The 115343-nt window shown below is 58.3% G+C and carries 110 protein-coding genes, 1 tRNA gene, 2 rRNA genes, 1 other RNA gene and 1 riboswitch (2 of these 115 only partly in view); of the genes, 46 read left to right on the forward strand and 68 right to left on the reverse strand.

Annotation, left to right across the window (positions count from 1 at the left end):
• From JT51_RS15890 to JT51_RS15925, 7 genes are all read left to right on the forward strand, one after another.
• Positions 1–1798: ribosomal RNA gene (locus tag JT51_RS15890) — 23S ribosomal RNA — on the forward strand; it begins 1035 nt to the left of the window's first position.
• A gap of 192 nt (positions 1799–1990) precedes the next feature.
• A 5S ribosomal RNA gene (gene rrf / locus JT51_RS15895) occupies positions 1991–2105 on the forward strand.
• A gap of 182 nt (positions 2106–2287) precedes the next feature.
• Positions 2288–2364, forward strand: a tRNA-Met gene (locus tag JT51_RS15900).
• A 210-nt stretch (positions 2365–2574) separates the two neighbouring features.
• Complete coding sequence (locus JT51_RS15905; protein ID WP_152563375.1) at positions 2575–2976, forward strand: hypothetical protein; 402 nt, start codon at positions 2575–2577, stop codon at positions 2974–2976.
• A complete protein-coding gene (tnpB, locus tag JT51_RS15910; protein ID WP_037314905.1) occupies positions 2973–3323 on the forward strand; it encodes an IS66 family insertion sequence element accessory protein TnpB in 351 nt (116 codons plus the stop codon). The genes JT51_RS15905 and tnpB overlap by 4 nt, the downstream gene beginning before the upstream one ends.
• Before the next feature lie 28 nt (positions 3324–3351).
• Positions 3352–3624: a hypothetical protein gene (locus JT51_RS15915; RefSeq protein ID WP_152563376.1), complete on the forward strand. Its 273-nt coding sequence runs from the start codon at positions 3352–3354 to the stop codon at positions 3622–3624.
• A 377-nt stretch (positions 3625–4001) separates the two neighbouring features.
• Complete coding sequence (locus tag JT51_RS15925; RefSeq protein WP_037314913.1) at positions 4002–5195, forward strand: hypothetical protein; 1194 nt, start codon at positions 4002–4004, stop codon at positions 5193–5195.
• Between the two features lie 192 nt (positions 5196–5387).
• Here JT51_RS15925 and JT51_RS15930 read toward each other — a convergent pair whose 3' ends face one another.
• On the reverse strand, positions 5388–6347 hold the full coding sequence (locus tag JT51_RS15930; RefSeq protein WP_037314916.1) for a hypothetical protein: 960 nt from the start codon (positions 6345–6347) through the stop codon (positions 5388–5390).
• 762 nt (positions 6348–7109) lie between these two features.
• A complete protein-coding gene (locus JT51_RS15940; protein ID WP_037314922.1) occupies positions 7110–7637 on the reverse strand; it encodes a DUF2806 domain-containing protein in 528 nt (175 codons plus the stop codon).
• A 250-nt stretch (positions 7638–7887) separates the two neighbouring features.
• On the opposite strand from JT51_RS15940, the gene JT51_RS22445 reads away from it, so the two are divergent.
• Positions 7888–8034, forward strand: a complete 147-nt coding sequence (locus tag JT51_RS22445) for a DUF7684 family protein (protein WP_419177312.1) — start codon at positions 7888–7890, stop codon at positions 8032–8034.
• Between the two features lie 142 nt (positions 8035–8176).
• Here JT51_RS22445 and JT51_RS15945 read toward each other — a convergent pair.
• Positions 8177–9528, reverse strand: a protein-coding gene (locus JT51_RS15945; protein ID WP_419177295.1) for an IS3 family transposase whose coding sequence is annotated in 2 segments (ribosomal slippage) — positions 8177–9190 and positions 9193–9528 — 1350 coding nt in all. Because the reading frame shifts where the segments join, the coding sequence is not laid out codon by codon here.
• Between the two features lie 428 nt (positions 9529–9956).
• On the reverse strand, positions 9957–10538 hold the full coding sequence (locus JT51_RS15955; RefSeq protein WP_037314925.1) for a YceI family protein: 582 nt from the start codon (positions 10536–10538) through the stop codon (positions 9957–9959).
• Between the two features lie 253 nt (positions 10539–10791).
• Here JT51_RS15955 and JT51_RS15960 point away from each other — a divergent pair, with 253 nt between their 5' ends.
• On the forward strand, positions 10792–12714 hold the full coding sequence (locus tag JT51_RS15960) for a DUF3604 domain-containing protein (protein ID WP_037314928.1): 1923 nt from the start codon (positions 10792–10794) through the stop codon (positions 12712–12714).
• A gap of 111 nt (positions 12715–12825) precedes the next feature.
• On the opposite strand, the gene JT51_RS15965 is transcribed toward JT51_RS15960, so the two are convergent.
• The 4 genes from JT51_RS15965 to rpsJ are packed head-to-tail and all read right to left on the reverse strand — an operon-like array spanning position 12826 to position 14791.
• Positions 12826–13122 (reverse strand): 50S ribosomal protein L23, encoded by a 297-nt coding sequence (locus tag JT51_RS15965; protein WP_037314932.1) that lies wholly within the window; start codon positions 13120–13122, stop codon positions 12826–12828.
• Entirely contained in the window at positions 13119–13736 is a 618-nt protein-coding gene (gene rplD / locus JT51_RS15970) for a 50S ribosomal protein L4 (RefSeq protein WP_037314936.1), read from the reverse strand. Before rplD ends, JT51_RS15965 begins: the two co-directional genes overlap by 4 nt.
• Positions 13733–14458 carry a 50S ribosomal protein L3 gene (gene rplC / locus JT51_RS15975; RefSeq protein WP_037314939.1) on the reverse strand — a complete coding sequence of 242 codons (726 nt, stop codon included), beginning with the start codon at positions 14456–14458 and terminating at the stop codon, positions 13733–13735. The genes rplD and rplC overlap by 4 nt, the downstream gene beginning before the upstream one ends.
• A gap of 18 nt (positions 14459–14476) precedes the next feature.
• Complete coding sequence (gene rpsJ, locus JT51_RS15980; protein ID WP_037314942.1) at positions 14477–14791, reverse strand: 30S ribosomal protein S10; 315 nt, start codon at positions 14789–14791, stop codon at positions 14477–14479.
• A 282-nt stretch (positions 14792–15073) separates the two neighbouring features.
• Here rpsJ and JT51_RS15985 point away from each other — a divergent pair, with 282 nt between their 5' ends.
• Positions 15074–16090 (forward strand): ParA family protein, encoded by a 1017-nt coding sequence (locus JT51_RS15985; RefSeq protein WP_037315430.1) that lies wholly within the window; start codon positions 15074–15076, stop codon positions 16088–16090.
• Between the two features lie 103 nt (positions 16091–16193).
• Here the strand turns inward: JT51_RS15985 and tuf are convergent, their stop codons facing one another.
• The 5 genes from tuf to rpsL all read right to left on the reverse strand — a co-directional run bounded on the left by tuf (position 16194) and on the right by rpsL (position 20805).
• On the reverse strand, positions 16194–17369 hold the full coding sequence (gene tuf / locus JT51_RS15990) for an elongation factor Tu (protein ID WP_037311032.1): 1176 nt from the start codon (positions 17367–17369) through the stop codon (positions 16194–16196).
• Positions 17370–17430: 61 nt separating this feature from the next.
• On the reverse strand, positions 17431–19548 hold the full coding sequence (gene fusA, locus JT51_RS15995; RefSeq protein WP_037314944.1) for an elongation factor G: 2118 nt from the start codon (positions 19546–19548) through the stop codon (positions 17431–17433).
• 18 nt (positions 19549–19566) lie between these two features.
• Complete coding sequence (gene rpsG / locus JT51_RS16000) at positions 19567–20037, reverse strand: 30S ribosomal protein S7 (protein WP_008756926.1); 471 nt, start codon at positions 20035–20037, stop codon at positions 19567–19569.
• 15 nt (positions 20038–20052) lie between these two features.
• Positions 20053–20421 (reverse strand): DUF4189 domain-containing protein, encoded by a 369-nt coding sequence (locus tag JT51_RS21570; protein WP_160175197.1) that lies wholly within the window; start codon positions 20419–20421, stop codon positions 20053–20055.
• A 12-nt stretch (positions 20422–20433) separates the two neighbouring features.
• Complete coding sequence (gene rpsL / locus JT51_RS16005; RefSeq protein WP_005621086.1) at positions 20434–20805, reverse strand: 30S ribosomal protein S12; 372 nt, start codon at positions 20803–20805, stop codon at positions 20434–20436.
• Between the two features lie 395 nt (positions 20806–21200).
• Here rpsL and JT51_RS16010 point away from each other — a divergent pair, with 395 nt between their 5' ends.
• The gene (locus tag JT51_RS16010; RefSeq protein WP_037314949.1) at positions 21201–22010 is read left to right on the forward strand and encodes a putative rhamnosyl transferase; all 810 of its coding nucleotides are present in this window, start codon (positions 21201–21203) and stop codon (positions 22008–22010) included.
• Between the two features lie 59 nt (positions 22011–22069).
• Here JT51_RS16010 and JT51_RS16015 read toward each other — a convergent pair whose 3' ends face one another.
• From JT51_RS16015 to rplJ, 5 genes are all read right to left on the reverse strand, one after another.
• Entirely contained in the window at positions 22070–22528 is a 459-nt protein-coding gene (locus tag JT51_RS16015) for a macro domain-containing protein (RefSeq protein ID WP_037314952.1), read from the reverse strand.
• 102 nt (positions 22529–22630) lie between these two features.
• Positions 22631–26872, reverse strand: coding sequence for a DNA-directed RNA polymerase subunit beta' (gene rpoC, locus JT51_RS16020; protein WP_037314957.1), 4242 nt, complete (start codon positions 26870–26872; stop codon positions 22631–22633).
• A gap of 49 nt (positions 26873–26921) precedes the next feature.
• Positions 26922–31055, reverse strand: a complete 4134-nt coding sequence (rpoB, locus tag JT51_RS16025; protein WP_037314960.1) for a DNA-directed RNA polymerase subunit beta — start codon at positions 31053–31055, stop codon at positions 26922–26924.
• Between the two features lie 253 nt (positions 31056–31308).
• Complete coding sequence (gene rplL, locus JT51_RS16030; protein WP_037314964.1) at positions 31309–31683, reverse strand: 50S ribosomal protein L7/L12; 375 nt, start codon at positions 31681–31683, stop codon at positions 31309–31311.
• Between the two features lie 79 nt (positions 31684–31762).
• Entirely contained in the window at positions 31763–32281 is a 519-nt protein-coding gene (rplJ, locus tag JT51_RS16035) for a 50S ribosomal protein L10 (protein ID WP_037315433.1), read from the reverse strand.
• Positions 32282–32682: 401 nt separating this feature from the next.
• Here rplJ and JT51_RS16040 point away from each other — a divergent pair, with 401 nt between their 5' ends.
• A complete protein-coding gene (locus JT51_RS16040; protein ID WP_037314966.1) occupies positions 32683–33648 on the forward strand; it encodes a phosphotransferase family protein in 966 nt (321 codons plus the stop codon).
• Positions 33649–33817: 169 nt separating this feature from the next.
• Entirely contained in the window at positions 33818–34861 is a 1044-nt protein-coding gene (locus JT51_RS21290; protein ID WP_051927608.1) for a Hint domain-containing protein, read from the forward strand.
• Positions 34862–34939: 78 nt separating this feature from the next.
• Here the strand turns inward: JT51_RS21290 and rplA are convergent, their stop codons facing one another.
• Complete coding sequence (gene rplA, locus JT51_RS16050; protein ID WP_037314969.1) at positions 34940–35638, reverse strand: 50S ribosomal protein L1; 699 nt, start codon at positions 35636–35638, stop codon at positions 34940–34942.
• A gap of 1 nt (position 35639) precedes the next feature.
• Positions 35640–36089 carry a 50S ribosomal protein L11 gene (gene rplK, locus JT51_RS16055; protein ID WP_037314971.1) on the reverse strand — a complete coding sequence of 150 codons (450 nt, stop codon included), beginning with the start codon at positions 36087–36089 and terminating at the stop codon, positions 35640–35642.
• A 269-nt stretch (positions 36090–36358) separates the two neighbouring features.
• Between rplK and JT51_RS16060 the strand changes: the two genes are divergently transcribed.
• A complete protein-coding gene (locus JT51_RS16060) occupies positions 36359–37027 on the forward strand; it encodes a hypothetical protein (RefSeq protein ID WP_152563377.1) in 669 nt (222 codons plus the stop codon).
• A gap of 98 nt (positions 37028–37125) precedes the next feature.
• Here JT51_RS16060 and nusG read toward each other — a convergent pair whose 3' ends face one another.
• The 11 genes from nusG to ccoN form a co-directional block, all read right to left on the reverse strand.
• Positions 37126–37659 (reverse strand): transcription termination/antitermination protein NusG, encoded by a 534-nt coding sequence (gene nusG / locus JT51_RS16065; RefSeq protein WP_037314976.1) that lies wholly within the window; start codon positions 37657–37659, stop codon positions 37126–37128.
• Positions 37660–37860: 201 nt separating this feature from the next.
• Positions 37861–38058: a preprotein translocase subunit SecE gene (gene secE, locus JT51_RS16070; protein WP_008755500.1), complete on the reverse strand. Its 198-nt coding sequence runs from the start codon at positions 38056–38058 to the stop codon at positions 37861–37863.
• A 68-nt stretch (positions 38059–38126) separates the two neighbouring features.
• On the reverse strand, positions 38127–38285 hold the full coding sequence (ccoS, locus tag JT51_RS16075) for a cbb3-type cytochrome oxidase assembly protein CcoS (protein ID WP_037314980.1): 159 nt from the start codon (positions 38283–38285) through the stop codon (positions 38127–38129).
• A gap of 5 nt (positions 38286–38290) precedes the next feature.
• The gene (locus JT51_RS16080) at positions 38291–40468 is read right to left on the reverse strand and encodes a heavy metal translocating P-type ATPase (protein WP_037314983.1); all 2178 of its coding nucleotides are present in this window, start codon (positions 40466–40468) and stop codon (positions 38291–38293) included.
• A 4-nt stretch (positions 40469–40472) separates the two neighbouring features.
• Positions 40473–40931, reverse strand: a complete 459-nt coding sequence (locus tag JT51_RS16085; protein ID WP_037314985.1) for a FixH family protein — start codon at positions 40929–40931, stop codon at positions 40473–40475.
• 2 nt (positions 40932–40933) lie between these two features.
• Complete coding sequence (ccoG, locus tag JT51_RS16090; protein ID WP_037314988.1) at positions 40934–42361, reverse strand: cytochrome c oxidase accessory protein CcoG; 1428 nt, start codon at positions 42359–42361, stop codon at positions 40934–40936.
• A 101-nt stretch (positions 42362–42462) separates the two neighbouring features.
• A complete protein-coding gene (locus JT51_RS16095; RefSeq protein ID WP_037314992.1) occupies positions 42463–43338 on the reverse strand; it encodes a LysR family transcriptional regulator in 876 nt (291 codons plus the stop codon).
• A 399-nt stretch (positions 43339–43737) separates the two neighbouring features.
• On the reverse strand, positions 43738–44601 hold the full coding sequence (ccoP, locus tag JT51_RS16100) for a cytochrome-c oxidase, cbb3-type subunit III (protein ID WP_037314995.1): 864 nt from the start codon (positions 44599–44601) through the stop codon (positions 43738–43740).
• On the reverse strand, positions 44598–44783 hold the full coding sequence (locus JT51_RS16105) for a CcoQ/FixQ family Cbb3-type cytochrome c oxidase assembly chaperone (protein WP_037314997.1): 186 nt from the start codon (positions 44781–44783) through the stop codon (positions 44598–44600). Before JT51_RS16105 ends, ccoP begins: the two co-directional genes overlap by 4 nt.
• Before the next feature lie 11 nt (positions 44784–44794).
• Positions 44795–45523 carry a cytochrome-c oxidase, cbb3-type subunit II gene (gene ccoO, locus JT51_RS16110; RefSeq protein WP_037314999.1) on the reverse strand — a complete coding sequence of 243 codons (729 nt, stop codon included), beginning with the start codon at positions 45521–45523 and terminating at the stop codon, positions 44795–44797.
• 15 nt (positions 45524–45538) lie between these two features.
• Positions 45539–47146, reverse strand: a complete 1608-nt coding sequence (gene ccoN / locus JT51_RS16115) for a cytochrome-c oxidase, cbb3-type subunit I (protein WP_037315439.1) — start codon at positions 47144–47146, stop codon at positions 45539–45541.
• 196 nt (positions 47147–47342) lie between these two features.
• On the opposite strand from ccoN, the gene JT51_RS16120 reads away from it, so the two are divergent.
• Positions 47343–48182 carry a universal stress protein gene (locus tag JT51_RS16120; protein ID WP_037315001.1) on the forward strand — a complete coding sequence of 280 codons (840 nt, stop codon included), beginning with the start codon at positions 47343–47345 and terminating at the stop codon, positions 48180–48182.
• Positions 48183–48222: 40 nt separating this feature from the next.
• Here JT51_RS16120 and JT51_RS16125 read toward each other — a convergent pair whose 3' ends face one another.
• Entirely contained in the window at positions 48223–48477 is a 255-nt protein-coding gene (locus JT51_RS16125) for a GlsB/YeaQ/YmgE family stress response membrane protein (RefSeq protein ID WP_037315003.1), read from the reverse strand.
• A 75-nt stretch (positions 48478–48552) separates the two neighbouring features.
• Positions 48553–49296, reverse strand: coding sequence for a transcriptional regulator FnrL (fnrL, locus tag JT51_RS16130; protein ID WP_037315006.1), 744 nt, complete (start codon positions 49294–49296; stop codon positions 48553–48555).
• A gap of 61 nt (positions 49297–49357) precedes the next feature.
• On the opposite strand from fnrL, the gene hemN reads away from it, so the two are divergent.
• On the forward strand, positions 49358–50713 hold the full coding sequence (hemN, locus tag JT51_RS16135; protein WP_037315009.1) for an oxygen-independent coproporphyrinogen III oxidase: 1356 nt from the start codon (positions 49358–49360) through the stop codon (positions 50711–50713).
• 176 nt (positions 50714–50889) lie between these two features.
• A complete protein-coding gene (locus JT51_RS16140; protein WP_037315011.1) occupies positions 50890–52818 on the forward strand; it encodes an elongation factor G in 1929 nt (642 codons plus the stop codon).
• A gap of 22 nt (positions 52819–52840) precedes the next feature.
• Here the strand turns inward: JT51_RS16140 and JT51_RS16145 are convergent, their stop codons facing one another.
• The 5 genes from JT51_RS16145 to JT51_RS16165 form a co-directional block, all read right to left on the reverse strand.
• Entirely contained in the window at positions 52841–54418 is a 1578-nt protein-coding gene (locus JT51_RS16145) for an ABC transporter ATP-binding protein (protein ID WP_037315014.1), read from the reverse strand.
• A complete protein-coding gene (locus JT51_RS16150) occupies positions 54415–55521 on the reverse strand; it encodes an ABC transporter permease (protein WP_037315015.1) in 1107 nt (368 codons plus the stop codon). Before JT51_RS16150 ends, JT51_RS16145 begins: the two co-directional genes overlap by 4 nt.
• On the reverse strand, positions 55522–56607 hold the full coding sequence (locus tag JT51_RS16155) for a microcin C ABC transporter permease YejB (protein ID WP_037315019.1): 1086 nt from the start codon (positions 56605–56607) through the stop codon (positions 55522–55524).
• Positions 56608–56616: 9 nt separating this feature from the next.
• Positions 56617–58530 (reverse strand): extracellular solute-binding protein, encoded by a 1914-nt coding sequence (locus tag JT51_RS16160; RefSeq protein WP_037315021.1) that lies wholly within the window; start codon positions 58528–58530, stop codon positions 56617–56619.
• A gap of 165 nt (positions 58531–58695) precedes the next feature.
• Positions 58696–59205, reverse strand: coding sequence for a c-type cytochrome (locus tag JT51_RS16165; protein WP_037315023.1), 510 nt, complete (start codon positions 59203–59205; stop codon positions 58696–58698).
• 119 nt (positions 59206–59324) lie between these two features.
• Between JT51_RS16165 and JT51_RS16170 the strand changes: the two genes are divergently transcribed.
• Positions 59325–60158 carry a prephenate dehydratase gene (locus tag JT51_RS16170; RefSeq protein WP_037315026.1) on the forward strand — a complete coding sequence of 278 codons (834 nt, stop codon included), beginning with the start codon at positions 59325–59327 and terminating at the stop codon, positions 60156–60158.
• Here the strand turns inward: JT51_RS16170 and JT51_RS16175 are convergent.
• From JT51_RS16175 to nudC, 3 genes are read right to left on the reverse strand one after another with little or no spacing between them, the layout of a single operon-like run.
• Positions 60131–60628: a GNAT family N-acetyltransferase gene (locus JT51_RS16175; RefSeq protein WP_200876096.1), complete on the reverse strand. Its 498-nt coding sequence runs from the start codon at positions 60626–60628 to the stop codon at positions 60131–60133. The two genes, JT51_RS16170 and JT51_RS16175, sit on opposite strands and share 28 nt — an antisense overlap.
• Positions 60629–60654: 26 nt before the next feature.
• A complete protein-coding gene (locus JT51_RS16180; protein ID WP_037315029.1) occupies positions 60655–61122 on the reverse strand; it encodes an SRPBCC family protein in 468 nt (155 codons plus the stop codon).
• Positions 61123–61163: 41 nt separating this feature from the next.
• Positions 61164–62144, reverse strand: a complete 981-nt coding sequence (nudC, locus tag JT51_RS16185; RefSeq protein WP_037315031.1) for an NAD(+) diphosphatase — start codon at positions 62142–62144, stop codon at positions 61164–61166.
• Positions 62145–62319: 175 nt separating this feature from the next.
• Here nudC and JT51_RS16190 point away from each other — a divergent pair, with 175 nt between their 5' ends.
• Positions 62320–64200 carry a bifunctional 2',3'-cyclic-nucleotide 2'-phosphodiesterase/3'-nucleotidase gene (locus JT51_RS16190; protein WP_037315033.1) on the forward strand — a complete coding sequence of 627 codons (1881 nt, stop codon included), beginning with the start codon at positions 62320–62322 and terminating at the stop codon, positions 64198–64200.
• A 39-nt stretch (positions 64201–64239) separates the two neighbouring features.
• Positions 64240–64338, forward strand: an RNA gene (gene ffs, locus JT51_RS21575) — signal recognition particle sRNA small type.
• A 40-nt stretch (positions 64339–64378) separates the two neighbouring features.
• Here the strand turns inward: ffs and JT51_RS16195 are convergent.
• The gene (locus JT51_RS16195) at positions 64379–65236 is read right to left on the reverse strand and encodes a hypothetical protein (RefSeq protein WP_037315036.1); all 858 of its coding nucleotides are present in this window, start codon (positions 65234–65236) and stop codon (positions 64379–64381) included.
• A gap of 140 nt (positions 65237–65376) precedes the next feature.
• Positions 65377–65598: riboswitch (cobalamin riboswitch) on the forward strand.
• An 80-nt stretch (positions 65599–65678) separates the two neighbouring features.
• Here JT51_RS16195 and JT51_RS16200 point away from each other — a divergent pair.
• Positions 65679–66086 carry a hypothetical protein gene (locus JT51_RS16200; RefSeq protein WP_037315037.1) on the forward strand — a complete coding sequence of 136 codons (408 nt, stop codon included), beginning with the start codon at positions 65679–65681 and terminating at the stop codon, positions 66084–66086.
• A gap of 13 nt (positions 66087–66099) precedes the next feature.
• Here JT51_RS16200 and JT51_RS16205 read toward each other — a convergent pair whose 3' ends face one another.
• On the reverse strand, positions 66100–66591 hold the full coding sequence (locus tag JT51_RS16205; protein WP_037315039.1) for a protein-tyrosine phosphatase family protein: 492 nt from the start codon (positions 66589–66591) through the stop codon (positions 66100–66102).
• Between the two features lie 135 nt (positions 66592–66726).
• On the opposite strand from JT51_RS16205, the gene JT51_RS16210 reads away from it, so the two are divergent.
• The 5 genes from JT51_RS16210 to JT51_RS16230 all read left to right on the forward strand — a co-directional run bounded on the left by JT51_RS16210 (position 66727) and on the right by JT51_RS16230 (position 71038).
• Positions 66727–68481, forward strand: coding sequence for a DNA polymerase III subunit gamma/tau (locus JT51_RS16210; protein WP_037315040.1), 1755 nt, complete (start codon positions 66727–66729; stop codon positions 68479–68481).
• Between the two features lie 235 nt (positions 68482–68716).
• Entirely contained in the window at positions 68717–69061 is a 345-nt protein-coding gene (locus JT51_RS16215; protein WP_037315043.1) for a YbaB/EbfC family nucleoid-associated protein, read from the forward strand.
• 64 nt (positions 69062–69125) lie between these two features.
• Positions 69126–69719 carry a recombination mediator RecR gene (recR, locus tag JT51_RS16220; RefSeq protein WP_037315044.1) on the forward strand — a complete coding sequence of 198 codons (594 nt, stop codon included), beginning with the start codon at positions 69126–69128 and terminating at the stop codon, positions 69717–69719.
• Between the two features lie 70 nt (positions 69720–69789).
• Complete coding sequence (locus JT51_RS16225; RefSeq protein WP_037315045.1) at positions 69790–70521, forward strand: hypothetical protein; 732 nt, start codon at positions 69790–69792, stop codon at positions 70519–70521.
• Between the two features lie 28 nt (positions 70522–70549).
• The gene (locus tag JT51_RS16230) at positions 70550–71038 is read left to right on the forward strand and encodes a hypothetical protein (RefSeq protein WP_037315047.1); all 489 of its coding nucleotides are present in this window, start codon (positions 70550–70552) and stop codon (positions 71036–71038) included.
• Here JT51_RS16230 and JT51_RS16235 read toward each other — a convergent pair.
• Entirely contained in the window at positions 71035–71676 is a 642-nt protein-coding gene (locus JT51_RS16235) for a ribonuclease T2 family protein (protein ID WP_037315050.1), read from the reverse strand. The genes JT51_RS16230 and JT51_RS16235 overlap by 4 nt on opposite strands.
• A 130-nt stretch (positions 71677–71806) precedes the next feature.
• Here JT51_RS16235 and JT51_RS16240 point away from each other — a divergent pair, with 130 nt between their 5' ends.
• A complete protein-coding gene (locus tag JT51_RS16240) occupies positions 71807–72571 on the forward strand; it encodes a DUF1013 domain-containing protein (protein WP_037315051.1) in 765 nt (254 codons plus the stop codon).
• Between the two features lie 52 nt (positions 72572–72623).
• Complete coding sequence (locus JT51_RS16245) at positions 72624–73013, forward strand: hypothetical protein (protein ID WP_037315053.1); 390 nt, start codon at positions 72624–72626, stop codon at positions 73011–73013.
• 51 nt (positions 73014–73064) lie between these two features.
• On the opposite strand, the gene JT51_RS16250 is transcribed toward JT51_RS16245, so the two are convergent.
• Both JT51_RS16250 and JT51_RS16255 read right to left on the reverse strand, forming a co-directional pair.
• Entirely contained in the window at positions 73065–74093 is a 1029-nt protein-coding gene (locus JT51_RS16250; protein WP_037315055.1) for a permease, read from the reverse strand.
• Positions 74086–74394: an ArsR/SmtB family transcription factor gene (locus tag JT51_RS16255; RefSeq protein ID WP_037315057.1), complete on the reverse strand. Its 309-nt coding sequence runs from the start codon at positions 74392–74394 to the stop codon at positions 74086–74088. The genes JT51_RS16250 and JT51_RS16255 overlap by 8 nt, the downstream gene beginning before the upstream one ends.
• A gap of 136 nt (positions 74395–74530) precedes the next feature.
• Between JT51_RS16255 and JT51_RS16260 the strand changes: the two genes are divergently transcribed.
• The 6 genes from JT51_RS16260 to JT51_RS16285 all read left to right on the forward strand — a co-directional run bounded on the left by JT51_RS16260 (position 74531) and on the right by JT51_RS16285 (position 83534).
• On the forward strand, positions 74531–75991 hold the full coding sequence (locus tag JT51_RS16260) for a PLP-dependent aminotransferase family protein (RefSeq protein ID WP_037315059.1): 1461 nt from the start codon (positions 74531–74533) through the stop codon (positions 75989–75991).
• Positions 75992–76116: 125 nt separating this feature from the next.
• Positions 76117–77895 (forward strand): sulfoacetaldehyde acetyltransferase, encoded by a 1779-nt coding sequence (gene xsc / locus JT51_RS16265; RefSeq protein ID WP_037315061.1) that lies wholly within the window; start codon positions 76117–76119, stop codon positions 77893–77895.
• 5 nt (positions 77896–77900) lie between these two features.
• Positions 77901–78929 carry a phosphate acetyltransferase gene (gene pta, locus JT51_RS16270; protein ID WP_037315063.1) on the forward strand — a complete coding sequence of 343 codons (1029 nt, stop codon included), beginning with the start codon at positions 77901–77903 and terminating at the stop codon, positions 78927–78929.
• A gap of 72 nt (positions 78930–79001) precedes the next feature.
• Positions 79002–81815 (forward strand): molybdopterin oxidoreductase family protein, encoded by a 2814-nt coding sequence (locus tag JT51_RS16275; RefSeq protein WP_081894720.1) that lies wholly within the window; start codon positions 79002–79004, stop codon positions 81813–81815.
• A gap of 97 nt (positions 81816–81912) precedes the next feature.
• On the forward strand, positions 81913–82662 hold the full coding sequence (locus tag JT51_RS16280) for a 4Fe-4S dicluster domain-containing protein (RefSeq protein WP_037315065.1): 750 nt from the start codon (positions 81913–81915) through the stop codon (positions 82660–82662).
• Positions 82662–83534, forward strand: a complete 873-nt coding sequence (locus tag JT51_RS16285) for a dimethyl sulfoxide reductase anchor subunit family protein (RefSeq protein ID WP_037315067.1) — start codon at positions 82662–82664, stop codon at positions 83532–83534. The genes JT51_RS16280 and JT51_RS16285 overlap by 1 nt, the downstream gene beginning before the upstream one ends.
• Before the next feature lie 93 nt (positions 83535–83627).
• On the opposite strand, the gene dapA is transcribed toward JT51_RS16285, so the two are convergent.
• Positions 83628–84500 carry a 4-hydroxy-tetrahydrodipicolinate synthase gene (dapA, locus tag JT51_RS16290; protein ID WP_037315069.1) on the reverse strand — a complete coding sequence of 291 codons (873 nt, stop codon included), beginning with the start codon at positions 84498–84500 and terminating at the stop codon, positions 83628–83630.
• Between the two features lie 132 nt (positions 84501–84632).
• Here dapA and JT51_RS16295 point away from each other — a divergent pair, with 132 nt between their 5' ends.
• Positions 84633–86597 carry a lytic transglycosylase domain-containing protein gene (locus JT51_RS16295; RefSeq protein ID WP_037315447.1) on the forward strand — a complete coding sequence of 655 codons (1965 nt, stop codon included), beginning with the start codon at positions 84633–84635 and terminating at the stop codon, positions 86595–86597.
• Here the strand turns inward: JT51_RS16295 and JT51_RS16300 are convergent.
• Together JT51_RS16300 and mnmD are read right to left on the reverse strand one after the other, a co-directional pair.
• Positions 86571–87440 (reverse strand): DMT family transporter, encoded by an 870-nt coding sequence (locus JT51_RS16300; RefSeq protein WP_037315071.1) that lies wholly within the window; start codon positions 87438–87440, stop codon positions 86571–86573. The two genes, JT51_RS16295 and JT51_RS16300, sit on opposite strands and share 27 nt — an antisense overlap.
• Positions 87437–88102 (reverse strand): tRNA (5-methylaminomethyl-2-thiouridine)(34)-methyltransferase MnmD, encoded by a 666-nt coding sequence (gene mnmD, locus JT51_RS16305; protein ID WP_037315073.1) that lies wholly within the window; start codon positions 88100–88102, stop codon positions 87437–87439. Before mnmD ends, JT51_RS16300 begins: the two co-directional genes overlap by 4 nt.
• A 49-nt stretch (positions 88103–88151) precedes the next feature.
• On the opposite strand from mnmD, the gene JT51_RS16310 reads away from it, so the two are divergent.
• Entirely contained in the window at positions 88152–89192 is a 1041-nt protein-coding gene (locus JT51_RS16310) for an NAD(P)/FAD-dependent oxidoreductase (protein ID WP_037315075.1), read from the forward strand.
• Here JT51_RS16310 and JT51_RS16315 read toward each other — a convergent pair.
• The 4 genes from JT51_RS16315 to JT51_RS16330 form a co-directional block, all read right to left on the reverse strand.
• Positions 89184–89984, reverse strand: coding sequence for an acyl dehydratase (locus tag JT51_RS16315; RefSeq protein ID WP_037315077.1), 801 nt, complete (start codon positions 89982–89984; stop codon positions 89184–89186). The genes JT51_RS16310 and JT51_RS16315 overlap by 9 nt on opposite strands.
• Positions 89985–90022: 38 nt before the next feature.
• Positions 90023–90565 carry an NADPH-dependent FMN reductase gene (locus JT51_RS16320; RefSeq protein WP_037315079.1) on the reverse strand — a complete coding sequence of 181 codons (543 nt, stop codon included), beginning with the start codon at positions 90563–90565 and terminating at the stop codon, positions 90023–90025.
• Between the two features lie 114 nt (positions 90566–90679).
• A complete protein-coding gene (locus JT51_RS16325; protein ID WP_037315450.1) occupies positions 90680–91351 on the reverse strand; it encodes an OmpA family protein in 672 nt (223 codons plus the stop codon).
• A gap of 117 nt (positions 91352–91468) precedes the next feature.
• Positions 91469–92170, reverse strand: coding sequence for a helix-turn-helix transcriptional regulator (locus tag JT51_RS16330; RefSeq protein WP_037315081.1), 702 nt, complete (start codon positions 92168–92170; stop codon positions 91469–91471).
• A gap of 105 nt (positions 92171–92275) precedes the next feature.
• Here JT51_RS16330 and JT51_RS16335 point away from each other — a divergent pair, with 105 nt between their 5' ends.
• A complete protein-coding gene (locus JT51_RS16335) occupies positions 92276–92461 on the forward strand; it encodes a hypothetical protein (protein ID WP_037315084.1) in 186 nt (61 codons plus the stop codon).
• 2 nt (positions 92462–92463) lie between these two features.
• Here JT51_RS16335 and JT51_RS16340 read toward each other — a convergent pair whose 3' ends face one another.
• Positions 92464–93111 carry an RluA family pseudouridine synthase gene (locus JT51_RS16340; RefSeq protein ID WP_037315086.1) on the reverse strand — a complete coding sequence of 216 codons (648 nt, stop codon included), beginning with the start codon at positions 93109–93111 and terminating at the stop codon, positions 92464–92466.
• Positions 93112–93207: 96 nt separating this feature from the next.
• Here JT51_RS16340 and JT51_RS16345 point away from each other — a divergent pair, with 96 nt between their 5' ends.
• Positions 93208–93618, forward strand: a complete 411-nt coding sequence (locus JT51_RS16345) for a nuclear transport factor 2 family protein (protein WP_037315089.1) — start codon at positions 93208–93210, stop codon at positions 93616–93618.
• A gap of 6 nt (positions 93619–93624) precedes the next feature.
• The gene (locus JT51_RS16350; protein ID WP_419177313.1) at positions 93625–94332 is read left to right on the forward strand and encodes an SGNH/GDSL hydrolase family protein; all 708 of its coding nucleotides are present in this window, start codon (positions 93625–93627) and stop codon (positions 94330–94332) included.
• On the opposite strand, the gene rarD is transcribed toward JT51_RS16350, so the two are convergent.
• The 9 genes from rarD to JT51_RS16395 all read right to left on the reverse strand — a co-directional run bounded on the left by rarD (position 94323) and on the right by JT51_RS16395 (position 105010).
• Positions 94323–95228, reverse strand: a complete 906-nt coding sequence (gene rarD / locus JT51_RS16355) for an EamA family transporter RarD (protein WP_037315094.1) — start codon at positions 95226–95228, stop codon at positions 94323–94325. The two genes, JT51_RS16350 and rarD, sit on opposite strands and share 10 nt — an antisense overlap.
• Before the next feature lie 259 nt (positions 95229–95487).
• Complete coding sequence (locus JT51_RS16360) at positions 95488–97941, reverse strand: GcvT family protein (protein WP_037315096.1); 2454 nt, start codon at positions 97939–97941, stop codon at positions 95488–95490.
• A gap of 89 nt (positions 97942–98030) precedes the next feature.
• Positions 98031–99002, reverse strand: coding sequence for a GlxA family transcriptional regulator (locus JT51_RS16365; RefSeq protein WP_051927610.1), 972 nt, complete (start codon positions 99000–99002; stop codon positions 98031–98033).
• A gap of 9 nt (positions 99003–99011) precedes the next feature.
• A complete protein-coding gene (locus tag JT51_RS16370; RefSeq protein ID WP_037315102.1) occupies positions 99012–99905 on the reverse strand; it encodes a homocysteine S-methyltransferase family protein in 894 nt (297 codons plus the stop codon).
• 12 nt (positions 99906–99917) lie between these two features.
• Positions 99918–100970 (reverse strand): alcohol dehydrogenase family protein, encoded by a 1053-nt coding sequence (locus tag JT51_RS16375; RefSeq protein ID WP_037315104.1) that lies wholly within the window; start codon positions 100968–100970, stop codon positions 99918–99920.
• The gene (locus JT51_RS16380) at positions 100967–103417 is read right to left on the reverse strand and encodes a GcvT family protein (protein ID WP_037315107.1); all 2451 of its coding nucleotides are present in this window, start codon (positions 103415–103417) and stop codon (positions 100967–100969) included. The genes JT51_RS16375 and JT51_RS16380 overlap by 4 nt, the downstream gene beginning before the upstream one ends.
• 15 nt (positions 103418–103432) lie before the next feature.
• The gene (locus tag JT51_RS16385; protein ID WP_037315110.1) at positions 103433–103813 is read right to left on the reverse strand and encodes a GFA family protein; all 381 of its coding nucleotides are present in this window, start codon (positions 103811–103813) and stop codon (positions 103433–103435) included.
• Positions 103814–103817: 4 nt separating this feature from the next.
• Entirely contained in the window at positions 103818–104441 is a 624-nt protein-coding gene (locus JT51_RS16390) for a LysE family translocator (RefSeq protein WP_037315112.1), read from the reverse strand.
• A complete protein-coding gene (locus tag JT51_RS16395) occupies positions 104441–105010 on the reverse strand; it encodes a helix-turn-helix domain-containing protein (protein ID WP_037315115.1) in 570 nt (189 codons plus the stop codon). The genes JT51_RS16390 and JT51_RS16395 overlap by 1 nt, the downstream gene beginning before the upstream one ends.
• Before the next feature lie 56 nt (positions 105011–105066).
• Here JT51_RS16395 and JT51_RS16400 point away from each other — a divergent pair, with 56 nt between their 5' ends.
• Both JT51_RS16400 and JT51_RS16405 read left to right on the forward strand, forming a co-directional pair.
• Positions 105067–105405: a DUF1294 domain-containing protein gene (locus JT51_RS16400; protein WP_235216196.1), complete on the forward strand. Its 339-nt coding sequence runs from the start codon at positions 105067–105069 to the stop codon at positions 105403–105405.
• A 41-nt stretch (positions 105406–105446) separates the two neighbouring features.
• Positions 105447–105809: a hypothetical protein gene (locus tag JT51_RS16405; protein WP_152563378.1), complete on the forward strand. Its 363-nt coding sequence runs from the start codon at positions 105447–105449 to the stop codon at positions 105807–105809.
• A 57-nt stretch (positions 105810–105866) separates the two neighbouring features.
• Here the strand turns inward: JT51_RS16405 and JT51_RS16410 are convergent, their stop codons facing one another.
• The gene (locus JT51_RS16410; RefSeq protein ID WP_037315458.1) at positions 105867–106322 is read right to left on the reverse strand and encodes a GAF domain-containing protein; all 456 of its coding nucleotides are present in this window, start codon (positions 106320–106322) and stop codon (positions 105867–105869) included.
• 69 nt (positions 106323–106391) lie between these two features.
• A complete protein-coding gene (locus JT51_RS16415; RefSeq protein ID WP_037315121.1) occupies positions 106392–107564 on the reverse strand; it encodes an acetyl-CoA C-acyltransferase in 1173 nt (390 codons plus the stop codon).
• Between the two features lie 101 nt (positions 107565–107665).
• Here JT51_RS16415 and JT51_RS16420 point away from each other — a divergent pair, with 101 nt between their 5' ends.
• The 3 genes from JT51_RS16420 to ggt all read left to right on the forward strand — a co-directional run bounded on the left by JT51_RS16420 (position 107666) and on the right by ggt (position 110266).
• A complete protein-coding gene (locus JT51_RS16420) occupies positions 107666–108004 on the forward strand; it encodes an STAS domain-containing protein (RefSeq protein WP_037315124.1) in 339 nt (112 codons plus the stop codon).
• Positions 108005–108036: 32 nt separating this feature from the next.
• Positions 108037–108498, forward strand: a complete 462-nt coding sequence (locus tag JT51_RS16425) for an ATP-binding protein (protein WP_037315127.1) — start codon at positions 108037–108039, stop codon at positions 108496–108498.
• 190 nt (positions 108499–108688) lie between these two features.
• Positions 108689–110266, forward strand: a complete 1578-nt coding sequence (gene ggt, locus JT51_RS16430) for a gamma-glutamyltransferase (RefSeq protein ID WP_037315130.1) — start codon at positions 108689–108691, stop codon at positions 110264–110266.
• A 36-nt stretch (positions 110267–110302) separates the two neighbouring features.
• Here ggt and hspQ read toward each other — a convergent pair whose 3' ends face one another.
• A complete protein-coding gene (gene hspQ, locus JT51_RS16435; protein ID WP_037315133.1) occupies positions 110303–110629 on the reverse strand; it encodes a heat shock protein HspQ in 327 nt (108 codons plus the stop codon).
• A 79-nt stretch (positions 110630–110708) separates the two neighbouring features.
• On the opposite strand from hspQ, the gene JT51_RS16440 reads away from it, so the two are divergent.
• Both JT51_RS16440 and JT51_RS16445 read left to right on the forward strand, forming a co-directional pair.
• The gene (locus tag JT51_RS16440) at positions 110709–111590 is read left to right on the forward strand and encodes an AEC family transporter (RefSeq protein ID WP_037315136.1); all 882 of its coding nucleotides are present in this window, start codon (positions 110709–110711) and stop codon (positions 111588–111590) included.
• Between the two features lie 60 nt (positions 111591–111650).
• Positions 111651–112232 carry a lytic transglycosylase gene (locus JT51_RS16445; RefSeq protein WP_037315139.1) on the forward strand — a complete coding sequence of 194 codons (582 nt, stop codon included), beginning with the start codon at positions 111651–111653 and terminating at the stop codon, positions 112230–112232.
• 12 nt (positions 112233–112244) lie between these two features.
• Here the strand turns inward: JT51_RS16445 and JT51_RS16450 are convergent, their stop codons facing one another.
• Together JT51_RS16450 and JT51_RS16455 are read right to left on the reverse strand one after the other, a co-directional pair.
• Complete coding sequence (locus JT51_RS16450; protein WP_037315142.1) at positions 112245–112841, reverse strand: LolA family protein; 597 nt, start codon at positions 112839–112841, stop codon at positions 112245–112247.
• A 141-nt stretch (positions 112842–112982) separates the two neighbouring features.
• Positions 112983–115343, reverse strand: partial view of a DNA translocase FtsK gene (locus tag JT51_RS16455; protein WP_037315144.1) — the 3' portion only. Its footprint extends 540 nt past the window's final position; the window shows 2361 of its 2901 coding nt (coding positions 541–2901); the start codon falls outside the window, past its right edge — the gene reads right to left on this strand; the stop codon is at positions 112983–112985.

The following is a 115343-nucleotide window of genomic DNA, read 5'->3' on the forward strand; positions in this document are numbered from 1 at the left end:
CATGGCTAAGTGGGAAAGCAGGTGGGACGACCAAAACAACCAGGAGGTTGGCTTAGAAGCAGCCATCCTTTAAAGATAGCGTAACAGCTCACTGGTCTAAATAAGTTGTCCTGCGGCGAAGATGTAACGGGGCTCAAGCCATGAGCCGAAGTCTAGGATGCCGTAAGGCATGGTAGCAGAGCGTAGTGTGACATAAGACTTATCCTCTTTAGTGTCTTTCGGGGCACCTTGGAGGATCGAGTCTTTTCGATGAAGCTGGCGCGTGAGCGATCCGGTGGAGAGATCACTAGTGAGAATGATGACATGAGTAGCGACAAAGAGTGTGAGAGACACTCTCGCCGAAAGTCCAAGGGTTCCTGCTTAAAGCTAATCTGAGCAGGGTAAGCCGGCCCCTAAGCCGAGGCCGAAAGGCGTAGGCGATGGGAACTAGGTTAATATTCCTAGGCCGTGGAGTGGTGACGGATCTCAGAGGTAGTTCATCCTTATTGGATTGAATGGGCTGCTGAGAGGTTCCTGGAAATAGCCCTCCTATAAGACCGTACCCTAAACCGACACAGGTGGACTGGTAGAGAATACCAAGGCGCTTGAGAGAACGATGTTGAAGGAACTCGGCAAAATACCTCCGTAAGTTCGCGAGAAGGAGGCCCGGTTCCTAGGCAACTAGGGGCTGGGGGCACAAACCAGGGGGTGGCGACTGTTTATTAAAAACACAGGGCTCTGCGAAGTCGCAAGACGACGTATAGGGTCTGACGCCTGCCCGGTGCCTGAAGGTTAAAAGGAGAGGTGAGAGCCTTGAATTGAAGCCCAGGTAAACGGCGGCCGTAACTATAACGGTCCTAAGGTAGCGAAATTCCTTGTCGGGTAAGTTCCGACCTGCACGAATGGCGTAACGACTTCCCCGCTGTCTCCAACATCGACTCAGCGAAATTGAATTGCCTGTCAAGATGCAGGCTTCCCGCGGTTAGACGGAAAGACCCCGTGCACCTTTACTACAGCTTCGCACTGGCATCAGGATTGTGATGTGCAGGATAGGTGGTGGGCTTTGAAGCAGAGACGCAAGTCTTTGTGGAGCCTCCCTTGAGATACCACCCTTCGCACTCTTGATGTCTAACCGCGGTCCGTTATCCGGATCCGGGACCCTGCGTGGCGGGTAGTTTGACTGGGGCGGTCGCCTCCTAAAGCGTAACGGAGGCGCGCGAAGGTTGGCTCAGAGCGGTCGGAAATCGCTCGTTGAGTGCAATGGCAGAAGCCAGCCTGACTGCGAGACTGACAAGTCGAGCAGAGTCGAAAGACGGCCATAGTGATCCGGTGGTCCCGAGTGGAAGGGCCATCGCTCAACGGATAAAAGGTACGCCGGGGATAACAGGCTGATACTGCCCAAGAGTCCATATCGACGGCAGTGTTTGGCACCTCGATGTCGGCTCATCTCATCCTGGGGCTGGAGCAGGTCCCAAGGGTACGGCTGTTCGCCGTTTAAAGAGGTACGTGAGCTGGGTTTAGAACGTCGTGAGACAGTTCGGTCCCTATCTGCCGTGGGTGTAGGAGACTTGAGAGGAGTTGCCCCTAGTACGAGAGGACCGGGGTGAACGATCCACTGGTGGACCTGTTGTTGCGCCAGCAGCAGTGCAGGGTAGCTATGATCGGACAGGATAACCGCTGAAGGCATCTAAGCGGGAAGCCCCCCTCAAAACAAGGTCTCCCTGAGGGCCGTGGAAGACCACCACGTCAATAGGCCGGAGATGTAAGCGCAGTAATGCGTTCAGTTGACCGGTACTAATCGCCCGATAGGCTTGATTTGATCCAGTAATGGAAAGACAAATCAAAAGCATACACTTCATTAAACATGGATAACTTCGTCGCTTTTGCTACGCAAACAGCGACGGTGTTGATTGATGCACAACCGTGCAGGAACGCGCATCCGCTTCGCGAATACGCTGCCTCCTGCCCGTCGCGCTTGCTACGCAAGTCGCGACGTGGGGATTTTCCTCGGTTTGGTGGTCATAGCGCAAGCAAAACACCCGGTCCCATCCCGAACCCGGAAGTTAAGTGCTGCCGCGCCAATGGTACTTGGGCTTAAGCCCCGGGAGAGTAGGTCACCGCCAAACCTAGAAAAATCCCCCTCTCTCATGACGATCAAATAAACGACCCGGCCTCAAGCAAATATGCATCAGGCCAACATGGCCTCAAGTCGCGTAAGCAATAGGCCAGCAAACGGTCTCAAATAGCCGAATAGGCGGTAGACCAACCAAAGACCTCAAGTAGCGCAAGCGATAGGTCTCAAAAGTGTCGCGGGATGGAGCAGCCCGGTAGCTCGTCAGGCTCATAACCTGAAGGTCGTAGGTTCAAATCCTACTCCCGCAACCAAACTTAACGAACAATAACAGATACTTACGCATCGCCTTCGGGCGGCGTTTCTATTTGCACGACAGCGCGTGGAAGCACTGTGGAAGCAAGCGGGACGAATGTAAGGTAAGCGTTGCATGTAGCCCGTAAGCGTTGCATCTGACCCCCTAAATCACCCCTGATCAGCCATTTTCTTCCATGGCATACTGCCAAGAAAGAGAGGCGGCAGCCATGGGGCAATTCCCACAGTCATTCGAAGTCTACGGCTACACCATCGAAGTGCATGCGGGCGGACGCCGTGTCTGGCCGCCCAGTTTCAAGCGGTTTGTCAAAACCAAACTTGATCTTGGTGAACTGACCGTCGGTGACATCATGAAGGATTGCAACGTTTCGCAATCCCTCGTCTATAAATGGAGGTCAGACGTGAAATCTTCACGGGTAAGAAGCGTCGCGCGGAACGAAGAACGGATTTTTTCGGAAGTTCTGATTAACGAAGAGACACAGCCAAACCGCGATCTGGAAACTGACAATCGCATTCTTCTGACGCACCGGGAAAGCACCTTGTCTTTTCCCGCCAATTATCCGGTGAACGATCTGGTCAAAATCGCGCTCGCGATGGATAAACAATCATGATTGCCCCAGCCGGTAATTTCAAATTCTACGTCGCCACCAAGCCGGTTGATTTTCGTAAAGGCATGGATGGTTTGGCAGCGATCGTTCTGAATGAATTCGATCTCGATCCATTTAGTGGTGCTATCTTCATCTTCCGTTCAAAACGCGCTGACCGGCTGAAACTCATAGTCTGGGATGGGACGGGTCTTGTGCTGGTCTACAAGCGGATCGAGGGTAAAGGCTTTGAATGGCCCCGCGTCAGTGACGGGGTGATGACGATGACCAAATCGCAGTTTGAAGCCCTTTTCGAAGGGCTCGACTGGAAGCGTGTGATAGCGCGAGGCACACGGCGTCCGATCGCTGTCTGACGGTTAGTATCAACGAAGGAGTTACATCTTGTCAGATATGGTCATCACCAACATTCCTGAATCCGTCATGGGGACGCTTCTATCCGGTGCTGCGGAGAGCAATCTGTCAGTCGAAGACTACGCTAGGCAGCTTGTCTGTGATGCCGCTGCGCGTGCTATCCTGGCGAAGGGCCAAGATATCTCGGCGGCGCAGCTACAAGACAACCTGAGCGCTTTTCTTAGGATCGCCGAGTATCAACCAATCTTCATCATTGATGAATTGGGAAGACGATTTGCTTTGATATCTATTACCGAATTCTAACGCTTGACCGGGACTTCCGAAAACACCGCCAACTGACGTGGCACGGGAACGATAAATGCGTAATTTCCCCGGCTGCGGTTGCTTGCACTCAGGCATTTGTCTGGCTGCTGTCGACTTTCTTTCCCCCTCCCCGAAAACGGCTATCCCATGTGCAAAATGAGAAGGGAAACAACAATCGACCAAGCGCTCAAACAAGAGATCTTCGACATAGAGGGCCACCAAGCGGACCTTCGCTGCGAGCGCAGTTCTCATCGACACCAAGGACAGCTTTGCGTAAAAAGGCAAGCTTTTCGGAGCTTTTACCTTGCCCCAAAAGCTGCCATTTATGCTGTGAGCAGCATGCTTGCTCCATATTTTATTACTCAAGGCAGAATACATTGATCTATGAGATTGAAAGGTGGGAAAAGCCTACCCCCGATGAGATGAAATCCTTTGTCCACCGGAAGAAAGCAAAGAAAGGCAAGCTCAGGGAGAGCTGCCTAGTCTTCCGAAAGCACCTTTCACCTCTAACTGTTTATAAATATCTCTTCGCTCGATTTGGGCCACCCTATGGTATCCAGACTTTGACTAAGAGTCCGAACGATAGCGACAACCTGATCCATTGGGATTACCTGATCAAAGCCGGGTCCGACATGCTTTGGATCCAAGGTGGTAACCGAGATGTACACGTTTTCGTTTCGGGCAGAACTATGAAATCCAAAGATTGGGTACAGCTTGCGCAAACGCTAAAAAAAGACTTCGCACGATGCGGTTCAGAGATGGCCAAAATCGGCTCTACGCTGGAAAAATGGAGTATCGTGTCGAATAGGTTCGCCATGATCGCAGATGCTTGCGCCGGATTCCACAACGTGCTGATAGACGAAGTTGAAGAACCTGACTTTGCACCTCACAAACGCAATACAAAAGCCGGGATTAAGCGGTATCAACGTCAGGTCAAGAAGATTGGTGAAAGGGCGACACGCGTGTTTAGCGCGTCACTCGCTCTTGATCTTATTACCCCAATCCTCGCAGAGTCTTTCATCAACTTGATTATCTTTCTAACACGGAAAGACGAGTTAAAACGCAATTCCCGCCAGTACGACCACTACATACGGCAACCGATTGACACTCGGGTTTTTGACTTACACCTAAAGTGCAATTGCTTCACTGGTGGCGTAGATCCCAATAGCGAGGACTTTAAGGCGTTTAAACGCGTAATGGACCGGCGGAACTATAACCTGCATGGCAACATCGACCCAGCGAAGGATACCATTGAGACGGTCTATTTCGACAAGTTCACTCCGCTCTATGAGCGAGGCGCTGATCCAATTCTCGAACTATTCAGAAAGAAAGAAGCCGTCTTTGATGTTCCGGGCGTCCTAAGCCGTTACCACGACGTGCATTCGTTCCTCCAGTATGTGCTGAGTCTGATCGAGAAATCGCACCGCGCTGAGCTTGAGATGATCATGGACGGCGGGGAATTTGGTTTCGATGTCAGCCGAAAAAGACCTGGGCGTCTCTTTGCAGCTCACGAAGCTATGATGCTAATGCCATTCGATTATGACGATGAACTGAATGTGGATTGGCGATAGCATATTGCTCACATCAAGCAGCCAAACCGCTAAGGCAGAATGTGTGGTTAGTGCGGTTCGCTACGTGTAGTGCAGAGAGCACAAAGAGCGGCAGCAAGCCGACTTTGGATGCACTTGCTCGAAAGTCAGCTCTACTGAGCTGACTCTAAGCAAAGGAGGAATGGATCATCTGACAACGCACAAAACTCGCAATCAGATGAATTTCTCCGCCAGTTTCTGCTTTCCCGTTGGGTCTGTTTGTTGCAATTTGTCGTCCTTGGGATAGTAAAACCCGGACACACTCAAATCAAATTCGCCAATACTGACCCGCACCGAGTATTCCATACCATCGCCCCAAGTATCCCGGATGCGAACGTTGCAGGTTTCCCCGCGCAACTCGAAAACAAATTCACGAGATTCATCGGTTACGCTGTCAAGCGGTGCTGCGGCGTCCAGAGCCGCCCGTATCAGCGTCCGAGCGATTGCGCTGCGTTTTCGCTCTGAAAGCATGTCTAGCGACATTTCCTTAATCGGGCCGAACATCCCGCTGTCATTCAGGGTTTCGAGAATTTTTCGCATATGTCGCCCGGTATAGTCGTTCACCAGTAATGATGATCGGGCTCCGTGTGGCTTACCAAGTGTCAGATACCGAATGTTCCACCACGTTTCCGCAACCTTAGCTTCCCGAGCGTGTTCAACGGTTGCCTGAACGAACCAAGCCAATGCATCACGGCTCCGAATTGTTCCGTCAGCTTCTAGTTCTACCTCCCAAGCCTCAATCAGTACCGGGAACGCGTTGTCCATGTAGAGAGGTCCACTAAGACGTTCAGCATTCAACCCTTTCACTTGGTTCACCGTTTCGACGAGTTGGTCTGCATCTGCTTCACTGTATGGGCACGTGAGCATCCCTCGCACAAACTCCTGCGTGTGATCGCATGGGGCATAGATTGGCAGTTCTGAATAGCTGGGAGCGTGCCAGTGGTGTTGGGGGCGCTCAGGCGGTGCAGTCAAGATTGGATGCCAATCAGGCAAGCAATCGACGGCATTGCCTAGCCGGTCTTGCACCTCATTAAACAGTTCTAAACCTGCTGCCGAGTCAGAGAGGTTACTGGTGAAGTAGCTCGCCACCTGGCTGTTCAAACGGACGGCGGCTTGGTTTGCACGAAATTCCATATCTATATACCTTCACGTCATGCGGTGTTTTACGTTAATTAATTATTTCACGTGAATACGTCAAGTACCGTTCTTAGCGGTAAAAAATTTCCCTAAGATGAACGGCGGGAAAGTCCCGTATCCCCGAATTTGCAATGCTTGCTGGTGAGTAACAGTTAGGTGTTGGCGAAGCTCATTTTTTTCTAGACATGCGAAAGTGAGGTTCTTCTCACTTCGCCGCTATCTGTACACTCTGCAGGCAAAGTCTGGTTTCCGCAGTTCGCGACTTGCTGCACGAGCGAAACTCAGGCCACCGATGAAGGTCTGTTAAGGGCTCACTAATGCGCCAAGTCAGCCGGTTGGTTCGGGGAAAAGGACTTCCACCTGAGCGCCTGGCGTGTGCAATTCAATGCGCGCTACGCCTTGGTTTGCCAAACTTAGACCTACTTCTCGTATATTCACCGTGTAGTCAGGTGGAGCAAGGATGCTACCAATCTGGGTGCCGACGCGAGTAAATGCTATGTAGGCCCACTTGGCTTGACTATTGAATGGGTACTTGACTGATAACGTTATTCCAGCGGCGCTGATTGGAGACCATAAGCCAAACCCATCTTGAACGAGGGGTTGCTGTGGCAAATACTGGTAGCTTTGCGATGGTGCCATCAGTCCTACTTCTGTCAGTCTCTGCCACCTTGAGTACCAATCGCCTAATTGGAAGTCGCGATTGAAATTGACAGCCTTACCAACACTTCTCGCCCACATCTGGTTAAAATCTTGGGCTGTTTATTGATCCATCTCGGAGATTGCGCGCAAAGTTCTCAGGTTGAAGGACCCTGGGTGTACTACTTCACCTGCAAGAACACGTCCGAACATATCTTGAAGTCGCTCTGAAGTCGCGTCTTCTGCGAACCGTGAAAAAAGGTTCATCCAGTCTTCGTCAGGTGCGGAAGCGTTGGCTCCATCTTCAGTCATCCCTGAGACATAGTCAGCAGCTCTTTGAGCGACATGTATCCTATTCTTTGTCTTGCGCACTTTGTCCGGCAAATAAACCTCAGCGGCCGCTTGCAGAATCTCCGGGTCCAGCGTCGCCTCTTTTGCCACCGCTTTTGCCAATTCACTGGCGACTAAAGATCGCCCCTTCGTTGTATCATCTATTCCTTGGGTCGACCTTCTTACCCAAGCCGCTGGAATATTCGAAAGCCCGCCAAGCATGCCCATCATTGCCTTCAGAAAGTCCTTCTTAATTGGGGCAGGCAAGCCAGTTGCGGCCTCGGAAATCATCTCTAACCCATTCAACTCCGAATCGCACATGTCAAACCTCTTAGCAAAAAATGAGCAACCTCAGATTGTCCTGCTATGATGCTGAAATTCAACCTGTTTCAAACGCCTCGTTTCGATGCCTTGGTCGACAGATGTCTTTGATTCATGGGAAACCACTTAAAACTGGTAATCTCCCTATGTCCGCTCATGCGCCTTTGCGGCACGCTGCACATGCGAGGGTGTGCCTGGCCGTCAACGGCAACTTTGGGCTCAACGTGCCAGCTCCAGCACGTCGCAGGGAATGTCGGCAGCGAGCCCGAAGCGGTCCCGGGCTCTTGCTCGGCTTTGTTCGCGAGCATACCCCGAAGAAAAGTTCGTTATGACTTCATGGCATGATGAAGAAACGCTCGAAGAAGCCGTGGAGTTCGCGAGGCATTGCACGAAGTAGTCTGATGTAAAACTAGACGACATTCTGGTTCTCGATTTTGGACACCAGGAACGCGGGGGCTTTATCGAGTGTCCGTCGTCATATAAAATGGGACATCAGAGCGGCTTGATTATTGGAGGCTCTGGTTCGTTAACGTGATTGATTATGCGGCTTGTTTTTGATGTTGCAAGCGGCGTTGTTGGATTGTCAGCTTCTTGATCTTTGCCCTTTCTCTGATGATGGCTTTGTCACGCCCGAAGTAGACGTCTGCCGGTGTGACGTTGTTCAGGCTCTCGTGGTATCGCTCGTTATTGTAGTAATCGACGAAAGCCTCGATCTGACGTTCCAGATCGCCGGGCAGGTAGTAGTTTTCCAGCAGAACCCGGTTCTTCATGGTTTGATGCCAACGCTCGATCTTGCCCTGGGTTTGCGGGTGGAACGGAGCGCCGCGAACATGGCCCATCTTTTGGTCTTCCAGCCATTCGGCCAAATCGCCGGAGATGTAACAGGACCCATTGTCACTCAGCAGGCGTGGCTTGTGCCGAACGATGGCCTGGTCGCATCCAGATGCCGCCAGAGCCAGTTCGATTGTGTCAGTCACGTCTTCGGCCCGCATGTTTGTGCAGAGCTTCCAGGCAACGATATAGCGGCTGAAATCGTCCAGGATCGTGCTGAGATAAAACCAGCCCCAGCCGATGATCTTGAAGTAAGTGAAGTCGGTCTGCCACATCTCGTTGATGGCGGTGGTTTTATCCGTGAACTCGTCGGCTGCTTTGATCACGACGTAGTCTGGTGCGGTAATCAGATCAGCTTCCTTCAAAAATCGATAAGCAGATGATTCAGAAATAAAATACCGCTTTTCGTCGGTGTATTTGACCGCCAGCTCCCGTGTCGTTAACACCTCATGTTCCAACGCAAACTCGATCAGATCATCCCGCCTAGCTTGTGGAATGCGGTTCCAGACAGACTTTGGGCAAGGTGAGCGATCCGCCAGGGCATCAAAGCCGCCTTCGACATAGCGATCATACCAACGATAAAATGTCGTGCGGGGGATGCCCAGCATGTCCAGGGTCTGCTTGGTGGGCAGATGGGACCCCTCAACGGTGCGGATGATCTCCAGTTTCTCAGAGGCAGGGTATCTCATTCCTCGAACTCCCCAGCCCCTGTCATGCTTTTTTTGAGCAGGCGGTTTTCAAGGGTCAGATCGGCGACGCATTCCTTCAGTGCCGTCGCCTCGGATCGAAGCTCCTTCACTTCAGGCGACGTCGCTTGCCGGGCTGTATCGCCAGACAGACGGCGTTTCCCGGCTTCGAGGAACTCCTTTGACCAGCTGTAATACAGGCTCTCAGAAATGCCCTCGCGCCGACACAGTGCCGAGATGCTTTCCTCACCACGAAGACCCGCCAAAACAATGCGGATCTTCTCCTCCGCCGAATAGGTTTGCCGCGTCTTGCGGCGGATGGTTTTGACCAACTTGGTAGCCGAAGCTTTGCTGGTTCCGGATTTCTTGTTCATCTTCACTCCTTGACGGTTACGATGAACCAGAAATCCTCCGTTGTTCAAATCCTCAAATCTGTCCCACAGGTGCTGACGTCAAACACCGACGCTGACTTTGCCTCCTTTATCCAGGAACTCCTGAATAAGGGCATCATCTGTCGTTTCTTTGGGAACATGTTTCATGGGTGTGACGCTATCCGCATCACGCGTCCAGAGCAACGGCTGCTTTCCAAGGAACACAAAGAGGGTTTTGCAAAATTATACGCGCCCGGTTTGAGCGCAAAGCCCAGGTTCGCCAAAACGAAAAGCCCCCGCTATTGCGGGGGTCTTCATTTCTCTCTCAAGACAGTTCCGATCAGAGATCGGAGGACACGTCGACGGAGTTACCCTGTTTCAGGGGCACATGTGGTTCTAAACGTCTTTGCAGCGATCGAACGAGCGTTGGTTTACCCGTCCGCTTTCATCTCGGTTACGATGGAGATGGTGATCGGCCCGGTCGAGAATGGCCCCACACCGAATTCCATATGGTCAATCTCGGCCGTTGCCGAAAAAGCCACCCAATCGCCCTTATAATATTCGATTGCATCGCCCAGCGGGTGCGGCCCCTGAAGGGTCATCGTCGTCTCAAGAACGACGGGTTTGGTAACTCCGTGGATCGTCAGATCCCCGGTCACATTCGCCGTAGTGTCACCCGTGCGTTCAATTTCGGTGCTGACAAAAGTGATCTCGGGATAGGTTTCCACCTCAAGGAAATCGGCGGATTTCAGGTGATCATCCAGCGGGCCAAAACCCGAGGTGACACTGCTGGCATCAATAGTCACGCTCAGCGTCGATGCTTCGACGTTCTCAGCATTCAGATCCAACGTGCCCTCGGCGGTAGTGAATTCGCCGTTCTGATTTGAAACGCCCGCATGGCTCCAACCGAAACGTACCTCGGTATGTCCCTGATCGGTTTTGTAAACCTGCGCCTGAGCAGACGTGGCAGCAATGGCCAAAGCAAGGGCCGCGACAATAGATTTGCAGTTCATTATACAGGCCTTTTCTGATCCCAGATACGTTATTAGATGGATTTTCATCTTAGGGGCGGCCCTCCAAACCACAATAAAATAAGGGCAAGGCACGCAGTTGTGAATTAAGGCCTGCGCAGCCTTTTAATCATTCATATTCGAATGTTTTGCTTTTTCGCGCCATCTCTGCATAATCACCCCCATCTGCAGCAATACCTTTGAAACATGCCGACTTAAGTTCGGCACAGAAGCCCGTTCAAACCAGGAGTTTCGAATGCTAAGACTTCTATTATCGACCACTCTGGTCGCATTTACCCCCGCAATCTCATTCGCGGACGGCGCCCCAAGCGCGGCAGCCGCCGAGGGCACATTCGCCGATCCCCCGTTTTCACCCTATGCCGACCGAAGCTTTCCCGAACGGCCGCTTTGGGGCGACACGCATCTGCACACCGCCCTTTCATTGGATGCAGGGGCCTTTGGAAATACGTTGCTACCGGATGAGGCCTGGCGCTTTGCCAAGGGTGAACAGGTCATCTCGTCCTCCGGTCAACCGGTGCGGTTGGCGCGCCCGTTGGACTGGATGGTGCTGACGGACCATACGGACCTGATGGGCTTTGCCCCGGATTTGCAGGCCGGTAAGCCCGGGGTTCTGTCTGACCCCAAAGGGCTGGAATGGTACGAGGGGTACAAGGCCGGTGGAGAGGCCGCCGGCAAGGCCGCATTCGACATCATCGGCAACTTTTCACAGGGCACCCTGCCCGAGGTTCTGCTGGAATCCTACAGCCCGGGGGCCGATGCGTTTTCGTTTACCTGGGAACACATCGTCATGGCGGCCGAACGTCACAATGACCCCGGAAACTTCACCGCCTTCATCGGCTTTGAATGGACGTCGGTTCCCAAGGGGTTCAACCTGCATCGCAATGTCATGCTGCGGGATGGCCCGATCCGCGCCTTGAAATTCGTACCACCCGTGACCCAGCCCCCCATGGGGGATACCGACCCCAAGATCCTTTACGAATGGTTGGAACAATATCAGGGGGAAACCGGTGGCCGCGCCATAGCGTTTGCGCACAACGGGAACCTGTCGAACGGCTGGATGTTTCCGACCAAAGACACCTATCACGGTGGCAAGGTCGATGAGGCATACGTCCAAAACCGCGCCAAATGGGAACCGCATTACGAAGTCACGCAGATCAAGGGCGATGGTGAGGCGCATCCCTTTCTCAGCCCCGATGACGAATTCGCCGATTACGAAAACTGGGACGTCGGCAACCTTGATATTACCGAACTGAAAACCGAGGACATGCTGGCCGGTGAATACGCCCGCGAGGCCCTGAAGCTTGGGCTGTCGCTAGAGGCCAAGTTTGGCGTCAATCCCTACAAGTTCGGGATGGGCGGCGCGACCGACAGCCACACGTCACTGGCCACCGCCGAAGAGGACAACTACTTTGGCAAAAGCGTCAGCGTAGAGCCCTCTCCTACGCGGGTATTGCACCCCTTTGTCGAAAGCGATCTGGGCTCGTTCGAGGGCCACACTCTTGTCGCCTCGGGCTATACGGCAGTCTGGGCTACAGAAAACACGCGTGCGGCCATTTTCGACGCATTCAAGCGGCGCGAGACCTATGCCTCTACGGGGCCGCGGATTGGTCTCAGGTTTTTTGGCGGCTGGGATTTCTCGGACGAAGACCTCCGAACCCGCTGGCTGGCTGATGTCGGTTATACCAAAGGCGTTCCGATGGGTGGCGACCTGCGCAAGCGCGAAGGCGATGGCGCGCCCAACTTCCTGATCGCCGCTTTACGTGATCCGATCGGCGCAAACCTTGACCGCGTTCAGGTCATCAAAGGTTGGATGGATGCCGATGGCGCGCTTCATGAAAAAGTCTATGATGTCGCGTGGTCGGATGACAGGGTGCCGGGCGACGACGGCAAGCTGCCTGCCGTCGGAAACACCGTCGATCTGGACACGGCAAGCTGGATGAACAACATCGGCGCATCGGAATTACTGACAGTCTGGACCGACCCCGATTTCGACCCCGCGCAACGGGCATTCTATTACGCGCGAGTTCTCGAAATCCCCACGCCGCGCTGGGTTCTGTACGACAAGGTGCGATACGGCACCGATCTGCCCGAAGAGGCACAGCTGACGCATCAGGAACGCGCCTATTCCTCACCCATCTGGTACACACCGGAAGGGTAAGCGGCTTACCAGGGCTGCGCCCTGCTGCTTAGGTCAGGCGCAGACCGCCCCCCAATGCCAAAGGCCCCCGCAATCGCAGGGGCCTTTGTTTTCTTCCAAAGACGGGTTCGATCAGAGACCGGTGGACACGTCGATGGTGTTACCCTCTTCCAGGGTCACATATGCTTTTTTGACGTCTTTCCGCTTGCCCAACTGGCCGCGGAACCGCTTGACCTTGCCTTTGGTGATGGTGGTGTTAACCGCCTTCACCTTGACACCAAACAGCGATTCAACCGCTTCTTTGATCTGCGGCTTGTTGCTGTCGATCGCCACTTCAAAGACAACCGCGCCATTTTCAGACGCCATGGTCGACTTTTCAGTAATGATCGGCTTGCGGATCACGTCATAGTGTTCTGCCTTCGCGCTCATTTCAGTCGAGCCTCCAGTGCTTCGACACCCGCTTTGGTGATCACCAGAGTGTCACGCTTGAGGATGTCATAGACGTTTGCGCCCATCGTCGGCAGGATATCCAGACCTTCGATGTTTGCGGCTGCACGGGCGAAACCTTCGTTCACGGTAGCGCCGTCGATAACCAGAGCGCGTTTCCAGCCCAGGTTTGCAACCTGTTTGGCCAGAGCGGCAGTCTTGCCCTCGGATGCGGCGTCTTCGATCACGACCAGTTCACCTGCCTTGGCTTTTGCCGACAGAGCGTGGCGCAGGCCAAGCTTGCGGAACTTCTTCGGCAGGTCATGACCATGCGAACGCACGACCGGACCTTTATAGATACCACCACCCCGGAAGATCGGCGCGTTACGGTCACCATGGCGTGCGCCACCGGTGCCCTTCTGGCGATAGATCTTCTTGGTCGAGTAGCTGGTTTCCGAGCGGGTCTTGACCTTGTGGGTGCCAGCCTGCGCATTGTTGCGCTGCCAACGAACCACACGGTGCAGGATGTCCGCGCGCGGCTCAAGGCCGAACAGGTCTGCATCCAGCTCGATGTTGCCGGCTTTGCCGCCGTCCAGTTTGATTACATCAAGTTTCATGCTTCACCACCTTCCGCAGGCGCTTCTTCCGCCGGAGCTTCGGTTGCGGCACCTTTCACGGCTGCCGGGAACGGCAGACCTTCGGGTGCTTTCTTCTTGACGGCGTCCTTGACAGTGACCCAGCCCGATTTCGGTCCGGGAACGGCGCCTTTGATGAATACCAGGTTCCGGTCGGCGTCGGTTTTGACGACTTCCAGGTTCTGGGTGGTAACACGGGCTGCACCCATGTGACCGGCCATCTTCTTGCCCTTGAACACCTTGCCCGGGTCCTGACACTGGCCAGTTGAACCGTGCGAACGGTGGCTGATCGAAACACCGTGCGAGGCGCGAAGACCACCGAAGTTATGGCGCTTCATTGCACCGGCAAAGCCTTTACCGATCGAGGTGCCCGAAACGTCAACCTTCTGACCTTCCAGGAAGTGTTCTGCCGAAATTTCGGCGCCCACTTCGATCAGGCCATCAGCAGAGACGCGGAACTCGGCCAGCTTACGCTTGGGCTCGACCTTGGCAGCGGCATAGTGGCCGCGCATGGCTTTCGAGGTGCGTTTTGCCTTGGCAGCACCGGCACCCAGCTGAACAGCGGTATAGCCGTCCTGCTCGTCAGTGCGCTGTGCAACAACCTGCAGGTTGTCCAGGTGAAGAACGGTCACAGGAATCTGCTTGCCGTCTTCCATGAACAGGCGGGTCATGCCGACTTTTTTTGCGATAATACCAGAGCGCATAATCAATACCCTCCGATCTTACGACTGCAACTTGATCTCGACGTCCACACCAGCGGCGAGGTCGAGCTTCATCAGCGCGTCAACGGTCTGGGGGGTCGGATCAACGATGTCGAGCATACGCTTGTGCGTACGGATCTCGAACTGGTCGCGGGATTTCTTGTCAACGTGAGGACCACGGAGAACCGTGAACTTCTCGATCTTGTTCGGCAGCGGGATCGGGCCACGCACGTTCGCGCCGGTCCGCTTGGCAGTGTTGACGATCTCTTGCGTGCTGGCATCCAGAACGCGATAGTCAAATGCCTTGAGCCGAATACGGATATTTTGGCTTTGCATAATAACAGCCTTTTATCAGGCGTTGAGGTTGAGAGGAGGACAAGCGCGCATCGCCAACCCTCATCGAACCCAAAAGGCGGGAATCACCCCGCCTTGATGTTCTTATAGAGAACTCGCGCGATCTACAGGGGTTGGTGGGGTTTGGCAAGGGAGAAGTTCTAGACTTACAACAGTGTTAGGCTTCCGCAATCAGCCGCATTTTCCTTATTTTGGTACCCATAATACTTGTGTCCGTACTTTTTGTACTTTATTGGGGATGAAGAAACCAAAATCGGAGCAGCCATGAAGTACGCATTCTGGAACAACAAAGGTGGAACAGGCAAGACAACTCTTTCCTTTCAAACCATTAGCGAGCTTGCGCGCCAAAATCCAACTAAGAAATTCTTAGTCATCGATTGTTGCCCTCAGGCTAACCTTTCGGAGCTTTTGCTTGGTAGCTTGCAGGGCAACGGTGGTCGAAATCTACTGATCCTTCAGGGTGGGCAGGTCAGAAAAACGATCGGCGGGTATTTCGAACTACGCCTCCCTACACCTTTTAGCCCGCCTGTATTTACGCCCGAGGATTTCATTTGTAATCCCCACCGCTTCAACGCAAATGTGCCGAGTAATGTAGATTTACTTGCAGGTGATCCACTTTTGGAACTGCAAGCAAACACCATGTACACGATGGCAAACGTAAGCAGTCCAGTTGCGAATAACTGGCTGGCAGTAATTCTTTGGCTCGAAGACTTCTTGTCCGCTTTGTCAACAGATTACGACTATGTTTTCTTCGACTTGAATCCCAGCTTCTCGCTATACACTCAAATTGCATTGGCTGCGTGCGACCGACTGCTCTTACCTGTTATGGCGGACGACTCGTCGCGTAGGGCAATCCAGAACGCATTTTCTCTTGTTTATGGCCTTAGGCTTCCTTCTCCGATCTACGCACAACACGCTTTTTCGAGCCAGCTTGAAAGTGCTAACCGGAAGCCACCTCAAACTCATTTGGTTATCAAAAACCGCTTAACTCAGTACATGGGACCTGCATCTGGATATGCCGCGGTGCTGAAGTCTATCAACGAAGATGTAGCCGACCTGTCTAAGGCGAATCCACAACACTTCTCGTTCTCTAACGAGAGCGATGCCTTTTGCGAAATTAGAGATTTTCAAACATGTGGTGTCGTGGCAGCAGCGCGAGGATTACCATTCTCGAAAATGAATGCTAGCCGTTATGACGTCTTCGGGAAACGTGTCCAAGTTAATCGCGAGCAGATTGATCTTGCGACAGACCATATAAGGCGCATCGTTTCGAAGCTCTAGTTCAACAAAGAAGGCCGCCCCGGTTTGGAGCGGCCTTCTCTAGTTCAACCGAGTGGGCTCTCATTGCTCTTTCAGAGCAACTGCCGCCCACCGCTTTCCAAAATTATTCTACAATTTTGGAAACAACTCCGGCGCCGACGGTGCGGCCGCCTTCGCGGATGGCGAAGCGCAGGCCGTTTTCCATCGCGATGGGCGCGATCAGCTCGACGCCGAACGACACGTTGTCGCCGGGCATGACCATCTCGGTGCCTTCGGCCAGGGTCACGGTGCCGGTCACGTCAGTCGTACGGAAGTAGAACTGCGGGCGGTAGTTCGCGAAGAACGGCGTGTGACGGCCACCTTCATCCTTGGTCAGGATATAGGCTTCGGCTTCGAACTTGGTGTGCGGTGTCACCGAACCCGGCTTACACAGAACCTGACCACGCTCAACGCCTTCACGGTCGATGCCGCGCAGCAGGGCGCCGATGTTGTCGCCCGCTTCGCCGCGGTCCAGCAGCTTGCGGAACATTTCAACGCCGGTACAGGTGGTTTTCTGAGTGTCGCGGATGCCGACGATTTCGATCTCGTCGCCAACGTTGATCACGCCACGCTCGACACGACCGGTCACAACCGTACCACGACCCGAGATCGAGAACACGTCTTCGACCGGCATCAGGAACGGCTGGTCAACAGCGCGCTCAGGTGTCGGGATGTACTCATCCACGGCCGCCATCAGCTTGCGGATCGATTCTTCGCCAATCTCCGGGTTGTTGCCTTCCATCGCGGCCAGAGCCGAACCGGCAATGATCGGAATGTCGTCGCCGGGGTAGTCATACGAAGACAGCAGCTCGCGGATTTCCATTTCCACCAGTTCCAGAAGTTCTTCGTCGTCAACCTGGTCAACTTTGTTCATGAACACGACCATGGTCGGGATGCCAACCTGGCGGCCCAGCAGGATGTGCTCGCGGGTCTGCGGCATCGGGCCGTCAGCGGCGTTCACAACCAGGATCGCGCCGTCCATCTGCGCCGCACCGGTGATCATGTTCTTGACATAGTCGGCGTGGCCGGGGCAGTCGACRTGCGCATAGTGGCGGTTGTCAGTCTCGTATTCCACGTGGGCGGTCGAGATCGTGATGCCGCGGGCTTTTTCTTCCGGCGCGCCGTCAATCTGGTCATACGCTTTGAAGTCACCAAAATACTTGGTGATCGCTGCGGTCAGCGTGGTCTTGCCGTGGTCAACGTGGCCAATCGTGCCGATGTTGACGTGCGGCTTGTTACGCTCAAACTTTTCCTTTGCCATGGTTAGGCTCCTTTTTCGGTAATGAAGGGAGCCCGCTAATCGAGCTCCCTCAAATTTTCGCTTATGCGTATTTCGCCTGAATCTCGTCCGAGATGTTCTGCGGAACCGGATCGTAGTGGTCGAACTGCATGGTAAACTGGGCACGGCCCGACGACATCGAACGCAGGGTGTTGATGTAACCGAACATGTTGGCCAGCGGCACAAACGCGTCGATCGCGATTGCGTTGCCACGGTTTTCCTGTCCGGAAACCTGACCACGACGTGATGTCAGGTCGCCGATGATACCGCCGGTGTATTCTTCCGGGGTGATCACTTCGACCTTCATGATCGGCTCAAGCAGTTTCGCACCCGCCTTGCGCATGCCTTCACGCATACCCATACGCGCCGCGATCTCAAAGGCCAGAACCGAGGAGTCCACGTCGTGGTACTTACCTTCGATCAGGGCAACCTTGAAGTCGATCACGGGGAAGCCAGCCAGAGGGCCGCTGTCCATAACCGAGTTGATGCCTTTTTCAACGCCCGGGATGTATTCCTTGGGCACCGAACCACCAACAACGCGGGATTCGAACGAATAACCCTCGCCCGGCTCTGTCGGCGAGATGATCATTTTCACCTCGGCGAACTGACCCGAACCACCCGACTGTTTCTTGTGGGTGTAGACGATTTCGGCTTCGTGACCGATGGTTTCACGATAGGCCACCTGCGGCGCACCAATGTTCGCTTCAACCTTGAATTCACGCTTGAGACGGTCAATCAGGATGTCCAGGTGAAGTTCGCCCATGCCCTTCATGATGGTCTGACCGCTTTCGATGTCAGTTTCCACACGGAAGGAGGGGTCTTCGGCGGCCAAACGGCCCAGACCCTGGCTCATCTTTTCCTGGTCAGCCTTGGTTTTCGGCTCAACCGCGATCTCGATCACCGGATCGGGGAAGGTCATGGTTTCCAGAACCACCGGATCACCGGTCGAACACAGGGTGTCGCCCGTGGTGGTGTCTTTCAGACCTGCCAGCGCAATGATATCGCCCGCGAATGCTTCCGTGATTTCCTCACGGTCATTCGAGTGCATCATCATCATCCGGCCGATACGCTCTTTCTTACCCTTGGTCGAGTTCAGAAGCGTGTCGCCCTTGCCCAAAGTGCCCGAGTAGATGCGGGTAAAAGTCAGCGAGCCAACAAAGGGGTCGTTCATGATTTTGAACGCCAGCCCCGAGAACGCCATGTCATCATCCGCACGGCGGGCGATGTTACGGGTTTCTTCTTCGTCACCGGGTTTGAAGCCCATGTAATCAACAACGTCCAGCGGGCTGGGCAGATAGTCGATCACAGCGTTGAGCAGCGGCTGAACGCCTTTGTTCTTGAACGCCGAACCACCCAGAACCGGAACAAACGCGATTTCCAGAGTACCTTTGCGCAGCAGGGCGCGCAGGGTCGGAACATCGGGTTCGTTGCCTTCCAGGTATTCCATCATCGCGTCGTCGTCCATTTCGACGGCCGCTTCGATCATCTTACCGCGCCATTCGTCAGCCATGTCCTTCAAGCTGTCGCGGATCGGTGCTTTGATCCAGCTTGCGCCCAGATCTTCGCCCTGCCACAGCCATTCTTCCATGGTGACCAGGTCAACCAGGCCTTCCAGCTCGGTTTCTGCGCCGATCGGGATACCAACCGGAACAGCACGTGCGCCGGTGCGGTCTTCGATCATTGCAACGCAGTTGAAGAAATCTGCGCCGATTTTGTCCATCTTGTTGACGAACACCATACGCGGAACCTTATAGCGGTCAGCCTGACGCCACACGGTTTCGGTCTGGGGCTCAACGCCGGCGTTTGCGTCCAGAACGCAAACGGCACCGTCGAGAACCGCCAGCGAGCGTTCAACTTCGATGGTGAAGTCAACGTGGCCGGGGGTGTCGATGATGTTCAGGCGGTGCTTGGGCGAGTCAGCAGTTTCACCGTCTTCGGTGCGTTCCCAGAACGTGGTGGTCGCAGCCGAAGTGATGGTGATGCCGCGTTCCTGCTCCTGCTCCATCCAGTCCATGGTGGCCGCACCGTCGTGCACCTCACCGATGTTGTGGGATTTGCCGGTGTAGTACAGGATACGCTCCGAGCAGGTGGTCTTACCTGCATCGATGTGCGCCATGATACCGAAGTTACGGTAGTGATTGAGTGTATATTCGCGTGCCATTTTGATAAGCCTCTGGAATTACCAACGGTAGTGGCTGAAGGCTTTGTTTGCCTCCGCCATCTTGTGGGTGTCTTCACGCTTCTTCACAGCGGTTCCGCGGGACTGTACAGCGTCCAGCAGCTCACCGGCGAGGCGTTCTTCCATAGTGTTTTCGTTACGGCCACGCGCAGCAGTGATCAGCCAGCGGATGGCCAGTGCTTCGCGGCGCTCGGGGCGCACTTCGACCGGAACCTGATAGGTTGCACCACCAACCCGGCGCGAGCGAACCTCGACCGACGGTTTGATGTTGTCGAGCGCTTCGTGGAACACTTCAACAGGTGCGCGCTTGATCTTGCCTTCAACGCGGTCAAAGGCGTTATAGACGATGCGCTCTGCAACCGACTTTTTACCGTCGATCATCAGGTTGTTCATGAATTTGGTCAGGACCTTGTCGCCAAATTTGGCGTCAGGCAGAACTTCGCGTTTTTCAGCCGCGTGACGTCGGGACATAGTCTGTTCCCCTTTCTATTGATCGGCGCATTTGCTGGTCACCCGCCAGCATTTTGCACCGAATTTTTCTCTACATTCAGCAGATGCGGTTCTCTTGGCCTTTGAATGCGAAGCACCTTCAGCCCAGTGATCCTTGCCCTTGTATCGGAACACGGCAAAGCATTGCTTGGTCTCTAGAACAACTTCACAACCAGAAACGTTGTGAGAATATCGTTCGCAAGCCGCCAACGCCCTTTGGTTTGCGTATTCCTGCGTATCTCGCCCCCAAGTAAACCCCATATTGTTCGTATTTTGGTTGTACGCCAGTGCCGCAAATTCTGCGCGGAGCTGAACGGGTGCAACCAACACCGAAGCAACAAGAACGAATACCGAAAGGCGGGCCATCTGCATTGTCTCTTACTTGGGACGCTTCGCGCCGTACTTCGAACGACGTTGTTTACGGTCCTTGACGCCTTGGGTATCCAGAACACCGCGCAGGATGTGGTAACGGACACCGGGAAGGTCTTTTACACGACCGCCACGGATCAGAACAACAGAGTGTTCCTGCAGGTTGTGGCTTTCACCGGGGATGTACGAGATGACCTCGAACCCGTTGGTCAGGCGCACTTTGGCAACCTTACGCATAGCCGAGTTCGGCTTTTTCGGTGTAGTCGTATACACGCGGGTACAGACGCCACGCTTCTGCGGGCACTGCTCCAGATGCATGGACTTCGAGCGTTTTACTTTCGGCTGCCGCGGCTTGCGGATCAGCTGTTGGATCGTTGGCATTCCGGTTATATCCCCGTTTTGCAACACACATGACATGCACGCGCGACGCGTGCGGTTAAATTCGCTGCACTTGTGCGTCCACAAGCGCAAAACCCGCGAACGTTCCCATTCCGAGGTGAACGTCGCGGTTTATTATCAGAGGGCGCGAACGGCAAAATTGTCCGGGCCTTGACCAGTTCATTACTGGAATCGGTTATGGGGCGGCCCCCGCACCGAGATGTGCGCGTAATAGGGGGAGTCGACCCGAGTGTCAACAGCGCTCCTGATTACGCCATTGGCAGGTTGGTGCGCGACGGATTAACAGGCCGCACCGGGATTTTCCAGACCATCTACCCGTTGCGGGATCGAAGGCGCATGGGCATAGTCTGGGCAACAGTCTACACCACGGATGAACCATGCAAGTTATCGGCCTGTGCCGCTTTTCCTACCCGGCCCATGGCGGCTTTCAGATCGAACATGAAACGATCGAGGAACGCCGCAGCTATCTGTATGATCCCGCGCGGCTGGAAGAACGGTTCCGCCTGTTCGAAACCACCACCCTGCCCTGTTTCAAAGAGCAGACCGATGAAGAGTTTGAGCTGCTGATCGTTATCGGAACCTGTTTGCCCAAACCCGCGTTGGATCGGTTGCACGATCTGACCGCAGGCATGAAACAGGTGAAGATCGTCGCGCGCAGCCCGATGCGCCATCGCCGGGTGATGAAAGAGGTTCTGAATACCGCACGCATCGACCCCGATGCGCCCTGCCTGCAATTTCGCCACGATGATGATGACGCCGTATCGGTCGATTTCATCGAACGCCTGCGCCTTGCCACTAAAGACGGCGAAGGGTTGATGCGAAACAGCAAATACGTCGCCATTGACTACAACAGCGGGTTTCTGGCTCGCTTTAGTGACCGGGGCATTCAGGCGGCTCAGATATTTCGCCCTTTGTTGGGGGTGGGCTTCGGCATGTATGTCCGGGGTGGGTGCGATTCAACGATCATGAATTTCGGCCATCACCGGATCGGGAATTTCATGCCGGTCATCAGTTACCCGGACGCGCCGATGTGGGTTCGGACGCTAAATCAATTCAACGACTCACCGCTGGCTCGCAACAACAAGGTTGAATTGGCGCCGCTGACCCCAGAACTAGAGGGTGAGTTCATCGCACGGTTCGCCATTGATCAGAATGAAGTCCGGCGCGTTCACGCGGCGGCCAGATAAGCCCCCTCGCGTCGCAGTCCACAAAAACCGACATCCAAGCGCCGCACAACACCCACAAGTCAATCGCGCGGAAGAACGACCAACCTGTGATCCAGCCCCTTCAACGCTTTGTCAATTCGCGGTGCGATCTCGGTCCAGTCTCCGCCAGCAAGGCCGGCACCGATCAGGGGATAGCCGATCCGCGCGGTCGGAAAGCGGCGGGCAATCTCTTCGAAACAGCGCGTGATGGCGTCGTAATCCGCCATGCGTCCCCGCCCCTGCCACTGGAATTGAGTGTAGGCGTTGACAATCACAAAGCTGGTCGACCCGCGTGTGACAGGAGCCGTTGAGATAGTGCCCAGCTTGGATCTGGCCCCATATTCAGTCTGCTGATCCGCCACCAGCGCATCGGGGAATTCCGCCGCAATCGCCTTGGCGATGCCCGCGTCCATTGCGTGCAAACAATTGCAGCCGTGAACAATGACATCAAACTCACCTTTCAGGGCCAGCCGTATCAGGTCACCCTTAATCGTCAGCATTGGAGTGCTTTCTGTCTCACCATCTTTGACTAAACAGAATGGCGGCTCAAAAGAAAAGGCCCCGCGAAATCGCGGGGCCTGATCATTGAAATGTTGGCGCGCTTACTCGCGGCTTTCCGGTGTTTCCACCAGAACGTCCAACTCGTCGCCGACCATATCGTCGTTGATCGTTGGCGCGGCCAGGGCAGCGGCGGCTTCGGCCTCTTCCCGGCGGGCTTCGATCACGACGTTGTCGCGGCCTTGTGCAACCTGACGCACGGCCTGCGTGGCACCACCGGTACCGGCCGGGATCAGACGACCCACGATGACGTTTTCTTTGAGACCAACCAGCTTGTCTTTCTTACCCTGAACCGAAGCTTCGGTCAGAACGCGGGTGGTTTCCTGGAAAGACGCCGCCGAGATGAACGAACGTGTCTGCAGCGAGGCTTTGGTGATCCCCAAGAGGATCGGTTCGCCCTGAGCCGGACGTCCACCACGCGAGAGTGTCTTCTCGTTGGCCGCGTCGAACTCTTGCTTGTCGACATGTTCGCCTTTCAGCAGGGTGGTGTCGCCTGAATCTAGGATCTCCCACTTCTGCAGCATCTGGCGCACGATGACCTCGATGTGCTTGTCGTTGATCTTCACGCCCTGCAGACGATAAACATCCTGCACCTCGTCGATCATGTAATCCGCCAGCGCTTCGACACCCATGATGGACAGGATGTCATGCGGAGCCGGGTTACCGTCCATCAGGTATTCACCCTTCTGGATGAAGTCCCCTTCGGCGACCGGGATGTGCTTGCCCTTGGGCACCATATACTCGATCGTTTCCATCGACTCATCCGCCGGTTCGATGCTGATGCGGCGCTTGTTCTTGTAGTCACGGCCAAAGCGCACGTAACCATCGGCTTCTGCGATGATCGCATGATCTTTCGGACGGCGGGCTTCGAACAGTTCGGCCACACGCGGCAGACCACCGGTGATGTCCTTGGTCTTGGCGCCTTCACGCGGGATACGCGCAACGACTTCACCAGCCTCGATTTTGTCACCGTCTTCGATCGACAGGATCGCATCCACCGACATCGGATAGTGAACCGGGTTGCCCGCATCGTTGCGGACCGGCTCGCCATCTTCACCAACCAGAATGATCTCGGGCTTGAGGTCGCTGCCTTTGGGCGCGGCGCGCCAGTCGATCACGATCTTCTGGGTCATGCCGGTTGCATCGTCGGTCTCATCGCGGACAGCAATGCCCGACACAAGGTCAACGTATTTCGCAGTACCGGCTTTTTCGGCGATGATCGGCAGAGTGTAGGGGTCCCACTCGTACAGCTTGTCACCACGAGCCACCTTGGCGCCGTCCTTGACGAACAGCTTTGAGCCATAGCCCAGCTTGTGGCTGGCACGTTCCTCGCCGTGTTCGTCTTTGATCACCAACTTCATGTTCCGGCCCATGACCAGGATTTCGCCTGCGGAATTGGCCAGAACCTGCGGGTTCTCGAACGAAACCACACCGTCCTGGCTGGCCTCTTGGAACGACTGCTGACCACCTTGTGCAACACCGCCGATGTGGAAGGTCCGCATCGTCAACTGCGTACCAGGTTCACCGATGGACTGGGCGGCGATGATGCCGACAGCCTCACCCGTGTTGACCCGCGTACCACGTGCAAGGTCACGACCGTAGCAGGTGGCACATACGCCTTCCTCGGACTCACAGGTCAGAGGCGAACGGATACGCATCGAAGCAACACCGGCCTCGTCAATGGTGTCGGCCATGCGTTCGTCGATCAGCTGACCCGCAGCGACCAGAACCTCTTCCGTACCCGGACGCAGAACGTCATCAGCCGAGACACGGCCCAGCACACGTTCGGCCAGCGAGGCGACAACCTCACCGTCATTGACCGCAGCCTCGGCAGTGATCGCACGCTCGGTTCCGCAGTCGATCTCACGAACGATGCAGTCCTGCGCGACGTCGACCAGACGACGGGTCAGGTAACCCGAGTTCGCCGTCTTCAGAGCCGTATCCGACAGACCCTTACGGGCACCGTGGGTCGAGTTGAAGTATTCAAGAACGGTCAGACCTTCCTTGAAGTTCGAGATGATCGGCGTTTCGATGATGTCGCCGTTCGGCTTCGCCATCAGGCCGCGCATCCCGCCCAGCTGCTTCATCTGAGTGACCGAGCCACGCGCGCCCGAGTGGGCCATCATGTAGACAGAGTTTGGCTCCTGCTCGGACCCATCCTCTGCTCGTTCCGAAGATGAGATCGTGCTCATCATCGCCTCGGTTACGCGGTCGTTACACTTGGACCAGGCATCGACAACTTTGTTGTACTTTTCACCCTGAGTGATCAGGCCGTCCATGTACTGCTGTTCAAAGTCCTTCACCTGACCGCGGGTTTCGTCAACGATGCCCCACTTGTCGTTCGGGATGACCATATCGTCCTTGCCGAACGAGATGCCCGCCTTGAACGCTTCTTTGAAGCCCATCGACATGATCTGGTCACAGAAGATGACCGACTCTTTCTGACCGCAGTAACGGTAGACGGTGTCGATGACCTGCTGCACTTCTTTCTTCCGCAGCAGACGGTTGACCAGTTCGAACGGCGCTTTGTTGTTCATCGGCAGCAACGCACCCAGACGCAGACGGCCCGGCGTGGTTTCAAACCGCTGCTGAACCTCGTTGCCTTCCTCGTCGATCTGCGCAATCCGCGCGGTGATCTTGGTGTGCAGGTGCACTTCGCCGGAATCCAGCGCGTGCTGAACTTCGTCGATCGAACCAAACACCTTACCTTCGCCCGGCATGCCTTCGCGTTCCAGGGTCACATAGTAGAGACCCAGGATCATATCCTGCGACGGAACGATGATCGGCGCGCCGTTTGCAGGCGACAGAACGTTGTTTGTCGACATCATCAGAACGCGCGCTTCCAACTGGGCCTCAAGGCTCAGCGGGACGTGAACGGCCATCTGGTCACCGTCGAAGTCAGCGTTGAAGGCGGAACAGACCAGCGGGTGCAACTGGATGGCCTTACCTTCGATCAGAACCGGTTCGAACGCCTGAATGCCAAGACGGTGCAGCGTCGGCGCACGGTTCAGCATGACAGGGTGTTCGCGGATCACCTCGTCGAGGATATCCCACACTTCGGGACGTTCTTTTTCGACCAGTTTCTTCGCCTGTTTCACGGTCGAAGACAGACCCTTGGCTTCAAGGCGCGAGTAGATGAACGGCTTAAACAGTTCCAGCGCCATCTTCTTGGGCAGACCACACTGGTGCAGCTTGAGTTCCGGACCGGTCACAATGACCGAACGGCCCGAGAAGTCGACGCGTTTCCCCAAAAGGTTCTGACGGAAGCGGCCCTGTTTCCCTTTCAGCATGTCCGACAGCGATTTCAGCGGGCGCTTGTTGGCGCCGGTGATCACGCGGCCACGACGGCCGTTGTCGAACAGAGCGTCCACGGATTCCTGCAGCATCCGCTTTTCGTTGCGGACGATGATGTCAGGCGCGCGCAGCTCGATCAGACGCTTCAGACGGTTGTTCCGGTTGATGACGCGGCGATACAGATCGTTCAGATCCGACGTTGCGAAACGGCCACCATCCAGCGGAACCAGCGGGCGCAGTTCCGGCGGAATGACCGGGATTACGGTCATCACCATCCACTCGGGCCGGTTGCCCGACTCGAGGAAGGATTCAACAACCTTCAGACGCTTGATGATCTTCTTCGGCTTCAGTTCACCGGTTGCCTCGGCCAGATCAGCACGCAGCTGCTCGGCTTCGGCTTCCAGGTCGATCTGGGCCAGCATCTCACGGATGGCTTCAGCGCCGATATTGGCGGTGAACGCGTCCATGCCAAAGGCATCCTGCGCATCCATGTACTCTTCTTCGGTCAGCATCTGGCCGTATGACAGGTCGGTCAGGCCGGGCTCGATGACGACATAGTTTTCAAAGTACAGAACGCGTTCCAGATCGCGCAGCGTCATGTCCAGCATCAGGCCGATGCGGGACGGCAGCGATTTCAGGAACCAGATGTGCGCAACGGGCGCGGCCAGTTCGATGTGGCCCATACGCTCACGGCGGACTTTCTGCAGGGTGACTTCCACGCCGCATTTCTCGCAGACAACGCCGCGATACTTCATCCGCTTATATTTGCCGCACAGACATTCGTAATCTTTGATCGGGCCAAAGATACGCGCGCAGAACAGACCGTCGCGTTCAGGCTTGAACGTCCGGTAGTTGATGGTTTCGGGTTTCTTGATCTCGCCATAGGACCAAGACAGAATCCGCTCGGGCGACGCCAAGGAGACTTTGATCTCGTCAAAGACTTTCGGCGGCGTCAGCGGGTTGAACGGGTTATTGGTGATTTCCTGGTTCATTTTGCGTCCTTACAAATTGGGATGGGATGAGTGTGGGGCGTTGCCGCCCCTACTCTTCCTCCGCATCCAGGAGTTCCATATTCAGGCCGAGGCCACGGACTTCTTTAACCAGAACGTTGAACGATTCCGGTACGCCCGCTTCAAAGTTATCCTCGCCCTTGACGATCGACTCATAGACCTTGGTCCGGCCGGCGACGTCATCCGATTTCACGGTGAGCATCTCCTGCAGGGTGTAGGCGGCGCCGTAAGCTTCCAAGGCCCAGACTTCCATCTCACCAAAGCGCTGACCACCGAACTGCGCCTTACCACCCAGCGGCTGCTGGGTAACCAGGCTGTAGGGCCCGGTCGAACGCGCGTGGATCTTGTCGTCCACAAGGTGATGCAGTTTCAGCAGGTACTTGATGCCCACGGTCACCGGACGCGCGAATTGCTCACCCGTGCGACCGTCGAACAGAACCGACTGACCGCTTTCCGAGAAGCCCGCACGCACCAGCGCATCGTTGACGTCAGCCTCTTTGGCACCGTCAAAGACCGGTGTCGCAATCGGAACACCACGGGTCACGTTGCCCGCAGCCTCGATCAGGTGACCTTCGTCCATGCCGGCAATGCCTTCTTCATAGACATTCTCGCCATAGGCCAGCTTCATCGCTTCGCGAACCGGGGTCAGATCACCGGAACGGCGATATTCACCCAGCGCGTCGTCGATGTTCAGACCAAGACCGCGTGCGGCCCAACCCATATGGGTTTCAAGGATCTGACCAACGTTCATACGCGACGGAACACCCAACGGGTTCAGACAGAAGTCAACCGGCGTACCATCGGCCAGGAACGGCATGTCTTCCATCGGAACAACCTTGGAGATCACACCTTTGTTCCCGTGACGACCAGCCATCTTGTCACCCGGCTGCAGCTTACGCTTCACGGCGATGAAGACTTTGACCATCTTCATCACACCCGGCGGCAGATCGTCGCCACGGCGAACCTTCTCGACCTTGTCTTCGAAACGGGCGTCCAAGGCACGCTTGAGCACTTCGTACTGCTCGTTCAGCGCCTCAACAATCTGGGCGTCCTTCTCGTCTTCCAGCGCCAGCTGCCACCACTGACCACGGGTCAAGGTTTCCAGCAGATCCTCGGTGATGACCGAGCCCGGCTTGACGCCTTTGGGGCCTTTGACAGCGGTTTTGCCCAGGATCAGACCTTGCAGGCGCGCATAGATGTTGCGGTCCAGGATCGCCAACTCGTCGTCCCGGTCACGGGCCAGACGTTCGACTTCCTCACGCTCGATCTGCAGCGCACGCTCGTCTTTCTCGACGCCATGACGGTTGAAGACACGAACTTCGACGACCGTACCGTAATCGCCCGGCTTCACGCGCAGCGAGGTGTCGCGCACGTCAGATGCTTTTTCACCAAAGATGGCGCGCAGCAGCTTTTCTTCCGGGGTCATCGGGCTTTCGCCCTTCGGAGTGATCTTGCCGACCAGAATATCGCCCGGCTCAACATCCGCGCCGATGTAAACGATGCCAGCCTCGTCGAGGTTGCGCAACGCTTCTTCACCGACGTTCGGAATGTCACGGGTGATCTCTTCCGGGCCCAGCTTGGTGTCACGGGCGGCGACTTCGAATTCCTCGATATGGACCGAGGTAAAGACGTCATCACGCGCGATACGTTCCGAGATCAGGATCGAATCTTCGTAGTTGTAACCATTCCAAGGCATGAACGCGACGACCACGTTCTTACCCAGTGCCAGTTCACCGATATCGGTGGACGGACCATCGGCTACGACCTCGCCTTTCATGACAGTGTCGCCCACTTTCACCAGCGGACGCTGGTTGATGCAGGTGTTCTGGTTCGACCGCTGGAATTTGCGCAGACGGTAGATGTCCACGCCAGCATCGCCCAGTTCCAGATCTTCGGTGGCACGGATAACGATACGCTGGGCATCGACCTGGTCGATGATACCGGCGCGTTTCGCCTGGATCGCAGCACCTGAGTCGATCGCAACCTTTTCCTCGATCCCGGTACCGACCAGCGGTGCCTCGGCCCGCAGCAACGGAACCGCCTGACGTTGCATGTTCGAGCCCATCAAGGCACGGTTGGCGTCGTCATTTTCAAGGAACGGGATCAGCGATGCAGCAACCGATACCAACTGTTTCGGGCTGACGTCGATCAGGTCCACATTCTCGCGCGGGGCGAGGGTGTAGTCGCCCGACTGACGGGTCGAAACCAGATCGTTGATGAACTTGCCGTTCTCATCCAGCGTCGCGTTCGCCTGCGCCACCGTGTGACGCATTTCCTCGGTCGCGGACATATAGTGAACCTCATCGGTCACCTCGGCGTCTTTGACGACGCGGTAGGGTGTTTCGATGAAGCCATACTTGTTCACGCGTGCGAAGGTGGCCAGCGAGTTGATCAGACCGATGTTCGGGCCTTCCGGCGTTTCAATCGGGCACATCCGGCCATAGTGGGTCGGGTGTACGTCGCGCACCTCAAAGCCCGCACGTTCACGTGTCAGACCACCGGGGCCAAGCGCCGAGAGACGGCGTTTGTGAGTGACTTCCGACAGCGGGTTGGTCTGGTCCATGAACTGCGACAGCTGCGACGAGCCGAAGAATTCGCGAACAGCAGCAGCAGCCGGTTTTGCGTTGATCAGGTCCTGCGGCATGACAGTGTCGATCTCGACCGACGACATACGCTCTTTGATCGCGCGCTCCATGCGCAGCAGACCGACGCGGTACTGGTTTTCCATCAGTTCGCCGACAGAACGCACACGACGGTTGCCCAGGTGGTCGATATCGTCGATGTCACCTTTGCCGTCGCGCAGCTCCACCAACGCCTTGATGCAGGCCACGATGTCTTCGCGACGCAGAGTGCGCAGCGTATCCGGCGCATCCAAGGCCAGACGCATGTTCATCTTCACACGGCCAACAGCGGACAGGTCATAACGCTCGCTGTCGAAGAACAACGTTTCGAACAGGGCCGAAGCGGCTTCAACCGTGGGCGGCTCACCCGGGCGCATAACACGGTAGATGTCCATCAGCGCGGTGTCGCGACCCATGTTCTTGTCTGCGGCCATGGTGTTGCGCATGTACGGACCGACATTGATGTTGTCGATGTCCAGAACCGGAATGTCGGTGATACCCGCGTCAACCAGTTCCTTGACGGTGCCGCCGATCAGCTCGCCGTCTTTGTCGTACTCCAGCGTCAGCTCATCACCGGCTTCGACATAGATCGCGCCGGTTTCTTCGTTGATGACATCTTTGGCAACAAATTTGCCGACGATGTTCTCGAACGGAACCAGCAGGTCTGTGACGACGCCTTCTTCGATCAGCTTCTTGACCGCGCGCGGGGTGACTTTCTTGCCCGCTTCGCCGATCACTTCACCGGATTTTGCGTCAACCAGATCATAGGTCGGACGGGTGCCGCGCACACGCTCGGGGAAGAAAGGCGTGACCCAGCCCTTCTTTTTGTCCAGCTTGTAGGACACCGTGTTGTAATAGGCATCCATGATCGCTTCCTGATCCAGACCCAGCGCATACAGCAGGGTTGTCACAGGCAATTTGCGGCGGCGGTCAATACGGGCAAAGACGATGTCCTTGGCGTCGAACTCAAAGTCCAGCCAGCTGCCGCGATACGGGATGATGCGGCAGGCAAACAGCAGCTTGCCCGAGGAATGGGTCTTGCCCTTGTCATGGTCAAAGAACACACCGGGCGAGCGGTGCATCTGGGACACGATCACACGCTCGGTTCCGTTCACGATGAACGTCCCGTTCGGCGTCATCAGGGGCATGTCGCCCATGAACACGTCCTGTTCCTTGATGTCCTTGACCGACTTGGCGCCGGTGTCTTCGTCGACATCAAACACGATCAGGCGCAAAGTAACCTTCAGCGGCGCGCTGTAAGTCATATCGCGCTGCATGCACTCTTCGACGTCGTATTTGGGTTTTTCCAGATCGTATTTCACGAACTCCAGAACGGAGGTTTCGTTGAAATCCTTGATCGGGAAAACCGATTGGAACACGCCTTTGATGCCTTCGCCGTCAGTGGGCTGCTCTGCATCGCCTGAGCGCAGGAATAGATCATAAGAAGATTTCTGGACCTCAATGAGGTTCGGCATCTCCAGCACTTCGCGGATTTTGCCGTAATATTTCCGAAGACGTTTCTGGCCAAGGAACGTTTGAGCCATGTCAGATGTCACCTTTCGATGTTCTCAGCGGGCTAAGACACCGTCGGGCCCCGGCGCCTTGCACATTAGAGACGACACGTCCGGATCAATTCGTGGCCACCGTCCCGAATGGCGGCCTCCCGATCCGTGAACCGCGTCTTAGAAAACGCCCCCCTTGCCAGAGGCCCTTTCTAAGACAGGTTCGGCTGGACCCGGATTTTCTCCGGATCCAGCCAAAATTTACGGCGCATCAGCGATGCACCTGTCGATTGGCTTAGGCCAGCTCGACTTCGGCGCCAGCTGCTTCCAGCTTGCCTTTGACTTCTTCGGCTTCGTCTTTCGACACGCCTTCTTTGATCTTGCCGCCAGCTTCGACCAGCTCTTTGGCTTCTTTCAGGCCAAGACCGGTGATGCCGCGAACTTCTTTGATCACGTTGATTTTCGAAGCGCCGGCGTTCTTCAGAACGACGTCGAATTCGGTTTTTTCTTCCTCAGCTGCGCCACCGGCGTCGCCACCGGCTGCCATGACAACCGCGCCGCCAGCTGCGGGCTCGATGCCATATTCGTCTTTGAGGATGGTTTTCAGTTCTTGTGCTTCCAGCAGGGTCAGACCCACGATGCTTTCTGCGAGTGCTTTCAGATCAGCCATTTTATCAGCTCTTTCCGTTTACAGTGTGTGTTCCAACGTCAGGGTATTCACCCTACGCAGATCAGTCAGTGCCAACCGCTTACGCAGCTTCCGCCTTCTCTTCGATGGTGGAAAGGATGCTTGCGATGTTGCTTGCAGGTGCGCCAATTGCGCCAGCGATGTTCGAAGCAGGTGCGCCAAGCATGCCCGCGATAGTAGCAATAAGCTCCTCGCGCGAAGGCATTTTCGACACGGCTTCGACGCCGGCACGATCCAGAGCGTTCTCACCCATTGCACCGCCAAGAATTTCGAACTTTTGGTTCTCTTTGGCGTAGTCCTGGGCCACCTTGGCTGCTGCCACGGGGTCCTCAGAATAGGTCAGAACGGTCATCCCTGTCAGCAGGTCAGTCATGCTTTCACACGGCTTACCCTCAAGGGCGATTTTGGCGAGCCTGTTCTTGGCAACACGCACGGCACCACCCGCGTCACGAGCACGTGCGCGAAGGTCCTGCATCTCGGCAACTGTCAGACCGGCGTAGTGGGCTACCACAACGACGCCAGAGCTTTCGAAGATCTGGCCGAGCTCGTCGACCACTTTCTCTTTCTGGGCTCTATCCACAGTTTTCTCCAAGTTTGGGGTGATATCTCACCCCGGCTCATATTTGCCGCAGCTTACGCTCCGGCGTTCAGGTCCGTTGTTACGGGATTGGCCAAAATTCGCCCGAGGGTTGGACCCTCAGAATTCTTTGGTCTTACCCGTCTCAGGCAGGGAATTAAGGGGCCAAATGACACCACCCACCGTCTTGGACGAAACGAAATAAAGCGCACGACGAATCGCACGCTTTACTTCGCAGCCCTATTTAGGGCAGATACAGCGGGTTTCCAAGGGGTAAATTGCACGGCAACGCCTGTTTCCACCGGACGACACCACCTGCGCAGCATGGGCGCCGTGGATTGACATGTGATGCAGGCTAAGGTCCTGTCAACAGAACCCTTATTACCCTTGAAAACCCTGCGTTTATGCCAACCCTCACCAAAGACGAACACACTCGGGCTGCTGAATTCGTGCAAGAATTCTCGCACCATGCCTTTGCGGGCGAGCTCTTGCCGTTCGAATGCATTTACCGCTCGCATGATTTTGCGGAAACACGGATGGTTCTGAAGGTGCAGGCACAGGCACAAAGTTATGCACTGAAGATCGACACAGAGTCCCCCGGCACTGGGCGGTTGCAAAAGGAATTCGATGTCCTGACCGCACTATCCGCGTATTTCGCGCCATCCGGATCCTCGCAAGTGGTGCAACCCTTGTATCTGTCGCCGGGGCACGCGTTCTTTGTGACCGAATTCGTCGACCGGCCTACGGCGGTGGATTTGATCCACAACAGCCCCAACAATGACCAGATCGCCCAAATCTATCGAAGGGCCGGTTCGTGGCTTCACGATCTTCACGGGTTTCAGCCCGCCAAGGAATACGGTTTCCGGCCACGTTGGATGACTGACAGCATCAGAGAATTGTCTCAATCCGTCCCGCGCGACATTCTTTTGGTCAGCCAGCCCTTCCTTGCCACATTGGAAGACGATCTTTTGCGGCTGAAGGGCATATCCGAAACACAAGTGTTTTCGCATGGGGATTTCCACGGCGAGAACCTGATTGTCGGCCAAGGAGACATGATCGGGCTGGATTTCACCGAGGTGCGGGAAAAGCTGGCCGTTTACGATATTGTCGATTTCCTCAAGTCGGACATATTCCGGGATGGATCATCCGCAGATGTGGACCGCAGCGGAATCCTGACCACGAACAAGGACATGTTTTTCCGGCGGTACAAACATCCGGTGCACATGGGCATTTTGGATTTCTGCATCCGGGCGCGCCTGCTGAAAGACTGGCTGGCCTTGTGGCAGATCGATCATTCCTGCAGCGCTTTCGAAGAAGACAGAAGGCACCGCCTGGAGCAACGACTGCGGATCGCCTTTAGTCGGGATTGAGTGCGAGGTTGATTTACGCAACTCCATGACGCATTTGTGTACCGTTGACCTTGGAATTCTCTAGTTGACGCGACAAGTCAAGGTTAGCTTACAATGCAGTTAATCAGTCACGGGGCCTGCTGCGGGCAGACCCTGAAGTATCCAGTTCAAAGAAGGTTAAATAGCGTAAATGGTACTCCGCAGTTTTTTCGCTCAGGACAGCGAAAGCCTTGTCGCAACATTTGTCCCTGGTACGAACAACCCCCCAGGCACAGTGCAGGTCGGCAACCCGATCATCAACAACTCTGACACGCCGAACGGATCGATCTTTGCCTATTCCGGCGGCTTTGGCACCACAGTAACACTGGATGACACCAGTGGTGGACCAAATGTGTTCAACGATGATCAACCGTTTGGACACACGATCACGGATGGCGGCGGCATTGTCGCCAATGGCACCCCGGTCGAATCCGAATCCATCATCACCGTGCGTGCCCTGGACAGCAACGGAAACCCGACCGGACCCGAAATTGACATCTATGTGTTTTCTCAGAACGGGGTCACACAAGATGTCTGGGGCTACGGAACGTCGCAAGAGCTGACGCCCGGAACATCCTACGTTAAAATCAGGGGATCAAACGCCGGCAGCTCGGCCTATACCGATTATGTGACCTGTTTTGGCCCGGACACCCTGATCGAAACCGCCGATGGAAATATCGCGGTTCAGAACCTGGAACGCGGCCAACTGGTCTGGACCCGGGATGGCGGGCTGCAACCCATTGTCTGGATCGGCACGACCCAGGCCTCGGGCAAGGGCGCGTTTGCGCCAGTTGTGATCGAGGCTGGCGTGATCGGAAACACTCAAGAACTGATTGTGTCTCAGCTGCACCGGGTCCTGATTTCTTCGCCTGCGACCGATATGCTGTTCGGATCACCCGAAGTGTTCGTGGCCGCAAAACATCTGTGTGGCCTGCCCGGCGTTTCCATCCGCGAGACGGACAGTATCGCCTATACCCATTTCATGTTTGACCGGCACCACATCGTCCGTTCAAACGGGGCGCTGACGGAAAGCTTCTATTTTTCGGACACTGCGGCACGCGCGCTGCCCTCTCCGCAACGTGCGGAAATTGTCGCCCTGTTCCCCTCGCTTGAGGACGCCAGCGATGCGTTCACGCACACAGCGGCAACAACGATCGGCGCGCGCGAAGCCACAGTGTTGCGCGCCTACCTCTGATCTGACGCTGAGCGGGCAAAGAAAAACCCGGGCCACATCCGTGACCCGGGTTCATTTTCCAAGCAGGTAGCTTGAAACTTATTCGCCTGCAGCAGCGGCCACATCCAGAGTCACACCCGGGCCCATGGTCGAGCTCAGTGCGATTTTCTTCATGTAGGTGCCTTTGGCGCCTGCCGGCTTGGCCTTGGCAACGGCCGAGATAAAGGCACGGACGTTTTCGACCAGCTTGGCTTCGTCAAAAGACGCTTTGCCAACACCGGCGTGCACAACGCCGCCTTTTTCCGCCTTGAACTGAACTTCACCGCCCTTGGCTGCTTCCACGGCTGCTTTCACATCCATGGTCACGGTGCCAACCTTGGGGTTCGGCATCAGGTTGCGGGGGCCCAGAACTTTACCCAGACGACCCACGACGGGCATCATGTCCGGGGTTGCGATGCAGCGATCAAAATCAATGGTGCCGCCCTGAATGGTTTCCATCAGGTCTTCTGCGCCAATGATATCCGCGCCTGCTTCTTTTGCTTCGTCAGCTTTGGGGCCACGAGCAAAAACAGCAACGCGCATCGCTTTACCGGTACCATTCGGCAGGCCAACAACGCCACGAACCATCTGGTCCGCGTGGCGGGTGTCAACACCCAGGTTCAGAGCGATTTCGACGGTTTCATCGAATTTCGAAGTTGCATGGGCTTTGACCAGTGCAACCGCTTCTTCCACCGACAGTTCTGCCTTGCCAGCGAAAGCTTCGCGCGCTGTGCGCGTACGTTTACCGAGTTTTGCCATCTTACTTCACCTCGATGCCCATAGAGCGGGCCGAGCCCAGGATGATCTGCATTGCGCCTTCGACGTCGTTGGCGTTCAGATCTTTCATTTTGGCTTCGGCGATTTCGCGAACCTGCTTCGAGGTCACGGTTGCCACGGTCTCACGACCTGGGTTTTCCGCGCCACGGGGGCGGTTACGCTTGCCAACCGGCTTCAGACCAGCGGCTTTTTTCAGGTAATAAGACGCGGGCGGCGTCTTGATGTCCATGGTAAAGGACTTGTCCTGATAATAGGTGATCACGGTCGGGCAAGGCGCGCCTTGCTCCATGTCTGCGGTCTTGGCGTTGAACGCCTTGCAGAATTCCATGATGTTGATGCCGCGCTGACCCAGCGCCGGACCAACTGGCGGCGACGGGTTCGCCTGACCTGCAGGAACCTGCAGTTTCATTGTACCAGCAAGCTTCTTGGCCATTTGGTTTTCCTTTCAACTTAGGTGAAACGCGTCCCACCCAGATTATGTTGCGTGGTCCGACCCGGGATCGCGATCCCAGCAACCTCCCACGAGAGAATCTCGCCCGAAGACGATAAGGGCGGCATTTATAGGGGAATGTGGGAGTTGGCAAGTGGATCAAGCCAAGATTCAATCACCGTTCTTGTGCTCAATTCTACTTGTCAGATAAACACGGTAAAAGCCTTGAGTTGAACGAGACGAAATTCTTTCGCATTAAACGAGAAATCCAGATGTCATTTTTCAGCAGGTGCACTATTTTTATTTTCGCAACAACATTGGGATCAACTGTAACCACTACTACTGCACTCGGCGGCTCTGAAACAGACGAATCGCGACCGGCGCGAGTCCAGGCGAGCTTTGTTCAATCGTTCGAATTGTTCTCAGACATTTGTCTTGAGGGGCTTCCAGATTTTCGAAGATCAAAAGAGTATGCGAGCAAAAAATATGGCGCTTCGTTTGATGGACGCAAGGATAGAACTTGGCACCCCTTGGACTCTGAAAGCTTTATCAACTCTATAACAATCTCAAAAGGACACGAATGCATCATCTACGTAGACTTCAATGACAATAATGATAGGTCGGCAGAAGAATTCAGAGCTTTGATATCCGATCTGCCAGATACAGGTGTCTTCTACATACAGGCTGGCCAAGAAGGTGATCTGGACCAGCTGGAAAAGTGGCAATATATGTTCAGCAGCAGCAAGAATTCCAGCTTCAGAATGCTAAAAGAGTATAGTTACAAGAGTACACTGCTGGGCGTTTCACGAACTCTAATTCTCAGCGTGAAGTACCGTAGGTTTGATTGTACAGTGACACAAAATCAACTGGAGTTGATGGGCTTAACAGGCGAACCACCACGGGATGGGATACTACTGTCACACGCCGAAAGATGGTGCTAACCCACGATACGAATTGCTAAACTATAGCAAACACCTGCGACGACAAAAAGGCCACGATACCAAGAGCGCCGCGGCACCTTAGATTTACTGAGAGTTTCTCAGCCCTGCTTGGTAACCTGCGTGAAATCCAGCTCGACCGGGGTTTCGCGGCCAAAGATCGAGACCGAGACCTTCAGCTTCTGCGCGTCGTCGTCCACACCTTCGACCATGCCGTCGAAATCCTCGAACGGGCCGTCGTTGACCTTGACCTTCTCGCCGATCTCGAAGGAGATCATCAGCTTAGGCGCTTCTTCGCCTTCCTGAACGCGGTTGAGAATCTGGTTGACCTCGGCGTCGCGCATCGGCATCGGGCGGCCTTGTGGGCCCAGAAAGCCGGTGACGCGGTTGATCGAGTTGACCAGATGATAACCTTGGTCGGACATCTCCATATGCACCAGCACGTAACCAGGCATAAAGCGGCGTTCGGTCGTGACCTTCTTGCCCCGGCGCACTTCGATCACCTCTTCGGTGGGCACCAGTACTTCGTCGATATCGTCCTCAAGGCCCTGCTCGGCCACGGACGTGCGGATCTGCTCTGCGATCTTCTTTTCGAAATTCGAAAGAACGCTGACCGAGTACCACCGTTTCGCCATGAACCTGTCGTCCTTGTTTACTTTCGGGGCAAGCCGTTTGCCGGATGCGCCCGTTATTGAAAATCTGTCACGTCACCCGGAATAAAAAGCGGCGCACAGCCCGAATCGCCGCACGCCCATTCCGAATAGTCCCGCGTCAACTACTCTGACATCGCGCGCTGTGCAAGAGGGCAGTGGCGTTACCGCGGCCCCAACGCACACTTAGCCGAATGCACCCAGAACCAGTTGAAGACCGCCGCGAATGCCCAGATCGACCAGAGCAAAGAACACCGCTGTCAGCGCTGCCATGATAAACACCATGACCGTGGTCAACAGCACCTCGCGCCGGGTGGGCCAGACGACCTTTGCGACTTCGGCTCGGACCTGCTGAATAAACTGGATCGGGTTTGTGGTGGCCATTTGGCGTTGTTCTCTCTGCTAGCGGATGGGCCGGACATAACCGGGCAATGCGGCAATTTCAAGGGCTGTCACTGCTTAGGCTTGTCGTCCCATTCATCACTCAGGATTCGCCGGGCGTCGCCTTCGGGATCGTCATACTGGTTGGTTCGGACAGTATAGATGAACGCACCAAGGCCAACCCCGCCCAATAGCAGGGAAATCGGTATGAGATAGGCCAGAACATTCATATCAGTTACCTCAGCCGCAATGCATTCAGGGACACCGTAATTGACGATGTCGACATCGCCAGGGCCGCGATCAGCGGTGTGGCCAAGCCTACCACAGCCAATGGTACGGCGACGATGTTATAGACAGTCGCGATACGGAAATTCTCGCGAATCCGTCTGGTCGCCTTAACCGCCGTGTCGCAGGCATCGGCGATGGGCGACAGATCATTGCCCAGCAACACGATATCCGACGCCACACGCGCCGCATCCAGCGCCGAGGCCGGAGAGATCGACACATGTGCCGCCGCCAATGCCGCCGTATCATTCAGACCATCGCCCACCATCAGGACATGGCGGCCCTGATCACGCAGGTCCTGAACACGGGCGGCCTTGTCCTGTGGCAGCGCCTGTGCAACCCAATTTTCAATCCCCAACTTTTGCGCCAATGCCCGCACCGCGCCTTGCGTGTCGCCCGAAATCAGGATGGCCTCTTTCCCGGCATCGCGGAAGGCCTGAACGGATTCCGCCGCACCCGGCCGCAGCGAATCCGAGAACAGGAACGCAACGGGTGCCCGCCCCTCGATGGACAGCCACGCAGCGGTCTGATCACCTGCGCGGCCTCCGGTCCATTCCGCACGCCCCAGACGCACTTGTTTCCCGTCACAGGTGCCTTGGGTGCCATATCCCGGCACTTCGACCACATCCTGCAGGCTGGTGGGCGTCACCCCCGCCAAACGCACAGCCTTGGTCAAGGCAACAGACAACGGATGCGATGAAACCTGGGCCAGTGCCAGTGCCATCTTTAGGTCAGCAGCGGCGTGATCGGCCAGATTGGTCAACTCGGGCGCGCCCGAGGTAAGCGTTCCGGTCTTGTCGAACACAACGGTATCCACCTCGGCCAGACGTTCCAGCGCGGTGGCGTGTTTGATCAGCATCCCCTTGCGGAACAACCGGCCCGATGCCGCCGTTGTCACCGCAGGCACCGCCAGACCCAGCGCACAGGGGCAAGTGATAATCAAAACCGCTGCTGCGATATTCAGCGCGGTACGGATATCGCCGGAATAGATGTACCACCCCAGAAAGCTGAGCGCCGACAGGATGTGCACGCCCGGTGCATAAAGCTTGGCCGCCTTATCCGCCAGCGATGTGTATCGGGAACGCCCTGATTCAGCGATGGCCACCAGATCGGCCATCCGATGCAGCGAAGTATCTTCGCCCACTGCCGTCGCACGAATTGTCAGGGGGCCGGTCAGATTGACCTCTCCGGCGCTGACCGTCAGGCCAGCTTCGGCAAAGACCGGCAGGGTTTCCCCGGTCAGAAGCGACCGGTCCAGTTCCGAGCGTCCCGAAACAATTTCCCCATCCACGGGCATCCGGCCACCGGGGCGAACCAGGATCAGATCGCCGACATTCAGCGTGGCAACGGCCACTTCTTCCTCGACACCGTCAACCTGCCTGATGGCCCGGGGCACCTCAAGCGCGGTCAGCTCCTCGGCGGCAGATCGGGCGGCGGCGCGGGTGCGGTAATCCAGATAGCGACCGGCCAACAGGAAAAACGTCAACGTCAGGGCGGCATCGAAATAGGCGTGCTCGCCGCTTAGTGCGGTTTCCCACAGGGATGTCGTAAGCGCCAGCAGGATCGCCAGAACAATCGGCACATCCATGTTCAGCCGCCCGACGCGCAGGGCGCTCCAGGCGTTGGCAAAGAAGGGCTGCGCCGAAAACGCAATCGCCGGCAGCGCAATGGCCGCCGAAATCCAGTGGAACATGTCGCGCGTGGCATCCGTTGCCCCGGACCAGACCGACACCGACAGCAGCATCACATTCATCGAGGCAAAACCAGCCACCGCCAGACGCATCAACAGATCGCGCCCTGCCTTGTTGGCCTGCGTGGCCGACAGGGCCGATGGGTCCAACTCGTGCGCCTCAAACCCAACACGTTCAAGCACCGGGATCAGATCAGCCGCTTGCAGGTCTGGCTTGGCTTTGACCATCGCACGTTTGAGGGTCAGATTGACCCGGGCATCATCGACCCCCGGGTGTGCAGACAACTCTCGCTCGACCGTTGCGATACAGGCCGAGCAGTGGATGCCCGGCAGCGAAAGCGCGATCTGCACATCCTCGGGGACAGGCCGGGCCGGTTCGACCGGGGCTGCGATGCAACCCGGGCAGGCGGCAGTGCCGGATGTAAGCTGCGCCGTCATCCCGTCATCCCTTTACGTACAATGGAATTCGCTGTGCGAACTCAGCGCCGCTGTGATCTTTGGCCACCAGACGGATGTTCCAATTGCCCTTACCCAGCACCGCCGGAACTGCATAAGCCACGCCGTCAAAGGTGAAATCCGGAGAGAAGTCATCCTTCACATGGGTCGCGCGCCCAACAACCGCCTGCAACTCGGCAACTTCGACCGGTGCACCGGTCTGATCCGTGATGCGCAGGATCAGCAGGCCGCCCGAAACCTCGGCCAGAACGTCCCATCCCAGCGACTGTTGTTCCTGCAAGCGCTCATTGAACTCTTGACTGGCGACATAAGAGTTTTTGACCTCAAGCCCGGGAAAGGTTTTGACGGCGCTATAGGCCAGCACAAGATTCACGGTGATGATCACCCCAAAGGCCGCGACAAATACGGCCAATGCATGTTTCCCGGTGAATTGACGTTCTGCCATTCTCAGTTCCCCCGGCCGTTGAACGCAGTATCCTTGTAGGCCCGCTCGCCGCTTTCCCGATCTTCGACCCAGATGCGCACTTGCGTCGCGTCGGCTGCTGCCGGACCAGAATCTTTGGGTGCCACAATGTAAACGCGAGTCAATTGTGCCGTGTCCGCGGTGACGTTAACAATATTGCCCTCGACACCCTCAATCTCAATCACCATGGCTGGGTCCCCGGCCAATGACAGCTCAAACGGGCGATCTTCACCGTGTTTGTTGCGCAGGCGCACGTCATAGGTATTGCGAATTGTTCCGTCGGACAGTGTGACAAAGGTCGGATTACGAACCGGTGCCACCGTCAGGTCGATATCCGACCGGATGAACAATGCAAACAAAAGGGCAAACCCAACCAGGGACCACATCGCCGTGTACATGATCGTCCGTGGCCGCAGGATGTGCTTCCAGACATTTTTGGGCGACTGCCCTGCCCGCTCGCGGGTTTCGTCGCTCAGCGCCATGTAGTCGATCAGCCCGCGCGGTTTGCCGATCTTTTCCATCATATCATCGCAGGCGTCGATACAAAGCGCGCAAGTGATACATTCAAGCTGCTGACCGTCGCGAATGTCGATGCCCACCGGGCAGACATTCACACAAGCCATACAGTCGATGCAGTCCCCCAATTCGGAATCCGCCGTGCGTTTGCCCTTGCCGCGCGGCTCGCCCCGCCATTCGCGGTAGCCGACGACCAAAGTGTCCTCGTCCATCATCGCCGCCTGAATACGAGGCCACGGGCAGGCATAGATACAGATCTGTTCGCGGGCAAAGCCACCGAACAAAAACGTGGTGCCGGTCAGAATCAGAATCGTCGTATAGGCAACCGGATGCGCATTTCCGGTGACCAGATCCCGGGTCAATGTGGGCGCATCAGCAAAATAGAACACCCAGGCCCCGCCGGTCGCCAGACCGATCAACAGCCAGACCGCCCACTTTGTGACACGCAGCCGGGCTTTGCGGAAATCCAGCTTTTCCTGCCGGTGCAGACGCAAACGCGCGTTCCGGTCGCCCTCGATCCAGCGTTCGACCAGAATGAACAGGTCGGTCCACACCGTCTGCGGGCAGGCATAGCCGCACCACACGCGCCCCAGCGCCGAGGTGAACAGGAACAGCCCCAAGCCTGCCATGATCAGCAAGCCCGCAACGAAATAGAATTCATGTGGCCAGATTTCGATCCAAAGGAAGTAAAAACGGCGATTTGCCAGATCCAGCAGCACGGCCTGATCCGGCAGGCTAGGCCCCCGGTCCCATCTGAACCAGGGCGTCACGTAGTAGATACCCAATGTAACCGCCAGAATGATCCATTTCAGGTTTCGAAATGGCCCGGAAACACGCCGGGGAAAGATGGGCTCCCTCGCTGCATAAAGGCTGGGGGCTGGGTCGGAATCGCTCACGGGCTGGCTCCAGATGGGTTTATTTTTTTGACGCCTTGTCCCAGATCATACACGTATGCACTTTGACATGGGTCAAAAGCGCATCGGGCAGACACCTTTTGTCACAGTCCGCCGGCTTGCCCTTTCAGCCAGCGCACAAATGTTCTGACCGCGGGGCGAAGCGGTGCTTCACCGGTTACAATATGGTACCCACGCGCATCCGGTTCACGGAACAGTTCCACTATACGCCCTGATGTGATGTCGTGCTCGACAAAATGTCGCGCAGTCACAGTCACCCCCTGCCCGGCGCGCACCCCCTCCAGCAGCAGATTTCCCGGCAAGGCGATACGCCCGGCCCGTGGCCCGTGTTCGACGCCCTGCTGGGACAGCCAGCTTGTTGCCTCGGTGGTGCCGAATTCCTCAAGCCAGGGCAGTTGGCTTAGCTCATCCGGGGTCCATGTAGGCCGGTCGCCCAACAGCGATGGGGCGGCGACAATCACGATGGGGCTTTGCAGCAGCAATTGCGAATTGACACCGCCCCAGCCCCCCGCGCCATACCGGATCGCCACATCCACGCCGCCCGGGCGCAGGTTGACCAGATCGGGCGAGGGGTCCAGCGCAAGGTGAATATCCCGATGTTCCGCCTGAAATGCAGGCAGACGCGGCATCAACCACGATGCCGCAAACGAGGCGGTCAGGGACACATGAACGGGGCGGTCGTCGGTGGATTGCATCAGATCCGCGACAGAACTGCCGATTGCCCCGAACCCCAGATGCAGGGCGCGGGCCAGCCTCTCACCCTCGGGCGTCAAGGCCATGGACTTTCCCGCCCGGTCCAGCAACGCAACCCCAAGGTGCTTTTCCAAAGCGCGCAATTGCTGGCTGATGGCAGCATGGCTGACATTCAACAACGCGCCCGCCTGCACCACATTCCCGGCCTCGGCAAAGGCATGAAAGGCCCTGAGGGACGCAAGCGGCGGCATCTTCAACCAATCCATATGTAAGTCCTGATTACACAATCGAATGGCAATTGAGTCGCATTTTATGCCTTCCCGATCAATCCTGAATGCAGTTGGAACCAATTTCAGGAGAGGTCAAATGCTCTCAATTCTCGCGCGCACTTTCATGATTGCATCCAAAACACGAAACCCGGACAGGTCTTTCGATCCGGACTCTGCCGAGACCCGCAGATCGAAATGGCTGCCGGAAGATCACTGGTGGAAAGAAAAGCCGCGCATCCAAAGTCCAAAATCGCGGTAACGGATCGTCTGGACCGCATCAAAACCAACAAGTAGGTTGGGATTGTAGCACCGGCTGTTCTGGAAACGCGCGAACAGATGGAACAGCCGGTGCCTTAACCTTCGGGCGGCAAGCCGTCCGAAGGTATTCTTTTGCCGTTACTGACCGCCACCCAATTGGTGGACATAGGCGGTGACCGCGCGAACCTGCGCGTCGGTCAGACGATTTTCCCAGGCTGGCATCACACCAAAGCGGCTGTTCGTAACCGTTTCGGTCAGGGCTTCTTGGCTGCCGCCATAAAGCCAGATGGCATCAGTCAGATTCGGCGCACCCTGCGTGATGTCGCCCTTCCCGTCCTCACCGTGGCAGGCGACGCAGTTGTCTTCGAAGACTACCTTGCCTGCCTGTGCCGCCGCATCGTCGGTCTGCGCATTGGTCAGCGACATGACGTATTGAACCACTTGAGTGATCTCGTCATGTTCAAGGATCTCACCAAAGGCCGGCATCTCGGAATAACGCGCATCGTCGCTTTCCTCGTTACGGATGCCATAGGCGACGGTGGTTTCGATGTCCTCAAGCGAACCGCCCCACAACCATGCGTCGTCCAGCAGGTTCGGGAACCCCGGCGCACCCTGCGCACCCGAGCCGTGGCATTGTGCGCACCAGGTACGGAACACAGCGCCACCCGCATTTACGGCATATTGCTGCAGTTCAGGGTCCTTCGAGATATCCGCCAACGGAGTTTCCACCAGCTTGGCGTTCCATGGCGCGTTGGCTTCCTGAAAGGCAACCATTTCTTCCTGCACCAGCGCCCGCGAAGACCAGCCCATGACGCCCGCCGTTGCCGATTTTACCAAAGGCCATGCCGGATACATGATCGTATAGATCACGGCCCAGACGATGGTGGCGTAGAGCGTCCACAGCCACCAGCGTGGCATCGGATTGTCAAACTCTTCGATGCCGTCCCAGCTGTGGCCCGTTGTATTCGGGTCGCCCGGCTGTTTTTCAGGTGTCTTGCTCATTTCCTCGCCTCCTTAACTGCGGCGGGTTTGTCCGGATGCCGGAAGGGGATATTGGCGGTGTCCTGGTATTCTTTGCTGGCACCCGGGCGGAAAACCCAAATGACGATGCCAACGAAAAAGACGAACAACAGCAGCAACATCCAACTGTCCGCGAACTGTCTGAGGATTGTGTAGGCTTCCATCACAAATCTCCTCAGCGGCTTGCGTCTGGGGTGAAGGTCGAAAAGTCGACCAAAGTGCCCAGCATCTGAAGGTAGGCAACCAGCGCATCCGCTTCGGTCAGTTCGGATTGACCATCGAAGTTGCGCACGCTGACCTTGTCGCCATAGCGTTCCAGCAGACCGTCATAGTCGCTGTCCGGATCAGCCTGAGCCCGGAAATCCGCCCGCGCGTTTTCCAGCATCTCTTCGGTATATGGCGTACCGACCAGCGCATTTGCGGCCATGATGTCACCGATATACTTACCGTCCAGCTTGCGGTGTTCGAGGAAGCCGTATTTCGGCATCACCGATTCCGGCACCACGGACTGCGGATCACGCAGGTGATCAACATGCCATTGGTCCGAATACCGGCCACCGACACGGGCCAGATCAGGCCCGGTCCGCTTGGACCCCCACTGGAACGGATGATCATACATCGATTCAGCCGCCAGCGAGTAATGCCCGTACCGTTCGACCTCATCGCGCATCGGGCGGATCATCTGGCTGTGGCAGGTATAGCAGCCTTCGCGCAGATAAATCTCACGCCCCGCCATTTCGAGAGGGGTGTAAGGGCGCATGCCCTCCACCTTCTCGATGGTGTTCTCAAGATAGAACAGGGGCGCGATCTGAACGATGCCACCGATGGTCACGACCAAAAAGCTGAACACCAGCAGGAGGGTCGCGTTGGTCTCGAGGATCTTGTGTTTGTCGAGAATTGCCATAGCTACCGGCCCTCCTTATTCAGCCGGGACCGCGACGGTCAGGCTGGCCTCTTTAGCCGGTGCCTTCCGCACAGTCATCCACAGGTTGTAGCACATGACCATCGCACCCGCGAGGAACATGACCCCACCCAAAGCACGCACCACATACATCGGGAACTTGGCGGCAACGGTGTCAGCGAACGAGTTCACCAAGAAGCCGTTGGCATCCACCTCGCGCCACATCAGGCCCTCCATGATACCGGTCACCCACATCGACGCGGCATACAAAACGATGCCGATAGTGGCGAGCCAGAAGTGCCAGCTGACAAGGCTGAGCGAGTACAGGCGATCCCGCTTCCACAGGACAGGCACCAGGAAGTACAGCGCACCAAAGGTGATCATGCCGTTCCAGCCCAGCGCGCCCGAATGCACGTGCCCAATGGTCCAGTCGGTATAATGGCTGAGGCTGTTTACAGCGCGGATCGACATCATCGGTCCCTCAAAGGTGGACATGCCGTAGAACCCGACCGAGATCACCATCATTCGGATCACCGGGTCGGTGCGCAGCTTGTCCCAAGCACCCGACAGGGTCATCAGGCCGTTGATCATACCACCCCAGGACGGCATCCACAGCACGATCGAGAACACCATGCCCAGCGTCGATGCCCAATCCGGCAGCGCGGTATAGTGCAGGTGGTGCGGACCGGCCCAGATATACAGGAAGATCAGCGCCCAGAAGTGGATGATCGACAGCTTATAGCTGAACACCGGACGTTCGGCCTGTTTCGGGATGAAGTAATACATCATACCCAGGAAACCGGCGGTCAGGAAAAAGCCCACGGCGTTGTGACCGTACCACCACTGGATCATGGCGTCTTGCACGCCCGACCAGACGATGACCGATTTCGAACCCCAAATGCTGACAGGGATGGTCATGTTGTTGATCAGGTGCAGCATGGCAACGGTCACGATAAAGGCCAGATAGAACCAGTTCGCCACATAGATGTGCGGTTCTTTCCGTTTGATGATCGTACCCAGAAACACCGCCAGATAGGCAACCCAGACGATGGTCAGCCACAGATCGACGTACCATTCCGGCTCGGCGTATTCTTTGGATTGGGTCCCACCCAGCACATAGCCGGTCGCTGCCAGCACGATGAACAGCTGATACCCCCAGAACACGAACCACGCCAGATTACCGCCCCAAAGGCGTGCGGCGCTGGTGCGTTGGACAACATAGAACGACGTCGCGATCAACGCGTTGCCGCCAAAGGCAAAGATTACCGCCGACGTATGCAGAGGACGCAGACGACCGAAATTCAGATAACCCTGCGCCCAATCAAAGTTGAGCACCGGAAAGGCCAACTGAAAGGCGATGAACGTCCCTGCGAGAAAACCAACCACGCCCCAAAAGGCGGTGGCAATCACGCCGTAACGGATCACGTCATCCATGTACTCGGCCGAGCGGTCTACAAGAATATCTGGCTCGTCGGTGTTTCGAAGCGTCCAGATGAACAATCCACCGGCGATCAACATCACCAGAATTGCGTGCACCTGATACGCCAAGTCCCGTGCATAATTGGTTCCGATCGCGGCGAACAATGCGATCAGACCAAGCACGATCAGCTTGATGTAGTTTGACATATTGCGTCCCTTTGCCATGCCCCGCGCGATTCTTATTTGTCGCAGGACCCTTTTGACTGGCTGCTGTTTTGTCGGACTGCGGCCAGAACTGCTTTGATCTGTGTCAAGACAATACCCCGATTTCTATGACAACCGTAAACAAACAATTGGGCTTTCAAGCCGCAGATGGCCGAACTCTGAAGGACACGAGGTTAAAATGGCTTACAAATCTATTCTCACCGTCATGACGGATACAAAACACGCGGAATCTGCCCTGACCCAGATGTCAGCGCTGGCCCTTGCGCAGGATGCGCATGTCGAAGCCCTGTGCCTGGGTGTTGATCGCAGTCAGACCGGATATTATTATGCCGGGGCGAATGCCTTGATTCTTCAGGAAACACTGAACCGCGCAAATGCCGAAGCTGATGAGGTTCTGACTTATACGCAGAATTTTCTGGGCAAGTCCGGCACCCGCTGGTCTGCCGAAAGCGGCGTGGCCCAGATTTCCGACATCGGCCGCCATGTCGCCCATCGCGCGCGGTTTTCCGATCTTGTCATCCTGCCGCAGCCCTATGGGGCGGATCGCGGTGCCGAAGCCGAGCCCATTGTCGAAGCTGCAATGTTCGAAGGCCACGCGCCAGTGTTGGTCACACCGGATGACGCAAAACCCTTTGACCGGCCCGGCACCATCATGATCGGCTGGAACGAAAGCGTCGAGGCCATGCGCGCCATCCGCCGTGCCCTGCCCTTCCTGATGCAATCCGATCTGGTGCGTATCGTGGTGATCGACCCGCCGCGTCACGGCCCTGACCGTTCGGACCCCGGCGGTATGCTGTCGCAAATGCTGGCGCGCCACGGTGTGAAATGTGAAATCGACGTGCTGAGCAAGACGATGACACGGGTGTCGGATGTTCTGAATCGCCATGCTGCGGACACCGAGTCCGATATGATCGTGATGGGGGCCTACGGCCATTCAAGGTTCCGCGAAGCCATTCTTGGGGGCGCAACCCGCAATATGCTGGAACAATCCTCGGTACCGGTGTTTCTGGCGCACTGACACTTTCGAAAACAAAAAACCGCCCCACCGGGCGGTTTTTTCAACCTCGCTTCACGAGACCGATCAGGAACAGCAGGATGATCGCGCCCAAGGTGGCAAAGAGGATCGACGAAATCACGCCACCCCCTACGGCAAACCCAAGTGCCGGAAAAATCGTGCCCGCCAAAAACGCCCCGACGATCCCGACGATGATGTTGCCGATCAGACCGAATCCGCGCCCCTCCATGATCTTGCCCGAAAACCATCCGGCTAAGGCACCAATGAAGAGCATCGCCAACAGGCTGCTGAATTCCATGCCCGGCTCCTGAATATCTGTTTCAATTAAGGCCAATAGACCACGGCGGGCACGACCCGTCACGCCACAATGCGATCAGACCAGAAAACCGCCGTCGGAATCGTCACCCGCCTCTTCCATCAAACGCCCCATATTCGGGATCGTCACATGGCGTTTGCCCTCAAGTGAGATCACCTGATCCCGCTTCAAGGCCGAAATCTGCCGGCTGACCGTTTCCAGCGTCAGTCCAAGATAGTCCGCCATCGCCTCGCGGGTCAGGGGCAGGTCGAACACGATCGGTCCCGCATTTACTTTTTGCCCGATCGAGGCATCGCGACGCGCGATTATCGACAGCAGGCTGGCGATCTTCTCGCGCGCGGTCTTGCGTCCCAGAACCAGCATCCACTCCCGCGCCGCATCAAGCTCGTCCAATGTCATCTGCAACAGCCGGTGCGCGATATGGGGGGTTTCGGTCATCAGGTCTTCGAACGGCTTTTTGCGAAAGCAGCACATGACAAGGTCGGTTGTTGCCTGCACGTCATAAGGCGTCGATTCGCGGCCTGGCCGCCCAACAAAATCGCTGGGCAGCAAAAGGCCCACCATTTGGGTACGTCCGTCTTCCATTGTTTGCGTCAAAGAGGCGATCCCCGACACGACAGAGCCCACGAAATTCATCTGATCCCCCGACCAGATAATCGTCTGCCCCGCCTCAAAGCTGCGATAATACTTGATATCTTCAAGCTCTTCGAGCTCGTTCGGATTGCAGTGCGCACAGACTGCCCGGTGCCTTATGGGGCAGTCGTTACAATTGGTGTGGTCGATTTTGAAGTTCGGCGTCATGCGCGTTTCCACTTGATCTCGGTCAAGGTATCTTTGCTGGCTGTCCTCTAACGGTATCGACATGATAGTGAAACCACAATTGGCACGGCTTGGACTATTTGACGCGAAAGTCCCGCGTTATACCAGCTATCCCACCGCCCCGCACTTCAGCAATGACGTAGGGTCAGACCTATATGCTGACTGGATTTCCGGAATCAAACCCGGCAGCGCCGTATCGTTGTATATCCACGTCCCGTTCTGCCGCAGACTGTGCTGGTTCTGCGCCTGCAGAACGCAGGGGACGCAAACCGACAACCCGGTTATCGCCTATGTGGATGTCCTCAAGGCGGAACTGGATCTTCTGGCCGCACGCCTGCCCGAGGGGGTCACACTGTCGCGCCTGCATTGGGGCGGCGGCACGCCGACCTTACTGAACCCCGGCCTGATGCGGGATTTGGCATCCCGTATCCTTGAAATCGTGCCCCTTGGCCCGGACGCCGAATTCTCGGTTGAGATCGACCCGAACGAAATCGACGAGGGTCGCCTGGACGCTCTGGCCGAGGCCGGTATGAATCGCGCCTCAATCGGGGTGCAGGATTTCGACGATGAAATCCAGAAAACCATCGGGCGCATTCAAAGCTATGACGTCACGCGCAACGCCGTTGACATGATCCGTGCCCGGGGCATTGCCAGCCTGAATGCCGACATTCTGTACGGCCTGCCGCATCAGACCAAATCGCGGATGACCGAAAGCGTGCAAAAGCTGCTGTCGCTGGCCCCCGACCGCGTGGCGCTTTATGGCTATGCCCACGTGCCCTGGATGGCCAAACGGCAGCAGTTGATCCCATCGGACGCCCTGCCAACCCCCGAGCAGCGGTTGGACCTGTTCGATACCGCGCGGCGTCTGTTCCTGTGGGACAAATATGCCGAAATCGGCATCGACCACTTTGCCACGCAGGATGATGGCCTGACCCACGCGCTGAACGCCGGGCGGCTAAAGCGGAACTTTCAGGGCTATACCGACGATCAGGCTGATGTGCTGATCGGCGTCGGGGCCAGCTCAATCTCGCGGTTTCCGCAGGGTTATGCCCAGAACGCGCCAGCGACATCGGCCCATATCAAGGCGATCCGCGCCGGGCGGTTTTCAACATCACGCGGGCACTTGTTCAAGGATCAGGACGTGCTGCGCGCCCGCCTGATCGAGGCGCTGATGTGTGATTTCCGGATCGATTCGGCCGAAATCCTGCGCGATTACGAAGTTACCGCCGCAGAATTGCAGGGCATGTATAAGACCGCCAATGACGCGTTCGACGGATTGCTGCAGGTCACCGATGACGGTCTTTTCATCCCCCCCGAGGCGCGTGCACTGACCCGCATGATCGCCCGGAGCTTTGACGTATATGATCTGAGCAAGGCGGGCCACAGCTCGGCGATCTGAAACGATAACCGGACGGGGCTTGACGCACGGGGTGGGTTTTTCCCAAACTCGTACGGCAGGCGGTAACACGCCTCATGCCTGAGGCAGGCAAAGATACAGTCAGATCGTGCCGACGCACCCGCGTTCGACGACCCCTTTCGTGCAGCCGTATTGCAACGTGAAAGAGGGACAGCACCATGCGCGTATTCACCGTCCTCGGCCCCAGTCAATCGGGGAAGACCACTCTGGTCGAGGCCATCAGCCGCCTCGATGGCCGACCCACCACATTCGACGTATCCGGAACCGTGCACCTGCACGGTTTTTCTTATTTGGACGAGCCTTGGTGCGCCGTCGACGTGGACGGGGGCGGCGATAACCTCGCCTATGTCGGCCCGGCGATGGCGATCTCGGACGCGGCTGTCGTCGTTGTTCCGCCCGACCCGGATGCGGCTGTCCTGTGTGCCCCGTATCTGCGGCTGGTCGAAGAGGCGGGCATCCCCTGCTTTCTGTTCATCAACCGCATGGACAACCCCAACGGTCGCATTCGCGACATCATCGCGGCCTTGCAGACCTATTGCACCCATCACATCGCGCTGCGTCAGGTGCCGATCCGCGATGGCGAGACAATCATCGGTGCGGTCGATCTGATCTCGGAGCGGGCGTGGAAGTATCAGGAGGGGCAGCCCTCGGCCCTGATCGAACTGCCGCAATCAGCTGAGGATCGCGAACAGGAGGCCCGCACCGAATTGCTGGAAACCCTGTCGGATTTTGACGATCACTTGCTGGAACAGCTGATCGAAGACAAACAGCCCCCCAGCGCCGAGGTCTATGATCTGGCCGCGCAGGTGTTGCAGAGCCACCAGTTGATCCCTGCCTGTCTGGGGGCGGCCAACCATGGCAACGGCCTGACCCGCCTTATGAAAGCGCTGCGGCATGAAACACCGGAATTCGACATTGCAGCCGGACGCGATGAAGCGGCAGAAGACGCCCGTGCCATCGCCGGATTTGCGGATGTCAAAAAGCACATCGGCAAAATCATCATCCTGCGCGGCCTGGGCCAAGGCGTGAAAACGCATGAAACGCTGGGCGGTGAAACGGTCGGCAATTTGACGGGACTTGATGCCAAAACACAGATTTCCGAACTGAAGGCCGGGCAAATCGGACTGGCCGTGAAATCCGACCACCTGAACCCAGGCCACCTTTATGACAGCACCGGGGCAACCCCGCTGCCGGAATGGGCCGCATCGCATCCAATTGCACATCGACAGATCGTGTCCCCCGCGCACGAACGGGACGACGTTCGCCTTTCCAATGCTCTTAGCCGGTTGGTCGAGATTGATCCGGGCCTGCATCTGCAACAGGACGAACTCAGCGGTCACGCGGTTCTGGGATCGCAAGGCCCCCAGCACATGCGCCGCGTAACGGTGAAACTGGCCGAGGATTTCGGCATCGAGATCGAGTCGGGGCCGGTCGAAACCGCCTATCGGGAAACCATCCGCACCCCGGTCGAGCACCGCTATCGCCACCGCAAGCAATCCGGCGGGGCCGGTCAGTTTGCCGATGTGGTGATCTCGGTCGCCCCCATGCCGCGCGGCTCTGGGTTTCAGTTCGAGGAGGTCGTCAAAGGTGGGTCCGTGCCCAAGAACTATATCCCCTCTGTGGAGCACGGCGCCAAAGACGCGCTGGTGCAAGGCCCCGAGGGCTTTCCGGTTGTCGATGTGAAAGTTACACTGAGCGACGGCAAGCACCATAATGTGGACAGCTCGGATTATGCGTTCCGCACAGCGGGCAAGAATGCGGTCCGCGAGGCATTGCCACAGGCAAAACCCGTGGTCCTGCAACCCATCCTGAGCGCCGAGATTCACCTGCCGTCCGATTTTGTCGGCGACCTTGTCCCGACCATAAGCTCGCTCCAGGGGCAGGTACTGGGTTTCGAGGGCAATCCGAACGCATCAGGTTGGGAGATTTTCAACGCCCAGCTTCCGTCGGTTTCCGAAGACGAACTGCACCGCACCCTGGCCAGCGCCACGCGCGGAACAGGTTGGGTCAGGCTGAACTTTGACCACTACGAAGAACTGCGCGGACCGGTGCCAAAAACCGCAGGGCAGGAAAAGGCAAGCGCCTGAAGTTTTGCGGGGCGGGCTGCTGTCAGCCCGCCGCAGCGATCAGTTCGCGGGTGTATTCTGTCTGTGCGTTCTCGAACAAATCGTCCGCCGTGCCCATCTCGATGACATCGCCGTTCCGCATCACAATCACCTTGTGCGACATGGCGCGCACAACTTTCAGGTCATGACTGATGAACAGATAGGCCAGTCCGTACTTGCGTTGTAGATCACGCAGCAGATCGACGATCTGCACCTGCACCGTCATGTCCAAAGCGCTGGTTGGCTCATCCAGAACCAACAGCTTGGGTCGCAGCACCATGGCCCGCGCAATGGCGATGCGCTGGCGCTGCCCACCCGAAAACTCATGCGGATAGCGATCCATCGCGGCCGGGTCCAGGCCGACTTCTGTCATCACCTCGGCCACCAGTTCGCGCGGGGCGCGGTGGGGGGCAATCTTGTGGATCGCCAGACCCTCGGCAATGATCTGCATGCAGGTCATGCGCGGGCTCAGGCTACCGAACGGGTCCTGAAACACGATCTGCATATCCTTGCGCAGCCGCCGCAGTTCGCGCGTCGACCAGCGACGCACGTCCTTGTCCCGGAAGGTGATACTGCCTTCGGAGGCGATCAGCCGCATGATCGCCAGCGCCAGCGTGGTCTTGCCTGATCCGCTTTCGCCAACAATACCCAGCGTCTCACCCGCCCGCACGCTGAGCGTGGTGTCATTCACCGCTTTCACATATCCAACCGTCCGTTTCAGAAACCCGCGCTGGATCGGGAACCAGACTTTCAGGTTATCGGTTCGGGCCACTTCTTCTGCGTCGGGCGCGACAGGATCAGGATGGCCCGAGGGTTCGGCCCCCAGCAGTTTGCGCGTATAGGGGTGTTGCGGATTGTCGAAAATCTCGGTGGTTACGCCGGCTTCGACGATCTCACCATCCTTCATCACGCAGACCCGGTCGGCGATGCGGCGCACAATGCCCAGATCATGGGTGATGAACAGCATCCCCATATTCTCGGCTTTCTGCAGTTCAGCCAGCAGCTCCAGAATTTGCGCCTGAATGGTCACGTCCAGCGCCGTTGTCGGCTCGTCCGCGATCAGAATGTCCGGCTTGTTGGCCAGCGCCATGGCGATCATGACCCGTTGCCTTTGCCCGCCCGAAAGCTGGTGCGGATAGCTGTCCAGCCGGTCACGCGGATCGCGAATACCAACCTTGGTCAGCAGTTCGACAATACGATCCCGCGCCGCCTCACCCGTCAGCCCCTGGTGCAGCGCCAGCGATTCAGCCATCTGTTTCTGGATCGTATGCAGCGGGTTGAGCGAGGTCATCGGCTCTTGAAAGATAAAGCTGATGTCGTTGCCGCGCACATCCATCAGTTTGTCTTCGGATGCGTCAATCATTTCATGGCCATCATACTTGACCGACCCTTCAACAATTGCGCTGTCACCCAACAGCGACACCGTGGACAGCGCCGTAACGGATTTCCCCGATCCGGATTCGCCCACCAACGCGACGGTTTCGCCGCGATCAACGGTGAAGGACACGCCCTTGACGGCCGCGCTGACCCGCCCGTCCTGTCGGAACGAGACCTTGAGGTCTTTCACATCCAAAAGGCTCATGAGAACGTCTTTCTGGGATCAAACGCATCGCGGATGCCCTCAAAAATGAAGACCAGCAGCGACAGCATGATGGCAAAGGTGAAAAAGGCGGTAAAGGCCAGCCACGGGGCCTGCAGGTTCTGTTTCGCCTGCAAGGTCAACTCCCCCAGCGACGGGGCCGAGGATGGCAGGCCAAAGCCCAGGAAATCCAGCGAGGCCAGGCCGCCGATGGTGCCGGTCACGATGAACGGCATGAAGGTCAGCGTGGCAACCATCGCATTTGGCAGCATGTGGCGGAACATGATGGTCTTGTTGCCCACGCCCAGCGCCCGCGCAGCCCGGACATATTCCAGATTTCGCGCCCGCAGGAATTCGGCCCGCACGACGCCCACCAACCCTGTCCAGCTGAACAGGATCATCAGGGCCACCAACAGCCAGAAACTGCGCCCCAGAATGGCGAACATGATGATGATTACATACAGCGATGGGGTTGCGGACCAGATTTCGATGATCCGCTGAAAAACCAAGTCCAGCCAGCCGCCAAAGAACCCCTGAATCGCCCCGGCAAAGATGCCGATCACACTGGCCACGCCTGTCACCATCAACGTGAACAGGATCGACAGGCGGAAGCCATAGATCACACGCGCCAGCACATCGCGTTTGGTGTCATCCGTGCCCAGCAAGTTCTGCCCATTGGGCGGCAGCGGCGCGGCACCGGGACGGTCCACACTGGTTGTGAAGGAATATGGGATCAGCGGCCAGATGGCCCAGCCCCGTTCATAGCCGTCGGCCTGAAAGGTTCCGGTCTTGATTTCGTCGATGATGCCTTCGGGATCATCAAAACACTCTTCAAGCCCGCCGCTGTCGATCAGGCATTGAACCTCGGGGTCGCGATAGATCGCTTCGGTCTGGAAATCGCCGCCAAACTCAGTCTCTGCGTAAAAGTTGAAGATCGGCGTGTAAAGCTCACCGCGGTACTTCACCAGAATCGGTTTGTCGTTGGCGATGAATTCGGCAAACAGCGACAGCCCGAACAGAACCGAGAAGATGATCAGCGACCAAAAGGCCCGGCCGTTGCGCCGGAAGTTGCGCCAGCGGCGCTGGTTGAGTGGGGACAGTGTCATTTACCCCTCCCGCTTTTCGAAATCGATGCGCGGATCGACCAGCACATACATCAGGTCGCTGATGATGCCGACGACCAGGCTCATCAGGCCAAAGATGAACAGCGTGCCGAAGATCACCGGATAATCCCGCGCCACGGCGGCCTCAAACCCCAGACGACCCAGCCCATCCAGTGAAAAGATCGTCTCGATAATGATCGAACCGCTGAAGAACACGCCGATGAACACCGCCGGAAAGCCCGCGATGACGATCAGCATGGCGTTGCGGAAAACATGGCCGTACAGCACTTTTTGCTCGCTCAGGCCCTTGGCGCGGGCGGTCATGACGTATTGCTTTTTGACCTCATCCAGAAACGAGTTCTTGGTCAGCAGTGTCAGCGTCGCAAAGGCGGAAATCGTCAAGGCTATGACCGGCAGGGTGATGTGCCAGAAGTAATCGGCGATCTTGCCCAAAAGGCTGAGGCTGTCCCAATTGTCCGAGGTCAGCCCCCGCAGCGGAAATATCTGCCAGTAGGAGCCACCGGCAAACAGCACCAGCAACAGGATCGCAAACAGGAACCCAGGAATGGCATAGGCGACGATGATGGCGCCGCTGGTCCAGGTATCGAACCGCGAGCCGTCCTTGACCGCCTTGCGAATGCCCAGCGGGATCGACACCAGATAGGCGATCAGGGTTGACCACAGGCCCAGCGAGATTGACACAGGCATCTTTTCCAGCACCAGATCGGTTACGCTGATCGACCGGAAATAGCTCTCGCCGAAATCCAGAGTCAGGTAGTTGCCCAGCATATTCAGAAACCGCTCAAGCGGGGGCTTGTCGAACCCGAATTCCTTTTCCAGCTCTTCAATGAATTCGGGCGGCAGCCCGCGCGCGCCGACATAGCGGTCGTTTACGCCACCGGTGTGCTGTTCAACATCGCCACCGCCGCCGGCGATGCCTTCGAACACGTCGCCGCCACCTTCCAGCTGGGCGATGATCTGTTCAATCGGACCGCCCGGAACGAACTGAACCAGCGTGAAATTGACGATCATGATCCCCAACAAGGTGGGAATGACCAGCAACAAGCGTCTTAGAATATATGCTCCCATGGGGGCGGATTACCTCAACGCGCCCGAGGATTTCAACTCGGCTTCTTTCTCGGCGTTGATCCACCACAGGTCTTCTATACCTAGCGCATAGGGCGGCAGGTTTTCAGGGTGTTCATACATATCCCAATAGGCGACCCAGTATTTACCCAGATACCACGTGGGCACCATGATCCGCTTGGCGCGCAGAACGCGGTCCAGAGCGCGGACATTGGCGTACAACTCTTCGCTTTCGGTTGCGGCGATAATGTTGTCGATCAGCGGCTCGATGTCGGGACCATGCGCGCCCGAGGGGTTGAACACGGAATACGAGGCGGCCTCGGTCCCGAATTGCTGGTACAGGCCGGTCGAAGGTTGCAGCGATGTCGGGTACCCGCCAACGATCATGTCAAAATCACGGTCCCGGCGGCGCAGCGTAAACTGTGCGTTGTCGACACGATTATACGCCGCATCAATACCCATGGCGCGCAAGTTGTCGACAAAGGGCTGAATGATCCGGTCAAGGGTCGGCTGATCCGACAGGAATTCGATCGACAGCACCTCACCGTTTTCATTCCGGCGGACACCATCGCTGCCCACCAGCCAACCGGCCTCATCCAGCAGCTTCATGGCCGTGCGCAGGTTGCGGCGGTCATTCTGACGCGCCGCGCGGGATTCGTGAGCGCTTATGGGCTCGTCGGTCAGAACCGCCGGGTCCAGTGCATCGCCCAGGCTTTGCAAGACCTCAAGTTCACGCCCTTCGGGCAGGCCGGTGGCCTCAAGATGGGTACCTTCCCAGAACGAGCTGCGTTGCTGGAACAGGCCGTATTGCAGGCTTTCATTGGTCCATTCGAAGTTAAAGCCCAACTGAATCGCTTCGCGCACACGCGGGTCTTGCAGCTGTGGACGGTCAAGGTTCATGATGAACCCGGTTGCCGAGGGTACGTTGCCATCCGCAAGCTCGGCCCGGATCACGCTGCCATTCGAAATCGCAGGAAAATCATAGGCCGTGGCCCAGCTTTTCGAGTTGTTTTCCTGTCGCAGCGTGAAGGTGCCCGCCTTGAACCCCTCCATCGCGGCGATCGAGTCGCTGAAGTATTCGATACGGATAGTGTCGTAGTTGTTGCGCCCGACATTCACATTGATGTCGTCCCCCCAATAGTCCGGGTTGCGTTTGTAAACGATACGACGGTTGATATCGTAGCTGTCCAGAACATACGGGGCCGACCCGATCCCCTGCACCAGGCGTGGTTCGTCCAGACGTCGGTTTTCAGGATCAGCTTCAAACCAGGCTTTGGAATATACCGGCACACCCCCGGCAACCGCGATCAGAGACCGGCGCGGGATGTCCGGCGCGAAATAGAACTTAACCCGGTGCTCATCCAGCGCTTCGGCACGGGGGACCCGCTTGCGCACCGCATCGGCATAAGATTTCAAACCCTGCTCCAGCAACAGATCGTGGGAAAACACGACATCTTCGGCTGTGATTGGGGTTCCATCAGAAAACCGCGCCTCAGGCCGTATGTTGAAAATCACCCATTCCTGGCTTTCCGGATATTCCAGACTTTCCGCCAGCAGACCGTAATATGACGCAGGCTCATCATAGGAGGCCACCAGCAGAGATTCGTATTGGCTTGCGGATCGCGCCCCGGCCCGGCCTTTGCGCGTGAACGGGTTGAAACTGTCGAACGTACCCTGGGCGGCATAGGACAGGTCCCCCCCGCGCGGGGCATCCGGGTTCACATAGTCGAAATGAGGAAAGCCTTCGGGGTATTTCAGATCACCGAATTCCGAGAATCCGTGGCTTTTGATGATCTTTTCTTCTGCAAACAGCTGGGTTGAGGCCAAAAGGATCAGAAAAAATCCGACCATCAAAGCACTCATCCACCCCCTGAAATCCAATGCACGCGCCTGAACGGAAACTTTGTTGGATCTCATATTGCTCATCCCCTGCTTCGCCTTTGTCTTTTATCTTGTATGCGCCAGCTAAATGACCAGCACTGTCAGATTCAAGTTTAGAACGCGTGAACGCTTTGTGAAGTTCTTCTTAGGCAAAAAATAAAGCCGCTGCACGGGGCAGCGGCTTTGAAATTCGGTGCGGTGATCACAAGATCAGTTGCCGATGGTCTGAAGATACGCAATCAGATCGGCGCGGTCTTTCGGTTTTTTCAGGCCCGCAAAGCTCATGGATGTGCCCGAGATATAGCTGCTGGGGCGGGTCAGGAAGGCATCCAGTGCCTCGGGCGTCCAGTTGCCGCCGTGCGCCTGCATCGAGGCTGAATAGCCACCGAATCCTTTGGCCGTGGCGACCGGGCGGTCGACAATGCCAAACAGATAGGGGCCAGTGCCGTTTGCGCCGTCTTCCAGTTTGTGACAGGCGGTACACTTACGGAAGACGCGAGCGCCTTTGTCCGGGTCGGCGGCGGCCAACATGTCTTCGAACACCACTTCTTCACCGTCGGCGCTTTCGCCAGAGCTTTCGGTTTCGATGATGTAAGAGGCCGTCTCGCCATGCCCATCGGCGTGGTAAAGCACCTCGGCACCCCATTTTGCCAGAAGCAGCACCAGGAAGGTGCCAAACAGGCCTGCTGCGGCCTTGGTAACTGTCATCGTGTCGAACATTGATCGCGAGTCCATTTCAGCTGTCTGCGGGGTGTCTAAGGCTTCCCCTGACAAGAGGCAAGGTATAGACACCGCGACTAAACGCCCAATTCAAGAACTTGTTGCACGGAATCGACCAAATGACCAAACGTATCGCATTTCAGGGAGAACCCGGCGCCTATAGTCACGAGGCCTGCCGCAACGCCCGTCCCGAAATGGAGGCCCTGCCCTGCCGCACATTCGAAGATGTGATCGAATCGGTCCGTTCTGGCGCGGCTGAGCTGGCCATGCTGCCGGTCGAAAACACGACCTATGGCCGGGTGGCCGACATCCACCGCCTGCTGCCCCATAGCGGCCTGCATATCGTGGACGAGGCCTTCGTGCGGGTTCACATCAACCTGCTGGCGGTCCCCGGTGCCACACTGGCGGACATCACCGAGGCGCATTCCCATCTGGTTCTTCTGCCTCAATGCGCGGGCTTTTTGAAGGAACACAACATCCGGGGACGGGTCAGCCCGGACAATGCCCGCGCCGCGCGCGAGGTCTCGGAACAGGGCGATAAGCACTCGGCGGCTTTGGCCAGCGAATTGGCCGGGGAAATCTATGGGCTGAATGTGCTGGCCCGCCATATCGAGGATCGGGACAACAACACCACCCGGTTTCTGGTGATGTCGCGCCAGGCGGATATGGCCCGGCGCGGTGAACACGGCATGATCACCAGCTTCGTGTTTCAGGTGCGCAACATTCCGGCGGCGCTGTACAAGGGCATGGGTGGCTTTGCCACCAACGGCATCAACATGACCAAACTGGAAAGCTATATGGTCGACGGTTCATTCACTGCGACCCAGTTTTATGCTGATATCGTCGGCCACCCCGACGACCGCAACGTGCAGCTGGCCATGGAAGAGTTGGAGCATTTCACCACCAACGTCGAGGTTCTGGGCGTCTATCCGGCGGCACAGCCGCGCGGCTGATTCGAGACCGCAAATGCTTTGGACACCGCACCACCGTGCTGTCGGTAATCGACGAACCCTATTGCATCGTAATAGGCCAATCCTTCGGCATTACTGGCGGATATCGTGGCATCTATGGCCGGTATCCCGGATGCCCGCGCCACTGTCAGCGTATTTTGAAATAAGGCGCGCCCAATGCCCCGGCGCGCGGCTGAGGGGCGGATATGGGTTCCGATGACACCCCAGCCAACGGGGGCGCCATAAGGGTTGCCCCCTACCGCCCGTTTCAGGGATTGAAACCCCAGAACACGTGACCCTGCATCCAACGCCACAGTGCAGACAATCTGATCCGGATGCGTAATGTAATGCGACGCGGCAAAATCCACATCGCTGGATTTGCTGCGTTTTCCGGCGGCGACCAGTTCCTGCAGAACTGCGGCAACGCCCTCGGCATCGCTTCTGCTGGCTGTGCGAATGACAAAATCGTTCACGGAAACCTCAAAATAGCCCCGCCCCCCTAGCCACCATGCAGGTGACGTTCTTCCATTTCTCTTGCGAATTCGCTGAGCCGCACCTGAAATTGCCGCCGAAATCTGGATTGCCCCAGCCGAAGCGACTGCAAAAGAAGCCGCGCGGGCAGTGATTTGGCGGATAGGGACATATCAACACTCAGGCGGGTTCTGCGTTGCGACAGGGACAGAAATTCGATCATCGTGACCCCGTTCATGCCCTTGCTGGCCGCCTCGAACATCATGCGGGACGGGGGGTCACATTCCGCCATATGGACAGCCACATGACGCGGCTTACCGCGCAGCCTGAATTCGGTTTCCCATCTTGTGCCGGGCACCACGCCCATATGGCCCGACATGCGGCGCACTTCGATCCCGCGACGCATTGCCATGCGTTCGAACCGCTCGAAATCGGCGACCATCTCGAACACCGCATTGATCGGGGCCTGGATATCTTCGCGCGCTGATAACTGCATGGTGGTGCGTCGTTCTCTTACTTGATTGGCCTAGTATTTTGTCAGTCCAGCGTATCCGCAAGCCAGTTTTGCAACAGAAAATGCGCAATCGCCCCTTTGCGGGCAGGCAACAGATCCGGATGCTCGCCCGCAAAGGCTTGCATCATATCGCTTTTGCTGACCCACATCGCGTGTTCGATTTCAACCGGATCAATGGTGATCTCGCGCGACAGCGCCTCACCGGCGCAACCGAACATCAATGAGGCCGGGAAGGGCCACGGCTGACTGGACAGGTAACTGACCGGGCCGACGGGCACGCCCGCCTCTTCCATGACTTCGCGCCTGACGGCCGCCTCAAGCGTTTCGCCGGGTTCGACAAATCCGGCAAGCAACGAATACATTCTGTCCGGCCAACCCGGAGACCGCCCCATCAGAACCGAATCTCCGTGGGTGATCAGCATGATGACCACAGGGTCCGTGCGCGGGAAATGCTGCCCGCAGCAGGATGGGCAACTGCGCTGCCACCCGGCCTGCACCAGATCACTGGCCGCGCCGCAACGGGCGCAGAATCGATGGGTTTCGTGCCAGCTGATCACCGCTTTGGCTGCTGCCGCCAATTCTGCATCCCGTGCAGAAAGGCGTGTCATGATCCGGCGCAATTCGGCAAAAACATATCCGTTTGGCAGATCCGGGTGCTGCTGCTCAGAGCGGTCGATAAAGGCGTTGATCTGCGACAAATCCAAGCCGTCCGCTGACCAGTCGGAGATATCGGTCGCAAAAATGGGTGCATCGTCCGACAGGCCAAGGAAAACCGGCTCTTCGACAATACCACCCGGCCCGTTTTCAACCAGCGTGTGGATCATCGGGATCAGACCCAGTTGATCCAGCCCCTCACCCTGCACCAGAATTTTGCCGCGCCAGATCAACAGGCATTTGGCCTGCGGATGCGCCCGCGCCTGCGCAATCTTTTCGGCATCACCCCGAATATGCGCCGCGCGATCCAGCCCCGAGCCGCCAAACGTCACATGTTCCGCATTTTTCATAGGAATTCCTTTGGATCGTCCGCACAGGGCTGCCACGGTTGCACCGGCGTTGCAATGGCAATTCATGACAGGAAAACAACGCGCCGCCAGTGCACAAGTGTGGCGCGTCTTACAAATTGCAAATACTAATCTTTTTGTTGAAAATGATTAAAATGAAACTGCTAAAAGTAGAATCTTGACCAGTACCTCATCGCCGCATCGACCCACAGCTCAAATTCGGATTCTGGCAACCTCGGATCTGCATATGAATCTGAATGGTTTCAGTTATTACAGCGACGCCCCGGAACCGACGATTGGCCTGACCCGCACCGCAAGCCTGATCCGGGCCGCACGTCAACAGGCCGAGGCAGACGGCGCATTGGTGCTGCTTTTCGACAATGGGGATGCCTTGCAGGGCAGCGCGATTGGCGACTGGGCAGCCGAACAAGGCAATGAACCGCATGTTCTGATGCGGGCGTTCGCCAATCTCAACTATGACGCCATTGGCCTGGGCAATCACGATTTCGGGTTTGGTCTGAAGGTGTTGGATCGGATTCTGTCTGACGCCCCTTGCCCGGTGATTTGCAGCAACGCCCACCGGCAGGACGCCGCTCCGGCTTGGCAAAGCCAATCGATCCTGCAGCGAACTATCCAGTTTCAGTCCCGGCATCTGCCCCTGAAAATCGGCGTCTTTTCCATCCTGCCGCCGCAGACCGCCAAGTGGGAGGCGCATCTGCTGAAAAACGCGGTTGTGATAGACGATATCCTCAGCTGCGCCCGCAAAAAGGTGCAGGACCTGCAGGCCCTTGGCTGCGACCTGATCCTGGCCCTTGCGCATACAGGGCTGGGGCCGCCCGATGCCCAGCCCGATCTTGAAAACGCAGCAGTGCCCCTGGCCGCCATTGAGGGGATAGACGCGCTGATTGCCGGGCATTCGCATCTGACCCTGCCCGGAAAAGCGCATGAAGGCATTGAGCACGTCGATGCAATCCGTGGCCGTGTGCATGGAAAACCGGTGGTCATGCCGGGTTTTGCGGGGTCGCACCTGGGTGTGATCGATCTGACGCTACACATGAATGATCAGGGCAACTGGGCTGTGCGCGACCACAGGTCAGAGTTGCGCGCTGTTTCCCCCACACCATCGACCACGCCGCAAATCCAACCGAAGGAAGATGCCGAGTTGGTTCACCTGTTTGCCAGCGGCCATTCCGAAACCCGCAAGCGCGCGGCTGACCCCGTTGGGCATTGCGACCGGCATTTGCACAGTTTTTTCAGCTTTTGCGCCCCGGATCGCGGGCTTGCTTTGGTCGCGGCGGCGCAGGCAGCCGCCTTGCGCCCTTTTCTGCAGGGGACTGCGTTTGCGGGCCTGCCGGTCCTTTCCGTGGCATCGCCGTCCAAATTCGGTGGCCGCGCTGGCCCGCGTTTTTTTACAGACGTACCAGCGGGCGAAATATGCCTGCGCCATGTCATCGACCTGTATGTTTTCCCGAACGAACTACAGGGCGTGGTGGTTACAGGCGAACAGATCGCGGATTGGCTGGAAATGTCGGCCGGTGTCCTCAATCAGGTGAACCCCGGTGCCCGACCCGACTTGGTCAATCCTGACCGGGCGGGGCACAATTTCGATGTGTTGCATGGGATTTCCTATCAGATCAACCTGTCCAAGCCACCGCGCTTTGATGACATGGGGCAGTTGATCCACCCGGAACACCACCGGGTGTCGGATATTCGGTTGGATGACCAACCCGTCGCCGCAGACCAGCAGTTTGTCGTCGCGCTGAACAGCTACCGCGCCGCCGGAGGGGGGTATTTCCCCTTTGTCGGTCAGGCCCATCCGCTCGCGCTGCCTGCTTTGCCGATTCAGCGCATATTGCAGGATTACCTGTCGGGTGCCCTGCCACGCGACCCGCTGGAGGACGCGCCACGCCCGTTCAGATTCGCCCCGATGCCCGGTGCCTCGGCGATCCTGAAAACCGGAACACAGGCCCGACAGCACCTGTCGGAACTAGCGGAATACAAACCATTTATTCTTGGCGAAAACGATGAGGGCTTTTTGCAGGTCCATCTGACCTTCTGACGGGTTGTCATTCCCGCCGCCCTTGCTTATATCAAACCCCGAGAGGTTGGCGCGGGCGAGCGCCTCGCCAACCTGGTCAGATCCGGAAGGAAGCAGCCACAACGAGCCCCGCTTGGGTCGATGTCCAACCTCTCACTTCTTCACTCCGTAATGTATCAGCGCCAAGCGAATGATCCGGCTATGCGATCAGCCGTGGCCAGACGGCGGCGTTACGGCGGGCGAAGGCGCCGATGTGACCCACCCCGGACAGATCGAACTCAGCAGGAGACAGCAGGATTCGGCGCGCATCTGGCCCATACAGATCAGCCAACCTCCAGACCGCGTTTGGCGGAACCACCTGATCGTCTTCGAAAGTGATCAGGTCTACGGGTGTATCGGTTTGCGCCCAGCGTGCTTTGGGCAGCGCGCCTCCGACTTCGGGCAGGTAGTTTCGCGGCGCGGTGCACCACCTGCGCCATTGCCAGTAGACCGACGCAGGCAAATCCGCACCAAACCCCAGCGCGCGGCCCGGCAGATACCCCAGGGCTTTCACGATCAATGGCACGTGCCCGTACCAGAACAGACCTGCCAGCGCCCGATAGGGCCAGGGGTGATCCGACACTGTAACAGCGCCAGAGCAAACGCAGATCATGCGGTCTATCTGGGCGATATCAGGCTGAAGCGGCCCCAGCATCCCGCCGATGGAATGACCAATGCTCCATTGTTGCGCATCAGGAAACCGCCGCCGCATCTCGGCCCGGGCCGCAGGCATATCCGTCAGCGCCCAATCCGCCATCCTGACCCGCGACGCCTTTAAGGGGCCGCGCAACGAATGGCCAAAGTCGGTGTAATCATATGTCAGGCAAGCCATGCCCTGCTCGGCCGCAAGCCAGCGGGCGAAGTGCTGATAATACTCGCGCGGCACGCCGGTTGCGCTGTGGATGACCACGGCGACCCGGGGTGCGGACACCGGCACATACAGCCGCGCCGACAAGCGGCCCGCGCCTGAGGGAAACTGATAATCCTCGGTCAATACGGTCTGTGACGTGTCCAGCATATTGCGCTCTCATCTTTCTGAACCGCTTGGTTCACCTTCCTCAATCCGCCCTGTTTGCCCCGGCAAGTCAAGACCGGCCGGACATGACCAAACGTCCGCTTTGCCGTGCCAACTCTGGCTTGACTCGGGGCGCTCGCACCCGCTAGCGATACTGTGATGGTTCTCGTCCCCGGTTTCGGGGCGAGATGAAAAGGGAACACGGTGCGGTCCTGCCCGGCAATGCCGGAACGGACCTAGGCCGCGACTGCCCCCGCAACTGTAAGCGGTAAGCAATGCCGAAACACCACTGGCCGAAAGGCCGGGAAGGTCGGCAAAGCGATGACCCGCAAGTCAGGAGACCTGCCATCGAACGAAAACCGAAACTCGGGCGGGGTGTCCGGGCAGGTCGTCAGCGTGCTGCCTTACCTGAACAATGCCCCGTTCCTCGCGCGGAGGGCGCATTATGATATGGAAGACAAAGACGCATCAATTCACCGCAACTGTGTGCCAACGCACCGGCAAGACATGCCCGGCCCTGGCGCGGCTAGCACGAGCGATGACCGTCGCGATGAAAACCGCTGCACCGACCACAACCCCGGAATTTCAGGTCGAAGGCAGCAGTGATCTGACCTATTGCCCGGAAGGGTGCACCGCGCGTTTTTGGGCGCAAAAAGATCAGATCAGGGTCTTTTGCGGCACTTGCGCGGATACCCCGACAAAAACGCTGGATGGGTATGCTGACATGATGTTTGGCACCTCTTTTACACCGCTGCCAGCGGGCGTGTTGACCGACCTGCCCTGCGCAATGCTTGAGGTCTCATCTCTGGTGCCGCGCCCGGCTGCGCCGATATCCGAGCATTTATCGGCCTGACCCAGCCCTGCACTCAACGCCGGGCTGCCTGTGCGGCCCATTCCAACTGACCGTCTGTCTCAACCGCGCAGGGTCGTGCCACGCGCAGGCGTTTCAGCGCGGCCTCTGGCATTTCCCCATGCTCCACCATGATGCGCAGGACAATCATCCCGGACCGCCCACACCCGCCCCGGCAATGCACCAGCACCCGCCCCCCCTGGGCCAGGACCCGGCGGGCCGCCACGCAGACGTCCCCCCACAGGGCATCAATCATGGGTGATGGCGCGCCGAAATCCGCAACCGGCAGGTGGTGCCAGCGGATGTTGTGCGCACGCAGGTCGTCGCCTAACCCAGCGGCCCCTTGTTGCAGCATCTCGGCCTCGGTGGTCATAGAGATCACCAGATCCGGCCGCCAATCGCGAATGACCTTTAAATCCTGCGGATAGCTGTCGTCGCGCCCCGGTAAAGCAGACAGGGCAACGGTGCCATTCCCCACTTGCACAGTATGAATTTCGAACAGGCTCACGAGACGACCCTCCCTGGGGATCGTTTCTAAGGCGCGCAAAATGTCATGCAAATGGAAATTCGCCCTTACCCGCTGTGGACGCGGACGGCGGCGGTCTCTACGCTGCATCCTTGACCCGAATCCGACAGAGCAGACATGAACGACACGCCCAGCCCCGCCTATCAGGTTCTTGCCCGTAAATACCGCCCGGAAACCTTTACCGACCTGGTCGGTCAGGACGCAATGGTGCGTACGCTGAAAAACGCGTTCGAGGCCGACCGGATCGCGCAGGCCTTTATCATGACCGGCATTCGCGGCACCGGGAAAACCACCACCGCGCGGATCATCGCCAAGGGCATGAACTGCATCGGCCCCGATGGTACAGGCAAGCCGACAACAGAACCCTGCGGCCAGTGTGAACACTGCGTGGCCATCATGGAAGGCCGGCACGTCGACGTGATGGAGATGGATGCCGCCAGCCGCACCGGCGTGAACGATATCCGCGAGATCATCGACAGCGTCCGCTATCGCGCCGCCAGCGCGCGCTACAAGATCTATATCATCGACGAAGTTCACATGCTGTCGACCAGCGCTTTCAACGCGCTGCTCAAAACACTTGAGGAACCGCCCGAACATGTGAAGTTCATCTTTGCCACGACCGAAATCCGCAAGGTGCCGGTAACGGTTCTGTCGCGCTGTCAGCGGTTCGACCTGCGCCGGATCGAACCCGAAGACATGATCGGCCTGCTCAACAAGATCGCAGCGGCGGAAAACGCCCAGATCGCAGATGACGCGCTGGCGCTGATCACCCGGGCCGCCGAAGGATCGGCGCGGGATGCGACCTCATTGCTGGATCAGGCGATACCGCATGGTGCCGGGGAAACCAGCGCCGAACAGGTGCGCGCAATGCTGGGGCTGGCCGATCGTGGGCGGGTGCTGGATCTGATGGATATGATCCTGCGCGGCGATGCAGCGGGTGCCCTGACCGAACTGAGCGGGCAGTACGCCGAAGGTGCCGACCCGCTGGCGGTGCTGCGCGATCTGGCCGAAATCACCCACTGGGTGTCGGTCGTCAAAATCACCCCTGATGCGGCAGAAGACCCGACTGTGTCGCCAGACGAACGCGCGCGCGGCCAGCAAATGGCCGAGGCCCTGCCGATGCGCGTGCTGACCCGAATGTGGCAGATGTTGCTGAAAGCGCTGGAAGAAGTCTCTGCTGCGCCCAACGCGATGATGGCGGCGGAAATGGCCGTCATCCGCCTGACCCATGTGGCCGATCTGCCCAGCCCGGAAGAGCTGATCAAACGCCTTCAGGACACACCACCGCCCGCCGGTGGACCGGGGGGCGGAGTGGGCGCACCACAGCACGCTGCCGGATCCTCTCCGGTCTCAGCGGCACCCGCATATGTTGCGCAGGCAAGCGCGGGCGCGGGCGCTCCGACCGCAGCATTGGCGCAGGACGTCCAAGCGGCACTGGCCCGCTATCCGACGTTTGAACATGTTGTTGAGCTGATCCGGACAAACCGGGACGTAAAGCTGCTGGTCGAGGTTGAGAACGGTGTGCGCCTTGTGTCGTATCAACCGGGTCGGGTCGAGTTCACGCCGACCGACAACGCCCCCACCGATCTGGCGCAGAGAATGGGTTCGGCGCTGCAACGCTGGACCGGCAACCGATGGGCCGTGTCGATCGTGGCAGATGGCGAGGCTGCCACAATCGCCGAGGTTCGCGACGCCGCCGATCTTGCTTTGAAAAAGCAGGCTGAACAGCACCCTTTGGTTCAGGCCGTACTGATGCAATTCCCCAAAGCCCGCATCAAGCGGATCGAAACGCCGGAACAACGCGCGGCCAAAGTCGAAACCGAAGCCCTGCCCGAAGTTGAAGACGAATGGGACCCCTTCGAGGAAGACTGACACACCATCGCCGTCAAACCCCCAAATCCTCCCGCGCCCGCCACGCGGTCTCGGCTGACGCCGATCTCTCTAAGCGGCCTTGGGCCCGGCAGCGCGGGCATAGCCCGCGCTGCCGGGCCCAACGGAAGGAGAGGTCTTGCCAAAGACCTTGACGACCGGCGGGAGTACCCCGCCCCTTGTGCCGCGCGAGTGTCACCCGTATTTAGGCGTCAAACTGATTTACAGGAGAAAACCGATGCTCAAAGGTTTAGGCGGTCTGGGCGATATGGCCAAGATGATGAAATCCGCGCAGGATCTGCAAACCAAGATGACCGACATGCAGGAAGAGTTGAACACCATCATGGTTGTCGGCGAATCCGGTGCCGGGCTGGTGAAGGCGACAGCCACTGCCAAAGGTGACCTGAAAGGTCTGGACATCGACCCGTCGATCTTTAACGGCGACGACAAGGAAGTGGTCGAGGATCTGATCCTGGCCGCCATCAAGGACGCGCAGACCAAGGCGGCTGAACGCTCGCAAGACGAGATGGCGAAGCTGACCGAAGGCATGGGTCTTCCGAAAGACATCAAGCTACCGTTCTGATAGGCACTCCTGACGGAAGACCGGTCGGGCATGCCTGCCCGACCCATTTGCAGGAGCGTGCCCGGTGAGTTCGAACAGCGATATCGACAATCTGATCGACCTGATGGCCAAGCTGCCGGGCCTCGGCCCCCGCTCGGCCCGCCGCGCGGTTCTGCACCTGATCCGAAAACGCGCCCTGCTGCTGACGCCCCTGTCGGACGCCATGCAGCAGGTGGCCGCAACCGCCCGTGAATGCCTGAACTGCGGCAACGTCGGCACCACCGATATCTGTGACATCTGCGACGCCGAAGCCCGCGCAACCGGAGAGCTGTGCGTGGTCGAGGACGTCGCCGACCTCTGGGCAATGGAGCGCGCTGGCGTGTTCAAAGGCCGCTATCACGTTCTGGGCGGCACATTGTCGGCTTTGGACGGGGTTGGCCCGGATGAGCTGCGCATTCCCCGCCTCAAGGATCGGGTCATGGCCGAGGGGGTTTCTGAGGTCATTCTGGCCCTGAACGCCACTGTCGACGGCCAGACCACCGCCCATTACATCGCCGATCAGCTGGAGGGTCAGGTGCGCCTGACCTCACTGGCACAGGGTGTGCCGATTGGCGGAGAACTGGACTACCTGGATGACGGGACGATTACGGCTGCATTGAGGGCGCGGAAGGAATTGTGAGCCTTTACTAATTAATTTCATTAGATTAATTCCGATCCAATTTAAACCTCCAAGAACTAAGGTACTATCTTTGTACAAACTCGCCTTCCACATCTTTCGTATTTACTGGCTGCCAATACTGCTTGCATCGGTGATCTTATTTTTACTGGATATTTGGGGGCAAGGAAGTATCGCTCGATCTCTTGTGCCAACATTAATGGTTTATGGGTATCTGGCGTTCGCATTTCACTTCACGCTGCTTACCGGAACCACAGTTTCGGTTTTTCAATTTTTTCCCCAAAACTCTTCCCCAAGTTGGAGCTTCTGGGTCGCATTTCTACTTCCAATTTTTTTCCTTATTTTATCAATGGTTACCACCATTCTCATAGTAAAAGCCACACTGCCAGACGAGACGCTTTCCGGACGCGAAGCACTGGGTTACGCCATGCTCTTATCCATTCCGTTGTTTGGCGTGTTACTCGCCGCGGTCGGCACTATGATACCGGCTGCGGCGATCCGGACTTCGATGGGTGTTCGCGCTGCTTTAAAGCGAGCCCGGAGGAGTTTTTGGTTTATTCTTTGGAGGCTTGTCACTGGACCTACGGTTTTTTCCCTGATTTTCATGGGCGTTGCGCTCACGTTGAATCAACAGGGCCTTGCCTCAGAAGTTCCAGAAACTTTCGCTGGTATCACAGTTTCCAATACTGTGTACCAGACGGTGGCTGGGTTTCTGGGTATTTTCAACACCGCTCTTACTGCCTCTATCTTTTCAATGGCATACACGCGGGTCGAACAAGGTAAAAAACTGCAGCTATCTGGATGAACAAAGTACTATTATAGGAAACAACCCAATGACCCGCCATCTCGCCCTCACCTTCGCCACCTTCACCGCTACGGCCTCCTTCGCGCAGGACCTCATCGACAAAGGCTTTGTCGAAGGCTGGAACATCATGATGGACCCCGCCTTGGGCAACGGGTGCCTGATCCAGACGGTGTATCAGGATCTCTCGGTGGTTCGCATTGGCTATGACGCGCTGGACAATCGCGGGTATTTCGCCGTCTACAACAAGGCCTGGGGCCAGATTGAACAGGGCAAAAGCTATCCGATCCGGTTTGAACTGGATGGCAAAAGCTTTGACGCCACGGCCATCGGGTTCAATCAGCGCGACGTGCCGGGCGCGACGGTGTTTTTCACCGACCGGAGTTTTGTCACTGCGATTGCCCAGAACAAGACAATGACCGTCTACAACCCGGCGGGTGAGGTGGTGATGGCGATTGATCTGAAAGGCACTGCCAAAGCACTGGATTATGCCCGGGACTGCCAGAACAAAAAACTCTAACGAATCGGGTCGAACAGCGCGTCCTTGGCGGTGCAGTCACGGATCACGTCGCGGCCGCAGGGCACCGGGTCAAGATCGCGGGACAGGCACAGGCGGACCTCTTCGATATAGCCCTGTTTGCAGGTGATTGTGATCATGTCGCGCTCAAGCCCTGGATTGGCTTTCAGGAACGCCTCTTCGACAATTGATGCGGGCAGTTTGACCGATGCGTCCAGCTTGCGAAACACCTGAGGGCGCTCGACCCCCTTATAAGCCTGCCGGGACAGGGCAAAATAATCAGGTGCCGAAAGGCCGGAACAGGTGCCGTGTTTCTTCCACTGGTGCCACGCCAGACCGGCTGAGCCCTGGATATCTTCCATTTCGCGGGTCATGCGGCGGGTCGGCGGGGCCTCGGGTGTGCGGCAGTACGAAGGCCAGCCTTGGTGAAACTGCGGCCACAGCCCGTGCAGTATCCAGCCGTGGTCATACCGGGCGTCGCATTGATCCGATCCCCGCGCATCACCTTCGCGCGCGCACCAGTTCGGCGACCAGCTGAGCGCCAGAACGTAGTAGTCGAACTCACCCGCCTTTTCGCCATTGGCCAGCGCAGCAACCGCGCTGAATACCCATAGAAACAGACCCCGAAGCACCCTGCGCATTCACCTCTTCCCTTCTTGCCTTTGCGCGACTATATACAGCCCAAGTTCCCCGACAACGGAAACCTGCCCCAAGACCAAGGGGCCGCCGAATTCCGGCGACGGGACAGATGTATTTATAGGAGACGGGCTGATGGCAAAACCGCTTATGGCCAAGGCAACAGCCGTATGGCTGGTGGACAACACCACGATCAGCTTCAAGCAGATCGCGGATTTCGTAGGCATGCACGAGCTTGAGGTGCAGGGCATCGCAGACGGCGATGTGGCAGCTGGCGTAAAAGGCTTTGACCCGATCGCCAACAACCAACTGACCCAGGACGAGATCGACACGGCGCAGGGCAACCCGCTGTACAAGCTGAAGCTCAAGTTCAACCCCGCCGCCTCGGGCGAGGAAAAACGCCGTGGTCCGCGCTATACCCCGCTGTCCAAACGTCAGGACCGTCCGAACTCGATCCTGTGGCTGGTCAAGTTCCACCCCGAACTCAGCGACGGTCAGATTGCCAAGCTGGTGGGCACCACCAAACCGACCATCCAGTCGATCCGTGAACGCACGCATTGGAACATCTCGAACATGCAGCCGATTGACCCGGTTGCTTTGGGCCTGTGCAAACAGTCCGAGCTGGACGCCATTGTACAGAAGGCTGCTGCCAAGAAGGCCGCCGAAGGTGGTGTCATGAGCGATGACGAACGCCGCAAGCTGGTCTCGACCGAGCAGTCGCTGGAAATGGACGCCGCACCGAAGATCCCGACCGCCATCGAAGGTCTGGAAACTTTCTCGCTGTCCAACGAGCCTGCCGAAGAGAAAGAAGAAGAGCCGATCATCGACGCTGACAGCTTCTTTAACCTGCCCAAGGGCGACGCCGAGGATGAAGACGAAAGCGATGATCCGCGCCTCTGATTCTCAAGCAGCACCGGTCTGAAACGGCCAGGGCTTTTTTGACGAGACCCCCATGCTGAACATCTTGTCCGCGCTTTTTGGACCACACCGTGCCGTGTCGATCTATGCCTTCCTCAAGACGTGGGGATTGCCATTGGCGGGCAGCGTTGGCCTGGTTGTTGTCGCAACGGCGTTGCTGGTGCTGAATGATGACGGCACGCACGAACACGAAGCCTTTCTGACGGTCCCGGTACTGTCGGCGACCCCGATCAACGGAGACGTCGATAACGGCGTCATCGCCTCGGTCCGTTTGCCGGATGGGTCGGCCACCTCGATCACATCGACCGAGGCCCCAATTTCGCGCACTGTCGGCACCAGCGCCTGTATCGAAAAGCGCGTATATGTCGAAAGCGGGGACACCAGGTATCGCTTCAAACTTCCGCGCTATTGCGAAGCAAGCTAAGAAAGCAAAACCGCCCGGTGGCAACACCGGGCGGTTTTTCATTCAGATCATTCAGATCATCTGGAACAGGATACCGGCGATGATCGCGCCGGTGATGCCCAGCCCAAGATAGGTCACAAAGACCCTCGGTTTGACCAGCGACCACACGGCCGCCATCGCCGGGATCGAACTGACCGCACCCGCAATCATGAACGACATCGCCGCGCCCGCGCTCATCCCCTGTTCGGTCAAACCCGCCAGCAGCGGCGGCGCAACGTATGAGTTCAGATAGGCAGGCATCCCGACCAGCGCGGCAATCACAATCGGCACGATCCCTTCGCCACCCACCACACGGGCGATCAGATCGGCGGGGACATAGCTGACCAGCAGCGCCTCAAGAACATAGGCCAGCGCCAGCCATTTCAGCAGGAACAACCCGTTCTGGGCGAACTCGGACCGGAACCGGTGACGGCGCGCAGTGTCCCGCCAAAACCGCCAGACGGGCTTGTCATCCTGTTTTGGGCCACAACCGCATCCGGCCGGTTTGTAGTCCCGCAAGGGCTGCGCAAAGGCACCACCGCGCATCAGGGCGCGCACGGTGAAGCCACCGAAAAGACCCAGCGCCACCGCCGCAATCGCCTTGCCGATCGCAAAGGGCCAGCCCAGCGCGCCTGCGGTGATCAACAGCGTTGGCGGGTCGATCAGCGGAGAGCTCAGCCAGAATGCCATCACCGCCGACAGCGGCGCGCCCAGCGCCAGCAAACCCGCGATAAACGGGATAACCTCGCACGAACAGAACGGGGCCAGCCCACCGAACAAGGCCGCCAGAAAGATCATCCGCGTCTCGCGCCCCTCAAAGGCGCGCGCCACCATAACCTCGGCCCCGGTCGCTTTGAGGTAGGACAGCAAAAGCACCGCAAACAGGATGTATTGGCCGGTGTGGGCCAGCGCCTTGCCTGCGAAACTCACGACCTCGGTCCAGTTGCCCGGGTCCAGTATCGCGACCGCCACAAGGATCGCCACAATCACAGCCCAGGGTGTTTTGATAAGACCCAACGCGGCTTTTGCCGGGATTTTGGGGTTTTGCGTCAACTCAGCCATCGTTTGCCGCCTTTCCAACCTCATCCGCGCAGCATTCAGCCAGAATGAACTGCGCCAGTGCCTTCAATTCGCCGTAACAGGCGCGGTTGATCGTGGTACGCCCGATCTTTTCCTGTTCGACAACGCCACCTGCCGCCAGAAACCGCAGGTGATGCGCCAGTGTCGATGGCGCGATACCCGTCCGGGTCTGGATTTCACCAACCGTCAGCCCGGCCTCCCCGGCCCGGACCAGTGCCTTCAGAACCTTTAACCGGGCCTCGGACCCCATGGCCGAAAATCCTGCTGCTGCCGTTTCCCACATTTCGCTTATCCTATTAAACTAGCTTTCTAGTTATTTAGTCCAATCACATTGACCAGTCAACCAGCCCGACCAAAGAATTCGTCAGAAATGCCTAAGTCCAGATTGCCCGCCCCATAAGTCCAACCTATAAGACCTTATGGCGATATCGGTCGAAACCTTCTTTCTTGAGCTTAACGGCCAGGGCACACTGCAGGCGCAGATTCAACAAATGATCGCCGAGGGCATTCTGTCCGGCCGATTCCATGTTGGGGAAAAGCTGCCCTCGTCGCGCAAACTGGCCGCACATCTGGGCGTCAGCCGGATCACCGTAACACTGGCCTATACCGAGCTGCTGGCCAATGACTACCTGATCGCCAAAGGCCGGTCGGGATATTACGTTTCGCAAAACGCCCCCGTACCGCCCAAGTATTCCCCCGTGCAGCGCGGCGACGAAACGGTCGACTGGGACGCAGCCCTGGCGCGGCGGTTCTCGGACGGGGATGTTCTGGCGAAACCCAGCGACTGGCGCGATTATCGCTATCCGTTCATCTACGGTCAGGCCGACCGGTCCCTGTTCGACCACGCCAACTGGCGGCTGTGCGCCGTGCGTGCGCTGGGCCACAAGGACTTCGATTCCCTGACCGGTGACTATGTGGATCTGGACGACCCGCTGCTGGTCGAATTCATTGCCCGTCACACCTTGCCCCGTCGCGGAATCGCCGCCCGCCCCGAGGAAATCCTGATCACCATGGGCGCGCAGAACGCGCTGTGGTTGGCCTCGCGCATTCTTCTGAACCGCAACCGCACGGCTGTCATTGAAGACCCCTGCTATTACGCGCTGCGTGATCTGCTGAACCATTCCGATTGCAAAGTCACTCCTCTCGGCGTGGACCGGGACGGGTTGCCACCCGATGCGCTGCCCGATGAGACCGATGTGATCTTCACCACCCCCAGTCACCAAAGCCCGACAACAGCCACCATGCCGGTCGACCGCCGCCATGATCTGCTGATGCGCGCGCGTGAGCTGGACGCAATGGTGGTCGAGGATGATTATGAATTCGAAATGGCGTTTCTTGGCCCCCCTTCCCCGGCCTTGAAGTCCATGGATCGGGATGGGCGCGTAATCTATGTGGGCAGCTTTTCCAAATCGCTGTTTCCGGGGTTGCGGCTGGGTTACATGGTCGGGTCCGAACCTTTCATCCGCGAGGCCCGGGCGCTGCGGTCGCTGGTTCTGCGCCATCCGCCAGGTCACATTCAACGCACGGCGGCGTATTTCCTGTCTTTGGGCCATTACGACGCGCAGATCAAGCGCATGTCCAAAGCATTGGCGCAAAGACGTAATGCGCTGGACAAAGCCGTAGAGCAATACGGGCTGACCGTTGCCGGGCGCGGTATTCTTGGCGGGTCGTCAATCTGGATGTCGGCCCCCGACCGCGTCAACACCACCAGGCTAGCCCACACATTGCAAAGTCAAAGCGTTCACATCGAACCCGGCGCACCGTTCTTTTCCGGCCCTGACAAGCCGCGTAATTTCTATCGCCTAGGGTATTCCTCGATCAACCCCGACAATATTGCACCGGGTGTAAAGCTGATCGCCGACGCCATACGCGCGGGCTGACGCTCTGGACCTATTCCGCCAGACGTTCTGGCCCTAACGCCATTCTTTCCCATAGGTCAATAACATAAACAAAGGTAGGGTGGCGACATACCCGGCCGTTCCAAACACGCGCGGAGATCATTCAGATGAAAATGACGACGGAAGAGGCTTTTGTTAAGGTCCTGCAAATGCACGGGATTGAACATGCGTTCGGGATTATCGGCTCTGCGATGATGCCGATCTCGGACCTGTTTCCGAAAGCTGGCATCATGTTCTGGGACTGCGCGCATGAGGGCAGCGCTGGCATGATGGCCGATGGTTACACCCGCGCCACTGGCAAAATGTCGATGATGATCGCGCAGAACGGCCCCGGTATCACCAACTTTGTCACCGCCGTAAAGACCGCCTATTGGAATCATACACCCCTATTGCTGGTCACACCGCAGGCGGCGAACAAGACCATTGGTCAGGGTGGTTTTCAGGAAGTCGAGCAGATGAAACTGTTCGAAGACATGGTCGCTTATCAGGAAGAGGTTCGCGATCCGACCCGCGTCTGCGAGGTTCTGAACCGCGTGATCATGCAGGCCAAACGCGCCAGCGGCCCGGCCCAGTTGAACATCCCGCGCGATATGTGGACGCAAGTGATTGACGTCGACCTGCCAGCCATTGTCGAATTCGAACGCCCCTCGGGCGGTGAAGATGCCGTGGCGCAAGCGGCCGAGCTGATATCGAACGCGAAAAACCCGGTGATCTTGAATGGTGCCGGTGTGGTTCTGTCCGAAGGCGGCATCGACGCCTCGAAAGCGCTGGCCGAACGCTTGGATGCGCCGGTATGCGTTGGCTACCAGCACAATGACGCGTTTCCGGGCAGCCACCCGCTGTTTGCAGGCCCGCTGGGCTATAACGGATCAAAAGCGGGGATGGAGCTGATCAGCGAAGCGGATGTGGTGCTGTGCCTGGGCACCCGTCTGAACCCGTTCTCGACCCTGCCAGGGTATGGCATGGAGTATTGGCCCGCCGACGCAAAAATCATTCAGGTGGATATCAACCCGGATCGCATCGGTCTGACCAAGAAACTCTCTATCGGCATTATTGGTGATGCGGCCAAGGTTGCGCGCGGTATTCTGGCGCAGCTTAGCGATACCGCCGGTGACGCGGGGCGCGACGACCGCAAGTCCAAGATCGCGCAGAAGAAATCCGCTTGGGCGCAGCAATTGTCCAGCATGGATCACGAGGATGACGACCCCGGCACCACCTGGAACCAGCGCGCCCGTGCGGACAAGCCCGACTGGATGAGCCCGCGCATGGCGTGGCGCGCGATTCAGTCCGCCCTGCCGAAAGAGGCGATCATCAGCTCCGACATCGGCAACAACTGCGCCATCGGCAATGCGTACCCCTCGTTCGAGGAAGGCCGCAAGTATCTGGCCCCGGGCCTGTTCGGCCCCTGCGGATATGGTTTGCCATCAGTAATGGGTGCCAAGATCGGCTGCCCGGACGTGCCCGTTGTCGGTTTCGCCGGGGATGGTGCCTTTGGCATCGCGGTCAACGAGCTGACCGCCATCGGCCGTGAGGAATGGCCCGCAATCACCCAGATCGTTTTCCGCAACTATCAGTGGGGTGCGGAAAAACGGAACTCGACCCTGTGGTATGACGACAATTTCGTCGGCACTGAACTGGATACCAAAGTGTCCTATGCCGGGATCGCGCAGGCCTGTGGCTTGAAGGGCGTGGTGGCACGCACGATGGATGAGCTGACTGCGGCGCTGAACCAGGCGATCACGGATCAGAAAAACGGAATCACCACCTTGATCGAGGCCATGATCAATCAGGAACTGGGTGAGCCATTCCGCCGTGATGCAATGAAAAACCCGGTCGCAGTTGCGGGTATCTCGGCGGATGACATGACCCCGCAGGCTGGGGTATAAATCGCATGAAACCTCTGCGCGCCATTCTCGGATCGGCATCCGTTTCCAACAAGATCATCGCCCTGTCCGAAGGCGATGATCCCCGCGTTGTCGAAGGCGCGGTCATGGCCGTGAAAGAGGATGTCGGGCGGATCATTCTAGTTGGCGATCAGGCCAGGGTTTCGGCACTGCTGGGCACGCATGAGGGGTTCGATCCGGACCGGATCGAAATTCACGATCCGAAGACATCCCCGAATGCACCTGAACTTTCGCAGGCCTTGTACCAATTGCGCAAGCATAAGGGCATGACCGAAGAGCGGGCGCAAAAGCAGATCACCAACAGGCTGACCTATGCCGCCATGCTGGTACAGCAGGGCATCGCTGACGGCACCGTCGGCGGCGCTGTTGAAACGACATCGGATACAGTCCGCACCGCCTTGCAGATCATCGGAGCCGCGCCGGGCGCGGCCATGGTATCCAGCTTTTTCCTGATGCTGTTCTGTCAGGATCACCACGACGTAAAAGGTGCCCGCATCTTTGCCGATTGCGGCCTTGTGGTCGATCCCAATGCGCAGGAGATGGCGGAAATCGCTCGCGCATCTGCCGCCTCGTATACGGTGTTGACCGGGGAAACGGCGCGGGTGGCGATGCTGTCCTTTTCCACCTCAGGCAGCGCCGATCATCCCAAAGTTTCAAAAGTGGTCGAGGCGACCCGCATAGCGCGCGAACAAGACCCTGACCTGCTGATTGACGGCGAATTGCAGTTCGATGCCGCATTCGTGCCCGAGGTCGCGGCGAAAAAAGCCACCGACTCGCCCCTTAAGGGCGAAGCGAATGTTTTTGTTTTCCCCAGCCTGAACGCGGGCAATCTTGGCTACAAGATTGCGCAGCGGATCGGCGGGGTCGAAGCCATCGGACCAGTGCTGCAAGGTCTGGCCAAACCGGCCAACGATCTGTCGCGCGGCTGTTCCGCCAAAGATGTTTTGCACATGATCGCCGTCACAGCGGTACAGGCGCAGCATAATCAACTTGGAACGCAAGTCGCGCCAGATTGACGACTAAAAAATAAAGTTCCGATTTTCCGTCAAATATGGGCATGATCGGGTAGTCAGCTACAGGGGGCGCACGTGAACCAGCCAACTATTGATACTTCGCCCAAGGTCTCGGACGAGATCCGCAAGACCACTTGCTACATGTGCGCCTGCCGCTGTGGCATCAACGTCCACATGAAGGACGGCAAAGTCGCCTATATCGAAGGCAACCGCGATCACCCGGTCAACAAGGGCGTATTATGTGCCAAGGGCAGCGCAGGGATCATGCAGGTCAACGCACCCTCACGCCTGCGCAAGCCCCTGCGCCGTGTCGGCCCGCGCGGTTCAGGCGAATTCCGCGAGATTGAATGGGATGAAGCCATCAGCACCGCAGTCGGCTGGCTGAATGAACTGCACGAAACCGCGCCGCAAAAGCTGGCCTTTTTCACCGGACGCGATCAAAGCCAAAGCTTTACGTCATTCTGGGCGCAGAATTTCGGCACGCCCAACTATGCGGCCCATGGCGGGTTCTGTTCCGTCAACATGGCTGCAGGCGGCATCTATACGATGGGTGGCGCGTTTTGGGAATTTGGCCAACCCGATTGGGATCACACCAAGCTTTTCATGCTGTTTGGCGTGGCCGAAGACCACGACAGCAACCCCATCAAGATGGGGCTGGGCAAGATCAAGGCGCGCGGTGCGCGGGTGATTGGGGTGAACCCGATCCGATCCGGTTACAACGCAATCGCCGACGACTGGGTCGGCATTACCCCGGGCACCGATGGCCTGTTCATCCTGTCGCTGATCCATGTGCTGATGAAGGCAGGTAAGATCGACCTGGATTACCTCAGCCGCTATACCAACGCGCCGGTGCTGGTGAATGCAGCCGAAGGGCCTGAAAAGGGTCTGTTCCTGCGTGACGGCGATGGCAAACCGCTGGTGATCGACCGCAAGACAGGGGAACCCACCGCCTTCGATAAACCGGGCGTGCGGCCCGATCTGTCGGCGACCTATGACAAGGACGGTGTCACCCACCGGCCCGTCTTTCACCTGATGGCGGAAAAATACCTGAACGACGATCACGCCCCCGAGGCCGTGGCCGAGCGCTGTGGGATCCCCGCCAGCCGCATCCGCGCCATCGCCGCCGAAATCGCCCGCGTTGCCTTTGACGAGGCGATCGAGCTAGATCAGGAATGGACCGATTTTCGGGGTGAAACACATTCGAAAATGATCGGCCGACCCGTCAGCTTCCACGCCATGCGCGGGATTTCGGCCCATGCCAACGGGTTTCAAACCTGCCGCGCGCTGCATGTGCTGCAAATCCTGTTGGGCACGGTCGAGGTTCCCGGCGGGTTCCGGTTCAAACCGCCCTACCCCAAACCGGTCGAGGCCCACCCGACCCCCCATGGCGACCGCCGCCCCGGACGCCCGCTGGAAGGCCCGCATCTTGGCTTCCCGCGCGGCCCCGAAGATCTGTTGCTGGACGAAAACGGCAACGCCCAACGCATCGACAAGGCGTTCACATGGGAAAACCCGATGTCAGCCCATGGGTTGATGCATATGGTGATTTCGAACGCCGCTGCCGGCGATCCCTACAAGATCAACACCCTGTTCATGTATATGGCCAACATGTCGTGGAATTCGTCCATGAACACCAAGGGCGTGATGGAAATGCTGACCGCCCGCAACGAGGATGGCAAATACGTCATCCCCAACATCATCTATTCCGATGCCTATTCCTCGGAAATGGTGGCCTATGCTGACTTGATCCTGCCCGACACGACCTATCTGGAACGGCACGATTGTATTTCGCTGCTCGACCGTCCGATCTGCGAGGCTGACGCCGCCGCCGACGCCATCCGCTGGCCGGTGATCGAACCCGACCGCGATGTGCGCGGGTTTCAGTCGGTGCTGATCGAACTGGCCAACCGCATGAACCTGCCGGGCTTCACCAACGAAGACGGCAGTCCGAAATGGAAAGACTACGCCGATTATATCGTCACCCATCAGCGCAAGCCGGGCATTGGCCCCCTGGCCGGGTTCCGTGGCGAAAACGGCGATAAAGAAGGACGGGGCGAGGTCAACCCAGACCAGCTGAACCGCTATATCGAAAACGGCGGCTTCTATGTCGCTCATATCCCCGAGGGGGCCGACTATTACAAACCCTGGAACGCGGCCTATCAGGACTGGGCCGTCAGCATGGGCATCTATGACAGCCCACAGCCCTACCTGTTCCAGCTCTATTCCGAACCGATGCGCAAATTCCAACTGGCCGCCGAAGGGCACGGCGACCAACAACCGCCCGAATATCTGCGCCAGCGCGTCAAGGACACGATGGACCCATTGCCGATATGGTATGAAACCGATCAACAGGGCAACGAGGGTTATACCATCAACGCGCTGACCCAGCGTCCGATGGCGATGTATCACAGCTGGGGCACCCAGAACGCCTGGCTGCGTCAGTTGCATGGGCGCAATCCGCTTTATGTACCGACCAAGCTGATGCGCGAACACGGGTTGCAGGACGGCGACTGGGCCAAAGTCAGCTCACCACACGGCGAGATCACTGTGCCGGTCATGGAAATGGCCGCGCTGAATAAAAACACCGTCTGGACCTGGAACGCTATTGGCAAGCGCAAGGGAGCCTGGGCTTTGCAAGAAGACGCCCCCGAAGCCACCAAAGGGTTCCTGCTCAACCACCTGATCCACGAGCTTTTGCCACCAAAGAGCGACGGGATGAGGTGGGCCAATTCAGACCCTGTGACCGGACAGGCTGCATGGTTCGATCTGAAGGTCAGAATCGAAAAAGCCGCGCCGCCAACCGACGCCGAAAGCCAGCCTGAATTTCCCCCGGTCAAATCCCCGGTCGGCACCGGCCCAAAAGATTTGGTATGGAAGGTAGGCAAATGACCCGATCCGCTCTTCATCTGGCCAAAAATATCCCGGGGAGCGCGAGGGGCTGGCCCCTCGCTCCCGCCCTCACCACAAACGCGGAGGCAAGGCAGTCATGACCCAGCTACCCCAATCCACCGACCGCAAGATGGGCCTGGTCATTGACTTGGATACCTGCGTTGGCTGCCATGCCTGCGTGATTTCCTGCAAAGGCTGGAACACCGAAAACTACGGCGCCCCCTTGTCCGATCAGGACGCCTATGGCGCCGACCCTTCCGGGACATTCCTGAATCGCGTACACTCGTACGAGGTGCAGCCCGCCGAAGGTCACGCCCAACTGATCCACTTTCCCAAATCCTGCCTGCATTGCGAAGACGCCCCCTGCGTCACCGTCTGCCCCACCGGGGCCAGCTACAAACGGGTCGAAGATGGCATCGTGTTGGTCAACGAAAGCGATTGTATCGGCTGTGGCCTATGCGCATGGTCCTGCCCCTACGGCGCGCGCGAGCTGGATCAGGCCGAAGGGGTGATGAAGAAATGTACCCTCTGCGTTGACCGTATCTACAATGAGAACCTGCCCGAGGTGGACCGGGTTCCCTCCTGCGTGCGGACCTGCCCCGCCGGCGCGCGGCACTTCGGGGATCTGGGCGATCCTGACAGCGATGTCAGCAAACTGGTGGCGGAACGCGACGGCATGGACCTGATGCCGGAAATGGGCACCAAACCCGTCAACAAATACCTGCCACCACGCCCCAAGGATCAGATTGAGGATCAGATCGACATTCTGGCCCCCTTGCTGGCACCGGTTGCCGAGGAACCCGGCGGTTTCATCGGTTGGCTCGACAAAACTCTGGAGAAGTTCTGATGCATCCGGCCCCTTCCGTCATCGTCTTCACCACTCTGTCGGGCCTTGGGTTTGGCCTGCTGTTCTTTCTTGGTCTTGGGTTGCCCGAGGTCACTGGCTGGGTGGCTTTTGTGATCTACGCCATTGCCTATGCGCTGTCTGTGGGTGGGTTGATGGCCTCAACCTTCCATCTGGGGCGCCCTGAACGCGCATGGAACGCGTTGACTCAATGGAAATCCAGTTGGCTCAGCCGTGAAGGTTGGTGTGCGGTGATTGCCCTGATCATCATGGGGCTTTATGCGATCGGCGCGATTTTCTTCGGCCAACGTTGGGGTGTTCTGGGCTTGCTCGGCGCGCTGTTTTCCCTGGCGACCGTGTTCACCACCTCGATGATCTACACGCAACTCAGGACAATTCCGCGTTGGAACATGGCCCTGACCCCTGTCATGTTTCTCAGCTTTGGTCTGGCGGGGGGCGCAGTCTTGGCCGGGCAGGCCGGCCTGGCTATTCCACTATTGGCCATCGCGGCCAGTGTGCAGATCTTGTACTGGTGGCGCGGCGACAGCGCCCTTGAACGCTCGGGGACCAATTTGGGCACAGCTACGGGTTTGGGCCAGCGTGGCAGCGTTCGGGCCTTTGAGCCGCCGCATACAGGTACCAATTACCTGTTGCGCGAATTCGTGCATGTAGTGGGCCGCAAACACGTCGCAAAACTGCGTGTCATCTCGTTTGCCCTGGCCTTCTTTGTGCCAGTCGCCCTGCTGTTATTGCCCTTCAGCCACTTTTTTGGCTTGCTCGCCGTCCTGTCGCATCTGGCCGGAGTGGCCGTGTCACGCTGGTTGTTCTTTGCGCAGGCGGAACATGTCGTCGGCCTGTATTACGGCAAACGGTAAAGACGGGGGCCAGCCCCCTTCTTGGCCTTGCAGGCCAATTCATCCCCCGAGATATTTTTAGCCAGATGAAGAGCAGACCCGGTCTATTGCAGGTCAGAGCAGTCCGGCATGTACCATCGCGGTGTCGATGGCGGATTTGGTGCTGTCTTCCAGCGTGGTCAGAGGCGAGCGGACTTCTTCGCCGCACAGACCCAGCTTGCTGAGCGCGTATTTCGCGCCGACCAGGCCCGGCTCGATAAAGATCGCCTCGTGCAGCGGCATCAGGCGGTCCTGATAGTCCAGCGCCTTGGCAAAATCACCGTTCAGCGTGGCCTGTTGGAAGTCGGCGCACAGCTTCGGGGCGACATTTGCCGTAACCGAGATACAGCCAACCCCCCCGTGCGCATTGAAGCCCAGCGCGGTGGCGTCTTCGCCCGACAGTTGGCAGAAGTCAGGACCGCAGGTGGCACGCTGCTGGCTGACGCGTGCCAGATCGCCGGTGGCGTCCTTGACCCCGACAATGCGCGGCAGTTCCGCCAGCGCACCCATGGTCGCGGGCGTCATGTCGACAACCGACCGGCCGGGGATATTGTAGATGATGATCGGAATATCCGCGCAATCGTGCAGCGCCCGGAAATGCGCCAACAGACCCTTTTGGGTCGGCTTGTTGTAATAGGGCGTGACGACCAGTGCGGCATCCGCGCCGACTGTCTGCGCGAATCGGACAAAGCGGGCTGCCTCAACCGTGTTGTTCGACCCCGCACCGGCAATCACCGGGACGCGACCGGCGGCGGATTTGACCACCTCGGCGACAACCGTTTCATGTTCTTCGTGGCTGAGCGTCGGGCTTTCACCGGTGGTGCCCACCGGAACCAGCCCGGTCGAACCTTCCTGAATCTGCCACTCTACCAGATGTTTGAGCGCCTTCAGGTCCAACTCGCCGTTAGTGAACGGGGTGACGAGGGCTGGCATCGAGCCTTTGAACATGACACGCTCCTTAGAGTGCAGTTAAAGTTTTTGCATCGCGGGCCATCACGATTGTGGCTTTCTGAGTTGATCCCGGCGGCGCAAGGTTTATCCTGAATGGCTGTATCCTTGGTTGGTTGGGAAATGCAAGGGATGACACGCGTTCTGGCGTTATTGATAGCGGTGATTGTGGGTTCGGTCGGACAGGCGCAAGCTGATGCCGCCGGTGATCTGCGGGCCGGATTGTATGAAATGCGCAAGGGCGACTGGAATGCCGCTTTGCGCGAATCGGGTCCACGTGGTTCGGTATCTCGGGACATCATTGTCTGGCACTGGCTGCGCGAAGGGTTTGGCAGTTCCGGCGATGTTTTGGTGTTTCTGGAGCGCCGCCCGGACTGGCCCGGACTGGCCTGGTTGCGACGCAAGAGCGAGCCCGCCTTTACCGGTGCCGATCCTGATCGCGTTCTGAAGTTCTACGCTGATACGTCACCGCAAACCGCCGAAGGCGCGTTGAATTATGCCGTTGCGCTGATGGCAAAGGGACGTCAGGGCGACGCCGAGGCCGACGTTGTCGCAGCGTGGCGCACCATGCCGATGGGGTCGGGCCTGCAAAAGGACTATTTGCAGAATTTCGGCGACCTGCTGAAACCGCATCACGCAGCCCGTCTGGATCGGATGCTGTGGGACAATCATCTGGTCAGCGCCGGGCAGATGCTGCCACTGGTCGGCACGGACCAACGCAAACTGGCCGAGGCGCGGATCGCGTTGCAAAAACGTCTGCCGGGTGTGGACGGCAAGGTGGCGGCGGTGCCGGATGCCCTGACCGGAACACCCGGCCTGGCATTTGACCGTTTTGTTTGGCGCGACAGGAAAGAATTGGACGACAGCGCTATTGACCTGATGCTGGCCCGTTCAACCGGGCCGGACGCCCTGGGCGAGCCGGACAAATGGGCCGAAGGACGGCGCAGGCTGGCACGGCTTGAGATGCGCAATGGTGACATGAACCGCGCCTATGAAATAGCCGCCAACCATCACATGACGCCTGAAATGGGCTATGGCTATGCCGATCTGGAATGGCTGGCGGGCTTTCTTGCACTGCGCAAACTGAACGATCCGACAACAGCTGTACGGCATTTCCAGAACTTCTCGGGCGCGGTGCAATCGCCGATCTCGAAAGGGCGCGGCGGGTATTGGCTGGGCCGGGCCTATGCTGCGCAGGGGGATGCGGACAAGGCCTATGACGCCTATGCGGCGGGTGCGGATTATCAAACATCCTTCTATGGCTTGCTGGCGGCGGAACGGATCGGGCGACCCTTTGACAGTGAGCTGGCCAACCCGCGCCGCGCGCCGCATTGGAAACAGGCCGAGTTCGCCAACTCCAGTGTGTTGGAAGCTGGCTTGCTGCTGCTGCGCGCAGGCGAAGACCCCTTGTCCGAGCGGTTCCTGACCCATCTGGTCGAAGGTCTGAATTCGGTGCAGGCCAATCAACTGGGCGATCTGGTGATCGAGTTGAAGGAACCGCATCTTGCGGTGATGATCGCCAAACGCGCGGCAAAAACCGGTGTCGTCCTGCCTGCTGCCTATTATCCCGTGCATCCAGTGGCCGATATCGGGCTGCCGATGGCCAAAGAGATGACGCTGGCCATCGCCCGGCGCGAAAGCGAATTTGACCCGGTGGTTATCAGCGGCGCAGGCGCGCGCGGCCTGATGCAGGTGATGCCTGCCACGGCCAAGGTGGTGGCCAGCGATCTGGGCATTCTCAGCGGTCATAAAACCGGCAAGCTGACGTCGGACTGGCAGTATAACGCCAAGCTGGGGGCCAATTACCTGTCCGGGCTGGCTGCTGATTTCAACGGCAATGTGGTCATGATGGCCGCAGGTTATAACGCCGGGCCGCGGCGGCCGATTTCATGGATGAAACGCTATGGCGACCCGCGCGCAGGTGAGGTGGATATGGTCGATTGGATCGAGACCATTCCGTTCAGCGAGACGCGCAACTATGTCATGCGCGTGACCGAAAGCCTGCCTGTCTATCGCGCCCGGCTGGGCCAGCCTGCGCTGCCGGTTCCGTTCTCGCAGGAACTGGTGGGATCAACGCTGGCGTCGTTCGCGCCATAGGGTAAACAACCCTGCGGCGACGACCAGAGTTGCGCCAACGATAACGGCGGGCCGCAGGGTTTCATCAAAGATCGAGATGCCCAGAATGGCGCTCCACATCAGGTGGAAATAGGCAAAGGGCTGTACCGCGCTGGCTTCGGCCATCTCGTAGCATTTGATCAGCAGCCAGTGGCCCAGAACACCGGTTACGCACAGCAGCGCCATCCACAGCCAATCCGCCCGCGCCATCGGCTCCCAGAACCAGACGCCAACCAGTGTTGTCGCGACGGCTCCGATCACGCCGGTCCAGAAAAAACTAGTCGCTGTGCTGTCGCGCCGCGCGGCGTATCGGGTCAACAGGCCGTAGACCGCGAACATCAGCGCAGCAATCAGCGGGATCACTGCCCAAGGGTTGAACACGCCTATCCCCGGTTGCAGGATGATCAGAACCCCGACACAGCCAACACCAATGGCGGCCCACCGTCGCCACCCCACCTGTTCGCCCAGCACAGGACCGCTGAGTGCGGCGACCAGCAAAGGGTAACAGATGAACACCGCCTGGCTTTCGATCAGCCCCAGAATCGTAAAGGCGTAAACGGCAACACAGATTTCAGCTGCCAGAAGAAGACCACGCAGGATTTGCACGCCCGGCTGTTGGGTCCGCGCGGTTGCCCCTACTCCACCCGGCGCGTGGGCGGCCAGAGCAATGACAAAGGCTGCAAAGAACCAATACCGGATCATCACCACCATGTAGGTGTTATAGGTTCCCGCCAAATGGCGCGAGATGCCGTCCTGAGTAGCAAACACAATCGTCGCCGCGATCATCAGGGTGATCCCTGCTCGTGTGTTGTTCTGTTGCGTCATGTTTTGACCGCACGGGTCATATGCCGCTTACGACCGTAGCCGGGGCTGCGGGTGACGGCAAAACCGGCGTCTTGCAGCCCGCGCCGAACAAAACCGGCCGCCGTATAGGTTGCGGCGGTGCCGCCTGTGGTGGTGTGTTCCGCGACTTGCTGCATCAGGTCCGCGCCCCAAAGTTCGGGGTTTTTGGCGGGTGAGAATCCGTCCAGAAACCAGGCATCCGCCCCACTGGTCCAATTCGGCAGCGTGTCGCGGGCATCCCCCTTTATGACCTCAAGATGCAGGGTGCCAAGATCGCATGTGCCACATTGCCATTGCGCCAGGAAACGGTCGCTCCAGGGGCTTAGTTCGGGAAAGGCGGCCAGCGCGCGCGCCATATCCTCGGGCAGCATCGGAAAGGCCTCAAAACTGGTGAATGACAGGGGCGTGGTCTGGCCGGATCGTTCCCATTCAGACCAGACCGTCAGCATGTTCAGCCCCGTGCCGAACCCCAGCTCGGCAATGCGAAACCCTGCCTTGAACCGCACGGGCAGGTCGTTGCCTACCAAAAACACGTGCCGCGTTTCCTCAAGCCCGTTCTGCAACGAGAAATAGGGGTCATCGAACCGGTCTGAAACCGGGATCTGATCTTCGGTCCATGTCAGTTCGGCACGCTGGTCTGCCATCGGGGAATCCTGTAGCTAAGCGGCGCGACACTGAACAAGGAACTAGGGAATGGCAATGGTCGACGTAACAGTGCGTGGGGCGGGGATATTCGGCCTGTCCATTGCCTGGGTCTGCGCCCAACGTGGCGCAAAGGTGCAGGTTGTCGACCCCTTCGGCCCCGGCGCGGGGTCCAGCGGCGGGTTGGTGGGGGCGCTGGCACCGCATGTTCCGGAAAACTGGAACGCCAAGAAAGCCTTTCAATTCGACAGCCTGATCATGGCGGAACCCTTTTGGACACAGGTCGAAACAACCGGTGGCGTCTCACCGGGGTATGGCCGTCTTGGCCGCATTCAACCAATCGCGGATGCGCGCACCCTGGAACTGGCGCGCGCGCGGGAAACCACGGCGGCCAAGCTGTGGCAGGGCCGGGCGGACTGGACCGTTAAGCCGGTTGGCGATCTGGATGCGTGGTGCCCGCCCAGCCCGACGGGATTTGTGGTGCACGACACGCTGACTGCGCGGATGCACCCAAGACGCGCCTGCGCCGCGCTGGTCGCCGCGTTGAGTGTCCGAGGCGTGGAAATCCTATCTGACGCGCCGGACAAGGGGCTGGTGGTCCATGCAACCGGTCTTGCCGGCCTTGAGGAGTTGAGCCGGGCTTTTGGCAAAACCGTTGGCAATGGCGTGAAAGGTCAGGCGGCACTGTTGCGGTTTGACGCGGGCGACGTGCCGCAGCTGTTCGCGGACACCATCCACATCGTCCCGCATGCAGATGGAACGCTGGCAATCGGGTCGACATCCGAACGGGATTATGACGACCCATCCAGCACCGACACGCTGCTGGACGATGTGATCGACCGCGCCATGCGGGCCGTGCCTGTTTTGCATGGCGCAGAGGTGATCGAACGGTGGGCCGGTGTGCGCCCCCGCAGCAAAAGCCGCGCGCCGATGCTGGGTTCACACCCGTTGCACCAAGGACAGTTCATCGCCAACGGAGGTTTCAAGATCGGCTTTGGCATGGCCCCCAAGATTGCTCAGGTCATGGCTGACCTTATGTTGGACGGGCGCGATACGATCCCTGACGATTTCCGCCCGGAAGCCTCACTCTGACTGGGGCGCTGCCTCGGCCGTCATGCATTGCCGCCCATCGGGGCCACGCACCCACAGGGTCTGCCCGGCCCGGCACAGGGTCGCAGTTTCGGAATGCATCAACGGCGCGGTGGCGCGAAATGAAAACCGATCCAGTGGCCCGATCAATTCCGTGGCAAACAGGATCAGAAGTTGCGCCAGCAGCGGGCCATGCACGACCAGCCCATCGTACCCCTCGGTGTCGCGGGCATAGTCCAGATCATAATGGATGCGGTGGCCATTGAAGGTCAGCGCCGAATACCGAAACAGCAAAGTGGTGTCGAATGTGACCTCTCGCCGGTCCGTTTCGTCGGTCCGCGCTGTTGGTGGGACGGGCCTGACCTCATCAGCCGTGGTCTCTGAACGGTAAACCAGATCCTGCCATTCGGTCAGGCGCAGGGTATCGCCCTGCCATATCTCGTGGCGCAAGGTGACAAAGCCCAGCGGACCGCTGCGCCCGGATTTCCGGATCGCGCCTTCGCAAACAGACCGGCGCTCGGCCCCGTTACCCACAATCAGCGGGGCTTGGAATTGCAGGCGGCCACCAGCCCACATACGGCGGGGCAGGCCCATGTCGGGGATCAGATCACCACCCACCTTTGGATGGCCATCCCGGCCCAATCGTTCGGGTGAACGGGGCGACCAGAAGTAGAGGTGATGAAAGAACGGTGGCAACGGGGTGCCATCCGCAACCGAAACCGTCTGCCCCAGCGCCGTCTGAAGCGCGGCGGCGCGGGCCGGGTCCATTACGTCGGTCTGAATTTCCTCTGCCATGGCGGCAGATTAGGCAGCCGTTCGCCCGTGAACAAGCTTTAGAACCCCGCCTCGGCCCGCAGTTTCTGCATCAAAGCCAGCAAGCTGCTTTCATAGCGTTCATTGATCAACTTGCCCTGCGCGTCGAATTCATTAGAGCTGCTGGCCAGATGGATTTCCGGCCCCTGAAGGATGCGGGGTTGGAACGGCACCATATAGCCGCGCAGAACCATCTGTGCACGTTCGCCACCCGCACGCCCCGCCGCGGCAGACATCACCGCGACGGGTTTGTCAGCCCATGGCTTGCCTTTGGTCCGACTGACCCAATCCAGCGCGTTTTTCAGCACCCCCGACGGGCCCTTGTTGTATTCCGGGGTGGATATGATCACCGCATCTGCCTGTGCGATCTGGTCGGACAGGGTTTGCACCGCCTCGGGGATGCCCTCGCCGTCTTCCAGATCACCGTCGTAAAGCGGCAGGTTCAGCTCACCCTCGATGTGGGTGCCGGGATCGAACAGGCGCGCCGCCTCGCGCAGCAGTTTGCGGTTGGTGGCATTTTGGCGCAATGAGCCGGAAAGGCTCAGAAGGATCGGTTCGGACATTGGAAACTCCACTAAGGTGTTTCCCAATTGATAGCCCGAGAGCTGCGCGCACCAAACCCCAGATGACGCAGGGTCAATGTGCGGAACAGGGGCACCCGCAGGTGCCCCGTCACATTATGTGCGACCGTTGGGGATAATCTCGATATCGACCCGGCGGTTCTGGGCCTTGCCTTCGGGCGTCAGGTTCGAGGCGGCAGGGCGGCTTTCCCCCAGGCCAACTGTCGAAATCCGGGCACCGCTGACACCGTTGGCCTGCAAGACATCTGCCACGGACTGGGCGCGGCGTTCGGACAGACCCTGATTATACGAGGCTTCGCCGTCGCTGTCGGTATGTCCGATGACCTGAACGTTCGAGTTGGGGTATCGCACCAGATTCTGCCCCACCCGGACCAGATCAGACCGCAACGCCGGGCGCACGGTCGAGCTGTCGGTGTCAAAGGTGATATCGTTCGGCACGGTGACGATCAGCCGATCACCCGCGTTGACGATGGTAATGCCGTCATTGGCCAGCTGTTGGCGCAACTCGGCCGCTTGCTGGTCCAACTGGTTGCCGATCAAGCCACCACCGGCTGCACCGATGGCCCCACCGGCCAATGCACCCAGCAAAGGATCAGAATCATTTGCAATCGCACCGACACCCGCGCCGACCAGACCACCCAGAAGCGCGCCTTGCTTGGCGTTCTGGTTGGGATCGGATGGCAGGTTCAGCGTGCCGGGGTCGGTACACGCACCCAAAAACAGGGCCGCGCACAGGCCGGAAGAAAGAACAATCTTGGAAATCGTCATGGAATCACCTTCTGCTCTGGGCCCGTTCACCGAGTCCATATTGTTTGGCGCAGTATATCGCGCTGCATGCGCCACGTCTCAAGCAACAATCCGGTGAAGTCGGCAATTACCCGCCGTTCAACCCGCATCCGCAGGTGCAGCCACATCATCCCATCGGTTTTGTTCCTGCCAGATCGTGCGCAGGGGTTCTCCTTGCCCGCAAAAGTGATCGTCGATCAGATCGCAGGACCAGATGCGGTCGGTGCGGAAATGCCGAAATCCATTCCGAAGCTCGCACCATGCCACCAGCATGGTGCATTCGATATGATAGATCAGCGCAACGGGCCGGACGATCCGCTCGCTCCGGTCGCCGCCTGAATTCACATAGGTGATGCGGATTTTACGCTCGGCCCGGATCGCCTCGCGGTAATTCACCACCGGCACACAGCCTTTTGCGGGATCGTCGGCGGGCGCGCCCCACGGGGCGACCTGCAACCAATTGGCCGGTGCGCGCAGGGCGTCGATCTTGCGACAGACCCGATCGGCGGCCTGTTGCAACGTGCTGTCCCCGGTGCGTGCCAGCATCGACAGGCCAACCCAAAGTGCCTCTACCTCTTCGGCATCAAAGTTCAGCGGCGGCAGGTCATACCCGCGCCGCATCAGGTATCCAACACCGGCCTCGCCCTCAATCGGCGTGCGCTGCGCCTGCAACGCCGCGATATCGCGGTACACGGTCCGCACCGATACCTCGAGCTGCTCTGCCAGCGCCTCGGCCGTTACAGGCGCGTGGGCGGCGCGCAGAATCTGAATGATTTCGAACAGACGGGTCGAGCGGCGCATGGGGTTCTCCGATTGATCTACTGACACCCTAGCACAGCCCCCTGACAAGGTGGTGTCAGCAGTGATGGCCCAGGATTGGCAAACACAAAAATAAGGAGGTCGGCCATGCCAAGCCGCGACAACCACGTGATGATGACCCTGCAACTGGATCGCTGGTCACGCGATCACAGCCTGCGCGCCTTTGAGATTGAACGCGAGATTATGGCGGCCCGCTGCCCTGCGGCCCGGCGCAAACGAACCAGACGGTTTTCGCTGGGCAACCTCAAGATGCTGTGGGTCAGCACGGCCTAGGGTCAGAATTCTGCCGGGGCGCGAAATTTCATCGAGACCCCGCCCTCGGGGGTTTTCAGGCGCAGTTCCTCGGAATGCAGCATCAGGCGCGGGAAATCCCGCGCCGCACCGTCAGCATAAAACGGATCACCCAGAATCGGGTGGCCCAACGCCTGCATATGAACGCGCAACTGGTGCGACCGGCCCGTTTTGGGGAACAGCCGGACACGGGTCGCGTCGCCCTCATGCTTGACCACGCGCCAGTCGGTGACGGCGGGTTTGCCGGTCTCATGGCACACCATCTGAAGCGGGCGATTGGGCCAGTCCACGATCAGGGGCAAGTCCACCGTTCCGGTCTTTGCTTCAAGCTGCCCCCAAATGCGGGCGACGTAGGTCTTGCGGGTCTGGCGCTTTTCGAACTGCATACTCAGGTGCCGCTGCGCATGGGGCGTCTGGGCAAAGACCATGACGCCTGACGTGTCCCTGTCCAACCGATGTACCAGCAGGGCCTGCGGAAATGCCGACTGAACCCGCGTCAGCAGACAATCAGCCAGATGCGCCCCGCGCCCCGGCACCGACAGCAGCCCCGAAGGTTTGTTCACCACGATCAGCTGCGCATCTTCGTGCAACACATCAAGGGGCGTTTTCGGGGGATCATACGTCTCGCTCATGCGCGCCTGCCTAACGTATGGTGCCACCTCCCGCAACGTCGGCCTTGCCTGAGCGGAACGGTTCAGCAAACCTTGGATCAAAGCGGAGGAAAGAGAATGCACCCGACGATCAAGCGTATGCAGGACGTCGTTGCCAAAGGCGACGAAAGTCTGATCCGCGAACTTCTGGCCGAGGATGTCCAGTTTTCCCCACCCACCTATTTCAGCACCTGGTCCGGCCGTGCGCCTGTGGCCGCGATTCTGGGCCATGTGGGTCAGGTGTTCTCTGACTTTCGCTATCGCCGGATCATGGGCGAAGGCAAGGACTGGGCGTTGGAGTTTCAGTGCAAGGTAGGTGATCTGGACGCGGTTGGCGCGGATCTGATCACCCTGAACGAAGACGGGCTGATTCAGAAATTTGAGGTCGTCATGCGCCCCCACAAAACCATTGGCGCCTTGCGCGATGCAATGATGGCCCGGGTCATGTCCGACGCGCGGTTCCTTGAATTCAAAGACGCGCTCAGCTGATCAATGGTGGGCTTGGTCGCAACAGACCAGATCCTGCGGGTGCCCCTGTTGCCGGTACTGGCGGCGCAGGGCCTGTTGGTGCGCCGCAATGCGCAACTTCTGTCGGAACCCGCGGGCCCGCGAAAAGGGCGTATGGGACGAGGGCCGCGATTGCGCCTGCTGATCACCGGCGATAGCTCTGCCGCCGGGGTCGGTGCGGGCACGCAAGCGCAGGCTCTCTCCGGGCATCTTGTTGCGCAACTGGCCAGGCACTATGCGGTTGAATGGCGGTTAGAGGCCACCACCGGGCACACAACGCAGGACACAATTGATCGGCTGAACGGGCTGGACGGCCAATTTGACATGGCCCTGACTGCGCTGGGTGTGAATGATGTGACCCGGGGTGTGACACAGAAACGGTTCGCCGAACATCAGGCCCGTCTGCTGGGCCTGCTAACCGGGCCGATGGGAGTTCGGCGGGTTGTGGTGACAGGGGTTCCGCAGATGGACCGGTTTCCAGCCTTGCCGCAGCCCTTGGCGTGGGTGCTGGGGCAACAGGCCGCACGGCTGGACCATGGCCTGAAACAGGTCGCCGACCATTTCCCGCAGGTTCGCCATCTGTCACTGAAGCTGCCCGACGATCCCGCCCTGGCTGCGCCGGATGGGTATCATCCCAGCCCAAAGGCCTATGCTCTCTGGGCCAAAGAAGCCGCCCGCCTGCTGCGTCAGGCCTGAGCCCGCATCTGCCGGATCATCGGGATCGAATAAACCACCAGCGCCGCCCAGATCAAAGGAAAGGCAATCATCCGGCCCCGGTCCACCTGTTCGCCGAATACGGCAATTGCGGTGATAAAAATCATGGTCGGCGCGATGTATTGCAGAATGCCCATCGTCGACAGGCGCACCAGCTTGGCCCCGTTGGCATAGACCAGCAAGGGCACAGCCGTCACCACTCCGGCACCGGCCAGCATCATCGTGTCTTCAACGGCAAACCCGAAATGCCCGGTTCCCTGCGCGCCCAGCCAGGTCACATAGGCCAAAGCGGGGATCAGCAGGATCAGGACCTCAAGCAAGAACCCCTGATTAGGTCCTATGGGCAGAGAGCGCTTGAAAAAAGCGTAAAACCCCCAGCTGAGCATCAACCCCAAGGCTGCCCAGGGCAAGCTGCCGGCCTCAAGCACCAGAACCAAAACACCGGCTGCGGCCAGTCCTACAGCAACCAGTTGCGTCTTGTTCAATGGCTCTCGCAGCAACAGCGCACCAAGTGCAATGCTGAACAAGGGGTTGATATAATACCCCAGCGCCGCATCCAGGGCATTCCCGCTGGCAATTGCCCAGACATAAATCGCCCAGTTCACCGAAATCAAAGCGGCCGTCAGGCAGGCCATGCCCAACATTTTCGGATCTTTCAACGCCGCCTTCAAATCGCGTGTCCGCCCCAATGCAATCAGCAATAGCCCGGCCACCGGCACGGACCAGATGATCCGATGCGCCACGATCTCAATCGCCCCTACATGGGCCACAGCTTTCATGTAAAGTGGCAGGAACCCCCACAGGACATAGGCCGTAACCGCCAGGGCAAGCCCCTTTGGCGTGTCGGCATTCTGGGCGGGCGTTGTTGCGTCTGCCATGGCAGGTCTCCGGGTGATACCGCTTGTCTTTACGGTAAATCAGACCGGGTTGGGAACTGCGAAAACTGTGAAGCGTGCCATCAAGAATTCTGATAGGTCGCGCTTTTGCTTACTGGGCCATTCAGCGAGGCTCTGCCTCGCGCTCCGGGATATTTTGGGCCAGATGAATGAAAGACCCCATGTTCATCTGGCTAAAAGTATCCCGGGGGAGTCGCCCGTCACGGGCGGCGGGGGTAGAGCCCCCACCCTTTCGATTCGTTCAGGCTTTGACCCGCTCAGACTTCGGATCGTACATCGGTCTGAGCGACGCCTCTGCCTTGACCTTCACACCGCAGACGTCGATTTCATAGGTCGAGGCCAACACATCAGCCGCCTTCTCCCCTTCACACGGCACATAGCCCAGACCGATAGCGCCGCCCAGCGTGTGACCATAGTTGCCCGAGCTGAGATAGCCCACATATTCACCATCCCGCACGATCGGTTCGTTGTGGAACAGCAGCGGTTCAAGATCGGTCAACCTGAATTGCACCAAGCGACTTTTCGGTCCGCTTTCCTTGCGTGCAATCACCGCCTCACGACCGATGAAGTCGCACCCCTTGTCCACCTTCACAGCAAAACCCAAGCCCGCGTCGACCACGTGATCTTCGCAGGTGATATCGTGGCCAAAATGGCGGAAGCCCTTTTCGATCCGGGCGCTGTCCATCATGTGCATCCCGCACAGCTTTAGTTCCATATCCTGCCCGGCCTCGTGCAGAGTTTCAAAGACGTGACCGGCCATATCGGAAGAAACATAGACCTCCCAACCCAGCTCGCCCACGTAGGTCACGCGGTGGACACGGGCCAGGCCCATGCCGATCTCGATTTCCTGCGCTGTACCAAACGGGTTCACTGCGTTCGAGAAGTCGTTGGGCGAGACTTTTTCCAGCAAAGAGCGGGAATTGGGGCCCATCACCGCCAGAACACCTTCGCCAGGCGTTACATCGGTGATGACCACGTTGAAATTGCCTGCGTGGCGCATCATCCATGTCTGATCCGCCAGCCGCGTGGCTGCCGGGGTGACGATCAGATAGGCGGTTTCAGACAGGCGGGTGACGGTCACATCCGCCTCAATCCCGCCTGCGCGGTTCAGGAATTGCGTATAGACGATCTTGCCCACCGGCACGGCATAGTCACCGCCACCCACATAGTTCATGAACGCCTGCGCATCCGGCCCTTCGACGCGGATTTTCCCGAAGGAGGACATGTCATACATGCCCACATTCTCGCGCACGGCGCGGTGTTCGGCAGCCGAGTTCTCGAACCAATTCTGGCGCTTCCAGCTGTATTGGTAGTCACGCTCCTGCCCTTCACTGGCAAACCAGTTGGCCCGTTCCCAACCTGCCAATTCGCCCATCACCGCGCCGTGCTCAAGCAGGTGATGGTGGAACGGTGTCCGGCGCACACCGCGCGCCGTGGCTTTTTGGCGATAGGGGTAGTGATCGGCATAAAGCAGGCCCAGCGTTTCTTTCGAGCGTTCGAACAGGTAATTCCTGTTGCCCTGAAACGGTTGCATCCGGCTGATGTCCACATCGCCCAGATCAAAGGGTTTCTCACCCGTATCCATCCACTCGGCCAGCGCCATGCCCGCGCCCCCGGCGGACTGAATACCGATTGAGTTGAACCCGGCCGCCACCCAGACATTGTCCATCTCGGGCGCAAGGCCCAGATGATAGGCGTCATCGGGTGTAAAGCTCTCGGGCCCGTTGAAAAAGGTGTGAATCCCCGCCTCGGCCAGCATCGGCATCCGGTTACAGGCGGCTTCGAGGATCGGTTCGAAATGGTCGAAATCCTCGGGCAATTGATCGAATTCGAACGTGTCCGGGATGCCGTCCATGGCCCAGGGTTTGGCGTTGGGCTCAAACGCGCCCAACAGGATTTTACCCGCATCTTCCTTGTAATAGGCACATTCATCCGGCACGCGCAGCACCGGCAATTGGGTCATTCCGTCGATATTCTCGGTGACGATATAGAAATGTTCACAGGCGTGCAGTGGCACGTTGACCCCCGCCATGCGACCGACCTCGTGCCCCCACATACCGGCGCAGTTCACCACCATGTCGCATTCAATATGTCCCGAGGCGCTGCCGTCGTCCGCAACCCAATCGACGCCGCTGACCTTGCGGCCCTGTTTGACGATATCGGTGACCTTCACACGTTCCTTGACGATGCCACCACGCTGACGCGCGCCCTTGGCCAGCGCCAGCGCGATGTTTGCCGGGTCGCCCTGCCCGTCCAGCGGCAGGTGAACCGCCCCTTTGACGCCATCAAGGTTGAGGTGCGGATACAGTTCCTGCACCCGTTCGTTCGAAATCTCTTCAACCTCGACACCAAAGGCGCGGGCCATGGCGGCCTGACGATAGATCTCTTCCTTACGCTCATCCGTCAGGGCCACGGTGATCGAGCCGTTGCGTTTGAACCCCGTGGACACGCCGGTTTCTTCTTCCAGCGCGCCGTAAAGTTCCTGACTGTATTTCGCCAGCTTGGTCATGTTCGCCGTCGCGCGCAGCTGCGCGATCAGGCCCGCCGCGTGCCAGGTGGTGCCGCTGGTCAACTGCTTGCGTTCGAGCAGTACAACATCTGTCCAACCCTTCTTGGTCAGATGATACGCGACCGAACATCCGATGACGCCGCCACCGATGATGACCACACGGGCCTTGCTGGGAAGATCAACCATCCTGAAATCTCCGCTGTGTCAGGTTTGCGCCAATTTGCCACGAAAGATCGACAGAAAATGCACCAAAACCGTCACGGCGTGGTTGATTTTCACCGATGTGAGGCCGCCCGCTTTTCCCGCCGCAGGACAAAGGGGGTAACGCCGAAAAAACTTTTGTAGACGGATGAGAATCCGTTGGGAAACCCGCAGGCCAAGCCAATTTCGCGCACGCTCATGGTGGTGTTCAACAGCAGGTTATTGGCCTTGGCCAGGCGCATCTCGCGATAAAAACCGTTGGGCGTGGTGCCGAAAAAGATTTTGAACTTCCGCTCAAGCGACCGGTTCGACAGATGCAGTTCCTCGACGATCTGGTGGATCAGCAGCGGGTCTTCGATATTGGCCTGCATCAGCTTGATGCACTGATCCAATCTGGCATCACCCGTCGCGGTCAGCTTTGCCCCGGAGAACGGCTGCATGGAAGAAAAATCGCGGATGTTTTCATGCAGCATGATATCGGCCACCGTCATCTTGGCTGGCCCTGAAATATGGCGTCCGATCACCGCAAGCGCCACATCGGTTGTCGCCTCCATCCCGGCGCAGGTCACCACCGCGCCCTGCTCTGTAGCGATCGACAGCTTGGCTTCGAACCGCGCGCCACGTTCGCGCAGGAAGGATGCGTTTTCCCAATGGGTCGCCATGTCATCGGCACCGTGTTCGTCGATGTACCGACTGGCGGCTTCGGCCAGCAAGAACACCCGGGCCCCGCGAAAGGTGTAATCAGACACCACCCGCCCCAACGACAGGTCCGGATGATCGGGATCAGAGTTGCCGATCACGAACAGATAGTCCGCATTGGGCTGGCCCGGGACAGGCGCGGTCTGAACCGTTGCATCGCTGCTGCTGGCAATCGGGCCGCCCCGCAGCGACCGGTACGTGTAGGTGAATGGTGGGTTCGGGCACACCCGGTTGGCCAGCCGCAGCACCTCGACCAATGAGGCCAGTTCCAGCAGAACATAGCCGGGGGCCACAAGGATATCGAAATGCTGCTGCCTGTGGGCTGAAATGTTCGGCGGCGTCCGCATCGCCGTCCCTCAGACGATCCGATGGCCGGCGGCGCGCAGCCGGTTGGCCAGTGTTTCGATGTGATCCGGTCCAACCTCGCAGCAGCCGCCAACGATGGTCGCGCCCTGCGCCACCCAGGCCATGGCGTGATCCGCATAGGCATCCGGCCCCAGATCGTTTCGCTGTTCCAGCGCGTCGACAGTGGGCGCATCTTCCAGAAACTTTTGGGTGATCCCGGTGAACCCATTGGCGTAGGCCCCGAAGGGCCGACCAAACTTTGCGATGACTTCCAACGCGGCGGGGATGGCTTCGGGGCGGGAACAGTTGATCAGCACGGCCTCGGGCGCGAAACGGGTCACTACGGGGGCTATGTCCGACAGCGCCTCGCCCGAGCGCAGGCGCGTGCCGTCTTCGTCCATCACCGACAGCCCTAGCCAAACCGGCTTGCCGCCCTGCGCCATGCCGCGCAACGCGCCCTCAGCCTCTTGCAGCGAGCATACGGTTTCAATCAGGAACAGATCGACGCGATCCGCCATCAGGCCGACAAGCTCGGCGAATTTATCGGCGGCGTCATCCGGATCGGGTTTCAGGTCCGGCCGGTAGGACGCCAATAGCGGGCCCAATGCCCCGGCAATACGTCCGCCATTTGCCCCACGCGCCTGTTCGGCCTGCGTCAGGGCCGCATTGATCAGATCGGCAAACTGGTCCTCCATCCCGGCGCGCACCAGCCGCGACCGATGCACCGCATAGGTGTTGGTGGTGGCAACTGTCGCGCCCCGGCGGAAGTATTCGTCGTGCACATCCCCAACCAGTTCGGGGCGGTCCATCATCACCCGGGTCGACCATAAGGGCGTGGGCCTGTCGCCGCTGCGCCTGACCAGTTCCTGCCCGATTGAGCCATCCAGAAGAGTGATATGTGCCATGTTTCAGCCTTGTCAGGGAATCAGAACAAGTTTGCCCGGAAACGCCTTGGATTGAAAATCCTCCTGCGCAGCGGCGATGTTCCGCAACGGGTAAGTCTTTGAGATCAGGGGCCTGATGCGGCCTGCATTGACCATCGCAACCAGCCGACCGAACACCTCGAACGCCTGATGCGTGCAGCCGTGAATGGTGATGTCGCGCAGATAGATGTCGCGCAGGTCGGCCTGAACCACCGGGCCTGCAATGGCACCGGAAACGGCGTAATGCCCGCCCGGCTTCAACGCCAGGATCAGGCCCGGCCACGCGGGGCCGCCCACAACGTCGATGACAACGTCAAACATATCCGCAGGCAGTGTCGCGTCGCGGTCGAATGTGTCCACCGCGCCCTGGCTTTTGACCACCTCGGCCTTGGCCGGGCTGGTCACCCCGCAAACAGTTGCCCCCCGCAGCGCCGCCAGTTGCACAGCTGCCAGACCAACGCCGCCCGATGCGCCGGTGATCAGCATCTTTTGGCCCGCAGTCACACCCGCGCGGGTCAGCAGATTTTCGGCAGTACCGAAGGCACAGGGAATGGCGGCGATCTCAACATCCGACAGGGGTGAGGCGGTCACATCGTAAAGGTCATCCGCCGCAACCAGACAGTATTGTGCAAAGGCCCCGTCGATTTCCGAACCCAGGGCAATAAAACCCGTCGGGTTGCCCGGGCTTGGGCGCGGCAGGTTGATCGGACAGGTCACGCGCTGGCCCGGTTCGAACCCGGCACCCGGCCCGGCCTGCGCGACGATCCCGCACAGGTCGCCGCCCTGTATGCGCGGGAACTGCAACGCGCCGCCCCATCCGCCTGCTTCGACATCCTGATCGACCGCATCGGTGGCACTGGTCACATCCGAAGAATACCAGCCCACCCGCGTATTGATGTCGGTGTTGTTGACACCGGCGGCGGCCACGCGGACCAGAACCTGCCCCGGCCCAGGGGTCGGAACAGGAATGTCATCGCGCCATTTCAGCGCCTCTGGCCCTCCGTGGCGGGTCAGGTAAACGCCGGACATGGTCGCCGGTCGTGTCATGCACGCAGCCTTTCGTTCTGAGGATCCCAGAGGGGTTGATCCTCTTGCACCACGGCCCGGCATTTCTGACCGTAGATTTCCACCTCAAGCTCGGTCCCGGGGTCGGCAAGCTCGGCCCTGATCATGCCCAGCGCGATGGATTTACCAACGCGGTACCCCCACGCGCCCGAGGTGGTCTCGCCCACGATCTCACCATTCTGCCAGATGCAGGACATATAGGGCGCGTCGCAGTCGCCTGCATCCACCGTCAGGGTGACAAAGGATTTCCTCACACCCTGCTGCTTTTCGTTCAGGATTGCGGCCTTGCCGGGGAAGTCCTGCGGCTTGTCCAGCTTGACGAAACGCTCCAAGCCGCCTTCAAGCAGCGAATAATCGGTGCTCAGGTCGCCCTTCCACGCGCGGTACCCCTTTTCGATGCGCAATGAGTTCAGGGCATACATCCCGAACGGTTTTGCCCCGGCGTCGGTGATTGCGTCATAGATGGCGGGCATGTGTTCGTTCAGCGCATGAACCTCCCAGCCCAACTCGCCAGCGAAGGACACACGGACCAGATAGGCAGGCTGCCCGGCAACGGTGGCCGATTGGTGGGTCAACCATCCGGTGGTCAGGTCGGCATCGGTCAGACCCGACAACACCGTGCGCGAATTCGGGCCGGTGACGATCAGGGTGTCCCGCGTGGTGGTGACATCCTCGACCGACACACCAGCAGGCATTGCGCCCACAAGAATGTCACGATCATGCCACTGCGCCGTCGCGGCCGTGATCATGATGAACTCATCCTCACCCAGGCGAATGCAGGACATTTCCGTCAGGATGCGGCCCCGGTTGTCCGAGATATAGATCAGGTTCATGCGGCCGACCTTGGGCAACCCGCCGGTTGCGAGGCCGCGCAGCGCCTCGGCAGCACCCTCTCCCTTGACCATAAAGCGTGAGAAACCTGGCAGATCCAGCACGCCGCAATGGTCGCGCACAGCTTCGCATTCCTCTTTGACGCGCTGCTCCCACGGGCCGGACCGGCCCCAGGTATGGGTCGCCTCAAGCGAGGTGTCATCGCCCGGCTGCGCAAACCAGTTGGCACGCTCCCATCCGTTATAGGCCCCCATCACGCCGCCCAGCGCCTTGACCTTGTCATGCACCGGCGACAGCTTTTTGTCGCGTGCGGCGGGCCATTCGTGATGCGGATAGTGCATGGCGTATTCGTTGCCATAAACCTCGATGCCCTTCTGGTTGCAGTAATCCTGATCGGTGTAATCGGTATAACGACGCGGATCGACGGCCCACATATCCCATTCGGTGGCGCCATCGACGATCCATTCAGCCAGCACCTTGCCCGCGCCACCACCCTGCGCGATGCCGAAGGTAAAGGTGTGGGCCTCAAACGCGTTTTTCACACCCGGCATCGGGCCGATCAGCGGCAATCCATCCGGTGCATAGGGGATCGGCCCGTTGATGACACGACCAACACCCGAGGTCGCCATCAGCGGCACCCGCTCCATCGCGTCGGTGACAATATCCTCGATCCGGTCCAGATCATCGTTCCAAAGCTGAAAGCTGAAATCCTCGGGCATCGGGTCGTCCTCGGACATCCAGTGGCCCTTGCAGTTGGGCTCATAGGGGCCAAGGTTGAAGCCATTCTTTTCCTGCCGCAGGTAGTAAGAGATATCCACGTCGCGCAGCAGCGGCAGCTTTTTACCGCCGTTTTCCTTTGACCATGCCTCAATCTCGGGCACCTCGTCGGTCAGCAGGTACTGGTGGCTCATGACCATTGCCGGAACGGTGCGCCCGCCAAAGGGCTTGAACCATTCCCCCACACGCTGCGCATAATAGCCAGCCGCGTTCACCACGTAATCACAGGCGATATCACCCTTGTCCGTGTGAACGGCCCAGGTACCGTCGTCATGCTGCGTCACACCGGTCGCAGGGCAGAAACGGATGATCTTGGCGCCCATGTCCCGCGCACCCTTGGCCAGCGCCTGCGTCAGCTGCGCCGGGTCGATATCGCCGTCGGTCGGGTCGTACAGCACGCTCTCAAGATCATGGGTTTCCAGGAACGGATAGCGCTCCTGTGCTTCTTCCGGGGTCCACATCTCCATCGGGATGCCCTGATAGCGGCCCATCGCCATGGCGCGCTCAAACTCCTGCATCCGCTCTTTGCTGTGCGCCAGGCGGATCGACCCCGAAACGTGGTAATTCATCGGATAATCGACCTCATCGCCCAACCGCGCATACAGCTCGGTCGAGTAGCGCTGCATGTTCATGATCGCCCATGAGGTCGAGAATGTCGGAACGTTCCCCGCTGCGTGCCATGTCGAACCAGCCGTCAGCTCGTTCTTTTCCAGCAGGACACAATCGGTCCAGCCTTTCTTGGCCAGATGATAGAGCGAGGAGGCCCCCACCACACCACCGCCGATAACAACCACGCGGGCTTTTGTCGGAAAATCACTCATTGGTCTTGATCCCTGTTACTGTGCCTCTTGGGGCAGATCGTCTTGGATGTCGTAATAGTCGCCCTTGTCGGCCACAAAGATGTGCCGGGCGAGCTTCAGCCCGGTGGGTTCTTCGAGTGAACCCATAGACACCGCAATCGTGTCCTCGTCATTGTGCTGCCAGAACAGGAACGAGCCGCAGGCGCTGCAAAACCCGCGCCGGGCGATGTCCGAGGCGCGATACCAGCGCAGCGTATCGCTGGTGGCAAAGCGCAGGTTGTCCTGATGGGTCACGGCTGACGCCCAAAGGTGACCCGATTGTTTGCGGCATTGGCCGCAGTGGCAGGCGGACGGCCGCAATAGCTCTCCGTCAATCGTGAATGCGACCGCGCCACACAGGCAGGAACCGGTGTGCATGTGATTACCCCCTTGCAGTGGGCGTAGAGCTGGCACCCAGCAACACGCCATAGATAATGAAACACCCCGCCATCACGCGGCGGACCCAGATGTTGAACACGGCCCCCAAGGCTGCCTTGCCCATCAGCGCACCCAGCAATGTGAACCCGGTATAGCTGAGCGTGGTGATGATCAGCGCCGTGGGCATGATTACCGACATCTGCTGCCAGATCGGCACATCCGGCTGCACGAATTGCGAAAAGGCGGCCAGATATCCGGCCACACTTTTAGGGTTGATCGTGGCAACCGCCAGCGCATGCAGATAGACATGGCGCGCGGGCCGTTCCGACGCTGGTGCCGGTCTGGTCGCGTTCATCCAGCCGCGGATGCCGACCCAGACCAGGAACCCCGCGCCCACCAGTTTGGCGATAAAAAACCCGGTCGGCGACGCCGCGATCAGGGCGGTGACGCCCAGCGCCGACAGGATCAGAAACGCACTGGCCTGCGTGAGAATGGCCATTACCCCCAACATCGCCTTGGGAAACGGCAGGCTCATCCCGTTCGAGATGCAATTGACCGCGTTCGGCCCCGGCGTGGTCACAAACACCACCCAGAACAGCGCGAATATGGTCCAGGCCTCAAAACTCATCAATACACCGGCGGGGCGATGACCCAGATGGCCACGGCGGGTTCATCATAAGGGTTAGACCAATGATACGGCTCATGCCTGATGCGGAAACTGTCCCCCGGCCCGACCGAGAACCGCCGGCCGCCGATTGTCAGATCCAATCGACCGGATACCAGATACCCGACCTCTTGCGTGGGGCGATCCGCTGGGGTCTGCATTTCCGAGTGGGGTTTGAACGTCGAATGCACCATCTCAAAATCGTCGGTCAGATCGGGCGACAGCAGCTCTTCGATCAGACCTTCTTCGCCTGATCCCATCGGTCGCCGCGATCCGGCGCGCACGACATACCCCTGTTCGTCCACCGGCGCGGCGGAATGCGCAAACAGCATCGACATCGGCACGCCCAGACATTTCGCAATCAGGCGCAAATCGGAAATCGACGGCTCAGAGATGTCGCGTTCAACCTGGCTTAGCCACCCGACCGACCGATCCAGCCGCGCGGCGGTCCCGGCCAGTGTCAAACCGCGCGCCTTGCGCAAGGCACGAATGTCGGCACCGAGGGTCGCGCTGGACGGGGCTTGGCTGTTCATTGGCGGCTCCGAATCCTGTGAAATTTTCCGTCTCTTTTTCACGATGCTGCGAATCAATGAAATTTCCAAGCATTTTTTCACTTGGGTCTGAACCTGCGTTTGGCTATGCCACGGGCATGTGGATCGCGGTGATATATCTTTGGGCCATCAACGGCCTGACTTTGCTGGCTTTTGGTTGGGACAAGCTACGGGCCAGACGCCGCCGGGGCCGGGTGCCCGAGAAAAGGCTGCTGTGGCTTGCCGCGCTGGGTGGCAGCCCCGGTGCCGTGCTGGGCCGATGGATATTTCGGCACAAAACGCGCAAACGCAGGTTTTCACTGTGGCTGTTCGCGATATTGGCGGTTCAGGTGGCGGCTTGCTATCTGGTCGTCGTAAACGAGTACCGACTGGGCTGAAAAGCCCTCAACCGCGGCGACCTATACAATGGAGGGTGCCCTTGGACCTCGCAATTCGGGCCACGCGATACAGTATCTGGCTTCATTCCGCGCTACTTGCGGTGCTGTTCGGGTTGGGTATCTGGTTCAATGATACCGATACGATGATGCATGCGCTGGGCGCAGCGGTCGCTATCTTTGTGTCGCTTCTATTCCTCATGGGGTTGCGCAGCGAAAACCGCTGGGCCGCTATCGTATTTGCGGCCATCTGTGCGCTCGATTTAGTGGACGCCATGATGCGGGGATTGAATCCAAACAACCTGGTCAATCTTGTCGATGCGATACTGTCCTTTGTCGTGATCTGCGGCGTCGTGATCTGGTTGCGCGAGCAAAGCATCGCGCGGCAAGACAATCGGGCCAGCTGATCCTTTGAGTTGGCCCAACGCGGTCGCGTCAAACAAGCCCGCACCGCATAAAACGCCTTACCGGCGCGCAAAGATCTGCGACAGGATCAACATCAGCTTTTCCGCATCCACCTGATCGAAGGCATCCGGCTGGTCACTGTCGATGTCGAATACCGCAATAACCTTGCCCGAGGCATCCCGCACCGGCAGCACCAGTTCGGACCGCGTGGAAGACGCACAGGCGATGTGACCGGAAAAGGCTTCGACATCCGGCACCAGTTGGATTTCACCCGTTCTTGCGGCGGCCCCACAGACGCCCCGTTCAAACGGGATCACCAGACAGCCGTGGCCGCCTTGATAGGGGCCGATCTTCAGGACTTCGGGTTCGGTCACGCGGTAAAAACCGGTCCAGTCAAAGCGATCATCGAAATGGTGCACCTCGCAGGCGACGGTCGCCATCAGGGCGACCTCGTCGGTTTCACCCTCGGTCAGGGCGGCGATGGTTTTGGCGAGCGTGTCGTAATCTGCGGTCATGGTCATCGGTCCGGTTCGGGGCCTAAGCAGGCTGTGTGATTGCCCAAGTAGGCCTTGAACGGCAACGCGTCAAACGCGTTCGATAGCAATGGCTGTCCCCTCACCGCCCCCGATGCAGATGGCGGCCACGCCGCGCCGCAGGTTGCGTTTCTCCAGCGCGTTCAGCAGCGTGACGATGATCCGCGCGCCTGATGCCCCGATCGGGTGCCCCAATGCACATGCCCCGCCATTCACGTTCACCTTGTCGCGCGGCAATCCCATCTCGTGCATGAAAGCCATGGGAACAACGGCAAAGGCTTCGTTGACCTCCCACAGATCCACGTCCTCTTTGGACCAGCCGATCGCGGACAGCAGTTTCTGCGCTGCGGGAACCGGGGCCGTGGTGAAAAGGCCGGGGGCCTGAGCATGGCTTGAATGCCCCAGAATGCGCGCACGCACCGTCAGACCCTGCGCCTCGGCCGCCGAGGCCGAGGCCAGAACCAGCGCGGCCGCCCCATCTGATATCGACGAGGAATTGGCCGCCGTCACCGTCCCATCCTTGCGAAAGGCGGGTTTGAGCGTTGGAATCTTTTCCGGCCGCGCAGATTGCGGCTGTTCGTCTGCCGATTGCGTGACTTCGCCTTTGCGGGTCTGGATGACGACCGGCGCGATTTCATCGCCGAATGCACCGCTGTCCTGCGCGGACAGGGCATTGGACAGGGATTGCAATGCGTATTCATCCTGGGCTTCGCGGGTGAACTGATAAGCCTCGGCACAATCTTCGGCAAAGGTGCCCATCAGGCGGCCCTTGTCATAGGCGTCCTCCAACCCGTCCAGAAACATGTGGTCCACCACCTGCCCATGCCCGATCCGCGCGCCCGCCCGCATCTTGGGCAGCAAATATGGCGCATTGGTCATGCTTTCCATCCCGCCCGCAACCATCGTATCCGCGTGGCCCAGCGCGATCTGATCAAAGGCCAGCATCGCAGCCTTCATTCCCGATCCGCACATTTTATTGAGCGTCGTTGCAGGCACCTCTTCGCCCAGACCCGCCGCAAACCCGGCCTGCCGTGCCGGAGCCTGACCTTGCCCAGCAGGCAGGACACAACCCATCAGAACCTCATCCACCGTCTTGGAACCAGCGCCCTGCAATGCGGCGCGAATGGCGGCGCCACCCAGATCGGCAGCAGTCACCGTGTCGAACATCCCCTGAAACCCACCCATGGGGGTGCGTGCTGCACCTGCTATAACAACCTGCTTCATCTGGATGCGCCTCCTCTTTTTCCGTTTCTGGATACCGAATGGTAAGAATTGCCGTCTAGCGTATTTCTACGAGTGAATTTCAGTTTAGAGGACCGTCGCGCATGGCCCTGACCAGTACAACAACCGATGCCACCCAGATCATCACGGTTCATTCCGATCGGATTGATGCCGCGATGGCCATTCAGTTCAAGGAAGACATGCGCACCCAGGCCGATGGCGGGGCCGCGCGGGTGGTGCTGGACCTGACGGGCGTTGAATTCATTGATTCAAGCGGGTTGGGGGCCATTGTCGCCTCGATGAAGCAGTTGGGCAATGATCGCAGGCTGGATCTGGCCGGGTTGCACCCGTTCGTCGAAAAAGTGTTCCGGCTGACCCGCATGGACACCGTTTTCAAACTGTATCCAACGCTGGACGACGCTTTGGCGACGACAGCAGGCTGACTTCTTTGTGGATCTGATTAGGCACCAAGCCCATGTGTGACGGCAAATGTTTGGATTTGAGCTTTGCAGCGACCGAGGCCGAGGCTAGCGCCGGAATCGCTCAACTCAGCAGATGTCTCGAGGTACACGGCCTGCCGGCCCACAAAGCCGGCGATGTCAAAATTGCGCTGGCCGAGGCGATCAACAACGTGGTCGAACACGCCTATGCCGATATCACCCCGGCCAAGGTCAAAGTCCGGTGTCGTCTGCATCAGAACTGGCTTGATATCCTGATCTCGGACACGGGCAATCCGCTGCCCGGTTTTCGCGTGCCGGACGGGGTTCCCGCTCCACTTGGATCGTCAATCGACGAACTGCCCGAAGGCGGCTTTGGCTGGTTTCTGATTCACGAACTGACCAGCGACATCCGTTATGAACGCTGCGATGGCTGCAACAGGCTGTCCCTGCGTTTTGAATTTCCAAGGCCGCCTTGCGGCCAGAAAAGGCCACAATAAAGCCCCGATAGAACCATTGCCGCGCCCCAAACCACAGACATAAAATACACTGTAGCTCAGATAGCTTCCCTCGGCGCCAAGTGTCACAGCCCCCACCCAGTGAACGGCGCCGAGGATCTTATCCTTGATTTGACTGGACAATCACAGACCGCGATTTACCTTCAACGCGTTCTGACAGGAAAGCGAAGCTATGCGTGATTTTCACACTCCGGGCAGGTCCGAAGTTCTTGCGACCGAGGGCATGTGCGCCACCTCTCATCCTTTGGCTGCGAAGATTGCCGTCGACATTCTTGCGCAAGGCGGCAATGCAATGGATGCCGCCATCGCAGGTGCCGTCGCATTGGGCATTTGCGAACCTCAGATGACCGGCTTGGGCGGGGATTGCTTTGTTTTGTACAACCGCGCGGGTGAGGATGAAATCCGCGCCCTGAACGGCTCGGGGCGTGCACCTGCGGCGGCCAGTGCCGCCCACCTTCGGGCGCAAGGCATGACCGAGGTTCCGCTGAACACACCTGACGCCGTCACCATCCCGGGCGCGGTCGATGCCTTCTGCCATCTGGCTGAGACAGAAGGTAGAATAGGCCTGGACGCCATTTTGCAGCCCGCCATCCATTATGCGGAAACCGGGGTTCCGGTCGCGCCAAGGGTGGCGTTTGACTGGAAAGAGGGGGCCGCCACCCTGCAGGGCGCGGCGCGGGACCATTACCTGATAAACGGCAAAGTGCCGGAAATCGGGCAGGTTTTTCGCGCCCCCGGGCAAGCCGAAGTTCTGCGCCAGATTGTCGCGAAGGGGCGTGATGCATTCTATTCGGGCGACATCGCGCAGGATATGCTGGATGCACTGACAAAAATGGGCGGCGTTCACACAGCTGATGATTTTGAGGCCGCTGCGTGCACAGAAACTCAGCCGGTCAGCGGACATTACAAGGGGGTGGACCTTGTCGAACATCCGCCAAATGGTCAGGGCGCAACGGCCATATTGCTGCTTAACATTCTGAAGAACTTTGACCTTGCCAGCATGGACCCGCTTGGTGTCGAGCGTATCCATATTGAGGCCGAAGCCTCAAAACTGGCCTATGACGCCCGCAATCGGTTCATCGCCGATCCCGATCACATGGCACAGGCGGATCGTTTTCTGGTTCAGGATTTGGCTGACAAGCTGGCCGCCCTGATTGATCCGGGCCGCGCAATGCCTGCGGCCGCCCCGCTGACCGAAGCCATTCACAAGGATACGGTTTACATCACGGTCGTCGATCGCGACAGGATGGCCGTATCGCTGATCTATTCCATTTTCCACAGCTTTGGGTCGGGCATCGCGTCTTCGAAATATGGCATCCTGCTGCAAAACCGCGGGTCCGGCTTTACCTTGCAGGACGGCCATCCCAACGAATTCGGCGCAGGCAAGCGCCCGATGCACACGATTATCCCCGGCCTGCTAAAGCAAGACGGCCGTGTTCTGATGCCATTCGGCGTCATGGGCGGCGCGTTTCAACCCACGGGGCACGCGCAGCTTGTATCGAACCTGATTGATCACGGCCTCGGCCTCCAGGCCAGCATGGATGCGCCACGCGCCTTTGCAGACGGCGGAGTATTGAATCTGGAGCGCGGATTTCCGCGCAGTATTGCGCAACAATTGTCGGAAATGGGCCACAACGTCCATATTCCGGAAACACCACCCGGTGGCGCACAAGCCATACGAATCCATGACAGTGGCGTTCTTGAGGGGGCAAGCGATCCGCGAAAAGACGGATGTGCCCTTGGATATTAATGTGTGTCGCGCAGTTTTCTGCGCGCGCCGCCACATTCAGTTCAGATGAAAATGTAACGGGTATGCGCCGTTTTCAAATGGGCCGAACATGTCAGGGATATCGGGATGCTCAACCGGTTCTCCGGAATGATCCGCAACCAGATTTTGTTCAGAAACATAAGCAACATAGAAGGATTGGTCGTTCTCTGCCAACAGGTGGTAAAACGGCTGATCCTTGATTGGGCGGCTATCCTCAGGAATGGCCTCATACCATTCTTCCGTATTTGAAAATTCCGGATCCACGTCGAAAATCACCCCTCGGAAGGGATGTTTTTTATGGCGGACAACCTGACCTAGGCGGTACTTGGCGTGTGTTTTCAGCATATTTTTGCCCCCGAAAAACTTACTACCTCTTTCCGGGCCGAAATGCCAATCATTGATCTGAAATTAAGGGAAACAGACTGTGAACCTTTTGCTTACAGTGTTCGAAATCGTGGCCCCGGTCTTTTTGCTGGCGGGCATCGGGTTCATCTGGGTCAAGCTTGGATTTGAGTACCGGCTTGAGTTCGTTACCCGCCTTGCAGTGACACTGGCGGTACCCAGCCTGATCTTTGTGGCGCTGATGCAATCCCAGATTCCGCCGGGCGAATTGACCCGATTTACCCTGGCAGCCATCGCCGGGCATGTCGGGCTTGCAGGGGCTTTCCAGGTTTTCGTCCGCCTTACCGGGTTAGAGCAGAGAACCTATCTTTCGCCGCTGATATTCGGAAACACCGGAAATCTGGGTCTACCGCTGTGCATCTTTGCATTTGGTCAGGCCGGATTGGGGTTTGCGGTCATTTTTCTGGCCGTGACCGCGCTGTTTTCATTCACCTATGGAATATACCTTGTCGCGGGCAAAGGTGCCTTTGGCAAAGTCGCCCGAGAGCCGATGGTCTGGGCCACCTTGTTGGGCGCATTGTTCCTGTGGCGGGGGTGGGAAACGCCCGCCTTCCTAACCAACACGCTAGAGCTGTTGGGGCAAATGGCCATTCCGATGATGCTGATCACGGTTGGTGTCGCCATTGCGCGCCTGACAACACGCAAGCTTGGCCAGGCGATTTGGCTGTCAGTGCTGAAGCTTGCGGTCTGTTTCACTTTGGGCTGGGCGCTTGCAGTTCTGTTTGCGTTGGATGCGACCGCCTTTGGCATTCTGGTTCTACAAATGTGTACCCCGGTTGCAGTGACCTCCTATCTATTGGCAGAGCGGTTTGACGCGGACGCTGACGCTGTTGCGGGGATGGTCATGGTGTCGACGCTGCTGTCCGTGGGCGCGCTGCCGCTGATTCTGGCTATTGTTTTGTAACGATTGTGATTTCCTCAGGACTCAATTTGCGTTAGAATGCAGAAAAAAGGCTTGAGGCACATGAGCAGAATTCTTTTCGTACTCTTCGGGGTGCTGCTTTTGGCATCCTGTGGCGGCGGGTCTAAACAACCGCCCAGCAAACTCAATGACGCGTGCAGCATTGCGCGCGAACGTCCCGATTACATGAAGGCGTTCAAAAGCACGGAACGCAAATGGGGCGTCCCGGTCCATGTTCAGATGGCGACGATCTATCAGGAAAGCCGTTACAAGCACGATGCGCGCACACCACATCAATACGTGCTGGGCGTGATCCCGATGGGCCGTCAAAGCAGCGCCTACGGTTTCAGCCAGGCATTGGACGGCACATGGGACGAATATCAGCGCGAAACCGGGAAACGCCGGGCCAAGCGTGACCGCATCCGGGACGCCTCGGATTTTATCGGCTGGTACATGAACAAAAGTTCCAAGCGGAACGGGATTCACCCCGCTGACACGCGCAATCAGTATCTAGCCTATCACGAGGGGCACACAGGTTTCGCCCGCGGAAGCTATCAAAGCAAGTCGTGGCTATTGAACGTGGCCAATGATGTGGATTCACGCGCCAGACTGTATCAGGCTCAGCTGGCCAGCTGCCGCTACTGACGCAATCGCGGGTCAGCGATTGTTTGACCCGCTTCTTTTCGATCTGGAAAACAGATCCTGATTCAGGCTGGCTCCGGTTTCCAACTGGCCAAGCAACACTGTCGTCTGGCTTCCGGCATTGTCGTGGATCACCCATTTTCGCAGCTCAACCGGGTCACTGGTGAACATCAGCTCGATCCGGCCGGTATCGGGGTTTTTCGGGTCCCGGGCTGTGACAACTGTTGCCGTGCCGTCAAAGTCGTGACCGACAACCATATTGGCCTGCCCCAGATTGACGTTTCGCGCCAATACAAGCGACAGAGGCGTTCGCTTTAGCGGGTATTGTTCAGGCGGTTGATTGGATTTCGGGTCGAAAATCTGCACCGTCCCGGCACGGGCCAAAACCACAGCACTGTTGGGAGGGTCATATTCGAACCGCATCTTGCCGGGGCGCTGAATCCACAGCTTTCCGGTGCTCAGCGACCCATCATCGTTGACCTGTGTAAAAGTGGTCTGAACCGTTTTCAACTGGTTCAGATAGTTCGAGATCTGCGACAATGGCAGCTTATCGGCCGCCCACGCCGCAGGCGCGGCCAGGGTCAGGGCAAGGGCAAAAGCAATCTGTTTCATAAGGTACCAGATATGCGTTCTGCCCCTGTTATTAAATATCCAATAGCACTTTGCGAAACATCTGAATCACCTGACGCTGCCTGAAATCAAGATTTCAACGCGTCAGGTGATGCTGCTTAAGGCGGGTTTCCGCAAAGTGCTTTATTGCTCGGGCACCAGGATTTCGCGTTTGCCGACGTGATTTGCCGCCGAAACAACGTTTTCATCCTCCATTTGCTCAACAAGCCGCGCAGCTTTGTTATAGCCAATGGCAAGTTTCCGCTGAATGTACGAGGTGGAACATTTGCGGTCCTTGATCACAATCGCCACCGCCTGATCGTAGAGCGCATCCTCGCCATTGGTGTTGCCACCGGTGTTCAACCCTAGAACGGCGTCGATATTGTCGGCCTTGTCCTCGGACGGGCCATCCAGCACGGTGCTCACGTAATCCGGCGGGCCGAACTGTTTCAGGTGGTTGACGATTTCCTCAACCTCTTCGTCCGACACAAACGGGCCATGGCAGCGGGTGATCTTGGCACCACCGGCCATATACAGCATGTCGCCCTGCCCCAGCAGTTGCTCGGCGCCCATCTCACCCAGAATGGTACGGCTGTCGACTTTGGACGTCACCTGGAACGAAATCCGGGTGGGGAAGTTCGCCTTGATCGTGCCGGTGATCACGTCCACCGATGGGCGTTGCGTCGCCATGATCAGGTGAATACCCGAGGCCCGCGCCATCTGAGCAAGACGCTGAATGCAGGCTTCGATCTCTTTGCCCGCGACCATCATCAGGTCGGCCATCTCGTCAACGATGACGACGATATAGGGCATCGCTTCAGGCGCGAATTCCTCGGTCTCGAACATCGGCTCGCCGGTTTCGTCGTCAAAGCCGGTCTGGACCGTGCGGCTGAACATCTCGCCCTTGGCCAGCGCGTCCTTCACGCGGCCATTGTAGCCAGCGATGTTACGGACGCCCATTTTGGACATCTTGCGATAGCGGTCTTCCATCTCGCCCACGACCCATTTCAGGGCCACCACGGCCTTTTTCGGATCGGTCACAACAGGGGACAGCAGATGCGGGATGCCATCGTAAACCGACAGTTCCAGCATCTTGGGGTCGATCATGATCAGGCGGCATTCATCCGGCGTCAGCTTGTACAACAGTGACAGGATCATCGTGTTGATCGCCACCGATTTACCCGACCCCGTGGTCCCCGCAATCAGCAGGTGAGGCATCTTGGCCAGGTTGGCCACAATGGAATCGCCGCCAATATCCTTGCCCAAAGCCAACGGCAAAGCGTGGTTGCCATCACCGAAATCACGGCTGGCCAGGATCTCGCGCAGTACCACCATTTCGCGGTTTTCATTGGGCAGTTCGATCCCGATGACCGAGCGGCCAGGCAGGGTCGAAACCCGCGCCGACAGCGCCGACATCGATCGCGCGATATCATCGGCCAGACCGATCACGCGGCTGGCTTTCAAACCGGGGGCGGGCTCCAGCTCATACATTGTGACAACCGGGCCGGGGCGGACGCTGACGATCTCGCCCTTGACGCCATAGTCATCCAGCACGTTTTCCAGCATCCGCGCGTTTTCTTCCAACGCTTCGTCGCTGAGGTGATGGCGTTCGATACTTGACGGGTTCGACAGCAAGCTCAGAGGCGGCAGTTCGAAGTCCGAGTGCTTTTCCTCGAAGGACAGCCCAGGCTGTGCTTCGGCCTGTGCCCGGCGCGAGGGCGGCGGGGTGCGGCGCACAGGTTGTGCGACGACAGGCTTGCGCGGCTCGGCCACCGGGATTTTCATTGCGGGGCGCGGCTGCGGCGCGGGTTCGGGCGCGTCCTCGAACACCGCGTCATCCTCAACCGCAAACGCGGCGGCATACTCGTCGTGCACCGGCTCTTGCCAATCGGGTTCAACATCCGCAGACAACAGCGGCTCGGGCGGTAATCCAACCGATGTCACGGGCGGCTCGGGCGGCAGCTCTCCGGTGGCTCCGGAATTCAGGATCAGCGGGGCCGGCTTTCTGCCCCGGCCTTTGGTCAGCGGCAGATTCGGGTCGGGTTCGGGTGTCACTTCACCGGTGGCGACCTTGCGGTTGCGCACAGCGGCCGAGATTTTGGACCGGATGCGATCTTCGCCCGGCATTTCGAAGAAGCCGGACACAGGTTCTGGATCGACCAGCTCAGGTTCTGGAATCGGTTCGGGGCGTCGGATCAGATCAGGGATGCGCGACAGCAGGCCCGGCTTGGCAGGCTCGGCTTCGGGTTCATCAAATTCAGGGTCTTCGAATACGGGGTCCGCATAGACCAGATCATCGTCAAACATCGCTGCGGCAGGTTCGACACGGGTTGCCTTGCGTTCGTCCCATTGCGTACGACGATCACGGGCTGCCTGTGCAGTGGCGGCGGCACCACGGCCCAGCAAGGTCATCAGCATATCATAGGACATCACAAGGCCCAGCAGGAAAGCGCGGAACCCCTTGCGCACATCGGCTTTGGTAAAGCCCAGAACAAAGACGCCCAG

It is taken from the genome of Ruegeria halocynthiae, assembly GCF_000743705.1.
Taxonomy (GTDB): Bacteria; Pseudomonadota; Alphaproteobacteria; order Rhodobacterales; family Rhodobacteraceae; genus Ruegeria; species Ruegeria halocynthiae_B.

Excerpts from the sequence above, each read along its gene's own strand:
- JT51_RS16255 (WP_037315057.1), bottom strand. The coding sequence starts at position 74,394 with ATGTGGGAAACGGCAGCAGCAGGATTTTCGGCCATGGGGTCCGAGGCC.
- JT51_RS15940 (WP_037314922.1), bottom strand. The coding sequence starts at position 7,637 with ATGTGCGATTCGGAGTTGAATGGGTTAGAGATGATTTCCGAGGCCGCA.
- dapA (WP_037315069.1), bottom strand. The coding sequence starts at position 84,500 with ATGTTCAAAGGCTCGATGCCAGCCCTCGTCACCCCGTTCACTAACGGC.
- JT51_RS16170 (WP_037315026.1), top strand. The coding sequence starts at position 59,325 with ATGACCAAACGTATCGCATTTCAGGGAGAACCCGGCGCCTATAGTCAC.
- JT51_RS16335 (WP_037315084.1), top strand. The coding sequence starts at position 92,276 with ATGCCAAGCCGCGACAACCACGTGATGATGACCCTGCAACTGGATCGC.
- JT51_RS16155 (WP_037315019.1), bottom strand. The coding sequence starts at position 56,607 with ATGGGAGCATATATTCTAAGACGCTTGTTGCTGGTCATTCCCACCTTG.
- JT51_RS16080 (WP_037314983.1), bottom strand. The coding sequence starts at position 40,468 with ATGACGGCGCAGCTTACATCCGGCACTGCCGCCTGCCCGGGTTGCATC.
- JT51_RS16120 (WP_037315001.1), top strand. The coding sequence starts at position 47,343 with ATGGCTTACAAATCTATTCTCACCGTCATGACGGATACAAAACACGCG.
- fusA (WP_037314944.1), bottom strand. The coding sequence starts at position 19,548 with ATGGCACGCGAATATACACTCAATCACTACCGTAACTTCGGTATCATG.
- rplK (WP_037314971.1), bottom strand. The coding sequence starts at position 36,089 with ATGGCCAAGAAGCTTGCTGGTACAATGAAACTGCAGGTTCCTGCAGGT.
- JT51_RS16250 (WP_037315055.1), bottom strand. The coding sequence starts at position 74,093 with ATGGCTGAGTTGACGCAAAACCCCAAAATCCCGGCAAAAGCCGCGTTG.
- JT51_RS16140 (WP_037315011.1), top strand. The coding sequence starts at position 50,890 with ATGCGCGTATTCACCGTCCTCGGCCCCAGTCAATCGGGGAAGACCACT.
- JT51_RS16380 (WP_037315107.1), bottom strand. The coding sequence starts at position 103,417 with ATGAGTGATTTTCCGACAAAAGCCCGCGTGGTTGTTATCGGCGGTGGT.
- JT51_RS16450 (WP_037315142.1), bottom strand. The coding sequence starts at position 112,841 with ATGAAACAGATTGCTTTTGCCCTTGCCCTGACCCTGGCCGCGCCTGCG.
- JT51_RS15930 (WP_037314916.1), bottom strand. The coding sequence starts at position 6,347 with ATGGAATTTCGTGCAAACCAAGCCGCCGTCCGTTTGAACAGCCAGGTG.
- rpsL (WP_005621086.1), bottom strand. The coding sequence starts at position 20,805 with ATGCCAACGATCCAACAGCTGATCCGCAAGCCGCGGCAGCCGAAAGTA.
- JT51_RS16375 (WP_037315104.1), bottom strand. The coding sequence starts at position 100,970 with ATGACACGACCGGCGACCATGTCCGGCGTTTACCTGACCCGCCACGGA.
- JT51_RS16015 (WP_037314952.1), bottom strand. The coding sequence starts at position 22,528 with ATGCTGACGATTAAGGGTGACCTGATACGGCTGGCCCTGAAAGGTGAG.
- JT51_RS16310 (WP_037315075.1), top strand. The coding sequence starts at position 88,152 with ATGGCAATGGTCGACGTAACAGTGCGTGGGGCGGGGATATTCGGCCTG.
- rplL (WP_037314964.1), bottom strand. The coding sequence starts at position 31,683 with ATGGCTGATCTGAAAGCACTCGCAGAAAGCATCGTGGGTCTGACCCTG.
- JT51_RS15905 (WP_152563375.1), top strand. The coding sequence starts at position 2,575 with ATGGGGCAATTCCCACAGTCATTCGAAGTCTACGGCTACACCATCGAA.
- rplA (WP_037314969.1), bottom strand. The coding sequence starts at position 35,638 with ATGGCAAAACTCGGTAAACGTACGCGCACAGCGCGCGAAGCTTTCGCT.
- fnrL (WP_037315006.1), bottom strand. The coding sequence starts at position 49,296 with ATGACGCCGAACTTCAAAATCGACCACACCAATTGTAACGACTGCCCC.
- JT51_RS16395 (WP_037315115.1), bottom strand. The coding sequence starts at position 105,010 with ATGAACAGCCAAGCCCCGTCCAGCGCGACCCTCGGTGCCGACATTCGT.
- JT51_RS16125 (WP_037315003.1), bottom strand. The coding sequence starts at position 48,477 with ATGGAATTCAGCAGCCTGTTGGCGATGCTCTTCATTGGTGCCTTAGCC.
- JT51_RS16325 (WP_037315450.1), bottom strand. The coding sequence starts at position 91,351 with ATGACGATTTCCAAGATTGTTCTTTCTTCCGGCCTGTGCGCGGCCCTG.
- JT51_RS16315 (WP_037315077.1), bottom strand. The coding sequence starts at position 89,984 with ATGGCAGAGGAAATTCAGACCGACGTAATGGACCCGGCCCGCGCCGCC.
- JT51_RS16425 (WP_037315127.1), top strand. The coding sequence starts at position 108,037 with ATGTGTGACGGCAAATGTTTGGATTTGAGCTTTGCAGCGACCGAGGCC.
- JT51_RS16165 (WP_037315023.1), bottom strand. The coding sequence starts at position 59,205 with ATGTTCGACACGATGACAGTTACCAAGGCCGCAGCAGGCCTGTTTGGC.
- JT51_RS16420 (WP_037315124.1), top strand. The coding sequence starts at position 107,666 with ATGGCCCTGACCAGTACAACAACCGATGCCACCCAGATCATCACGGTT.
- JT51_RS16390 (WP_037315112.1), bottom strand. The coding sequence starts at position 104,441 with ATGAGTTTTGAGGCCTGGACCATATTCGCGCTGTTCTGGGTGGTGTTT.
- ccoP (WP_037314995.1), bottom strand. The coding sequence starts at position 44,601 with ATGAGCAAGACACCTGAAAAACAGCCGGGCGACCCGAATACAACGGGC.
- secE (WP_008755500.1), bottom strand. The coding sequence starts at position 38,058 with ATGGCCACCACAAACCCGATCCAGTTTATTCAGCAGGTCCGAGCCGAA.
- JT51_RS16370 (WP_037315102.1), bottom strand. The coding sequence starts at position 99,905 with ATGGCACATATCACTCTTCTGGATGGCTCAATCGGGCAGGAACTGGTC.
- JT51_RS16215 (WP_037315043.1), top strand. The coding sequence starts at position 68,717 with ATGCTCAAAGGTTTAGGCGGTCTGGGCGATATGGCCAAGATGATGAAA.
- JT51_RS16010 (WP_037314949.1), top strand. The coding sequence starts at position 21,201 with ATGCAAGTTATCGGCCTGTGCCGCTTTTCCTACCCGGCCCATGGCGGC.
- JT51_RS22445 (WP_419177312.1), top strand. The coding sequence starts at position 7,888 with ATGTCGGCAGCGAGCCCGAAGCGGTCCCGGGCTCTTGCTCGGCTTTGT.
- JT51_RS16385 (WP_037315110.1), bottom strand. The coding sequence starts at position 103,813 with ATGCACACCGGTTCCTGCCTGTGTGGCGCGGTCGCATTCACGATTGAC.
- JT51_RS16095 (WP_037314992.1), bottom strand. The coding sequence starts at position 43,338 with ATGGATTGGTTGAAGATGCCGCCGCTTGCGTCCCTCAGGGCCTTTCAT.
- JT51_RS16330 (WP_037315081.1), bottom strand. The coding sequence starts at position 92,170 with ATGCGCCGCTCGACCCGTCTGTTCGAAATCATTCAGATTCTGCGCGCC.
- JT51_RS16105 (WP_037314997.1), bottom strand. The coding sequence starts at position 44,783 with ATGGAAGCCTACACAATCCTCAGACAGTTCGCGGACAGTTGGATGTTG.
- JT51_RS16400 (WP_235216196.1), top strand. The coding sequence starts at position 105,067 with ATGAAATTTCCAAGCATTTTTTCACTTGGGTCTGAACCTGCGTTTGGC.
- JT51_RS16060 (WP_152563377.1), top strand. The coding sequence starts at position 36,359 with ATGTCATTTTTCAGCAGGTGCACTATTTTTATTTTCGCAACAACATTG.
- JT51_RS16245 (WP_037315053.1), top strand. The coding sequence starts at position 72,624 with ATGCTGAACATCTTGTCCGCGCTTTTTGGACCACACCGTGCCGTGTCG.
- JT51_RS16320 (WP_037315079.1), bottom strand. The coding sequence starts at position 90,565 with ATGTCCGAACCGATCCTTCTGAGCCTTTCCGGCTCATTGCGCCAAAAT.
- mnmD (WP_037315073.1), bottom strand. The coding sequence starts at position 88,102 with ATGGCAGACCAGCGTGCCGAACTGACATGGACCGAAGATCAGATCCCG.
- xsc (WP_037315061.1), top strand. The coding sequence starts at position 76,117 with ATGAAAATGACGACGGAAGAGGCTTTTGTTAAGGTCCTGCAAATGCAC.
- JT51_RS16210 (WP_037315040.1), top strand. The coding sequence starts at position 66,727 with ATGAACGACACGCCCAGCCCCGCCTATCAGGTTCTTGCCCGTAAATAC.
- JT51_RS16085 (WP_037314985.1), bottom strand. The coding sequence starts at position 40,931 with ATGGCAGAACGTCAATTCACCGGGAAACATGCATTGGCCGTATTTGTC.
- rarD (WP_037315094.1), bottom strand. The coding sequence starts at position 95,228 with ATGGCAGACGCAACAACGCCCGCCCAGAATGCCGACACGCCAAAGGGG.
- JT51_RS16345 (WP_037315089.1), top strand. The coding sequence starts at position 93,208 with ATGCACCCGACGATCAAGCGTATGCAGGACGTCGTTGCCAAAGGCGAC.
- JT51_RS16230 (WP_037315047.1), top strand. The coding sequence starts at position 70,550 with ATGACCCGCCATCTCGCCCTCACCTTCGCCACCTTCACCGCTACGGCC.
- hemN (WP_037315009.1), top strand. The coding sequence starts at position 49,358 with ATGATAGTGAAACCACAATTGGCACGGCTTGGACTATTTGACGCGAAA.
- JT51_RS16295 (WP_037315447.1), top strand. The coding sequence starts at position 84,633 with ATGACACGCGTTCTGGCGTTATTGATAGCGGTGATTGTGGGTTCGGTC.
- JT51_RS16240 (WP_037315051.1), top strand. The coding sequence starts at position 71,807 with ATGGCAAAACCGCTTATGGCCAAGGCAACAGCCGTATGGCTGGTGGAC.
- JT51_RS15985 (WP_037315430.1), top strand. The coding sequence starts at position 15,074 with ATGAAGTACGCATTCTGGAACAACAAAGGTGGAACAGGCAAGACAACT.
- ccoO (WP_037314999.1), bottom strand. The coding sequence starts at position 45,523 with ATGGCAATTCTCGACAAACACAAGATCCTCGAGACCAACGCGACCCTC.
- JT51_RS16340 (WP_037315086.1), bottom strand. The coding sequence starts at position 93,111 with ATGAGCGAGACGTATGATCCCCCGAAAACGCCCCTTGATGTGTTGCAC.
- JT51_RS16260 (WP_037315059.1), top strand. The coding sequence starts at position 74,531 with ATGGCGATATCGGTCGAAACCTTCTTTCTTGAGCTTAACGGCCAGGGC.
- JT51_RS15955 (WP_037314925.1), bottom strand. The coding sequence starts at position 10,538 with ATGAACTGCAAATCTATTGTCGCGGCCCTTGCTTTGGCCATTGCTGCC.
- JT51_RS16300 (WP_037315071.1), bottom strand. The coding sequence starts at position 87,440 with ATGACGCAACAGAACAACACACGAGCAGGGATCACCCTGATGATCGCG.
- JT51_RS16445 (WP_037315139.1), top strand. The coding sequence starts at position 111,651 with ATGAGCAGAATTCTTTTCGTACTCTTCGGGGTGCTGCTTTTGGCATCC.
- JT51_RS16280 (WP_037315065.1), top strand. The coding sequence starts at position 81,913 with ATGACCCAGCTACCCCAATCCACCGACCGCAAGATGGGCCTGGTCATT.
- JT51_RS15960 (WP_037314928.1), top strand. The coding sequence starts at position 10,792 with ATGCTAAGACTTCTATTATCGACCACTCTGGTCGCATTTACCCCCGCA.
- rpsJ (WP_037314942.1), bottom strand. The coding sequence starts at position 14,791 with ATGCAAAGCCAAAATATCCGTATTCGGCTCAAGGCATTTGACTATCGC.
- ggt (WP_037315130.1), top strand. The coding sequence starts at position 108,689 with ATGCGTGATTTTCACACTCCGGGCAGGTCCGAAGTTCTTGCGACCGAG.
- JT51_RS16365 (WP_051927610.1), bottom strand. The coding sequence starts at position 99,002 with ATGCGGACGCCGCCGAACATTTCAGCCCACAGGCAGCAGCATTTCGAT.
- ccoS (WP_037314980.1), bottom strand. The coding sequence starts at position 38,285 with ATGAATGTTCTGGCCTATCTCATACCGATTTCCCTGCTATTGGGCGGG.
- nusG (WP_037314976.1), bottom strand. The coding sequence starts at position 37,659 with ATGGCGAAACGGTGGTACTCGGTCAGCGTTCTTTCGAATTTCGAAAAG.
- JT51_RS16195 (WP_037315036.1), bottom strand. The coding sequence starts at position 65,236 with ATGCTGGACACGTCACAGACCGTATTGACCGAGGATTATCAGTTTCCC.
- JT51_RS16285 (WP_037315067.1), top strand. The coding sequence starts at position 82,662 with ATGCATCCGGCCCCTTCCGTCATCGTCTTCACCACTCTGTCGGGCCTT.
- JT51_RS16040 (WP_037314966.1), top strand. The coding sequence starts at position 32,683 with ATGCCAACCCTCACCAAAGACGAACACACTCGGGCTGCTGAATTCGTG.
- pta (WP_037315063.1), top strand. The coding sequence starts at position 77,901 with ATGAAACCTCTGCGCGCCATTCTCGGATCGGCATCCGTTTCCAACAAG.
- JT51_RS16360 (WP_037315096.1), bottom strand. The coding sequence starts at position 97,941 with ATGGTTGATCTTCCCAGCAAGGCCCGTGTGGTCATCATCGGTGGCGGC.
- hspQ (WP_037315133.1), bottom strand. The coding sequence starts at position 110,629 with ATGCTGAAAACACACGCCAAGTACCGCCTAGGTCAGGTTGTCCGCCAT.
- rpoB (WP_037314960.1), bottom strand. The coding sequence starts at position 31,055 with ATGGCTCAAACGTTCCTTGGCCAGAAACGTCTTCGGAAATATTACGGC.
- JT51_RS16200 (WP_037315037.1), top strand. The coding sequence starts at position 65,679 with ATGATATGGAAGACAAAGACGCATCAATTCACCGCAACTGTGTGCCAA.
- JT51_RS16150 (WP_037315015.1), bottom strand. The coding sequence starts at position 55,521 with ATGACACTGTCCCCACTCAACCAGCGCCGCTGGCGCAACTTCCGGCGC.
- JT51_RS16180 (WP_037315029.1), bottom strand. The coding sequence starts at position 61,122 with ATGCAGTTATCAGCGCGCGAAGATATCCAGGCCCCGATCAATGCGGTG.
- JT51_RS21290 (WP_051927608.1), top strand. The coding sequence starts at position 33,818 with ATGGTACTCCGCAGTTTTTTCGCTCAGGACAGCGAAAGCCTTGTCGCA.
- JT51_RS15965 (WP_037314932.1), bottom strand. The coding sequence starts at position 13,122 with ATGAGCGCGAAGGCAGAACACTATGACGTGATCCGCAAGCCGATCATT.
- JT51_RS16410 (WP_037315458.1), bottom strand. The coding sequence starts at position 106,322 with ATGACCGCAGATTACGACACGCTCGCCAAAACCATCGCCGCCCTGACC.
- ccoN (WP_037315439.1), bottom strand. The coding sequence starts at position 47,146 with ATGTCAAACTACATCAAGCTGATCGTGCTTGGTCTGATCGCATTGTTC.
- rplD (WP_037314936.1), bottom strand. The coding sequence starts at position 13,736 with ATGAAACTTGATGTAATCAAACTGGACGGCGGCAAAGCCGGCAACATC.
- JT51_RS16145 (WP_037315014.1), bottom strand. The coding sequence starts at position 54,418 with ATGAGCCTTTTGGATGTGAAAGACCTCAAGGTCTCGTTCCGACAGGAC.
- JT51_RS16415 (WP_037315121.1), bottom strand. The coding sequence starts at position 107,564 with ATGAAGCAGGTTGTTATAGCAGGTGCAGCACGCACCCCCATGGGTGGG.
- JT51_RS16235 (WP_037315050.1), bottom strand. The coding sequence starts at position 71,676 with ATGCGCAGGGTGCTTCGGGGTCTGTTTCTATGGGTATTCAGCGCGGTT.
- JT51_RS21570 (WP_160175197.1), bottom strand. The coding sequence starts at position 20,421 with ATGGCCCGCCTTTCGGTATTCGTTCTTGTTGCTTCGGTGTTGGTTGCA.
- rpsG (WP_008756926.1), bottom strand. The coding sequence starts at position 20,037 with ATGTCCCGACGTCACGCGGCTGAAAAACGCGAAGTTCTGCCTGACGCC.
- JT51_RS16160 (WP_037315021.1), bottom strand. The coding sequence starts at position 58,530 with ATGAGCAATATGAGATCCAACAAAGTTTCCGTTCAGGCGCGTGCATTG.
- tnpB (WP_037314905.1), top strand. The coding sequence starts at position 2,973 with ATGATTGCCCCAGCCGGTAATTTCAAATTCTACGTCGCCACCAAGCCG.
- rplC (WP_037314939.1), bottom strand. The coding sequence starts at position 14,458 with ATGCGCTCTGGTATTATCGCAAAAAAAGTCGGCATGACCCGCCTGTTC.
- rpoC (WP_037314957.1), bottom strand. The coding sequence starts at position 26,872 with ATGAACCAGGAAATCACCAATAACCCGTTCAACCCGCTGACGCCGCCG.
- nudC (WP_037315031.1), bottom strand. The coding sequence starts at position 62,144 with ATGAAAAATGCGGAACATGTGACGTTTGGCGGCTCGGGGCTGGATCGC.